The following is a 115343-nucleotide window of genomic DNA, read 5'->3' as shown; positions in this document are numbered from 1 at the left end:
TAGATATTAAAGATTACTTCTTTTTAGAAGCAGTCTTCACCGGCTTTACAGCAGCAGGCTTAGTAGCCTGTTTAGCTGGAGCAGCCTTTTTAGATGACTTATTTGTTGCCATTGTAATTGTATTTAATACTACTAATGTAAAACGAATTTCATTCCCTTTTTCATAAAAATTAAGCTACAATTGTTAAATTTATAGCTACAATTTATACCTCAATACAACTATTTTTAATATATGTTTTATGGGAGATTTAACTAAAATTGAAGAGTATTTCAATACCGAACATCAGTTTAATGAAGCACTCAAAAAATTAAGAGCATTACTACTAACGACAGAGCTTCAAGAAACTTTTAAGTGGAATGCACCAGTATATACGATAGCTGGTAAAAATATTATTGGTCTTGGCCGATTTAAAAATCACTTTGGTATTTGGTTTTTTAACGGCTCACTGCTTAATGATCCTAACTCTGAATTACATAACGCTCAGGAAGGAAAAACTAAATCCTTGAGACAGCTTCGGTTTTATGAGGAAAATGATATTGTAAATTCTACTGTACTTCGTTTTGTAAACGAAGCTATAGAAAATCAAAAAAGGGGCTATGAAATTAAACCAATTAGAACTGCTCCTAAAATCCTGATACCCTTAGAACTACAAGCTGCACTAAAAGAGGATTTGCAATTAAAAAACTGTTTTAATGGTCTAACTCCAGGAAGGCAAAAGGATTTTGCGCTACATATAGGCAGTGCAAAACAAGAAAAAACACGTATTAGTAGATTAAATAAATCTATTCCTTTAATTCTAGAGGGTGTTGGTTTGTATGATAAATACAAGGATTGTTAAATATTAGACCGAATAGATTGTATTAATTGTGGTGATAACGTTAAGAGGCGTTAAAACAAATCAAATCTATTGGGTTAATTACGTAATTTGAGTCTTCAAGAATATTTAAACCTATTATGACATCAATTCGAGTTGCCGCATTATTTGTATTTGCAATTTTCATTATCAGTTGTTCTTCAGTCAAACATACTGATATAAATTATCTAAAGTCTGCTTATAAAGCTTCAACTGAAGAGCCTACACTCAATATTTTTCAGCCTAAAGATTCTACACAACAGCATGACGTATTGATTTTTGTGCATGGCGGTAATTGGAATAGTGGTTCTAAAAGCACCTACTCTGTGTTAGGTCGTAATTTTGCAAAAAACGATTATGTAACTGTAATTCCCGGCTATACCCTGAGTCCTTTTGCCAACTACGATACAATGACTCGTCAAATTACCGAAGCTATTACATGGACAAAAGAAAATATTGCCAATTATAGTGGTAATCCTGATCGAATATTTCTGATGGGGCATTCTGCCGGTGGTCATTTAATCGCTTTGGCGACTATGAATCCCAAATACTTAAATGATAATTCACTAATAAAGGGTCTTATATTTGACGATGCTGCTGCACTTGATCAGCTTAAATATCTACAGGAAAATCCGCCTACAGATGAAGACTACTACGATGTGACCTGGACTAAAGATCCTGAAGAATGGCGTAACGCTTCGCCTTATTATTTTCTCGATGAGAACACTCCTGCTATCCTAACCTATTTAGGAACTAAGACCATCCCTTCATTATATTATTACAATGATCTTTTTCATCAAAAACTTCTAGAATTTCAGCCGCAGGCTAAACTCATTACGCTTAATAAAAAACACGTACCTATGGTGACCCAGTTTTTCTGGCCTTTTAGTACGCGTTTTAAAGAAATTAAAGAGTTTACAGCGGGTATAGAATAATTATACAATCTCGTTATAATCAGCAGGAGTCTAATCTTCTTCTGCAATAATCTTATTCTGTTTGAATGGTCTAATAATTAAACGAGCCGCTTTATCAAAATTGATGTAGCTGTACGTCCAATTGAAAAAAGTAACTACACGATTTCTAAAACCTACTAAAAACCACAGGTGAATAAACATCCAGATAAACCAGGCAAAGAAGCCTCCAAAATGTATTTTACCTATATCTACAACCGCTTTATTACGACCTATAGTTGCCATTGATCCTTTATCAAAATAACTGAAGGGTTTTAATTCCTTATTCTTTAGTATATTTTTAAAGTTAGTAGCTAAATTTTTTCCTTGTTGTATTGCGGGTTGTGCAACTTGTGGATGCCCTTTGGGGAATGCTTCAGTTTCCATAAGCGCGATATCTCCTATTGCATAGATATCTTTAAATCCTGCAATTTTGTTATAACGATCAACTTTATACCTATTAATTTTAGGGAGCAATGCAGTTTCCTCAAAACCAGAAATAGAAGCACCTGTAACTCCCGCAGACCAGATAAATGTTGCCGTATCTAAAATTAAATCGCCCTTTGTGGTTACGCGGTTATTTTCGTAATTAGCTACAAAAGTCTCTAAATGAATAGTAACGCCCATATTCTCGAGAAATTTATGTGCTTTTTTAGAGGAGTATTCACTAAACGGTGGCAATACACGGTTTGCACCTTCAATAAGATGTATTTCAATCTCACTGGTATCCATATCAGGATAATCTGCCTGTAAAACATTAGAGCGTAATTCTGCTAATGCTCCACTCAATTCAACACCAGTAGGCCCTGCTCCTGCAATTACAAAACGTAAAAGTTCTTTTCGTTTTACAGGATCTTCAGTACGATTTGCGCGCTCCAGATTTTCAAACATTAAACTGCGTATGTTTAATGCCTGCGGAAGACTTTTCATCCAGATCGCATTATCCTCAATGGTTTTGTTTCCAAAAAAATTTGTGCGCGTTCCCGTGGCAATTACGAGGTGATCGTAACTCAAATCTCCTATATCTGTACGTATTTTTTTAAGAGTAGTGTCAATATGGTTTACTTCCGCAAGGCGGAAATGCATATTTTTTTGATTGCGTATGAGTTTACGTAAAGGGTATGCAATAGACTCTGGCTCCAGACCCGACGTAGAAACCTGATATAAAAGCGGCTGAAAGGTGTGAAAGTTTCGCTTATCAAGTAAAACTACCTGATACTTAGTTTTTTTAAGATTCTTTATAAGGTTTATTCCTCCAAAACCTCCACCTATAATTACTATACGAGGTTCTCGAGTTTGAGGGATATTCATAGTTACTAGTTTTAGTAAAGTTACTTAACAGATGCTAAACCGATTAATCTTTATTATTAATTTAGCTTTAGTTGTAACATATTACCCGCTACTAATACAAATAGGCAACTAACAATTAGCTTTTGGATCCGAAACTTGAAAAAGAATTTGTAACCCAGCTTGAAGCAAACCAGAATATCGTACATAAAATTTGCAGATTATATACGCACGATCAGGAATCACATAACGATCTGTTTCAAGAGATTACAATACAATTATTTAAGGCGTACCCTAAATTTAGAGGTGACTCAAAATTTAGTACCTGGATGTACCGGGTGGGACTCAATACCTCAATAACGCTCTATCGTAAATCAAAACGCAGTATACGCACACAAGATTATGACAGTGTGATGTTTAAGATTGCGAGTTCAGAATATGATAATACGGTAGAAGAACAATTAAAACTTATGTATTCAGCAATACGCCAGCTTAGCGATATAGATAAAGCGCTGGTTTTTTTATATCTCGAAGATAAACCCTACAGCGAGATTTCAGAAACTTTAGGTATAACCGAAGTAAATGCAAGGGTTAAGATGAATCGTGTAAAAGGCAAGTTGAAAGACTTATTAAATGTGTAGCAGCAGATGGACGAACTTGAATTTTTAAAGAAAGACTGGAAACGGCAGGAAGCCGACCTTCCTAAGGTTAATATAGAATCTATATATAAAATGATTCACAAACGATCTTCTTCTATTATGAAGTGGATTTTATATATCTCAATAATAGAATTTCTATTCTGGACAGTAATAAATGCATTTACGATTAATACTAAAAGCTTAAACTCTCTTAAAGAATTACACCTTTATGAATTTGAAATTATAGCAACGCTTATTCATTATTGTATATTAATTTACTTCATCTATATATTTTACAAAAACTATAAAGAAGTACAAACTACCGAAAATACCAGCAAGCTGATGAAGCGTATTTTAAAAGTACGCAAAACAGTGAATTACTATGTAATTTACAATCTGGTAATGGCATTTATTATTGGTGTGATTGTATTCATCGCATCAGCCATATATAGCCCAAAAATTCAAGAAATCTATGTTGTTGGCGAAGATGGCTCACAAAGTCTGCCACTAAGTTTTATAGTCACTTTTATAGGAATGTTTCTACTTATAATAGGTTTGTTCTGGTTGTTCTATAAATTGCTTTACGGTATTTTATTACGCAAACTACATCGCAATTATAAAGAACTGAACAAATTAGAGTTACGTAATTAAATTGCCTTATCTCAAAATATAAATCCTACCAGACTATGGTGGGATTTTTTGTTTAGTTGAAGGCTAAAATTTATCGGCTCAATATTTAATCTATAATCATAATTTAAGTAAATGATAATCTTTTTTTAAGGGATAATTAACACGTATAACCCCTATTTTTGTGGGAAACAACCTTTTATGCAAAAACTCTTACGCTTTGCTCTCGTTTTGATGCTTTTAGCGGCTATTCAATCAAGCGCACAAGAATATTCTACATCTAGTATAGAAAAGACAATTAGTGAATTTAAAAATGACGCCAGAGGTCCTTACCTACGTATACGCTGGTTCTGTGAAGATGGCACAATGCGCGAACCTAAAGACCCGTGTCCTGATGGTGTAGATGGGGTACAACACGCCAGTTATAAAGAAATCACTAAAAATCTAGCAGAGCGCAATCAGTTATATTTTGCTGAAATTCTCGCAGCCGCAGACCCTAAAAAATTCTGGGATGCATCTAACAATCACAGTCGTTTAAAACAGTATCAACTGGGTAAATATTTACAAAGTGTTGATGATGGGTGGATTTTGCAAAAAGCTCAATACTATCGCGGTGCCATACAATCTGAAGATGAAGAAGCCTGGGGAATAGATTTTTATAAAAATTTATTGAAGCAGGATGATGCTGTTGAAGCCAATTATTATCTTATACGTCAATCTTTAAAAGATATTCCACACTCAGGCGATGATAATATTGCTCAACGTATGCGTAGCGAATCTAAAGTTATTGCAGAGTTATTCCCTAAATTTATGGATGCACGCGTAAAAATACATGGGCAACCAGACGTAAGTGACATAGCCCTAGTACAGCAATTTCAACAGAAATATCAAGATCAATTCTCTCCTAAAATCAATACAGAGTTTGATAATCTACTTGTTACACTTAATGAGTACTATGCTCCTATTAATTTACAGAGTTTAAAAAATCAAATCTCTAGCTTAAAAAGTGAACCCGAAGTAAAGAAGCAATTGTTACAATTTACTACAACAATAACAAATGATACTCCTGCAGATATAGTAATACCTGAGATAAGTGATTTACTATGCAACATACGCACGCAAATCACTCAGATTACAAGACCTCAGGACCGCCTTACCATATTAGATATTTCTCTAAAATTAGAAGAAATGCTTCTTAAGAAAGCGCCATCCTGGGAGCCAAAAGATTTAAGAGGTTTGCTTGATAAAGTGTATCATTTATCTTACGCAACTGCAGGAACAGGTCTTACCGAAGTGTGGGAATGGGAAGAAATTGCAGCCACGTTAGCCCCTATAAAATATACAAATGTTTCTATTGCTGAATTAAATACGATGCTAAACACGAGCCGCAATGTCGTGCAGTGGAGTGCGGCTATGGTTAAGGCAACCTATGATAATGATGTAGAAAAATACACTGCATTTGAGCCACTTGCTGCCGGTTTTATAGACGATCGCGTGCGTTCTTCAGTTGCGCTACCTTTAGGTAAAGCAGTAAGTGAATTAGGCGATTTAGTTTCTCAAGAATCTAATCTGGAAAATAAAGTAATGCGTATTGAAAACCAAAGCGCAATTCACGGTCTAAATCCCGGTTACGCAATGGGTGAACTTGTAGTCGTACCCGGTAATCCCGATGCTGTAGAAGTTTCTAGTAATAAAATTTACATTTTTAAAAGACCGCCATCAGATCTCAAACCAGTTGCAGGTATTGCCACTGTAGATGAAGGCAATCTCGTTTCTCATGTACAACTACTTGCACGTAATCTGGGTATTCCAAACGCAGCACTTATAGATTCTAATCTAGAAGCCTTGCAAGAATTTAATGGTAAAGAAGTTTTTTATGCCGTTTCTACTAAAGGAACTGTGATTTTAAAACTAGCTCAAGATATGTCTAATGAAGAAAAACAACTTTTTTCTCAAGAAGAACGCAAACAAACAAAAATTGCGGTGCCCATAGAAAAAATTAGACTTGATCTCAAGAAAATACTCAATATGCGCGATATTGACGCTTCTGCCAGCGGAAAGTTAGCAGGACCAAAAGCAGCAAACTTAGGAGAACTTAAAAAAATGTTTCCTGAGCATGTGGTTGAAGGTCTGGTCATACCGTTTGGTATTTTTAGAGATCATATGGATTTGCCAATGCCAGGTCAAACCGTAAGCTACTGGCAATTTCTAACCGATATGTTCGCTTCTGCGGAAAAACAACGGGTTGCAGGCACTTCAGAAAGTCAGGTTGAAGCTTTTCAACTAAAACAATTGGCAACGCTACGCACCGCTATTGCAGACATGAAATTGAAACCCTCTTTTATCACCGAATTGCGAAACTCATTTGTAACGAACTTTGGTAAACCTATAGGTCAAACTCCGGTATTTTTACGTAGTGATACTAATATGGAAGATCTTAAAGAGTTTACCGGAGCGGGCTTAAACCTGACGTTGTTTAATGTGGTTGAAGAACAAAAGATTCTAGACGGAATAAAATCAGTTTGGGCTTCACCCTATACCGAACGTAGTTTTAAATGGAGACAGGTGTATTTATCAAATCCTGAGAATGTATTTCCTTCGATATTAGTAATACCTAGTGTAGATGTAGATTATTCTGGTGTAATGATCACTAAAGGAATTAATGAAGGTGTTGATGAAGATTTAACGGTGGCTTTTAGTCGTGGTGCCGGTGGTGCAGTAGATGGCCAGGCAGCAGAAACCCGTTTAGTTACTGACAAAGACAATCGCCTTCTAGCTCCTGCGCGTCAACCCGATTATATACGATTACCAACATCCGGAGCTACAAAAAAGTATATGACTACGTTTGAAAACCCTATACTTAACACAAAAAACATCCAGAGTTTACGTGAGGTTGCTAATGAAATTCGAGCAAAAATTCCGCAGGAAACAAACACTGATTATGTAGGAGCATATGATGTTGAATTAGGCTTTCAAAATGATAAATTATGGTTATTTCAAATACGCCCTTTTGTAGAAAATAAAAACGCCTTAAGTAATGGATATCTTGATTCGATATCGCCTAAAACGAATGAAGAAGCGTTTATAGATCTTGACACAAAATTATAAGTTTAACTTTTTGTCAGTTTAAAAGAATTCTATTTACACTTTACAGGAATCCAATACCTAAAAAATATTTAAAAATTAATTATGAAAAAATTACTCCTTCTAATACCGGTACTTGCTTTGGTACTCGCCTTTACTGTTCCTTCCTTCTACCCTATTGACGGGTATGAGCGCACCGGGATAGATCGCTTGGCATATCTTCAAAAAATTGTACGTGACAGTGTAAAATACACTCGTATTCCAGCCGGTGCTTACCTATCTACAGCTGATATTAAGTTGCGCTTAAGCTCAAAAAAGGATAGCGCTATTACTTATATGACTGAAGATCCCGCATTACAGAAAAAAATATCCAGTTTATTTTATGGTCTTGATGCAAGCTATTCTATTTCTGTACTAGATATGACAGACACGACAAACTTGAAATATGCTGCTCGTAATGAAACGCGCGGTTACCAGCCAGGAAGTGTAGGAAAACTTGCGATACTTTTAGCAATGTTTGATCAATTAGAAAAATTATGTCCTAATGATTGGGGAGCTCGTGAGAGTTTACTTAAACACAAGCGTGTTAAAGGTGGTCCATTTGCAGTGTACGACCATCACACCATTCCACTTTACGATATTGAGCAAGATAAGTTAACCCGAAGAACGGCGCGTGAAGACGATGTTTTTAGTTTGTATGAATGGATAGATCATATGGTTGCCGTGAGTAATAATGGTGCTGCGAGTGTTGTGTATCGAGAAGCTTTATTACTTAAAGTTTTTGGGGAAAAATACTTTGACTTAACTGATGAAGAAGCAACTAAATGGTTTAAAGAAACCGATAGAAAAGAAATATCTGACCTCGCTTTTGAAGTAGTAAATCAACCACTTCGTGATTTAGGAATTGGCGAAGACGAGTGGCGTCTGGGTGGCTTTTTTACAAATGGTGCTGAACGTTATGTAAGCAGACAAGGTGGTAGTACCGGTTCTCCTAAAGGCCTAATGAAATTTCTTATAAATATTGAGCAAGGTAAAGCTGTAGATTCATTATCTAGTTTAGAAATGAAGCGCATTATGTATCAGACAGAACGCCGCATTAGGTATGCACAATCAAAAACACTTGATTCTGCCGCAGTATATTTTAAAAGCGGAAGTTTTTATAAATGTGACCGCTCAAAAGGAGCTTGTGGTGACTATGCCGGTAATGTATTTAATTATATGAATTCTGTAATTATTGTAGAGCATCCTGATAATGGTTCTAAATATATCGTGTGCTTAATGACTAATGTATTGCGTAAAAATTCAGCTTCAGATCATATGTATCTTGCAGGAAGAATTGACAAAGCTATAGAAGAAGAGATCGCCGCTGCAGGCCAGTAGAGTGTTTCTAATTTTTATATTTAAAAAGTCCCTTCAATTTATTTTGAAGGGACTTTTTTCAGTTATTAGATAATTGAACATTATTAATGAAATTGATATTGCCGTAAAGTACTTTTTGTAAATTATCAAACATTGCATATCAGACCGCTTAATACAGGCTTTTAAAAATATTATACTTGTAAAATTCGATAAAACTTCTATATAATTATAAGTACTTATCACGATTACACTTTTGCGGCATTTTATGCAGTCTTGGGGATTGTTTTGACCACCTATTTTTATTAATAATGCGCTATTTTTGTAGTGTTAAGTGATTGATAAATAAATGCTTTAAAATTAACTCAGCTTACATAGGTTAGCAAAAAGAAAAATGTTAGAAAGTAGAGAATATTACAATAAAATTTTTATTGAGCAGGCTCCTATTGCCATCGGGATGTTAGATAAGAATATGTGTTATCTATCTGTATCTAAAAAATGGATCACAGATTATAAAATGGAAGGTCGGGAAATCATAGGCCGTTCTCATTATGACCTTTTTCCTGAAATAGGCGACGACTGGAAAGCCAATCATCATAAGTGCTTAAATGGTGCAGTAGATATTTGTGATGAAGCTCCTTTTGTACGGGCAGATGGCACGGTACAATGGATTTATTGGGATGTAAGACCCTGGTATATTTCTGAAGGAGAAATTGGCGGCTTAATAATGCATACCGGTGACATTACTCACATAAAGAATAATGATGAAGAAAGAAAAAAAATAGAAAAAATACTTGAGAATACAAATGAGATCGCACGTATAGGAATTTGGGAAGTAAATTTACTAACTAATGAAGTGTATTGGAGTAAAGTTGTCTACGAGATTCACGAAGTTTCTAACGACTTTGTTCCTAAAGTAGAGACTAATATCAAATTTTATAAAGAAGGAAAAAACAGAGACCTAATTTTAAAAGCCATGAAAGAGGCTGTTGAAGATGGTATTCCTTTTGATTTAGAAGTAGAAATTGAAACTGCAAAAGGAAAAACAATCTGGGCACGCTCTATTGGCCAACCCGAAATGGTAGATGGTAAATGCGTACGCCTGGCAGGAATGTTTCAGGATATTAATACTATGAAAGTATCTCAATTGGCTTTAAACAAGACTAATGTTGAAATGAATGCCATATTAAATTCAGGTTCTGTTGCTATAATTTCTACAGATAATAATGGTATAATTAATCACTTCAATAAAGGCGCTGAAAAATTATTAGGTTATTCTGCATCAGAAGTAATTGGCATACACTCTCCAATGCTTTTTCATAAGTATGAGGAGATTAATTCATTTCAAAACAATTTAAGCGCGAGAAGTCAAAACGAGGATCCACTTGAGTTACTAGCTAAACTAGAATTTTCAGATACTCGTGAGTGGACTTATCTCAGAAAAGATGGCTCAACTTTTCCTGCTGAGTTAACAGTTACAACCGTTAAAAATGACAGTGGAGAAAATATAGGATTTCTGGGAGTCTCTTTTGATATTACAGAACGAAAACAGGCTCAAAGCGAATTAATTAGAAAAAACCAATTATTAAACTTTGCTGAAGAAATCACTAAAACAGGACATTGGCAATGGGATGTTGTAAATGATAGAGTAAAATGGTCTAATAACCTGTTTAATATATTTGAACTTAATAAAACAACTTCAAATTTAAAATTTGACACTTATTTTGGATTTGTACATCCTGAAGATAAAATTCTTGTCACTACTAATTTTCAAAATGCAATTGATAATAAAGGATTTGATAGTTTTAATCATAGGATTAACACAAATGGTAAAACAAAAACGATTCAACTTATAGGAAAAGTTTTTAAAAATGAAAAAGGAATCGTTACAGAAATGATAGGTACCTGTCAAGATGTAACAGAGCAAAAAATGGCCGAAAATAAATTTAGAGGCCTTTTAGAGTCTGCTCCCGATGCGATGGTAATCGTAAATGAAAAAGGTTGCATTCAGCTTATAAATAAACAGGCCGAAAAACTTTTTGGCTATACTCTTGAAGAAATTTTTGACAAACCTGTAGAAATTTTAATTCCAAAACGTTTTACCGGCAATAATGCACATATAGGATTACGCGATATTTTTTTTGCTAAGCCAAAAGTAAAAGCTTTTGGTATGGGTAATGATAAAGAATTATTTGGGGTTAATAAGGCGGGTAAAGAAATCCCTATACAGATAAGTTTAGGTCCCCTTGAGACTGAAGAAGGTCTTCTGGTATCTGCCGCAATACGGGATATTACTGCTCAAAAATTAGCTGAAAATGAATTATTACGAAACAATCAGCTCTTAAACTTTGCCGAAGAAATCACACTAATGGGTAACTGGCAGTGGGATTTGAAAACCAATAAACTGAAGTGGTCAAAAAATATGTACAAAATCTTTGATGTAGATAGATCTGCAGATTTAGAAATTAAAACATATTTAGATTTTATACACCCCGATGATCGAGCAAATGTAGATCAAAAGATTTCTGAATCTTTAGGTGGTCTCGCTTTTAATAAGGTGATACATCGCATTATTTTAAACGATGGCACGATAAAAATAATTCAACTTTTAGGAGTAATCGCTGCAAATCATCAAGGTAATGTTACAGAAATGGTAGGGACATGTCAGGATATTACGGCTCCTAAAATGGCAGAGAATAAATTTAGAGGCCTGTTAGAGTCTGCTCCTGATGCAATGGTTATTGTTAATGAAAAGGGACGCATACAACTTATAAATAAACAGGCAGAAAAGCTGTTTAAATATACACAGGAAGAGTTATATAATAAACCTGTAGAAATACTTATACCCCAGCGCTTTACCGGCAACAATACACATATAGGTTTACGCGATGGTTTTTTTGCTAAGCCTAAAGTAAAAGCTTTTGGTGTGGGAAGTGGTAAAGATTTATTTGGAGTAAATAAAGAAGGAAAAGAAATTCCTATTCAAATAAGTTTGAGTCCACTACAAACTGAAGAAGGTCTTCTTGTTTCTGCAGCAATTCGGGATATTACGACCCAAAAATTAGCATCTCGTAAAATTTTAGAGGCAAAAGAAAACCTGGAAGTTTTAGCAAATAAACTTACTGCTCAAAACACACAACTCGCAGATTTTGTACACATTACATCTCACAATTTAAGAGCTCCTGTAAGTAACTTAAACTCGCTATTAGAATTCTATAATACATCTGAAAGTGAAGAAGAAAAAGAAATCTTATTTCAGAAGTTTGAAAAAGTCATCAATCATCTTACTTTAACTTTAAACACCTTGATTGAAGCCTTAAGAACTAAAAGTGACTCAGCTCAAAATTTAGAAGAAGTTTCATTTTCTGAAGTTTTACATAAAACTCAGGAAATTCTAAGTGGTGAAATCTTAGAATCTGGTATAGTAATAGTCACAGATTTCTCCCAAATTCAAACAATTTCTTACAATACTGTTTATTTAGAAAGTATTTTCCTTAATTTGGTAAGTAACGCAATTAAATATCGAGCTAAAGACAAAACTCCAGAAGTTTTCATTAAGTCAGAAGTTATAGATAAAAAGATTATATTGAGTTTTAAAGACAATGGTTTAGGAATAGATTTAATGCGGAATGGTCATAAATTATTTGGTTTAAATAAAGTATTTCACAGACATCCAGATGCTAAGGGAGTAGGTTTGTTTATGACAAAAATCCAAGTTGAAGCGATGGGTGGTTCTATAGCTGCAAAAAGTAAAGTGAATCATGGTTCTACCTTTACGATCAATTTTAATTAAATATGAGAGACCCTTTTAATATCTGTATAGTTGATGATGATGACATCTATCAATTCACAATGATAAAAACTCTTGAGTCGTTAAAACTATCAAAGAAAATTATTTCATTTTCAGACGGTGAAGAGGCGCTTGATTTTATGATAAGTAACCTTAATAAGCAAAAGGAACTTCCAGACGTTATATTTCTTGATGTCAATATGCCTATTATGGATGGCTTTCAGTTTATGGAAGAATACATAAAAATTAAGCCTGAAGTCAGTAAAAAAATTATCATTTATATGGTTTCTTCTTCCGTAGACCCTGTAGATATAAAGCGCGCTAAGAGTCTTTGTGAAATTTCAGACTACATCATAAAACCTATACGACCTGGTGAATTAACCAGTATCATTAAAGATTTAGAAGAACACGGTAAATTATAATTGGTTCCCAATACATTCAAAATGTTAACCCTAATTATTTTAGGAACATAAAAACTAACAAAAACCCATTGAATAATTCAATGGGTTTCTTGGTTTAATAATTTATAATAGAGTTCTTAAACTTCGCTTATAACGGGTGTTACATCCCGCTTATAAATGCGCACTTTTACAGATTTACTAATGGGCGTATTACTACGCTCTGCAAAATGATTATAGGGCACCAGCATGTTTGTCTCGGGAAAATACGCAGCAACATTACCCTGAGGGATATTATAAGGTATTATTAAAAATTTATGTGCTTCACGTACAATACCGTCATAAGTACTGGTGAGATCTACAACATCTAATTTTTTTAATCCTTTCAATTCCATGTCTTTCTTATTCATGAAAACTACTCTCCGCTCATTATAAACTCCCCGATATCTATCATCAAGCCCATAAATAGTAGTATTAAACTGGTCGTGTGAGCGTATGGTCATCATCATAAATTCATCTGCCTCAAGCGTATGCTCCGGTAATTTATTAACCGTTATCTGGGCTTTACCGCCGGGCAACATGCTAAAATCAAGATTACGTACATTATTTGGCAAATAATACCCGTGACCTTTAGATTGTTCTGCTGTTTTTTCAAAACCTTTGGCAACAAGATCTATGTAGTTTCTAATAATCTCATAATCATCTCCCATTAGCTTCCAGTCTAAGGGATGCGAATCAAAATAGGCATCTGCCATCTCAGCAATTATCTGTGGTTCTGAACGAACATTATCTGAAGCCGGTTTTAAAATACCTTTTGATTGACTTATTTTACCCATACTGTTTTCTACCGTAAAGTACCTTCGCTGACCATTTATCTCATCTTTTTCAGACCTTCCTAATGTAGGTAATATAAGACCTGTTTTACCAGTAACTAAGTGTGTTCTATTTAATTTTGTACTTATCTGCACGGTAAGATCGCAGTTCTGTAATGCTTCCGCAGTATATTGTGTATCTGAAGCTGCCATTAAAAAGTTTCCGCCCAGACAGAAAAAAGCTTTTGCTTTACCATCGTGCATTGCCTGCATAGACTCAACAGTATCAAGACCTCGCTCTGCTGGTGGTGTAAAGTGCATATATTTTTCAATACGCGCATTCATATCTTTATCTACAAAATGCTGAATCCCTACACTACGATCACCCTGTACATTACTATGACCACGCACAGGGCAGGTTCCCGCACCCGGTTTACCTAATGCACCTTTTAAAAGGAGCAAATTCACAAACTCGCGTATGTTTTCTACTCCGTTTTTATGCTGTGTAAGTCCCATTGCCCAACACACGATAATTTTTTTAGAATGACGCAATAATGCTACAGTTTTATTAATTGCAGATTCATCTACTCCCGTTCTCGATAGTAAATCTTTCTCGTCATAAGACATTAAATCTGCAATAAGCGCGTCGTAACCACTGGTATATTTATCAATAAAAACGTGATCAAAAACAGTTTTATCTACTGAATCTAATATTGCGAGTTTCTTTAAAATCAATTTTATAAGCGGAATATCTTGATTAATATTTACCGGTAAATGCACATCTGCCATATCTACACCGCTACCTATTACACCGCTTAAATGCTGCGGATTTTTAAAATTTACCAAACCAGATTCCTCAAGCGGATTAATGCTTATTATTTTACCGCCATTGTTTTTGCATTTTTCGAGTGCAGACATCATTCTAGGATGGTTTGTACCCGGGTTCTGCCCTGCTATGATAATAACTTCAGCCTCATATAAATCTTCTAAAACCGTTGAGCCTTTTCCAATACCTAAAGTTTCCCCTAAAGCTACACCACTCGATTCATGACACATATTTGAGCAATCTGGCATATTGTTGGTTCCAAATGCACGTGCAAATGTTCCATATAAAAATGCAGCTTCATTACTAGATCTCCCTGATGTATAAAATATGGCTTCATTAGGGTCGTTAAGCTTTTTTAACTCTTCAGCAATAAGCGTATATGCAGCATCCCAACTAATAGGTTCATAATGTAAACTCCCCGGTCTTAAAACCAAAGGCTCTACAAGACGACCAAATTTATTAAGTTCGTAATCTGATAAATGTGACAGCTCTTCAACAGACCATTTTTTAAACATGTCTGCTCCTATTTTATCTGTAGTCGCCTCATCTGCCAGTGCTTTTGCTCCGTTTTCACAATATTCTGCAACAGGAGATCGCTGTTCGGGATCTGGCCAGGCACAACTGGGACAATCAAAACCGTCTTTCTGGTTCATCTTTAATAATGCACCCATAGAGCGTAAAACACCCATTTCTTTAAAGCCATGTTTAAGTGCTTCTTTAACTCCTAACATACCCGCCGCATCGCGTACAGGTTCTCCTAATTTAATATTGGTAAACTCTTCTGCACCCGTTAAAGACACGTTGCGTTTAAAAGACTGAGACATTTTTATTGATTTTTTTAATTAATGTGGCAATAGCAATCTAAAGCTAATTCACTTGAGATCTTTTATATAAACTACTGAAGTGCAAAAAATGTGGCATTACCGTAACACAGCTACTTTGCCTGTTCAATTTAAACAATATTTGAAGCCCGAAGTATTAAGAAAAAACTAAAAACAGAGGAGATATTTCCACAATTCAAGATTAAAATGAAAAGATCTATAATGAGTTTGTATCAGAACCTTTTAAATTTTTTAAGACTGATCAATTCTACTGTACAAACGTCAAAATGCTGTTAAACCTCATTCATTGTACCAGAGAAAACAAGCAACTATCGTTATATTCGCTAGGACATAACGCTTAACTTATGATATCGGTTTTAGAGGCTCAAGAATTTGTTTTAAGAAATGCAGAAAAACTGCCGGTTATATCTCTAAAATTAGAAGATAGTTTGGGGTATTATTTGGCTGAAAATTGTTTGGCTCCCTTATCGCTTCCATCTTTTAGACAATCTGCGATGGACGGTTATGCGTTTATACATACTAATGAAACCCGCTTAAAAGTAACCGGTCAAATACAGGCGGGAGATTTATTTACACCACAGTTAAAACCTGGAGAAGCTGTACGTATTTTTACGGGTGCTCCGGTTCCTGACACTGCAGATACGGTTGTCATTCAAGAGCACACAACCCGAGAAGGTGATACCTTAATTATTGAAAAGCTACCCCTACCTAAAGCTAATGTGCGTCCTATTGGCGAGCAATTAACGGCTGGAGCTCTAGTTTTAAAAAAAGGACATCAAATAAATGAAGCCTCTATCGGTTTTATGGCTGGTTTAGGTTTTACTGAAATTAAAGTATATGCTAAACCAAACGTTTGCATTTTAACCACAGGAAACGAACTGCAAGAGCGCGGTACACCGCTAAAACCGAATCATATTTATGAAAGTAATGGCATTATGTTGCAGAATGCCTTAAAACGTCTGGGTATTTCAAATATTCAGCTTATTAAAGTCGAAGATACTCTTGAACAAACCTCAAAAGCTGTAAAACAAGCATTAGAAGCTGCTGATGTCTTACTCGTTTCTGGCGGAATATCTGTAGGTGATTTTGATTTTGTACAGGAGGCGTTTCAAAATAATGGCATTAATGAACACTTCTATAAAGTGAATCAAAAACCCGGAAAACCTTTGTGGTTTGGCACAAAAAGCGATAAATCAGTTTTTGGTTTGCCAGGCAACCCAGCATCAAGTTTAACCTGTTTTTACGCTTATGTACTTCCGCATTTAAGATCAAGAATGGGTAGTTTAAACCCGTTTTTAAATGAGCGATCTGCAGTATTAACTGAAACTATTAAAAACATTCACAGTAAAACTCTTTTCCTCAAAGCGGGAGTTACTGGCAATAAGATTACTCCCTTTACAGGGCAGGCGAGCTCAATGCTAAATACCTATGCATTAAGTAATGCTTTATTGTTGATTCCAGAAGATACAGAACAGTTAAATGAAGGTGATGCCGTGACCTATTTAGATCTAAATTTTTAATTATGAGAGCAATTAAAAGTCGTATCTGGATTGAACAGGAAGGCAAAGTTTTTTTAGGTTATGGACGCGTTGAATTGCTTAAAAAAGTTGCAGAAACACATTCGATAAGTGCTGCAGCCAAAGAAATAAATATGTCGTATAAAAAAGCCTGGAAGCTTATAAATACTATGAATGCAAACTCAAGTCAGCCACTGGTAATTACTAATACAGGTGGTAAAGATGGTGGAGGAACAACACTAACTGCATACGGAAAACAAATGATTGAGCAGTTTGAAACCTTAAATACAGCTTGTGAGCATTTTTTAAATGATCAATTTAAGGCTTTAAATCAGTAATACTTAAAACTTAGTTTATGAAGTCATTTAACAACATACCAGCGTACATTCTATGTGGTGGAAAAAGCACCCGAATGGAAGCTGAAAAAGGTTTAGTAATACTTCAAGACAAACCATTTATAAAACACATTACCAAATCATTACAAAAATTAAAATTACCGGTTTTATTAGTTACAGAAAATGCTACTTATAAAAATTTAGGATTTGAATTACTACCAGATATCTATAAAGATAAAGGTCCTTTAGGAGGAATTTATGCAGCACTTAAACATACAGATGCTACTCAAATTTTAATTCTGAGTTGTGATATTCCGCTACTTTCTGTGGAAACTTTACAAACACTTTTAAGTAGCAATTTTACCAATTATGAGATTACGTTTGCAACTGCAGAAGATAGATGGCATCCTTTAATCGGAATCTATTCAAAAACACTATTACCAGATTTAGAACAGGCTCTTCAAGAAAATAGATTGAAACTCACTGATTTTATAAAAGATCATAAGTATAAACAAATAGCCATTGCAGATGTGCGGTCACTTGTAAATATCAATACACCCGAAGCTTTGGCAGAACTCGAAAACAGTTTAAAATATTATGGAAATCACGCTTAAATATTTTGGCCAACTTGTTGACGTTATAGGCGCTCATGAGGAAACCCAAACTACCTCATTTAAAGATTCGGCACAGCTTTTAAAACATTTAAAAGAAACCCACGCAATTAGTCATATCCCATTTCAATTAGCGGTTAATCAAAAATTAATTGATTCTGATGAAGCTGTTACTTTAAATGAAGGTGATGTAGTTGCTTTACTTCCTCCTTTTGCAGGTGGTTAATTGATAAATATGAACAGATATCAACGTCAAATAGTTTTACCTCAAATAGGAGAAAGCGGTCAGAAAAAACTGGCGAATGCTCGTGTACTTGTAATCGGAGCCGGTGGTTTAGGCTGTTCGCTACTGCCCTATTTAGCTGCGTCTGGAATTGGTAAAATAGGCATTGTTGATGGTGATAAAATTGAAGAAAGTAATCTGCACCGGCAAATTTTATATACACCAGAGTCTATAGGAGATTTTAAGGTAAATGCGGCTAAAGTATTTCTAAACAAGCAGCAACCCGATGCTCAAATCACTAGTTATCCTGAATATTTAAATGGTTCAAATGCACTAACAGTATTTAAGGATTACGATATACTTGTTGATGCAACAGACCGTATTGCTGTTAGATATTTAATAAGTGATGCTGCTGTATTAACCGGCAAGCCTGTTGTTTATGGTAGTATTCATCGCTTTGAAGGTCAGGTTTCTGTATTTAATTATAAAAACGGTCCTACGTACCGCTGTTTGTTTCCCAAAGCTACTGAGGCACCCAGTTGTGCAGAAGCCGGTGTTTTAGGAAGTAGTGTGGGTTTTGTAGGTATGTTACAAGCGCAGGAGGTGATGAAAATGATATTGGGAATTGGTGATGTGCTTTCAGGAGAACTCCTTATTTACAATACACTTACTGCAAGTCAGCAAAAATTTCAGTTTAAAAAAAATGAAACCATAGCGATAACGAATTCTTTTTACCAAAAAGCACATCTAAAATCTGAAATCAAAACAGAATCTTTCCACCGGGGAATGCTGAAAAGTGGTGTGTTTATAGACGTTCGTGAATTGAATGAACAACCCAGATTAGACATTCAGAATTTAAAAGAAATACCACTTTCTCAATTAGAAAAACAATTAAAAAATCTTGATAAAACAAGTTACTATTATTTGTTTTGTCAAAGTGGCAAACGTGCTCAACTTGCGGCAGAACAATTAAAAAATCTGGGTATTATAAATAGTTTCGCGATTAAAGAAGGTGCTGAGCAATTAAAAAAAAACGAACAGAACGTAGTATCTAAATAAAAAATAATGAAAAAAGTATTTATAGAAGGGGCTATAAGCAGCGAATTTATAGGAACCTCTATCGCAAAACATCAAAGTAAAACAAGCATAGGTGCGCACAATATATTTTTAGGTCAGGTACGTGCAGATGAAGTTGATTCTAAAGTGGTAACAGCTATTGTTTACACCTGTTACGAGGAGTTGGCCAATGAAAAATTGAATGAAATTCGCGAAGAGGCCTTTGAGAAATTCGATTTAATATGTATGCATATTTACCACAGTTTGGGCACAATTAAAGTTGGCGAAGTTTGCTTTTTTGTGTTTGTTTCGGCTAAGCGCAGAAAAGAAGTTTATGCCGCTACAGAATGGATTGTTAATCAGGTAAAGGACCGCACTCCTATTTTTGGAAAAGAGATTTTTGAAGATGAGAGCCATCAATGGAAAGTGAATAGTTAAATCTATCTTGTATTAAAACAAATTATAATTCCCACAATAATAGAAATGGTAGATATAACGCATAAAATAACAACCTTACGTACAGCAACAGCTCAGGCGACAATTACCGTGAGTAAGCCTGAAACTATTGAGGCTTTGCAAAAAAACACCGTCCCTAAAGGAAACGTTTTTGAGATGGCAAAAACAGCAGGTCTTTTTGCTGTAAAAAATACATATACCACAATACCAGATTGTCACCCGTTACCTATTGAATACACAGCTGTAGAATACATCATTGACGGCCTTTCAGTGCATATATTAATTACCGTAAAAACAGTTTACAAAACCGGTGTTGAAGTCGAGGCGATGCACGGTGCTTCAGTAATTGCATTAACGATGTACGATATGCTCAAACCTATAGATAAAGGTATTGAGATTAATAATGTAAAGTTACTGCATAAAAAAGGTGGTAAAAGTAGTTTTAAAGATCAGAACCCGTCAAGATTGAGTGCGCATATCATAGTTTGCTCAGATTCTATTTCAGAAAGTAAAAAAGAAGATCAGGCAGGTAAAGCTATTATTGAAAAACTACAGGCTCACGATGTTCAAATACAAGGGTACGAGATTATACCTGACGATCTGGAAACTATACGCAGTAAGGCTTATGAATTGTCTGATACTGTAAATCTTCTTATTTATACCGGTGGCACCGGTTTAAGTATGCGTGACGTAACTCCTGAGGCTTTAGAACCCATTTTAGAAAGACGTATTCCCGGTATAGAAGAAGCAATACGCAACTATGGCCAGGATCGTATGCCTTATGCAATGCTTTCCCGAAGTATAGCCGGAACGCTGGGTAATTGCCTTATTCTCGCATTACCAGGCTCTACAAACGGCGCTAAAGAGTCTATGGATGCTGTTTTTCCGCATTTATTACACGTATTTAAAATATTAAGAGGCGCTCAACACAATGCTAATGACTAAAGTCACAAACATATTAACAGATTCTCACCTGCGCAGACACAATTATTTGCGTATTTCACTTAGTGAAAAATGCAATTTAAGGTGCACCTACTGTATGCCTCACGACGGCATTCCGCTTAGTCCAAGAGCACATTTGATGACCGCAGATGAGATTGAAGCTATTGCCACTGTATTTGTAAAAAATGGCATAGATAAAATACGTTTAACAGGCGGCGAACCCCTGGTACGTAAAGACTTTAGCTTAATTCTAGAGAAGCTTTCTAAACTTCCCGTTAAGCTTTCGATAACGACAAATGCACTGCTTACCCATCGCTTTATTGATGATTTTAAACGCTTTGGTTTATACGATATTAATGTTAGTCTAGACAGTCTTGATGCCGAAAAATTTAAGTTTATTACACGTAGAGATCAGTTTAAGCTGGCGTATGACAATATCAATCAACTTATCGCTGAGGGTTTTAATGTGAAAATTAATGCGGTATTGATGAAAGGTTTTAATGAAGACGAAATAACAGACTTTATAAAACTTACTAAAGATCAAAATATCAATGTACGTTTTATTGAGTTTATGCCTTTTGACGGAAATGAGTGGAATAAAAATAAACTCGTAAGTCAGGCTGAAATTTTAAACCGGGTTACTGATCATTTTGGAGTTGAAGCATTAAAACCCTTGCTAAATGAAACGAATTTTACAGCACGTAATTTTAGAATTGAAGGATTTAAAGGAAGTTTTGGAATCATCAGTTCGGTTACAAATCCCTTTTGCGATAGTTGCAACCGGGTACGACTTACCGCAGACGGAAAACTCAAAAATTGCCTATTCTCAAATGAGGAAACAAATCTGTTAACTGGATATCGTTCTGGTGCAAATCTTGAAGATTTAATTGATGATGCTTTAAATAAGAAAAAAGCAGTACGTGCAGGTATGACCGATTTTGACCAACTTAACAATCCCGATTTACATACTAATAATCGAAGTATGATTGCTATTGGCGGGTAAACTAAGTAGCAGGTATCTTACTCCCTGTTAACATCAATTATTTCTCCCTGGTCATACATGCGCTTAATCTCCTCACGGGATAGGCTGTATTCATCAAGGGAATAATTCTCGGTTTTTTCAATATCTCGTAATCCGCTTTTCTTTTGAGTTTCATAATCATTCAATCTAAAAATAACAGAATCATTAGTGATTTCTGTCAGCATTAATGTAGAATAAAAATTGGATTGTGTTTTAAACTCGTAGATATCGCCAGCCAGTGGAGTGGTTAAATAATCTAAATTAAGACGCTTATTTTCTTGTCCCGAATATATTAACCAACTAATTAAAATAGCGATAAGTCCCAAACCACTATATTGCCAAATTGGTGTTTTTGCATCAGCTTTGAGCAACCTTCCCTCCTGTTTAAATTCTTCAGGCATTTTTCTGAACTTCAATGCATGATTGCAATACTCACAAAGCGAGTAAATAGGTTTTCGATACGGAAATATAGGAATCCAAAAAACGTGGGCGTGCTGACTTGATATGCTAAAAAGTGTGGTTCCTTTTTCTGAACAGCTAGGACAAACGACCTTATTCGATTTTATAGATTTTAAAAAGACGTTCTTCCAACCGTAAATTACCATTCTTTAGAAATTGTGGCTATTTAGAGCCAATTTGTAATGTCTAAAATAAGTTTTTTATAATAATAAACTGAATAACAATTTGTTTAAAATGCATTTAGGTCAGGGCTTTATTAATTAACTCTAATGAGGTGTCACTAAGTGGTAGTGTCAATGCAGTATCGTGACCTTTATGAGACATCTTAGCCCAGGTTTTCTGTACAACATCTATAACTTTCTCCTCCTCATGTTTAGCCGCAAAATCTTCAAAATAAAATTCTAAAAAAACCAGGCAAATCACATCTTCCAGCGTTTGAGATTCTTTATCTTTTTTAATTAGTTTCTTCTTAATCAAGAATTGAACACGATCAATGAAAGTCTGAGTGTAATGAAATTCTTTTAAAATTTCTCCCGTAAGCGCTGCGTGCATTTTCTTTAAATCTTCGCGCCAGTTTAAATACCCTACCCGATTCATTGGGTAATCTTCACGTGGACTTTTCCATCTGCATATATGCTGCGCGCGTGCAGCGATTTTTAGTTCTTGTGAGGCCTCGTTTTCAAAATGCTCAAGCTGTCTCGTCATTCGCTGTGAGTACAACAATTCTTTCGGAAATTGCTTTCCCTCGATAGTTTTAAAGTTAGGATCTTCAGAATTTAAAGCATCAATAGCCGCGATTACTTTGTCCAATGGGGTTTTTATTTTTTTGTCCAAAATTAAGTTTGAGTATTTCTGATATATAAATATCAGAAATTGGTTATTAGTTAATTTATAGAATTTTATGATTATTCCTCTTAAAATCTAATATAAACTATTAACCTTATTTCTACTTGTAATTTTGGCACTAAAAGATAGTTCGCATTAAGTTATGAGTAATTATACAGGTATTTATAATACTCTTTAACAGCATTTTCCCAAGAAAAACGAGCCGCTTTTGCTTTTTTGCTCATTTTTTTCCATTTTGTCTTGTCATTAAAGAAGGTATCTAATGTTGTGTCAAAAGCATCTACCATATTATTGATTTTATCGTCTACGCTTATTCCATCAAAAGAAAAACCATCTATCCCGGTATTAATAGTATCTATTAGACCACCGGTATGATGTACCAGGCACAGCACACCATTACGCATAGCAAGCATTTGACTAATACCGCACGGCTCAAATAGACTAGGCATAAAATACAGATCTGATTCTAAATAAATTGAATCAATTATATCTTCAGACTGCCCATTTATAAATATAAAATTTGGGTGCTCGTAGCTTATATCCCGCATAAGCGCTTCATACTCTGGCTCACCGGTACCTAGTAATATAAAAATTCCATTATGCGACGCCAGTTTTTCTAATATAGTTTTGAGCGCCTGCGGATTTCGTTTAAAAAAATAGAATTTTTGTTCGGTCATTCTAGCTACGCTAGAAGCAACAAAACTAGGTGGATTTTCAAGCAAACACACAACTTTCTCACCGGTATATGCAAGGATATCTGATTTGTATTTTTTAGATTCTTCCTGAATCCATTTAAAAAGCTGTCTTAGTACGTTAGGATATAGATTACCTTTTTCTGCAACTCTAATATTTTTATAATTTACACCGTTGAGAATACCAAAAAGACGCCCTGCATCATTTGCTTTATTAAGGTCAGTCTCGAGACTTTCGCCGCCAATAAACTCGGGTTTGTGACTGGGTTTGAGTATATCTAATTTGTAAGAGGGGCTCACCGTATGAACCCTATCTGCTAAACGAATACCTAATGCCATAAGGTTTATACAGTCGTCATAACGCTCATCTTTAACCATCTCATAATCATATCCTATTTCTGGGAAAAAATTATTTACTGAAGCAAAATTATTATTTAATGGTCTTATGCCTTGTAAACTCAGGTTGTGAATACTATACACAAACCAACTTTCTTTTAATTTTTGATATTCAGGATTAAATTGTTTGTGAAACAGTAAAAGAGCGGTGTGCCAATCATGGAGATGCACCACATCAATATGGTCAAATAAATTTTGTTTGATCGCCTGAGCAACGGCTGTATTAAAAATAAAATATTTTACGGCATCTGTAAAAAATGGCTCGGTAGGATCGTCATTATAAATATGAGCAATATTACCTTCAATAATCTCAGGATGGTGAATTACATAGTGGGTTATGCCTTCAAAAGTCTTTTTAGGCTGTACCTCATACAAATATGCAACAGATTCTTCTCCTCGAATTTTTATTTTTAAATCACTTATAAAATTTCCGCCGTGATGAAGCCTGTTGTAGGCTGGTACAACTACGTGAACGTGATCACCATTTGCAGCTAATTGTCTAGGCACATCTCTTACCACGTCTGCCATACCTCCTGCTTTACAATGAGCAATCGCATCATTTTCTGCGGAAACAAATAAAAAATTTTTCATCTTTAATTACTATAGTTTGGATTTACAGAATCCAACCTTTAAAATATCGTGAAATCTGAAGCTCTATAATCTTAATCTTTGGAGAACCAAATTACTATTTCATTTATAGTATTGTCTTAAATAATATTTAAAACCAGACAGATTATGAATTTTTCTAATCATTCATTGTGCTACTAGTAGCTCTTAAAAGTATTATTTTTCATATTAACCAAACATTAATTAAGTATCAAATAACCTACGTGGAAATATTTTTGATAATTAGATAATTATTTGATTTACAATTAGTAATTCAATAAATATTACGGGTTTGTTTAAACTCATCTTAACATCTTAAATTCTTAAAAGTTTCCAAATTAATGTGCATTGTAGCAGTTTTAACGAATTTCTAATATTGAAATTTAACAAATGAGCGTATTTTTCAAATTATGCGATTTAACCACTTCTCCACCATTTTTAGTCTAGTCATTTTATTCACTTTTTATCAAGTAAATGCCCAGGATTTAACCACTAGCAAAGCAGGCGATTCTTTGCCCGAAAGTAATTCTTCAGTTCCTGAAGATGGCGATTTTATGCCGAATGCTATTCGTGAATATAATGAGGCTTACTATATTTTAAGCAGGCTTAACACTTCAACAGGTTTACCACCCAATGAGTTTAATTTTCAATCTCCCCAAGCCACATTAGAACATTTTGTCTATAACGCTCGAAATAAAGATTTTAAAAATGCCAGCTATGCTCTCAATTTTAATCTCTTACCCGATGATATTACAGAAGAACAAGCAGCGACTCTTGCAGAAAAATTATTCTTTGTTCTAAATCAACGCATAAAAATAGATTGGAGCGGATTATCAGATCGGCCAGATGGTCAAATTGATATGAGCACAAGTACAAACCAGGCTATTGCCGGTAAACCCATGCGCAGCGTTGTTTTTGGGGAAATAGATCTTGACGGTAGGGATATTGTCTTAAGAATGCAACGTATTAAATATAAAGAGTATGGAGCATTTTGGCTTATTTCTGCAAATACAGTAGAAAATATTGATAGCCTATATGAAGTTTACGGTCCCCGAGAACTCGATAGAATGATGCCAGATTGGGCACGTATACAATTCTTAAATATGCCTATCTGGAAGTTTCTAGGAACTTTTATCTTGATTCTTTTCAGTTATCTTTTAGGTAAACTCAGTTTATACATCTTTAGAATAACATTTAAAAAATCTGATAAAATCTGGGTAAATACCATAGCAAAACGTCTGGCAACCCCTGCAGGATGGGCTATAGGAGTTTTATTTTTCTATATCTCCTTAAATAAACTCATTTCGTTTGGCGGTACATTTGCAAGTACGCTCTATGCAATCTTATTGATTGCTGTAATAGGCACAATAACCTGGTTTATTATGCGATTTATAGACTCCTTTATGGTTTATGTAGCCGAGACTAAAATAGGTGATACAAAACTTGAAGAGAATAATGAATCGCGTATGATGTTGACCTATATTTCTGTAGCGAGACGCGTGATTACTTTTATAGTTATAATCGTAGGTTTCTCGGTAATACTCTCCCAATTTAGATCATTAGAAAAACTGGGGGTTTCTCTAATTGCATCTGCAGGTTTAGCCACTGTGGTTCTTGGGGTTGCTGCGCAAAGCACACTGGGTAATATAATCGCAGGTATTCAAATTGCATTAACCAGGCCGGCTCGTATAGGTGATACGGTAATTATAGATGATGATTGGGGTTATGTAGAAGATATTAGATTTACGTATATGGTAGTACGTACCTGGGATGAGCGACGTTTAATAGTTCCTCTAAAGGAAATTATTTCTAAAACCTTTGAAAACTGGTCTATAACTAACGCACATCAAATACGCCCTATAAATTTACACGTTGATTATAAAACCGATGTAAATCTTATTCGTAATAAATTTAAAGAATTATTAGAGCAAGAAGAAAACTGGGATAAAAATCATCCTCCAGTTGTACAGGTTGTAGATATGAGTGAAAAGACGATGCAGGTGCGCGCACTATGTAGTGCAAAAGATGCAAGCACTACCTGGGATTTACATTGTGATCTACGGGAAAAATTAATTAGCTATATAAGTGAATTAAATAGTGGCCAGCACTTGTCAAAATCGCGTCTACACTTTGAAGATAATTCAAATGACAACACCCCGTCTTAAACACTTAAATTTTAATTTTGAAGTATGAATGAATTGTTGAGCTTAAACTACGGACATATTTTTGAACCAGAATTATTAAAAGAAATTTCAGAAATAGGGATTCTTAAAGAAGTGAAAGAAGGTGATAAACTTATGGAAATTGGCCAGTATATCACAGCTATGCCTCTGCTTATTTCTGGAGCAATTAAAATACTTCGCGAAGATTCTGAAGGTAATGAACTCCTACTCTATTTTTTAGAGAAAGGAGATACGTGTGCACTTACGTTATCATTTAATCGAGGACAGCGTAAAAGTGAAATACGTGCCATCGCTGAGCTAAATACCATTCTCATAATGATTCCTATTCAAAAAATGGAAGAATGGAGTTCAACGTATAAATCTTGGCGAAATTTTATTTTTGACAGCTATCAAAACCGACTTCAGGAAATGCTTGATACCTTAGACAGTATCGCATTTATGCGTATGGATGAGCGTTTGCTTAAATATTTAAGAGATAAGCAAAAACTTTCTAATAGCAACGAACTGCAAAGTACGCATCAGGATATTGCCTATGAGATGCATACCTCGCGCGTGGTGATTTCAAGGTTGCTAAAAAAACTAGAATTAGAAGGTCGTATTAATATACAAAGAAACAAGATAGAACTGCTTAATTTAAATTAAGCTTCTAATGTCTCTCGCATTGCTTTCGCTTTAAGTAGACATTCTTCGTATTCTTTCTCTGGGATCGCTTGAGCTGTAATGGCACTTCCTACGCTAAAAGATACATAGGGTTTTTCTGCATCATACAAAATGCTACGTATAACTACATTAAAATCAAAATCACCATTAGGTTCAAAATACCCAATAGAGCCACTATACAAACCGCGTTTTGAGTTTTCTAGTTTCTCTATAATCTGCATTGCCGAAAGTTTAGGAGCACCGGTCATACTTCCCATAGGATAGGTATTTTTAATACATAAAATAGGATCTGTATCAGATTTGATTTCGGCTGTGATTGTAGAAATCATCTGGTGTACTTGTTTAAAAGAATATACTTTACAGAGTTCTTCAACAATGACGCTTCCTTTACCTGCTATTTTAGAAAGGTCATTACGCACCAGATCTGTAATCATAATGTTTTCTGAACGTTCTTTAGGATCCTGAGCGAGTACCTGAGCAAGTTTTAAATCTTCAACCATATCAACACTTCTACGAGCAGTTCCTTTAATAGGCTGACTAATTAATTTAGTTTCCCGCTTGCACAAATAGCGCTCTGGCGAAGAACACATCGCATATTTAGAATCTATTCTTAAAAATGCAGCAAGTGGAGCTTTAGAAATATCGTTTAAATGCTGAAAACTTTTTAAAGGATCAATTTTAGATTCCGCATAAAATTCCTGACAAAAATTAGCCTCATAAATATCACCACGGTGAATGTGATCAAGCATTTTATTTACCTGCTCGCAATATGCATCTTTATTAAAACGAACTTTTATTTTAGGTGTCGCATAATTTTTAGAAACTACTTTATCTTCGGAAGATTCAAAAATCGACACAAAATCCTTTTCTATATCAGCAGCTACCTCAGGTAGATATAAAAATTCTATATAATTACCTCTAATTCGTACCAGCTTCAAAGGTTGAAAGAAATACAAATCAGGAAAATCTAGACCATCTTGATTTTCAGACTGAAGATTTTCAACTTCATTTTTTAGGTCGTAAGTTAAAAAACCGAGCAACCAGTCTTGCGTTTTAGCTCTAAAATTTGAAAGCTCTAGTAATGAAGCGTCAGGCCTCGTGGTTATCGATGTTTTTACACCTAACCCCAAGAGAATATCAAACTTGCCATAAGGATCTGTATGCCCATTAGAAGTAAGCAAACAGCTCACCGTCTCATGTTTTGACCAGATTAGCAAACATTTTAAAATATTTTTTGAATCTGTGATTAATTTTGATTTTATGATACGCATAGGTTTGTAAAATTACAGTTTAGCGCATAAAAAAACCGTCAAATAAATTGACGGTTTCTATTTAAATTTAGAGATAAACTATTGTTTATCTATCCAGTCTTTAATCTCTTCTTTAGTTTTTCCGGTTTTCTCTTGAAGTTTCCCAAGCATTTGGTCAAATTTTCCTTCTGCGTGAGTAGTATCATCATCTGTAAGATCACCATACTCCTCTTTAAATTTACCTTTAACTTGTTTCCACTTTCCTTCTATCTGATCGCTATTCATAGTTTTAGATATTTGATTATTAGTAATATTTAAAATTACCACGAAGTATAAACTATTTACCCCAACAAAACGCTAATCTTTAGATGGCAAGCGTTAATTTTACTTAAAATTAAAAGCAATGCATAAGATCCTATTTTCCATATTTATATTAATCGCCATTTGTGGGTGTAATAACAAATCAAAGTCTATAGCAAGTGTTGATACGGTGAGCATCCCTGATGCAACATATTATTTTTTAAGACACGCAGATAAGGTACGTGGCCCTAACGCCGGTGATAATCCGCCACTTAATGCTACCGGTAAAGCACGAGCTAAATTCTGGGCTAAGCAATTAAAAGATGTTGATTTTGATGCAGTTTATAGTACAAATTTTAAACGTACCCAGAGTACTGCTTTGCCTACTGCAAAACAGAATAAATTAGAAGTTAAGATTTACGAACCTTCTGAGGATTTCTATTCTAATTTTAAGAGTAATCACGTGGGTAAAAATGTGCTTGTCGTGGGACACAGCAATACCATACCAGCATTTGTAAACGCAGTTTTAGGAGATCAAAAATACAATGAGATAGACGATTCTACTTTTGGGAATCTATATATTGTAAAAGTAAAAAATGGCGTTGCAGAAGCCGAATTGAAAGATTTTAACAGCTGGAGCAAGTAGTTACTGTAATATTTTCTAATTCAATCTTAGATAACAAATTTAGTTTACCACTTTCAAAAAGACTGTCTAAACTCTCTAACGGCGGAAACTGCTCTACCGGCTCATAATTATTATAATCAACAAAGCGTATACCATTTATTTCCCTACTATTGTAAGCCTCTCTAAAACGTGTTCCGCCTTCGTTTACGTGGTAATTATAAGCTAAATAGTCTACAGTAAAATTTTCAGTATTTATCCAGTACATATAATTATCTTCAAAATCTTCACCCCCGCCTGCTTCTGAAAACTGCACTTCAATCTTGTAATACGTTTTTCCTTTAATAGTAGCTTCTCCAATCTTTTTTGATTTTACAGCTTCCGCATTTAAACCGTAAGGCAATACCGAAAAATAATGTACTGAGTTTACACCTCCGGCAAGATTACTTATTAAAGAATCTACTACTTCAACAGATCTCCCATTTACTATTCGGTTAAAATCTGAATTTGTTAATTGATCTAAAGTATCTTTACAAGCTGCATCAGAACAACGCTCAAGACTATAATTACCGTAATTACGGTTTGCACGATAGAATTTATCTCTAAAGTTAAATGCAATTGTTGATGTATCAATAGTTGAGCCACCGGCACGTTCTATTGCCTGAGCTATAATGGTTTTTGAATCAAGATTTTTAGTTTCTTTTTTACATCCTGTTAAACAAACTAAAAGAAACGTAAGCAATAAAATTTTTTTCATTATCTAGCATTTATGAGCTGTAAAATTAAAGTAATTACAGGCAATAGCGGCTCATTTGATAAATTAGTACTTTTGCAATCTTATGAAACAAGAAAACACAATCAATATTAAAAACAAGAAGGCTCGTTTTGAGTATGAGATTCTTGATAAATATATAGCTGGTATCAAACTGGCGGGTACAGAGATTAAATCTATACGAGAAGGAAAAGCATCTATCGCAGAAAGTTTTTGCGAGTTTGAAGGTAATGAGCTTTTTGTAATAAATATGACTATACAAGAATATTCTCACGCTACCTATTTTAACCATCAGCCTAAGAGTAGTCGCAAGCTATTACTTAATCGTCGCGAGCTTAATAAACTTTTAAAAGAGGTTAAAAACAGCGGTCTTACTATTGTTCCGCTTAGATTGTTTATTAATGAAAGAGGACTGGCCAAAATGCAGGTCGCATTGGCTAAGGGTAAAAAATTATATGACAAACGAGAAGTTATTAAAGATCGAGATTCTAAAAAACGTTTAGGGCAAATTAAAAAGGCTTTTAATAATTAATGCAACAGGTATAGAGTAACTTAAGTCTTTTAAATTAAATATTACTAGATGCTAAAAAAGTTACTCTTCGCTATTTTTATTTTGATTTGCATTAAAGTACAAGGTCAGATTACGGGCAACGTTACTAACGCGCAAAATGAGCCCTTGCCCTATGTAAATATCTATTTAAAAAATGCAACAACCGGCACGACTACAAATAGTGACGGCCAGTACAGCCTTAGTTTTGATAAGGCAGGAACACATACAATAACTTTTCAGTTTTTAGGATATACTACTAAGGATGTCGAAGTTACAATTACAGACTTTCCATTCACACTAAATACTGTTTTAGAAGAGGAAACTACTTCACTAGACGAAGTGATTTTAGATTCTAAAGTAAATCCTGCAGATCGTATTATACAAGAAGTTCTCAAGGAAAAGCCACAAACCCTAAGCAAACAAAAAGCATATACAGCAGATTTTTATTCGCGAGGATTATGGCGCGTAGAAAATGCTCCTGAAAAATTTTTTGGTCAGGAACTGGGTGATTTAGGTGGCGGTCTAGATTCTACCCGCACCGGTATTGTATACTTAAGTGAGACCATATCTAAAATCGCGTATCAGGAACCTGATGATTTTAAAGAAGTAATTACAGCAAGTAAAGTTAGCGGAGACAGTAATGGCTTTAGTTTTAATAGTGCTCAGGAGGCAGATTTTTCATTTTATAGCAATACCTTAGAAATTCAAGCACAAATAGTTTCCCCTATTGCAGACAATGCTTTTAGCTACTATACCTACAAATTAGTGGGTACATTTAAAGAAGGAGACAAACTTATTAATAAAATACAGGTAACGCCCAAACGAAAAAACGATCGTGTTTTTGATGGTGTGATTTATATTGTTGAAGATGACTGGCAGCTCTATGGCGCAGATTTAAATACAAGTGGCGCTGCGATACAAGTACCTTTTATAGATTCTTTAGTTTTTAAACACAGTTTTAAATATAATGCTACACAAAAACTCTGGGTTAAAATTTCTCAAAGTATTGACTTTAGCTTCAAGTTATTTGGTTTTGGTGGTAACGGAAGGTTTTCTGCGGTGTACAGCAATTATGATTTTAAGCCTCAGTTTGATCGCAAAAGCTTCTCAAATGAAGTTCTAAGTTTTAAGCCCGAAGCAAATAAAAAAGACAGTGCATTCTGGCAGCAAATACGCCCCATTCCCCTTACGTTAGAAGAACGTGCAGATTACACAAAAAAAGATAGCTTGCAAGAAATACGCGACTCAAAACCATATAAAGATTCTGTAGATAGCGCACGTAATAAATTTAAATTTACAGATGTGCTTATGGGATACAGTTATCAAAACACCTATGATAGGTGGCGACTAAGCTATGATGCAATTTTACCTAGTATTTCTTTTAACACTGTACAAGGTTTTAATGCGACCACAGGTCTTACGTATTCTACGTGGAGTGACAATTACAAATCTGTAACAAACTTGAGCGTAAACGCAAATTATGGCCTTGATGATGAGCGCCTTCGATTTACGGGTAGGTTTGCAAAACGATTTGATCCCATAAAAAAAACCACAGTAATTCTAGAAGGTGGTATAAAAATTCAGCAATTTAATGCAGAGGAGCCTATTACCGCTATAGGCAACACCTTGTCAACTCTTTTTTGGAAGAAAAATTTCGCCAAATTCTATGAGCTAAATTTTGCCAGAGCAGCTTTTTCACAAGAATTATTTAATGGTTTTCAATTAATAGCTCAAGCCGGTTACGAGAAGCGTTTGCCGCTTTTTAATACTACAGATCAAACGTTTTTCAATAAAAAATTTAGTTATACATCAAATAATCCTCTAAGCCCCCAAGATTTTAATACTGCTGCAATACAAACACACAGTTTAGGGAAAGTAAATATTCAGGCAGTAATTAATTTTGATCAAAAATATATGAGTTATCCTGATGGGAAATTTAAAACAGACGATTCTAAATACCCTACTTTATTACTCAATGCAGAACAAACATTTGCTGCTAGCGAAGCTGGCTATAATTTTACAGAATTAAAAGCAGAGATTCGCCAGGAAATCACACTTGGGAATAAAGGTAATTTGGGGTACGCTTTTTCTGGAGGTACTTTTCTAGATGCAAACGATATTAGTTTTGTAGATTATCAGCATTTTAATGGAAATCAAACTAATATTAACTACAGAAATAACCGTTTGAGCGGTTTTAATAATCTTACATATTATGATTATAGTACTAACAAAAGCTTCTTTGAAGCACACGTAGAACATAATTTTAAAGGTTTTATTTTAGGTAAAATACCGGGGATACGAGCATTAAATTTAAATCTGGTTACTGGTGTACACTCACTAATTACCCAAGAAAACAAACCCTATACTGAATTTAATATTGGTGTTGATAACCTTGGTTTTGGAAAGTTAAAGTTTTTACGTGTTGATTATGTGCGCTCTATTAATGGTCCTAATCAAAAAGGAGCTTTTGTTTTTGGTCTCAGTTTTTAGAACAGTTTTCTTCGTAATTTAGATTCTGAAAAACCGTTTAATTTATGCGCTTACTTTTATTATTTTGCATCTCGATAGGTATTCTTAGTTGCACAGCAGACAAAAAATTAGAACTTTCAAAAATTGAAGATTTTCCTTCTCAAATTATAGGCTGTAGCTGCTATTATGCGATGAGCGAAGCAGATTTTTCTACACAAAAGTTTATCTACATTGATAAATATGGTGAAGAACCTGGTATGATAAACGTAAACGGAAATCTAATAGCCGTAGATCCTAATAATAAGGACCCCAAGAATTATCAAATTAAAATTGAAATTGATCAAGAGGTTCAGTTAGATCAGGAATTATTCCATAAAGAGGGAGTACTTACGGTATTAGCGCCAGACGGTGCTAAGTTTACTACTCCTATTTATGGAGAATGTGGCTGTTAAACAGAAATTTTATGATAGAAATACAGCAACCTGAAGTATGGCTGCGAGGTCCCATAGAAAATATACCTCCTTATTTGCAACCTGCAGCACACGCATTAAAACAAACTCAAGAAGACCTTGACTATTGGTTAACAGATTTTGAAGATGTTTATCTCTGGGAAAAGCCTGCCGGTAGAGCAAGTGTAGGATTTCATTTACAACACATTACAGGTGTATTAGACCGAATGATCACCTATTCAAAAGCACAAACGTTATCTAAACAACAATTTGATTACTTAAAACAGGAAGGAATTAAAAATTACGACACAACCACAGCACAACTTATAGCTACTTTTCATATTAAACTAGATGAGGCTTTCTTGTACTTTAGTACGTTGAAGGATGTTGATTTGCTTCAAAAGCGTGGTGTAGGTCGCAAAGAACTCCCATCAACATTACTGGGTCTTCTTTTTCACGCTGCAGAACACAGTCAACGGCATTTAGGACAATTACTGGTAACCACAAGTATTTTAAAAACTTCAAAGTAATTAGCTTTATTTTGAAGTGATTTTTCTCTTTAAAGAAAATAAAACCAATTCATAAGGAATTTCGTATTTTCAGTTAAATAACTCTTTTAAATCGTAATTCTTGATATCTAAAACCGAGTTCCCTACCTCTGTTGAGCAAATTGATGAAATTCATAAAGCACAGCTACTTTTTTATAGAACTAAAGCGACTCTTTCTATAACTACGCGGCGCCAAAAACTTCAATTGCTTAAGGAAGTTCTACTAAAATATGAGGTAGAAATTTGCGATGCACTCTATTCAGACTTTAAAAAGCCTTTATTTGAAAGTCAAATTACCGAATATATTCTTGTATTGCGTGAGATTAAACGCGCACTAGATAAGCTCAATACTTGGGTAAAGCCTAAATACGTTAGATCAACGATAGTCAACTTTCCTTCTCGATCTAAAATAATTTTTGATCCATATGGCACCGTGCTTATAATCGCTCCCTGGAATTATCCTTTTCAACTTATAATGGCTCCATTAATAGCGGCTATAGCTGCTGGAAACACTGTTACTTTAAAACCCAGTGAACTTACTCCAAGTACATCAAAACTTGTAGCTAAACTAATATCTGAAGTTTTTGAGCCCGATTATGTAGCTGTTGTGCAAGGTGGTGTTGAACAATCTCAAAAACTATTAAGTCACAAATGGGACTATATCTTTTTTACAGGAAGTCCTAAAGTGGGTCAAATTGTTTATGAGGCTGCAGCTAAAAACCTTACTCCTGTCACCCTAGAATTGGGCGGTAAAAACCCCTGTATTGTTGATGAGACTACTCCTTTAAAATTGGCTGCAAGACGTATAGTCTGGGGAAAATTTGTTAATGCCGGTCAAACATGTATAGCGCCAGATTATCTACTCGTAAATAAAACGATAAAAGCTGAATTCATAACCTATCTAAAAGATGAAATAATACGTGCCTACGGACAAAACACACAGGAATCACCAGATTTCCCGCGTATTATCAATGAATCTAATTTTGACCGTCTTGAAAAACTGATAGATAAAGACCGTATTGTGTACGGTGGCCATCTTGATAAAACAGATTTGTTTATCTCTCCTACAGTATTAGACTTTCATAAAACAAAAAGTCCTCAAGATTTACAGAACCTGCCTAAGGCGATGCAAGATGAGATTTTTGGGCCTGTACTTCCAATAATTAGCTATTCAAGTACAAATGAACTTGGCGAATGGATTGAAAAATTTGAAAAACCGCTGGCGCTTTATATATTTTCAAAAAATAAGAAATTAATAGATTTTATATTAACAACTTATTCCTTTGGAGGTGGTGCTGTAAATGATGTAATCATTCAGTTTACAAACGACAGATTACCTTTTGGCGGTGTAGGTAAAAGCGGAATGGGAGCCTATCATGGGTATAAATCTTTTGAAACATTTTCGCATAAAAAATCAATTGTTTCGCGTGGTACCTGGTTAGATATTCCGTTTAGGTATGCTCCCTATAAAGATAAATACCAATGGATTAAAAAGTTAAGTAACTGGCTTTAATTATTAGCGATTTTATTTTTTAAAGCATACAAAACAAGACCTATCCTACTGCGTACTTCTAATTTTTTAAATAAAGTATCACGATAATTATCTATGGTTTTAGGACTTAAGCACATATCACTGGCGATTTCTTTATAGGTTTTATCTGAGCAGGCCAGTACCATAAATTCAAGTTCGCGCTCAGAAAAATTTACGTGCTCTTCATCATTTTGCTTGTTAGAATACCCTTTTAAAAGCGCTGTAGTAACATTATCTGTATAATAATGACCCTTTTTAGCCACTTCAGTTAATGCATGATTTAATGTATCTGGGTGTATGTCTTTTAGCAAATAACCTTTACTCCCTGCTTTGAGCATTTTAATGATAGTTTCCTCGTCATCATCCATAGATAAAGCGATAGTTTTAATATCAGGCTTATGTTCATTAAGCCAATTAATTGTTTCAAAACCATTCATCACCGGCATATTAATGTCGAGTAAAATAATATCAGGATCCTCTGTTGCAGTATCTAACTTGTTTATAAGATCGTTACCATTACGCGCCATAAACGACACGCTAAAACCTTCAAAACTATTTATTAACCCCTGAAGCGATTGAGCAAAAAGTATATGGTCATCTACGACTCCTACTATACAGTCTTTCATAATTTGAGGAATATGGTTTATTAGATTGTCAGTTATAAATTTAAGGAAATAAAATGAATATTATTTTTGTAGATATCTGATATTAAGAATTGTACCAACACCTTTCTCAGAAAATAAATCGAAATGTGCATTCAATAGTGCTGCTCTGCTCTTCATATTTACTAATCCCGAGCTTGAGTACCCCTGGTCTATATCAAACCCTACTCCATTATCTGATACTTGTACATGCAATTCACCCGGTAAATAATTAAATATAAACTTTAAGCTATCTGCCTTAGCGTGTTTAATCACATTTGTCATAAACTCCTGTATAATTCTAAAAAGTATAAGATTATCATCTTGCGGTAAATCCCAGCAATCACCACTTACTTCAAGACTTGTTTTTAGAATACCTAGCTTTTCAAGGCGCGTAAGCTCATTCTCGGTACTTTTAATAATACCTAGTTGATTAATTACTTCTTTGTTGAGACTACGTGAAAGTTCTCGTATTTCTTGTAATGATTTAGCTACCAGACTTTGTATTTCTGAAACAATTGCTACCCCTTCTGGCTCCTGCTGTTTGAGCAATACGTTAAGCTCAAGATTAGCTACAGAAAGTAATTGTCCTATGTTATCGTGAAGTTCCCAACTTACATTTTTTAACGTCATCTCTTGTATTTCAAGCTGCGTACGCGCGACTTCTTCTAGATATTGTAATTCGGCTTTATTACGATCGGTTATGAGTTTTATTTTTCGTTTTTGAAATAATGTAAATAGAATAATTACCAAAATGAAAAGTGTAAGTAAAACGGCAGAGCATACAATAATAAGTACTTCAAAGGACTCGCGAAACTGCTCTTGCTCAAAAACTTGCATTAGGTTTACGTTTTATGACTTAATCTACTTATTTAGATAAATTTAATTGTAAATAATAAACTAAAAGTAATTAAATACCTTGTAATAAGACTATTAAAGATATAATTCAACAAACCTATATATATCTGGTCTCTATTAAATTTATTTTTATAGCTGTCTTTTTTTAAGTGGGTGCTCGATAGCATTTCTGTCTGCGCGTATAAACGCAATAGAAAAACAACAATATTGAATACAATTAATTAGAAATAACATAACGCTAAGTATTATAGGATTTTCTTTAGTCAAAAATAATAAAGCAATATAAAATGGTAAGTAAGTAATACAATACACTAAAATACCAAATGATACCCAGAAATAAGGCGACAATGTTATGTGTAATACTACTTCGCGGTTAAGCATTTCTATAAAATAAAATGCCACAGTGATAATTAATAAAAATGTACCTAAGGCAAAAGAATAGGTAGCATGATCTAAGACAAATCCCTCAAGTATAGAAACATCTGCAATCCAAAAGAAAACATAAATGATAAAAAATACTTTTACAAATTGCTTCCTGCGCTTACTTATGAGCAAATTATGATACCAGCCTAAGAAAAATGCAAAATGTAGAAGCACATAAATATTATACAATAAAACATTAGGGACTCCTAAAAGTTCATAAGATACGCCAGCTAGAAACTCATTTAAAACCACATAAACAAGAAAAAATAATATATACTTAAACTGAAAATTTTTAAATTCCCTGTATTTTACAATACCTATAGCTACAGCTATAAGTTCTAGGTATTGAGAATAAGAGCCTAGCTCATTCATACAAATCTAGTTTAATAATTAGATGCCGGTGGAGTTCGTGCATGACCCATATTAAGTGGAGCGATTTGTAAATCACTGCCACCTTGTACCGGAGCCAGATTTATTAAGATTGTCCCTTCTTTTTCTGAACTTGTACCTGTAGGAACGATAAAAAGGGTTGCAGCACCCGCTAATTTGCTAACTCCATAATTAGTAGGATATGCTCCTTGATAAATACGCAAACCTTCAACATTCATACCCTTCTCTTTAGCCTGCGATTTTGCATACGCGATATACGCTTCTATATCTTCTAAAGACCACCAGCTCGATCTGCTTTCTTCCGTTCCTAAAGATTTTTCAAGCACACGCTGTCTGGTATCTGTATATGTCTTATCTAGGAGTTTTGCTTCTTCGATTGATATTACACCACTGGGAGGCTTAACCGTACTCATTGCGCTATCTGAGCAACTTGCATACATTGCTAATAAAAATGTAATTGATAAGGCAAATTTGAATTGCTGCTTTCTCATTATTTATAATTTTACAATCTCCTTCTAAAGTATGTCTTTATAATTTTATAAAAATGGAAAGAATAAAAATAGGGGGAAATTCCCCCTCATAATGAGTTATTTATATCATAAATAACCTATGATTGATTAAAAATCAAAATATGTACAAGTATTATTTTTACTAATATCTAAACATTAAGTTATAAAGAGATTAATTTTAAAATTACACCTGTCATTGGCTTTGTTTGTGAAAGCCTACATAATCCTGGTTCCTGTATTTGTAAAATTCTGGGATAACCTCCTGTAACCTGACAATCGCGCATAAGCGCTATAAGATTACCACCGGGCGTGAGTTGAATTGTTCCCGGTAAAACTGGGCCTGTAGTAATACCTTTTAATGTATTTGGTAACAATTCTTTAAACGGGATTGCCATTCTATTACCGGCAGGAGTTAATGTAAAATCTCCTGTAAACAAACGCTCTTGTATAAGCTGAGGAAGTAAATAAAATTCTGGCCCTTTATAAACCGGTATCTCATTACTATATAATTGTTCATTTTCAAAAACAACACGTGCACCTGCATAACTACCTGAATTTGAAACTGAAATTTCTAAAATATCATCTTTCTGCAAACGAGGAGTATCTGTAATTCCCTCATAAAAACTACGACTTCCTAAAACTGTCTTTGAATTAAAACCTCCACTTACCGCTAGATAAGCTCTAAACCCCTTTTTTAAAGCTTTAAAACTTAATACTGTATTCTTTCTAACGTGATATGCTTTGGCGTTAGACAAAACCGTATTGTTAAGATAAACCTCAAATTCTGCTCCACAAATACAAATTTGGGTTGCATCTTTAAAATGCAACTCAGGACCAGTCATTGTAATTTCTAATACTGCCGCATCTTTAGGATTATTAAGTAATAAATTAGCTTTAGCTGATGAAAAACTATCCATAACGCCACTTACAGGAACGCCATATTGAGAAAAATCCTGCCGACCTAAATCTTGAATACTGGTATAAAATCCCGGTTTAATTACGTGTACTTCATTCATCAATCTCGGGATTTAACTGAAAGTTTCCATTATCTATTTCGTCGTTAATCTGATCGTATTCCTGTTTTGAAATTGGGTGAAATTTAATGCGATCGCCAGCTTCAAAAATGCTCGGTTTTTCTGCATTTACATCAAACAAATTTATGGGTGAATTACCTATAATTTGCCAACCCGCCGGAGAGCTTTTTGGGTAAATTCCGGTTTGATTTTCGGCTATGCCAACAGCTCCTTTTGATACCGCTTTTCGAGGTTCATTTTTTCGTGATGTAGCAAGTCGGTTATCCATTCCGCCCAGGTATAAAAAACCGGGTAAAAATCCCATAAAATAGAGCGTATAAATAGGTGCTGTATGCAGCTGAATCACTTCGCTTACCGTTAGCGATTTTAGAGCTGACAAAGCCTCCAGATCAAGGCCAAATTCGAGATCATAACACACCGGTATTTTATATAAATTTCCTTTATAAATTTTAGACTTAATGCTGCTAAAATCAAAAGTATGAAGCGCTTTTAAATCATCATAGACATATTCTATTGAATAGTTATAATTTATTAATAATGAGTTATATGTGTTATTTATATAAACCGTTGATTTAATAATATTTTCATCTAAAAAATCTTTTACTTCCAGGAGCCAAAACAAGTTTTCAGGAGCTATTTTAAAATCCCATTGCAGCAAAATACTACGCTCTCCAAATCTGTTTATTTTAGGTTTTAAATTCAAATTACGGTTTGTATTTTAATAGCATTCGAATTTAATTTTTCGTTTAAGAGCTTCAGGATTTCTACAGCTTTTGGCGTATCACCGTGCACACAAATAGTATTAATCCTTGCGCTTATAAACTCGCCAGAAAACGCCTTTATTTTATTGTCTTTAATCATCGTAATTACGTGCTCAAACACTGTATTTTTATCTGTTATTACAGCCTCTGGTTTTACTCTTGACATCAGACTCCCATCAGCCTCATAATTGCGATCTGCAAAAGCTTCATAAATCACCTTAATTCTTCCTTCTGCAACGCGACTCATCGTAGAATTAAAAGGTGCATAAATTGGTGTCGAAGGATATAATTCTTCAATTAAATCTGTTATAAATTCGGCATAACTTTTATCTCCTGCACATAAATTATAAAGTGCTCCGTGAGTTTTAATATGATGCAAGTCTACCTCGTGTTGTTTGCAAGCTTTCGCAACTTTATCTATTTGTTTTCGTAGTGAAATGCCTAATTCTTCAAAAGATATTGGCATAATTGTTCTCCCAAAATTAGCCCGATCAGGAAAAGAAGGATGCGCCCCTACTCCAACATTATGCTTTTTTGCAAGTGCAACTACGCGATTTATGGTTTCTACATCTCCCGCATGTGAACCACAGGCAAGATTGCACGAACTTATATAAGGCATCAAAGCTGCCTCATTACCTATGCCCTCGCCCAGATCGCAATTAATATCTATAAAATGAGTTTCTAATTTCATAAAATTCCTAAGACACTTAAAATTGCACGCGTTCCTAAAATGACAGTAATTAAGAGTATAAAAAGACTTACAGCATTTTTAAATTTAGAATTTCGGTAAGATCCTAATAATTCAGTTCGATTTGCCAGCCAGATTAGAATACCGGCAATTACGGGTAATAAGATACCATTTGCGATTTGTGCAAATTGTATGATTTGTATGGGTTTAATACCAAATGCTGCCAGAGTTACTCCAAGAAATAATATAATCATCCACGTTAATCTAAAATAACGCGATTTAAGTCCTTGTTCTAAGTTTAAACATCCTTGTGCTACATATGCCGCTGCAAGTGGCGCAGTAATCGCAGAAGTGATTCCTGCGGCGAACAGCCCTAATCCTATGCAGTAGCGAGCCGCACTTCCATAAAGAGGCTCTAAACTTTGAGCCAGACCGGCTGCGCTATTAACATTTTCTCCATTTAAGGAACTGGCCGCTATAATCACGCACATAGATACCAAGCCTCCCAGAATTACAGCTACTATAGTATCTCTTCGGGCTGCGGGAAGGTCTGTCTTGTTTTTCCATTTTTGATTTACCAGCGAGGCGTGCAGAAATAAATTATAAGGTACTACCGTAGTCCCTACTAAAGCGACAATCATTAAAATGCTTTCATCAGGAAACGATGGAATAAAACTATTTTTCAGTAATTCTAAAACGTCTGGTTCAGTTAAAACTGCAGTAATTACGAACGATAGACTCATTAAAATTACCAATACAAGAAATACCTTTTCAAGCACTTTGTAATTGCCTATATACAATAGAATAAAGGCTATACCTCCTATTAGAAAGCTATACCCGTTTACAGGAATTCCCTCCACAAAAAACACTCCGCTATTTCCTAGTGCCTGTAACCCCAGAACTCCACCGCTTATATTACCACCTTCATAGGCGGCATTGCCTAATACAATCGCTGCTAAAACAAGGCCCAAGATAAATTTACGCAATATCCCGGGTGGTAATTGCGTACGTAACACTTGAGAAAGTCCCATTTGAGAAACCAAACCTATACGTGCCGCGGTTTCCTGTAAAATTATAGTCGCTACAATAGAAAGCGTCATCGCCCACAACAATGTAAACCCAAATTGTATACCGGCTAACGTACACACAGTAACCGTACCGGGACCTATAAAGGCAGCGGCGATTAAAGCTCCGGGACCTATATTTTTAAAAGGATTTCGCATAAATAAATCGTAAGTTTTAAATATAAAAATAATGTTGCGCTACACGAAGCAATACAACACCAAAAACAGAATGAAAAATATACAACACTTAAACGATTAAAGCCTTAATTTAGAGTCATTAAGCTAATACCTATACGCTCATGAGCTCCAGAAAAGAAAATAAAATTTACAATTCGTTTAATTTAAATTACAATTCTGATAATGGTGTGTGGTTACATCAAGGTAAAACCTTACGAAGAATTGTAGGGACGGCAGGTATGCTTCTACCCATATTATTACTGGCTATTTCCTTAACATTTTTTGAACTTCATGGTCCTTTAGAATCTATAAGTCATTATTACTTTACCAGAGCCTCTACCCTTTTTACAGTTATTGTGAGCCTTATTGGTATTTTCTTAATTGTTTATAGTGGTGAAGAGCCTATTGACTTTTGGGTATCTAATATAGCAGGCTTTTTTGCACTCTGTGTTGCATTTTTTCCTACCACAAATTTAGCCACAACCTGTTGTGATGTAGCTATACCTTACGCCGTAACGTATTTTGAAGAACAGACCGAAGGCTGGCGCTCCCTATTTCATTATTTTTCTGCTGCTGTTTTTTTACTTGCATTGGCGTTTATGTCGCTATTTCTATTTGTAAAATCTGATACGCCAAAAGGAAAACGCTGTATTGAAAAAGTACGTCGCAACCGGGTTTATCGTATCTGCGGAATTTTAATGCTTGCAGCAATATTCGTTATTCTATTAGGTACTTTAGGAGTAATAAATCAGGAATTTTATGATAATTACAAACTCACCTTCTGGATGGAAGCCTTGGCTGTAGAATGCTTTGGCTTTAGTTGGCTGGTTAAGGGAGAAGCTCTAATGGGTGACAAATAAAACTTAAAGTTTGAGATTACTAAAAAGTGAATGCATATAAGTGGTACATTTCGTTTAAAATTAAAGACCTTCTTTTATGCATCTAAAAGCATTATATTCTTTTGCTATACTTCTTTTAGCAATCACAGCCTGTGATACAGCCTCTTCTGATGATGAAAATCCTGAAACGCAAAATCCTGCACTCCGTGTGCAAATAACTACTAATACGGCCACACCATTTATAGATTACATACTCGAAGCTGAGATTACAACCTCTAATTCTATTAAAGAAGTTGAAGTCACAGATGATGGTGGAGCTTCGTATTCGGCAAGAGAATCTAGTGAACCAGACGGACAGGGAACTCAGTTAAAATTATATTTCAGTTATGCCACTTTAGGAACACGTAAATTAGAGTTTAAAGTCACAGATATCTACGGTCAGGTAGTGCCTTTTAGTGAAACCATTACGGTAACCCGTGGCAATGCAGTACGTATTCTTTCTGCGGAAGTGATTTCGTTTTATAAAAAAGATCAAACCTGGGACCCGGAGTTTGCAGACACAGATGTAAACAGACTTGCAGATGTGGGGATTGCTCTTCTAAAATCAAAACTTAACGACCGCTTTGGAGGTACTGATTACACGATGTACAGATGGCACACTTCAGAATCTCGTCAAAATCAATCTGATCTGTTTTTTGATTTAACTGAAGAAGATTTGTACATCGATTTAAATAAGGAAATTAGGATAGGTATTGGTGATGACGATGGCGGCAATATATCACAATCTTTAATTCCTGATTTCCCAGACTATCGAATAATAGATCTTAAAACCTACGCTACAACACGACCCAAAGTCATTACACTTAAAGATGAATCTATAGATCTTGAAATTAAATTTACAGTAGAATGGCCTCAGGGCTAATCTCACTTTAACCCATAAGAAAACCCGCTAAGCAAAGAGTTTAGCGGGTTTTTATTTTAATAGTCTTAAAGTTTATTTCTTTATTTCTTTATTTCTTCAAGTTTAACTTCTTTACCATCTTTATCTAATAATACGACTTCATCAAAACCCATACTTTTAAATTGCTGGTATTGTGTTGCTGCATCCCCTACGACCAGATAAGCCATTTTAGACTCATCCAGATATTTATTGGCTAATTCCTTATGCTGCTCTAAAGTCATATTATTAATAGTTGACTCTTCTTTCTCAATATAATTAGCATCAAGACCATAAGCACTGCGCTCTTGCAACATTCCTAAAAGCGAACCTTGAGTTTCAAAGCGACGCGCATTTGATTTAATTAATGCATTTTTAGTAAAAGCAAGATCTTCTTGAGAAATGCCAGATTTGTACTTAGCAATCTCATCTTTAAAAATACCTACAGACTCTCCGGTGGTATTGGTACGTACACTTGAAGAAGCTGTGAACGTTCCTGGTATTTTGGTTCCACTAAAGCCCGAACGTGCCCCATAAGTATACCCCTTCTCTTCACGCAGAACAAGGTTTACATTACCCGAGAAAGAACCTCCTAGCTTATAATTCATAACCTCAGCAGCATAGAAATCTGCATCAGTTCGTGGCATAGCTATGTAACCTATATTAATAACAGATTGCTTTGCATTAGGCACATCTACAAAATAAAGAGAGGCTTTATCTCTATTATTAGCAATGGGAAATTCTGGAATAGTCACCTCTTTTGCTTCCCAATTTTTCTTAAGACCTTCAAGTGCTGCAAGTGCCTCACTTTCTGAAACATCACCTACAACATGAAATTTACTTATCGAAGGTGAGAAATACGCATTATAGTAATTCTTAAGATCTTGAATAGTTAATGCTTCAACAGATTCTACTGTACCTGAGGTAGGTTGTGCCAAGGGGTGATTTTCACCATAAAGCATTTTATTATAAACGCGGTTAGCAATTACTTCAGGATTTGCATCAGAACGTTTTATACCATTTATAGTGCTTGTTTTAATACGCTCAAATTCTTTCTCATCCCAGCGTGGCTGTAACAAAATCTCTTCTACAAGTGCCATTGTTTTCTCATAATTACGGGCTAAAGTATTACCGCGTATAACAATAGATTCATTAGTAGTATACATATAAATACTTGCTCCCAGTCGATCTATTGCTTTCTCTAATTCAAGCGGTGTTTTAGTAGCGGTACCTTCCATTAAAATATCGGTCATAAGATTTGCTACACCGTTTTTACTAAGATCGTCTAATAAATGACCGCCATCAATTACGAGGCTGAAGTTTACTAACGGCAACTCATTTTGAACAATACCATAGACTTCCATCTGATTTGGCAAGTTAGCTGTCCAGGAATCCGGAATATTTAATTTTGGCGTATCACCCATTGCAGGTGGCACAGAACGATCAAATTTTGAAGGTGTTTTTTCAATCACCTTGTCAGACTCTACAATTTCTGTTTTTACATTTTCAGTAATTTCTTCTTCAACTACCTCGGCTTTTTCAGAATTTTCTGCAATAAGTTCTAATTGGCCTTTAGGGACAAAACTGGTTAATATAAAAGGTTTGCCTTTGATATATTTCTCATAAACACGCATCACATCTGCTGCTGTGACATCTTTAATATTTTGAATGTCTTTTTCTATATAGCTAGGGTCACCTGCAAAAACATCATATTGTGCGAGCTGAAATGACTTACCTAAAACACTGCTTATACCGTTGTAAAATTCGGTTTCCTGCCCTGCTTTAATTCGCTCAATATCACTTTCTTTAACCCCTTCTTTTTCAAACAGCGCAAAAGCCTTTGTAATACCACTTTCTACACTATCAAGATCTACACCTGAGTTTGCAGTCACTGAAACTCTAAATTTTCCGGCGATTTGATCTGCTCCATTCCAAGCATACGGCTGTGAAGCCACCTCCATATCTTCAACTAAAACACGATATAATGGTGCATTTTTTCCGTCTGAAAGTATTTCGCCTAAAAAATCAAGTGCATACGCATCATCTGTATATTGCTCTACCGCTGGCCACACCATATTTAATTGAGGAGCTGTTGCAAAATTATCTTCGTGATATAAACGCTTTGTTGCATCTAAAGAAACATTCTGAACTTCTAAAGGAGCCACGTCCTGACGTTTTTTTATCTCACCAAAATACTTCTCTACAAGCTCTTTTGCATTAGCATCGTCAAAATCTCCTGCAATTACCAGCGTAGCATTATTAGGACCGTAATATTTGTCATAAAACTCTTTTACATCTGCTACGGTAGCGTTTTGTAAATCTTCTAATTCACCAATAACCTGCCAGCTGTACGGGTGGCCGTCTGGAAATAAGTTCTTATCAATTACCCAACTCGTGTGACCGTACGGATTGTTATCTACACGCTGGCGTTTTTCATTTTGAACAACTTCTTGCTGGTTTGCAAAAGCAGATTCTGTTACTGTATTAATTAAGAATCCCATACGGTCTGATTCTAACCACAAAACCGTCTCTAATGCATTATTGGGTACTACTTCATAATAAACCGTACCATCTTGCCAGGTACCACCATTAAGCGTCCCACCGGCATCTTGTATGGTTTTAAAGAACTGATCTTGCGGTACATTTTCTGACTCCTGAAAAAGCATATGCTCAAATAAATGGGCAAAACCGGTACGCCCTTTCTTTTCACGATTAGATCCTACACCATACTGAATTGCTACAGATACAATAGGATCACTGGTGTCTTTGTGTAAAACAACGTTTAAGCCATTTTCTAGTTCATACTTCTCATAATCGATAGAAAGCTTAGCCTCTGCGATATCTTCATTCTTTTCTGCTTTATCATCACAGGAAATAAGTGATACAACAAATAGAGACAGCATAAGTGCTACCGGTGTCCATTTAGTTTTGATCATTGATTTTTGTTTTTGATTAATAAAATTTGAAATACATCATTAGCTCATTGAAAAAGACGCATTTACCGATGTTAAGTTACAAAATCGTTAAACTATTTATAGTGAAGTTTCAAAAAGACTGAATTTAATGTAATTAATAAACAAACTGCTAAACCTACCCCAACCAGCCCTCACGATCTAAACTCCTGTATTGAATCGCTTCGCTAATATGATGACTTTCTATATGCTCAGAAGCTTCTAAGTCTGCTATTGTTCTAGATACTTTTAAAATACGATCATAGGCGCGAGCCGAAAGATTAAGTTTTTCCATAGCAGACTTTAAAAGATTTTTTGAGTTCTCATCTAATGCGCAGTAGTTTCGAATTTGTTTGACACTCATTTGTGCATTATAATGTACACTGCTGTTTTCTTCAAAACGTTTTGTTTGCAATTCGCGCGCTGCGCTTACCCGTTTTCTAATATCAACACTACTTTCTGCTCTGCGCTCGTCTGAAAGTTTGTCAAAAGGAACCGGAGTTACTTCTATATGAATATCTATACGGTCTAAAAGCGGACCACTAACTTTACTCAAATAGCGTTGCATTTCTGCAGGTGTACTGGTAACCGGCGCATTAGGATCATTAAAATAACCTCCAGGACTCGGGTTCATACTCGCTACAAGCATAAAACTGCTGGGATAGGTCACTGTAAATTTTGCTCTTGAGATGGTGACTTCCCGATCTTCAAGGGGTTGCCGCATAACCTCAAGAACGGTACGCTTAAATTCGGGTAACTCATCAAGAAATAAAACACCATTATGCGATAAGGAAATCTCACCGGGCTGCGGGTAGGCTCCACCACCTACTAATGCAACATCAGAAATCGTATGATGCGGACTCCGAAACGGCCGTTGTGCCATAAGTCCCACGTGTTCACGCATTCTACCAGAAACGCTATGAATCTTTGTTGTCTCAAGCGCTTCCCTTAAAGTCATAGGTGGTAATATAGAAGGCAAACGTTTTGCCAACATTGTTTTACCTGCTCCCGGCGGACCTATTAAAATTATATTATGTCCACCAGCAGCAGCAATTTCCATACAGCGTTTAATAGATTCCTGGCCTTTTACATCAGCAAAGTCAAAATCTGGATGTTCTAAAGCATTAAAAAACTCACTGCGGGTATCTACAATAGTACGCTCAAGTTCTGCGCCCGCATCAAAATGGTCAATAACCTGAGAAATAGAATCTATACCATATACTTCAAGATCTTTAACGATGGCTGCCTCACGAGCATTTTGGCTGGGTAGTAGAAATTTTTTAAAGCCTTCTTCCTGTGCTTTAATTGCGATAGGCAGTGCACCTCGTATGGGTTGTAGGCTTCCATCTAAAGACAACTCACCCATAATAATGTATTCATCCAGATGTTCAGCATTTATCTGTCCACTGGCAGCGAGTATTCCTATTGCAAGTGTTAGATCATAGGCACTTCCCTCCTTCCGCATATCTGCAGGTGCCATATTGAGTGTAATTTTTTTTCCTGGAATTTTAAGATTGTTGTTTTGAAGCGCTGCGGCAATCCGATAATTACTCTCTTTAATCGCATTATCGGGAAGTCCTACCAGATGATAACCTATTCCTTTATCTATATGAACTTCTACCGTAATTGTTGTGGCTTCTACACCGAAAACTGCTGATCCATAAACCTTTGTGAGCATAACTTTAAGTTGGTTTTCTAAAGAAACAACATAATTTTTAACTATACCAACCTAATTTTCAACAAAATAAAATCTGAATTTTAAAGTTTAAGCTATATCTAGCATTTTAGAATAGGTCTTGAAACTTATGATTACATTAGAAATTTATAGAACTATTCTACTTAAGGTTATCTACTACAATTAAAGTCTTTTACGTATATTAAGAATCGGCCAACTTGCATATGTTTACTAAATCAAAACCTTCTCTAAAATGACTCAACCTGCCACATTCACCACACTTATTTTATTCTCGCTATTATCTAGCCTTTCTGCCAATGGGCAACAACTAACAGATGCTGAATATGAAGAAAAAGGAAAATATATATGGGAGCATTTTGTACCGCAGTCAGGGCAGGCAAAATTTGTACAGGGTGAGCTGTTACGCGCAATAGAAAAACTACGAGATGAGGCACAGCGCAATGGAAACGGTAATTTTAATAATCAATGTCACAGTCTACTTGTTAATTATTTAAGAAGTAAATTAACAGATACAACTCTTTTTTCTGAAGAAAAAATTCAGGGGATCAATGCTGAGTTAGACTTGTTAAATAACGCACAGGCTCCTTACACACACGATGCACCCTATGATTATATTACAAATAGGATTATAGACTGGTTTATGTATTATGGGGAAACATTAGAACACAATCCCAATCCCAAACTGAAATGTTGAAACAACCTCTATATATTTTTATCTGAAACTCGATTTAAAACACCTTGAGCCCATTTTTTTGCCGGCTTTCCAAAGCATTCAATTAAATCATCAACTCCTATGACACTGCCTTTTGCGAGTCTTCCTAAAAGTGCGATATGTTGATTTGAGTTTCCTGCACTACTAATAATTCTGCCGTCTTCCAAAGTGTGCAAACCTAATTTATAACTCACTGCGTCTACTTTATGATCATTAAGTAAATGTTGTATTACAGAACTATTCACTGCAATTAATTGTGGTGGGTCTATTACCGAATTTACCATTACACCTGCAGTAGTTTTTTTATCATCTTTATTTAGTTCCCAACCCTGCGGAATCAACTTTATTTCAGGATTTTTAACAAAATCTAAATTTAGAATCCCGGCCTCGGCAACGGCTATAAGCTGCTGTAAACTTTCTACAGGAGGGCCATAAGAATAGCGCTTACTAGCTTCTATATAGTTAACAATATCAATCATCGCAGCATCAGAAATATCAAGATGCGTATAATCATGATACAAAATACTCAAAGCATAACGCCAAACCTGTCCTAAACAATAATCGAGACTTATTTTCTGTTTACCAAAAGCCATCTCTAACAGCATTTCCATTTGATCTAGAGCAGGAAGATTTTTGTCTAAGACAAGTGAATGTTTTGTTTCCGGTTTTCGTATAAAGGTTTCCACCAGTGGTTCTAAATACGTCTCATCACTAGAATAATGTCGTGCCTTATGCGCCAAACGTTTAAATACTGAAGCTGTAAGCGTTGCTAATGCTTTTATTAAAAATGTAGCATCTTTAATGAGTTCTGGTTTTTTTAAGGCAGAATCTAATTCATCTCTAAAACGTGCAAATTCATCAACAGTGGGCTCAAACCAGCTGTCAATAGCAGAATTTACCGGTTTTGGTGCCGGTGGTAATCCATCTAATGAAAATACAATTAGCTTTTTAGGAGCCGTTGCTGAAGGATGATATTTAAATTTTAAACCATTTTCAGAATTTGTAAAGGTGCCTCCAAAACCCAGAGTTAATGCCCTTACCTGATCTACCATAGACAACCCAAAACCTCTAAGCGCTACAAAAGCATCTGGTGTTATAGTTTCGGTTTCTAGTGCGCCCACGGGGTAAGGGTCTTTATATAACTTCAAATGAGAAAATTCTTTGGTATGCTTTTCCCAGGCTTTGAGTTGGTCTGATAGTTGTGTAGCCTGATGTCCTATAGTTAATACAACCTCATCTACGTAATGTGTTTTTTGAGCTGCATCAGTTATCAAACAACCTGTTTGAGTTGTTTCTACGTGAGTCACTTTATTAGCGATTAGTGTAGCACAATCTCCGCCCAACAACGCGTTTTTAATCGACTCAAAACGTGCGTTTAAATAAGCACCTAACTTCGCACGTGGTGGAAAATAATCTACCGCAGCAGTTTTAATTTCATCAGCACCAGTGGTAATCCATTCCTGATAACTAGGAAAGCTCGCAATATATAAATTGTCTACTCGTATTTCTGGTCTTCCCTGTAAACCGGCGCTAAGATGGCGTTCACTTATATTCGATAAATTTGTAACTACTTGCTGCGGACTCCAAATTTTACCGGCGCCGGGATACGCAGCCTCTTCAAACAAGAGAACATTTAGTTTAGTTTTTAAAGCTTTCTCTTGTTTAGCAATATACAGGGCTTCAAGTGCTGCAAGACCGCGAGGTCCTATTCCTATAATTGCAATAGTTTTATTATTTGACACGCTAAATGTTTAAATCATTAATTCTTTTCAATTGCAAAAGTAATTGCTTAAAAATACAATACTATCAACTGGTTTAGGACTAAGAAAATGGTCATTAATGCTAAGATTTTACTAATAATCAAGTGTTTCTCTTATTTATGGAATTTTCAGTTCTATAGATTATTTTTAAATATTTTGAATAATCAAAAACCTATTCCTTAATTATTTCCGTAAATAAAACAACGTCTTAAGGAACTAATATTAAATTAGCTCTTATAACTACATACAAGCAACAATCAATGGATGATTAATAAAAGAGAAATTTTAGGAGAGTTTTTAGGAACTTTTGTAATGGTGTTATTCGGTATTGGGTCTGTAGCTGTGGCTGTTCTTTTTAACGGGTATCAAAGTATATTACAAATTGCCATCGCCTGGGGAATTTCAGTAATGCTGGCTATTTACTTAACCAGACATTTATCTAATGCGCACTTAAATCCTGCGGTAACACTGGCAATGGTGATTAGTAAGCGTATGCCGTCAAGAAAACTTATTCCTTATGTAATTGCTCAAGTTTTAGGTGCTTTTGCAGCTGGTTGGGTTCTGTTTCTCTTATTTAATCCCTCTATAGAGGCTTTTGAAGCGGCGAATACTATTGTGCGAGGCAGTGCCGAAAGCTGGCAAACTGCAAAGATGTTTGGAGAATTTTATAGTGTACCCGATGGTGCTACAGTGAGTATGCCCTTAGCTATTTTTACAGAAGGCTTCGGAACTTTTTTACTGATGTTATTTATATTCGGTTTTACCGAAGGTTCAAATATAGGAAGACCTCACGACACCCTTGCCCCTGTTTTTATAGGTTTAACCGTTACCATAATCATTTGCCTTATCGCTCATTTAACACAAGCAGGTATTAATCCTGCCCGTGATTTTGGGCCGCGAATGGTAGCTTACTTAACAGGATGGGGAGATGCTGCATTTCCCGATGATTCCTTTGGATTCTTTTGGGTTTACATATTAGCTCCCTGTTTAGGAAGTACTGCAGCAGCATTTTTCTTTTGCAAAGTAGTTGATCCTATTATGAAACATGACCAACCTAATACCCTTTAATTCAGCTTAAAAACAAACGATTCTAAAGGTTTTATATCAACACGCATTGTTGCACGCTCATTAGTAACTTTTAAAATCCCTTTTTGCGTACTGTACAGTTGATCTGTCATCTCATATTCGCCTTCATTTAATCCCCAGATTTCTATTATATTCTTCGGAAGCTGAAGCTCAAACCCAAAGCTATCATGAGCATCAAAATTGGTTACCACAACTAATTTATCAGTATCAGACCAGCGTACAAATGAATGCACTCTATCATTGTACCATTCGGTATATTGTCTGTTGTGGGCGTGAATATCTGCATATTCACCTGTTATAGCAGAATTAGTTATACTGAAATTCAATAGGCGCTTATAAAAATCACGCAATTGGCGCTCATCATCTGTAGATTGGCCACCATCAAATTTTTTATTGTTAACCCAGCGTACTACCGAAGGTACACTGCCATAATCAAAAATTGAAGTTCGCGAAGGGTCACCAAAACCTAGATCTTCTGCTGCCGGTTCTCCCAGTTCCTGACCAAAATAAATCATTGTAGGCGATGTACTAATCAATGCAGAAACAACCATTGCAGGCTTCCCTTTTTCTGCGTTTCCTGCAAACTCAGGACTTGCAATACGCTGCTCATCGTGATTTTCAAGAAAGTGCAGCATATTAATAGCTATATCCTTTTGCTCGTTTATAATAGGTGCAATATGGTCTGTGCTTCCGTGACCTTGCATAATATGCTTTATCGTATCATACAATTCTACTTTATCATACAGGTAATCCATTTTTCCTTTAAAAATGTAATCTCTATATAATGACGGATTGTAAACCTCAGCAAGCAGAAATGCATCGGGATTTTTGGTTTTTATTGCAGAATTCATATAGCTCCAGAATTCTACCGGTACCATTTCGGCCATATCAAACCTAAAGCCATCAATCCCTTTTTCAGTCCAAAAAAGAGCGATTTCTTTAAATTTAACCCAGCTAGAGGGTACATCTTTATTTTTCCAGAATTCCTGATGTTTAGCAACATCCCAGTGCCCTGCGTCTTCAGGAAGCGGTTCAAAATCGATTCCCCCATCTGGCCAGATTCCGTAATTAATTTTTACGGTCTCGTACCAATCATTTTGATCGGGTTGAGCAGCACGACTTCCATTACCAGTCCATTTTGCTGGAGATTCTTTAAATTTTCCATCTGCAAGACTATATTGCTCTCCACCCAAAGGCAAATAGCTGTTTTGCCACTTAGGAACTTTAAAGTCTTCACCGGGTATGTAATAGAAATCATTATCACGTTTATAAGAAATGCTTGTATCATCGTCAGTCCCAAAAGCTGAAGTATGCGTTGGTGTATTTAAACTTTCGTACCTGCGGGCAACGTGATTAGGAACGATATCTATGATAACTTTTAAGCCGGCCTGATGCGTACGCTTTATGAGGGCTTCAAATTCTTCTAGACGTTTTGAAGGATTTACTGCCATATCAGGGTCAACTTGATAGTAGTCCTTTACCGCATACGGTGAACCAGCTCTACCTTTTACTACATCAGGATCATCGTTAGAAATACCGTATGTTGTATAATCTGTAATTACCGCGTGATGTGGTACTCCGGTGTACCAGATATAAGTCGCTCCCAGATCCTTTATTTCATTAAGCGCTTTAGTATCAAAATCATTAAACTTGCCTACCCCGTTTTCTTCAAGTGTTCCCCAGGGTTTGTTTGTGGTATTGGTATTTCCAAAGAGGCGTGTAAATACGTGATAAACAACTTCCTTTTTAGTTTTATTTTCGGTTTTCATGGCTGTGTTAGATTGTACACTAGTTTCAGTTTTACAACTAAAAAATAAGGTCAAGATAAGTATAAGAAGTAGTGAATTTCGAATCATTTTAGAATAATCTACTATTTAAATTCATTTTTACTGAAATTAGAGGGTGAGTCTGGTTCTTCTGAAAGTTCTAAGAATAGAATATATAGGTTAGTACTATTTAGGTAGACTCCCGCTCAATCAATGTGGTTGTAATTACGGTTGTTTTATAATTCTCTGCTTCTTTGTCACATTCCAACCGGTCTATAAGCATTTGTGCAGCCGCTTTCCCCATCTCATCACCGTGCTGATTTACCGCCGTTATTGCCGGGGTTGCGTATTGCAATAATTTTCCGTCAGAAAAACCTATAATCGCTACATCTTCGGGAATACGTTTACCTTGATTCTGTAACAGTTTCATAATAATTACCGCAAATATTTCATTTACACCAAGTACAGCATCAAAAGTGGTAGTGTTTATAAAATTCTGAATATCTGTATCTGCTTTATCTATATCATCAATTGTAAGTATGAGGCGGTCGTCTAATACAATATCGTGATCTGCCAGTGCTTTTTTATATCCTTTAGTACGCAATGAGCCAACACTTATATAATCTTCGGTTGTGATCAAAGCTATACGCTTACGTCCTTGATTTATTAAATGACTTATTGCGGTATACGATCCCCGCATATCATCAACAATAACCTTATCTGAAATTACTTTATCTGTAATTCTGTCTATCATAACCAGAGGCATACCTTGATTTTCAATTTCTATAAGATGATTGTAGTCTTCTTTTAGCTGGGTTTCTTTAGATAATGAAATTATAAAACCATCTACGATACCTCCACGAGCAAACATTTCCATACTCAATACCTCCTTCTCAAAAGACTCATTAGATACACAAACAAGTACATTATAACCGTTTTTATGCGCAACTTCCTCTACTCCCTTTAAGACAGTCGTAAAAAAATCGTGAACGATTTCGGGTATAAATAATGCTATATGCTTAGTTCTGCTGTTTTGAAGGCTTACGGCTATATTGTTAGGTTTGTAATTATAAAGTCTAGCAAAAGCCTGTACTTTGTCGCGGGTATCCTGCCCAATTTCAGAACTATTCTTTAGTGATTTTGAAACGGTAGATATAGAAACATCAAGCTCTTTGGCAATATCCTTAAGGGTGATTTTTCTTTTCATTCTGGTTTATACTTCTGCTCAAATTTGAGATTTATTTAAAATACTAGATAGCTGTTAACTTTTTTTGGCACAAAAAACTTGTCAACACGAAAACGTTAGAGTGACTACTATTAACATATAGTGATACAATATTAACATCCTACTTTAGGTAAGTTTGTCGTGTTAAATAATAAAAGTAAAGCAAACACTATTCAAAAAACTAAAGATCAATTCAAACAATTTTATGAAAATGTTATTTAAAAGAACACTTTTTCTCTTACTATTATTGCCAATTACAACGATTGCGCAATCTGTAGTAAGTGGAACTGTAGTTGACGCAACACTGCAACAACCGGTACCTGGTGTAAATGTCATTGTAGAAGGCACTACAAATGGTACCACAACAGATTTTGATGGTAAATTCACCTTATCTGGTGTAAACCAGGGATCTAAGATTAGCTTCTCGTATCTGGGTTTTAGAACGCAAACGATTCCGTTTACAGGTCAAGGTACTATAGATGTATCGCTTACTGAAGATGCATCAGAACTTGATGCTGTTGTGGTAGTGGGTTATGGTACTACTACTAAAAAAGATCTTACGGGTTCTGTAGCTCTTATAAGTGAAGATGATTTCAATAAGGGTAACAACGTAACTGCAGAGAACTTACTTAACGGTAGAGTTGCCGGTCTTACTGTAAATACAGGAGGTTCACCGGGATCTAATTCTGAAATTAGAATACGTGGAGGAGCATCATTAAATGCTTCTAATGATCCGTTAATTGTAATTGATGGTTTGCCGGTAAGCAATGTTGCAAACGGTACACGATCTATCATTTCCTCGATTAACCCGGCAGATATAGAATCTTTTTCGGTTTTAAAAGATGCTTCTGCAGCGGCTATTTATGGTAACCGTGGTGCAAATGGGGTTATTATCATTACTACAAAAAAAGGTAAACAAGGCTTAAAAGTAAACTTTGACAGCCAGGCAAGTGTATCGCGTTTAACCGATAAGATTGATGTTTTTAATGCATCAGAATTCCGTAGTTTAGTTACTGAGCGCTTCCCAGACCGTGTAGGTTTATTAGGTAATGCAAATACAGACTGGCAAGATGCTATTTATCGCGATGCGTTTTCTTCGCAGCACAACTTATCAGTAAGTGGGAGTCTTGCAGACAATTTACCAGCACGTCTTTCTGTAGGGTATGCAGATCAGGAAGGTTTGCGTAAAACTTCTTCTTTTGAGCGTACAACTACTTCACTTTCTTTAAACCCACGTTTTTTTGACGGAGATTTAAAAATTGATTTTAATGCGAACTTAAACTTTGAGCGCAATCAATTTGCTCCGGGTATTGAAGGCAATGCATTACAGTTTAACCCAACTCAACCTATTTACGATCCCAATTCTCAGTATGGCGGGTTTTACGAATACACAGGTACTAACGGTCGTATTTTAGGAAATGTACCCCGTAACCCGGTTGCACAATTAATGCAAACACAAGATGTGGCTAGTGTGCGTCGTTACTACGGAAACTTTAAAGTTGATTACAGACTACCGTTTTATGAGCCTTTACGTGCTGTAGTAAATTTAGGTTTAGACGAGAGTCAATCAGATCGTTTCTTTGAAATAGACCGTAACAGCGCATTAGGTACTAATGCTGAAGAAGGAGAAACATTAGGACAACGTTCTGATACTGATTTTAAATCTTCTAACCGTTTATTTGATGCATATTTAGTGCATACCAAAGCTTTTGGAGATTTCAACACAGAAATTACAGGAGGATACTCGTACCAAATATTTGAGAACGAAAATTTCACAACAAACAATGTGCGCGACCCTAATGCGGCACCTCCAGAAAACACCATAAGTCCAGATGTTGTGCTACTGGCTTACTTTCTACGTGGTAACTTCAATTACAAGAGTAAGTATTTCTTGAGTGCTTCTATACGTCGTGATGGTACTTCTCGTTTTGGACCAGAAGAGCGTTTTGGATATTTCCCGGCAGTATCTGGTGCTTGGCAGATTTCTGATGAAGATTTCTTAAAAGAATCTGAGACCTTAAGCTTATTAAAATTACGTTTGGGTTATGGTATTACCGGTCAACAGGATATCTCATCTCAATATGACTACTTATCTCGTTATGGCTTAGGAGATAGCAGATCTCAATATCAGTTTGGGAATCAGTTTTTTACAATAGGACAACCTTTCTTTAGAAATGCAGGTATTAAATGGGAAGAAATTACAGAATATAACGCAGGTCTTGACTATGGTTTTTTCAACGGAAAACTTAATGGTTCTCTTGATTTCTTCCGTAAAGAATCAAATGATTTACTTTCATCAGCTCCTGTGCCAGATGGTGTAAACTTCTCAAATCAAGGTTTTCAAAATATCGGAAAATTCACAACTCAGGGTATTGAATTTGTGATAGACTACAATGTCGTTTCTAACGATAATTTTAACTGGAATGTAAACTACAATGCAACTTACATAGACCGTGAGATAAACCGTCTAGCTTTTGGACAGGATATTTTAACTCAAGGTATATCTGGTGGTACCGGTAATACAATACAGGTACAACGTGAAGGCTTTGCTCCTAACTCATTCTTTGTTTACAGACAGTTATACGATACTGCAGGTGCTCCTATAGAAGGTGCGTATGTAGATGTAAACAGTGATGGTATTCTTAACGATGCAGATAAATACATCGCAGGTAACGGCCGCGCAGATGTTACAATGGGTTTTCAATCTACTATGAATTATAAAGATTGGGATTTCAGTTTTAACCTGCGTGCAAGTTTTGGAAATGACATTTACAACAACGTAAATTCGGGTAACGCACAATACGGTAATGTTTTTAGAACAGTATTAAACAACGTACCTACACAGGTTTTAGAAACCAACTTTGTAAACACACCAGATGTTATTTTATCTGATTATTATCTGGAAGATGCAGATTTCTTACGTATGGATAACATTACCTTAGGTTACACTTTTGATGCTGACAAGCTGGGCAAAGGCACGCTAAGACTTTGGACAGGTGTTCAGAATGTATTTGTTATTACTGACTACTCGGGTCTTGACCCTGAAATTACTAATAATGGTGTGGACAATACAATTTTCCCAAGAGGACGCACTTTCTTATTCGGACTGAATTATGGATTTTAATATTAAAAATATGCTACAATTAAGAACATTCGCTTTAATGCTACTCCTGGGCGGAGTATTCATTGCCTGCGAATCTGATCTGGACGTTACTCCAGAAGATGATGATGAGCTTTTAGCAGACGGCTTTTTTGAAAACGAAGGAGCTTATAAGCAAGCACTTGCAGGTGTTTATGCAAACTTAAGTTTAACCAGTATTAATGATCCGGGAGGTTCTAACATCGCCGGTCTTGATGCAGGTACAGGTCAATACATACGTGGGTTATTCAATCTTCAAAACCTTTCTACAGATGAAGTAATCTGGACGTATGAGAATGACCCGGGATTACGCGGAATGCAACGCAACAGCTGGAGCTCAGACAACCCCCTAATTTTGGGAGTATTTGCACGTGCATCTTATGAGATTGCACTGGCTAATGAGTTTTTAAGACAAACTACTCCTGAGGCCTTAAGCGGAAGAGGCGAAAGCACAGAGCTTGTTGCTACCGTACAAACGTACCGCGCAGAAGCACGGGTATTGCGTGCATTAGCAAACTACCATTTGTTAGATATGTTTGGCAAGGCACCTTCAGTAACAGAAAATGATGCTGTAGGATTTGATCAGGTTCCTGAAATAGTAGGAGCAGATTTATTCACTTATATTGAAACTGAACTTACTGCTGCCCTACCCGATCTAATCGCTGCGAGACAGAATGAATATGCTCGTGTAGATCAGGGTGTGGCTAATATGTTACTTGCAAAGCTATATTTAAATGCAGAAGTATATACTGGTACACCGCGTTATGCAGATTGTGTTGCGGTATGTGAAACATTAATAAGCAGTGGCTATAGTTTAACATCTAATTATCTGTTCAACTTTATGGCAGATAACGATACTAACGGAGCGCAAAACGAAATCATATTTCCGGTTGCTAATGATGGTACTAATACGCAAAACTTTGGCGGTACAACTATAATTATTCAAGGTGAAGTAGGTGTTCCTGAAAATAACGGTGAAAGCCTGGGTGTTAATGCTACCGGTTTTGGTGGTTTATTTAGAGTACGACCAGATTTTTCAAGACTTTTTACAGCAAATCCTATTTATCAAAACGATGCACGTAATACATTAATTACAGCAGATCGTACAATGGAAATTGACAATGTAGGCAACACGGCACAAGGTTATTTAATAACTAAATTCTCAAACCGCACCTCTACAGGAGGCTTTGGTACTGACCGTACTTTTACAGATACAGATTATCCACTTTTTAGATATGCAGATGTTTTACTTATGTATGCTGAAGCGACCCTACGTGGTGGTGGTGGCTCTACTGCTCTGGCTCTGGAATATGTTAACGATTTAAGAGAGCGTGCTTTTGGCAATACTTCGGGAAATATCACGCAGGCACAGCTTACATTAGACTTTTTACTAGATGAGCGTTCTAGAGAATTGTATTGGGAAAGTCATAGAAGACAGGACCTTATACGTTTTGGAGTGTATAGTGGTAGTGACTATTTATGGTCTTATAAGGGCGGCCCTCAAGCAGGTACTTCTATCCCTGAGTTTAGAACGTTATTCCCTATACCTAATCAAAGTTTATCATCAAATGCTAACCTGTCTCAAAACGCAGGTTACTAGAATTTAAAAATCGAAAACTATGATATCAAAAATTAAACAGTTTGCATTCTTAATTGCAGTGGTTATAGCAGCCGCTTGCAGTGAAGATGATGAGAAACTAACCGTAGCGGTAGAAGATGCTCCGCTACTTGCTCAACTAGATATTAACCGGGTTGCTTTAGATCAAACAAACCCGGGAAATCCAGCTGTAACTATAAGCTGGAACAAAGCGAGTTATGGTTTACCTACCCTAGTAACGTATGTTGTTGAGTTTGCTACAGAAGATTCGTTTAATAACCCTGTAACGGCATCTACAACCTCAAATACGGAAGCAACTCTGTCTGTAAGTGCATTAAACAATACAGCAAATGCATTAGGGTTTGTACCTTTTGAGTGGCAACAGGCGTATGTACGCATCAAGTCTTCAATAGGCACGCAAACATCAAATGTGAGTTATTCAGAACCTATTGAGATTAGCATTAATCCGTATTTTTCTTACCCATACGACGATTACTATTTGGTAGGAGCTGCAACTGCTGCAGATTGGAACAATGATAACAACAATCCGCTTTTATTTAGAAATGCATTTAATGAAAATGAATATACCTATACCGGTAGATTTCTTGCAGATGATTTTAAAATTTTAATCAACCGTGGCGCCTGGGCTCCACAATACGGTCAGGACGGTGGTTCGTTAGTTTTAAGAGCTACAGATGATGACCCTGATCCTCCGGTAATTACTTCTGCAACTGCCGGCTACCGAAAATTTACAGTAAATTTTGCTACGGGTGCATTTTCATTTGAAGATGTTACTGCGGTTGGGGATGCTTTTACTTCCGTTTCTGTTTCAGCAGAAAATGGTAATATGGTTGCTCTTACCCCACTGGCGTTTGACCCACATATCTGGTATGTGCGCTCTACACAGTTACAAGCGGGTTCTATTTCTTTTTTAGCTAATGGAAGCACAACCTACGGAAGCACTACAGAATTTTCGGGTGTAGCTACTGTCGATGGCGGAAACATTCCGATACCCGTAAAAGATGATTACGAAATCTGGTTTAACGATATCACCGGTGATTACGCGATGATTCCTCTTAACTTTTCTAAATAAAAAGTATGAACACACTATTAAAATATTCAATTTTTAGTCTTTTCGCTTTAGCTACCCTAACAGCTTGCGATAATACTGAAGATCTAATACTAGAAGAACCACAAACATCTTTTGATGTAAATGGTACTAATTTTTCAAATCTGGTTTTAAACGCTTCGTTTCCTGAAAACGCTGCGTTTACCATTAGCTGGAAAGATGAGTTAGATGCAGCATCAACCTATGAAGTTGTTATGACAACTGATGAAGAGTTTACTAATGAAATAGCTCTGGGAACAAGTGATGACACTAATTTTACAATTTCGGTAAGTGCTTTAAACCAACTGCTATTAAATGCCGGTGCAGAACCGTACAAAATGTTTCCTATTTACGTGCGTATTATTAACGGTGCTCAAGCTACTTCTGCACTGAGCTATAATGTTATGCCTTATGCTGTAGATGCTCCCGTAATTGTAAATCCGGCTGCGGATTCTAGTGTTGTTTTAGATGGTGAAAATCCTGATGCAGCTGCACTTGAAATGATGTGGACCGATTTTTCTACGGAGGGTACTGCTGTATCTGTTGTTTACAATTTACAATTAGCTGTAGCAGGAAGTAATTTTGAAACGTTTCAAACTGTAGCACAGGTAACAGACTTAAATGAATACACAATATCAAACTCACAACTTAATGCATTAGCATTAACATTAGGCGCAGAAGAAGAAGTTTCTTATGCTCTCGAGACACGTATTCTAGCAACTATTACCAGTGATACCGGCGTAAATGAACGTCTTTCTACACCGATTGCATTTAACGTTACCACCTATAGTACTGCCGTAACTAATTTATTTTTAGTGGGTAGTGCAACAGCTTCAGACTGGAATAATAACAACAATAATGCTCCTATCATTCGAGATCCTAATAACAAGAATGTGTACTCGTACACTGCTAAATTTTTAGGAGGAGGCGATTTCGCTTTTAAATTGTTAGAAAAACGAGGTCAATGGCAACCACAATGGGGAGTTACAAATAATGTTTTTGTAAGCAACGAAATACTGGGTCAGGAGCCGGGTGTACTAAGCGTAGCCACTACAGGTTATTACAAACTTGATGTAAATACAAAAACTGGTGCTTTCAGCATCACTCCATATGATGCGAGCGCTGCCCCAAGCTACACGACTATAGGATACATTGGGTCTTCACGTACCGGTAATGGTGACGGCTGGAATGAGCCCGATGCAAACCTTACGCAATCTACTTTTGACCCGCATATCTGGTATGCAAATAATGTAACCTTGTTTGATGGCGAATTAAAATTTAGAGCAAATGACACCTGGGGAATTAACTGGGGAGCACCTACTGCGATAAGCGGTTTTGGAGTTCGGGATTCATCATCTAATATCCCGGTTTCAGCAGGAACTTATGATATTTGGTTTAATGATTTAACCGCTGGGTATATTCTTATTCCAAACGAATAAAACAACATCTTATTACCTCTAAGGCCGTGCTCGCACGGCCTTTTTTAATCTTTAAAATCTGAGAATGAAAACAAAACTACTTCTAATTTTCCTCCTCGTTTTGCCTATAAGATTTATAGCGCAAACTATTACCATTACTCCAGATCCTTTTGCTGAAGCGGAAACAATAACAATTACCGCATCTAATGTACCTTGGACAACGGGTGTTTATCTATGGTCCTGGCATTATGATTCTACCGAAACTCAAATAAACAATCCTGAAGCTATAGGTACAGATTTTAGCAATTCTCCTGAGAGTGCCCGCTTTACTGATAATGGCAACGGTACGTATTCTTACACCTTAAAACCTACCGAATTTTACGACAATACCGGTATAAGCCGTATCGGATTACTAATAAAAAATAAAAATGGAACTCAACAAAGTAGTGATCAAATTAAAAATGTAGGAGCATTTAATCTTAACCTAACGGCTCCTAGTGCCACAAGCACCAGTATAACCGGCGGCTCTATATTTGAGATTGCTGCTACTGCCAGTTTAAATGCAGACTTCAAGCTGTATGCAAATGAAAATCTGTTAGATACTCAAAGTAATAAGACATCTTACTCATTCACTACCACTCCTAATCTAAATACCGTCTATCGCTTAGAAGCTTTACAAATCGGGACATCTAATCTGGTTGTACGTAGTTTTAAAACCTTAGTAAAACCTACTCCTGTAGCTGCAGCAGTACCTACGGGTATGAAAGATGGTTTTAACTACGACAAATCAAAGCCTAATGAAGCTACTTTGGTATTCTTTGCGCCTAATAAAGATTTTATTCATGTGATAGGAAATTTTAATGCGAATAACTGGTCACTTGACGATAAGTATCTAATGAATTATGATGCTGCTACAGACCGTCACTGGATTAAATTAGATCTAACCAATACTCCTAAAACAGATTTACTATATCAATATGTAGTAGAATATGCGATAACTGTGGCAGACCCCTACTCTACGCTCATTCTAGATGAGTTTGACGATCAATATATAGAATCAGCTACCTTTTCTAACATACCGGCATATCCTTCGGGAAAGACTTCTAATGCGATTTCTTATGTTCAGTTAGATGAAAGTGATTATAACTGGCAGATTACAGATTTTAAGCCGGCTAATCGTGAAGATCTAGTAATCTACGAAATTCTTATTCGTGATTTTGATGATGCCCATAGTTTTCAAAGTGTAATAGATCGTCTGGGTTATTTGCAAGAATTAGGAATAAACACTATTGAGTTAATGCCCGTTCAGGAATTTGATGGGAATGTAAGTTGGGGTTATAATCCTGCGTTTCATATGGCATTAGATAAATATTACGGCACTCGTAATGCTTTTAAAGCCTTAGTAGATGCAGCACACGCAAAAGGAATCGCCGTAATTATAGATGTAGTTTACAACCACGCCAGCGGTCAAAATCCCTACTACCGCATGTACAATACCAGCAACGGGGGCACCGGTGGTCAGGCAAGTGCAGATAGTCCGTTTTTTAATCAAACGGCTACACATTCTTATAGCGTTTTTAATGATTTTAATCACAATGAAGCATCTACTAAGAATTACGTAAAACACACTGCCGAATATTGGATAGATGAATTTAAAATTGATGGTTTCCGTTGGGATCTAACTAAAGGCTTCACACAAAACTGTACCGCTGCTGATGAGTCTTGTTCAAACGCTTTTCAGCAAGATCGAGTAACAGTTCTTAAGGAATATGCAGATATGCAATGGGCAGCAGATCCTGATTTTATGATCATTTTTGAACATTTAGGCGGTATCGCCGAAGAAAAGCAATGGGCAGATTACCGCTTTAATGAGGGCAAAGGAATTATGCTTTGGAATAAACAAACAAACGCGTATAACCAAACCACGATGGGCTACAGCTCAGAATCAAACTTTAACGGGGCATCCTATAAACAAAAAGGTTTTGATAACCCTGCTGCTGTTACCTATATGGAAAGTCACGATGAAGAACGCTTAATGTATAAGAATCTGGCCTTTGGCAATACCAGCGGATCATATACTACTAAAGATTTGAATACCGCATTAAACCGAATGCAAGCAGCCGGAGCCGTATTTTTTACGATTCCGGGGCCTAAAATGATTTGGCAGTTTGGAGAACTGGGTTATGACACTAGTATTTTTACGTGTGAAGACGGCAGTAATCCCGGAGATGATAGTTGCAAACTAAGCCCAAAACCAGACGGATGGGATTTATTAAATACTGCACAGCGTCTTGAATTACGAGACAGTTGGATGCAAATGATTCAGCTAAAAAAAGAACTTCCCATTTTTGAAACTTCTAATTTTACCGTTGAGACCGGTGCTACAAATCTTGTTAAAAAAATACATCTCACCAGCTCTACAGCCGCTGAAGGTGAAATTAATTTTGTAACTGTTATAGCAAATTTTGGACTTACAACACAAAATATAGTACCAGATTTTCAGGAAACCGGAACCTGGTATAATTTAATGAATAACGAAAGTTATGAAGTAAGTAGTACTACAGCACCTATAAGTCTCGAGCCTGGTGATTTTAGGATTTTTGCCAACAAAAGTGCTAATCTGTCTATAAAATCTTTTGATACTAAAAATCAACTCACCGTATATCCCAATCCTGCTTCTTTAAATTTTAAATTAACCCAAGAGGTAGATTCTATTTCTATTTACACGATTGATGGTTCACTAATTAAAAACCTAAACTTTGAAAATTCTAAAAATCAAGAAGTAGATGTTAGTGATTTAAATGCAGGCATATATCTTGTAAAAGCTAAAAAGGATTCAGCTTCCCAAACGTTGAAATTAATTGTTAAGTAATTAGAATATATGATTCTAAAACAGCTGAAAATTCAAATATTTTATATTCAATTATAATAAAATTTACTAAAAATTATACTTGTATTAATTGTTGTAATTATAAAACCCAAAGTGGGTTACTAATCTGAGACTAAATCAAAAAAAGGTGTTTTTCCCCTTTTAGGAAAGTCTCCTTTTGGATAGTTTTACTATGTATTAATCAATGATTTATACCGTTTTTTATTTAATTAATAGGGGAATTAAATTTAAAATGTATTAATGATTTAGGGGTGAAAGGCACTTTGCGAAAGCAAGGTGTTTTTCTTTTTTAGACAAATCTGTAATTAAAAGAAGGTTTAATTAAGATTTACTTCAATTTTCACCTAAAATATTGTTAATTAAATTGTAAATTTACGATGTCATTAATAATTTAGGGGTGAAAGGCACTTTGCGAAAGCAAGGTGTTTTTCTTTTTTAAAGAGCTTTGTAAAAGCTTTTTAGGCTTTAAAGATTTGACATATATTTCCTATAATACAACTAATACAACCTATCTTTCAAACGCATAATACGCGTTTTTGAATAGCAACTTCCCTAGTCAAGAGAATTTTTATTGGGTTGTTTAAAGTCAAGATTAAAACGATCTCTTCGCACTAAGACACGCTTTCTGAATAGTAGAAATATAATATAGCCAAGCCAGCTAAAAATCCCAACTATAAAAAGCCACATAAATAATTCTTTAATTGATTTAAATTTTTGATACCGCAGTTCAAGAAGTAGTAATACGATAAAAAGAATGCGTAGGTAAATCAAGATTTTTTGGAATTTTATGCGGACTATTAATCCTTAAAATTACTAATTAAAGCCTGATAGGACAGAAAGTTTCCGCCAAATAAATCTAAAATTTTTCTTTCATCAAAAACTTCTCTTTATTAGTAAAAATCAGATTGACTAATTTCTCAACATTTAATTCTATACCGGTAATACCGTTATTAAAAAAGCTAATACCAACTGAATTATTTATTAAGAATAAAATACAAATAACTTAATAGATAAAAGCTGCTCCTCTCAACCTCTAATCTTTAAAACAAGAAAAGCAGACCTTTATGGTCTGCTTTTCTAAATACTATATAAAAAATTACTTATTGCTTCTGAGTTGCGATATAGTTTATCACCTGTTCTTCTAAAACTGAAAGTGGTAAAGCACCCTGCCCTAAAACAACTTCGTGAAATGCTCTAATATTAAATGTATCGCCTAATTCAGTTTCTGCTTTGGCGCGTAGTTCTAGTATTTTATTCATACCTACTTTATAAGCCGTAGCCTGACCCGGCATTACAATATGACGTTCTACCATTTTAATGCAATCACTTTCTGCATTTGGTGTGTTTTCTTTGTAATAAGCAATACCCTCTTCACGTGTCCATTTTTTATCATGAATACCAGTATCAACAACCAGTCTACACGCACGCCAAAGCTCCATTGCTAATCTTCCGAAGTCAGAATATGGATCTTTGTACATTCCCATTTCTTTAGGTACGTACTCGCAATACAAGCCCCAACCCTCAATATAAGGTGTGTAACCACCAAATTTTCTAAACTTAGGTAAACCTTCTAATTCCTGAGCTATCGCAAGTTGCATATGATGACCGGGTATTCCCTCGTGATACGCTAGTGCTTGCATTTGATATTTTGGCATTGCTTTTATATCATACAGGTTTGCATAATAAATACCGGGTCTTGAACCGTCTGGAGCAGGAGAATTATAAAATGCTTTCCCAGCACTTTTTTCTCTAAAAGCTTCCACCTGTTTAACAACAACTTCAGCTTTTGGCTTGGTTATAAATAGTTCGTCAAGATGACCACGCATATCGTCTATAATAGCTTTAGCTTCTTTCATATATGCAGCACGTCCCTCACTAGAATCCTCGTAATAAAATTGTTTATCAACACGCATAAACTCAAAGAAGTCTTGCAGACTGCCTTCAAATTTTACTTGTTTCATAATCTCCTTCATCTCACCGTGAATACGTTCAACCTCATTAAGGCCTAATTTGTGAATCTCTTCTGCCGTCATCGAAGTTGTGGTCGCTCTATTTAAAGCAATAGCATAAAAAGCATCACCTCTGGGAAATTTCCACACCCCATCGTCTGTTGTAGCTCGTATTTTTTGGTTTTCAACAAAACTTATCAATTCATTGTATGCAGGTTGTAAACTATCTACAAGGGCTTTTGTAGCATCTACCAATAATTTTTCTTGTACTGCTGTATCTAATTTCAGTTTATTAAGCTTCGACTCAAAATCTGCTAAAATTGGCATTTGTTCTTGAGAGTCGTCAAAAGGACTTCCTTTCAAAATATTTCTACTGTCATCTAAAACACGATCTAAGACAAATTTTGGAGCTATAATCTGGTTGCTCTCTCTTATTCCTAACTGATTTCTCAACTCTGTAAATAGCGGTTTTACGCCACGTATTCGCGCAATGTATGCTTCGGCATCTGTAACGCTGTCTATACGATGCTTATTAATTAAAAATGCAGGAACACTTGAGTGCAAGCCATACATTTGATTAACCGGGTAATTGTAAAAACGATATTCATAATCTTCAATTTCGTTTTTCATATTCAACTTATAAAGCGTGTAACTTATTGCAGTTACAGAGTCTAAAGCTGCCACATTTACCTCCTGCTCTAAATAGTTTAATCGCTCTTTTGCATTGTTGTAGTTAACGAGCATCTGGTCTGAAGAAATATCATCCCATTTACCATAATTAGTTTTATAGCCTAAATCTGTTTGCCATTGTGGTGACATTGCCACATCTGCTTCAAACTGATTTTCAAACCAGGTATTTAACGCTGCACTAGCTTCAGCGATCTGAGCCTCGCTTAAAGATTTATTAGTTTCGGTTTTACACGAACTTGTAGCTATAAAAATGCTGAAAAGTATCAGACTGATTTTAATCTTCATATGTCTTATTTTATAACTGTGAATTGAATCTCTGAATCCCCATAAACTGTATGTGTCTCTTTTGTAAAATCTTCTGCTTTTGCCATATAGATATTAGGCACATACGTTTGCGGGTTGCGATCTATAAATGGAAACCAGGTACTTTGAATTTGAATCTGAAGTTTGTGCCCTTTTAAAAATGTGTGGTTTATGTCTTGTAGGGTAAGATCTACTCCAGTTTTTGTATTAGCTTCAAAAGGTTTAGGATCACTAAAGCTGTCGCGAAAACGACCACGCATTACCTCACTACGCACCATCATGTGGTAATTGCCCATTTTGAGATAGGCCTGTGTTTCTGGATAATCTTCTGCATCTGGAGGGTAGACATCTATCACCTTAACAACCCAGTCTGCAGCAGTACCTGTAGTCGCTACTTGTAGCTTAGCCAGAATTTCCCCGCTTAAGGTCATATCTTCGGTCAAAACAGCTGTTTCATAAACTAATACGTCTGGTCTTCTCGCAGCAAAACGCTGATCGTCTGTCATATATTTACGAGGGGTAAACACCATTTTAATGTCTTCAGAATACGGTACCGGCTTTTGAGGATCACTAATAAAAGTATTTTCAAATTCTGGTGCTGCAACTTCAGTTAGCTTTTGATTTGCGCCTAAGTAAAAACTCTTTTTCTGCGCTTCTTTTGCCGGCCAGCTTGTGTAAGAATCCCATTCACGGGCACCACTATCATACATTGAAGCTTCGGGAAGATTAAGTTCTCCTTTACCGTTATTTTTTAAGAAATGATTGAAAAACACCGTCTCGTAATTCTTTTGAAAATCACGTGATAAATTATCTCCAAAATAAACATTCCCAATTGCCTGACGTTCTGTTTGACGGGCCCAATCACCGTGACTCCAGGGACCAAAAACCATAATATTGTAGTTGTCGCTATTTTGCTCTATCTCCTTATACGTATTAAACGGACCGTATAAATCTTCGGCGTCAAAAAGACCACCTACGACCATAACCGCTGGTTTAATATTTTTTAAATGCTGAAGAATACCGCGGCTTTTCCAAAACTCGTCATAGTTAGGGTGCTCTTTAAATTGCTCCCAGAACACATTGTCTTTTTTGTAAAATGTGTCTAGATTTGTTAAAGGCCCCTGGTCTAAGAAAAACTGATATTGATCTTCTGATGGTAATTCAGGAAATTTATACCACGCCTCAGTTGTGGGCTCTGTTTTCATATAACCAAATAACGAAATAGCTCTCCAGTAACTTTCTAGAAACGCACCATTATGATGAAAATCATCAAAGAAAAAATCTGAAATACAAGCTTGAGGAGAAACGGCTTTTAACGCAGGATGTTCACTAAGTAACGAATAAGTTGCATAATAACCCGGATACGAGATTCCCCATGTTCCTACATTACCGTTATTATTAGCCACATTTTTTATAAGCCAGTCTATAGTATCATAGGTATCACTGGCCTCATCTACTTGTTTTTTCTTTTTATTGGGAATGTAAGCCCGCATATTATCATAAACGCCTTCACTATTCCAGCGACCACGTACATCCTGATGTACAAAAATATTGCCTTCTTCAACCAGGTACTGGTTAGGCCCTATTCTACCTTTAAAATTTTCTTCGCCGTAAGGAGCGCAGCTATATGGCGTGCGCATCATTAACATAGGATATTTTTGCGTCTTGTCTTTAGGAGAATAAATTGTGGTATGCAATAAAATACCATCACGCATTTTAATTTTGACTTCCTTTTTATCGTAATGCTCTTTTACGTATTCTTCTGTTTGTGCCTGTAAGCCGGAAACCAGCAACAAGAACAAACCAACTAAGGCTATTTTAAAGTTTTTCATTTAGAATTTAGATTAGTGTTAAGGCGTATATTAAAGTCTTTAAATTTAATAAAGTTTATTTATTGAAGGTCGTTATACCTTCTTCAAGCCAGGCTTCAAATTCGTCAACCTCTGGCGTGTACCCTACAGGAGTATTTAATTTGTTACCCTCTGGTGTAAGTAAAACGTAATATGGCTGAGCGTTTATCTGGTATTTTTCAATCTGAAAATCACTCCATTTGTCTCCAACCGTTTGTATACGTTTACCGGTGGTTTCGCTTACATACTGCGATGCTTCGGGTAATTTTTCTCTTAAATCTACATATAAAGAGATGATCACAACATCATTTTGAAGCTTATTTAAAATCTGAGGTTCACCCCAAACGCGCTCCTCCATCTTACGGCAATTCACACAAGCTTTACCCGTAAAATCTAATAATACAGGTTTGTTTTCCGCTTTAGCGAAAGCCATACCTGCATCATAGTCTGTAAATGTTATGAGTTGATACGGTCCTAACTCAGCTTCTTTAGGCATTTCTGATATTGAAGTATTTGTAACTCCTTTCATATAGCCTACTCCATAGGGAGACTCGCTATAATTCATAGGTGGTGGGAAACCACTAATTAATTTAAGAGGCGCACCCCACAAACCAGGAATTAAATAGACTGTAAATGATAATACAACTAGTCCCAATACCATTCTACCAGAAGAAATATGATCTATAGGTGTATCGTGAGCCAATCTTATTTTGCCGAATAAGTAAAAACTCATCGCTAAGAAAATAGCAATCCAGATTGCCAGAAATACTTCGCGTTCTAAAAGATGAGCTTGTAAAACCAAATCTGCATTGGAGAGAAATTTAAACGCTAATGCCAATTCTAAAAAGCCTAAAATAACTTTAACCGAATTTAACCAACCACCAGATTTAGGTAACGAGTTCATTAAACCGGGAAATAAGGCAAATAATGCAAATGGTATTGCAATTGCCAGAGAGAATCCTAACATTCCTAGTATGGGTGCGAGACCACCCTCTGAAGCAGCCTGTACCAGTAACGTACCTACAATAGGACCGGTACAGCTAAAGGAGACTATAGCCAGTGCTAATGCCATAAAAAAGATACCAAACACGCCACCTTTATCTGCTTTGCGATCTACAGCATTAGCCCAGGAATTGGGTAACATAATTTCAAAAGCACCAAAAAATGAAATAGCAAAAACAACTAGTAAAAGGAAGAAAATAATATTAAACCAGACATTTGTTGATAGTGCATTTAACGCATCTGCACCAAAAATTGCAGTTACCAGTGTGCCTAGTAAGACATAAATTATCACGATAAACAAACCGTACAGAATGGCATTGCGACGACCCGTAACAACATTTTTACTCTGTTTAGTAAAAAAACTTACCGTCATAGGAATCATTGGGAAAACGCAGGGCGTTAACAGCGCCAGAAATCCCGATGCAAAAGCAAGGAAGAAAATCGTCCATAAATCTTGTTTTTCTTCAGCCTTAATTTTTTTATTAATAGGAGTTACTTTTTCTACGCTTTTCTCAGATGTATTAAAATCTTTAAAAGCATTAAAGTCTGCAATTACAGAAGCTTTACCTGCTTCTATATCGAAAATGATATACTTCTCTTCATTAATACACACCTCTTTACATACTTGATATTTGAGTATTAACTTGACAATACTTAAACCTTTTTTTGTGGCTTTTATCTTCTGGGTTAACGTTGCTTTATCCTTAAAAAACGTTTCATCTACTTCAAAAACATCGCTATACTCTGTGTGCGTCTCACTTTCTACAGTAGGGCCTTCAAAAGTAAAATCTTCGCTTGCATTTAAAAATTCAAGTTCTAGAGGTAACGATCCGTTAGGATCTGTAAACTGAGAATATATGTGCCACTCTTCATCTATAGCAGCATTTAGAGTTAAGGCGTACGTGTCATTATCTAAATTTTGTACTTCGGCTTGCCATTGCACCGGATCTAAAGTTGTATCTGATTGCCCGAATACCTGAGCATTTCCTGTAACTGTAAATAGAAAAAGTACAAGAAGAAAACCATATTTAATCATACACTGCTGTAATTTTAACAAGCTTAGTCGCCTGCGAATTTATTTTATACCGATTGTCTGTGCGCTCACCTACAATCCAAATTATATCGCTACCCGAACACAATACCCAGGCGGCTTCTTTATCTAGTATTGAGTATTTTAAATCTTTAAAATATTTACTCAATTTCTTTTTACCGCGCATACCATACGGATAAAAGAAATCACCTTCTTCCCATTTGCGCATGTAAAGTGGGTATTTTAAGTTGGCATTATCAAAAACGGCTTCGTTCTTTTTTATACTACCTAAACTAGAAATAGATTCTTTCAGCAATTTTAAACCGGGTAATTTAATTTCAGAGTCTAGTGCTTTAATACTATAGGTATCTTTTAAATCTGCTTTGTGTTCACTTAGCATTAAAACATCACGATCTTTAATTAATCTATAATTTTCTGAAAGTACTTGTTTACCGGGCTGTGCTTCTAACAAATCATAAATATCATCCCAGGCGGTAAACCCAAAATCTTTGAGGAGCTGGTATAAAACTGCTTTAGTATTAGGTACTTTACGCAATTCTTGTAAACTTAAATTATACCCCTTAAACGACTCTGTAACAATTTTAGAGAATAGAAACGCCGTGTAATCTTCTAATAAGTATGCAGCTTCCTGTAAGTGTTTTTGTGTTTTTTTAAACTGAATTAAAAAATCTGGTGCTGCTTGAGATAAAGCCGGTATTGCATGGTGCCTAAAATGATTACGTAAGTAATTATCGGTCTCATTACTACTATCTTCGCGCCATAGTATATTATTTTCTTTTGCGTAAGCCAAAATTTCCTCGCGGCTAAATGGTAATAAAGGTCGTAAAATATGTTCGCCCGCTTCGGTCATTCCTATTAATCCTTCAATGCCACTAGCGCGTTTTATATTTATTAAAAACGTCTCAAGATCATCCTGAGCATGATGCGCCGTAAGGGTATACGTTAAATTAAATTGATTACACAATTCACTAAACCAGGCGTAACGCAACTCACGGGCCGCCATTTGTGTAGATACTTTGTGCGCTGTTGCAAAAGCTTTAGTATTGAACTTCTGAACGTGTATTTTTACCTCAAGCTTTTGAGCCAAATCACTCACGAAGACTGCATCTGTATCGCTTTCACTTCCGCGAAGCGAAAAATTACAATGTGCGATTTCAAAATCTAAGTCTGCTCGTTTTAATAAATGTGCTAATACGACGCTGTCAATCCCGCCGCTTACTGCAAGTAAAACAGGATGCGCTCTTAAAAACGGAAATTGGGCAGTAATGTGCTTTAAAAAGGCGTGAAACATAGTAGCCAAATATACAATTTTAGCGTGCAGCAGCTTTTAATTCTTTTGAGATGTCTGGTTCTTTCTTGATGAAAATTATCTTATCAATTCGTTTCTAAAGGAATAGCAATTACAGGTATGAATTAACATTCTATTTGAAATAAGCAAAACATAAATTGTACTTTTAGTATTAGGCTTTGTAACACGTGTTACTTCAAAATTTATTGAACCCATTTATATTTACGCCTTAAAAGAAAACATTGAAAAGGTACTTCCCCATTCTAAGTTGGTTACCCGCCTATAAAAAGGCCTATTTATCTGGTGATATTTTTGCCGGAATTACAGTTGGTGTTATGCTTATACCACAAGGTATGGCCTATGCAATGATCGCTGGTTTACCACCGGTTTTTGGTCTATACGCAGCACTGGTTCCGCAGGTGATTTATGCCATTACAGGAACAAGCCGGCAACTCGCTATAGGACCTGTGGCGATGGATTCTTTATTGATAGCGTCGGGGTTGGGTGCTTTATCAATTTCAGGAATAGATGAATATATCTCGATGGCGATATTTTTGTCACTATTTATAGGAACTATTCAACTGGCAATGGGTTTCTTAAAAATGGGCTTTCTGGTTAATTTTTTGTCAAAACCGGTTATAAACGGATTTACTTCCGCGGCAGCGCTAATTATAGGGATAAGCCAATTGAAGCATTTACTAGGAATCGAAATAACCAGCAATAAAACTCTTCAAATATTAAAACAAACCGCTTTACAGCTAGATCAAATTAATCCTTACGCGGTAATTGTAGGTCTTTGTGGCATAGGTGTTATGCTCCTAATGAAAAGAATACACAGCCAGATACCGGCAGCAATTGTCGTGGTAATTTTAGGGATTTCTCTTGCTTATTTTTCACCACTTCCAGAATATGGTCTTAAACTGGTAGGAAAAATTCCTGAAGGACTACCCGGTTTTAAAATTCCTGAAATTCCCTGGGCTAATCTGGGAGACTTGTTTACTATTGCCTTGGCTATGTCGCTAATTGCTTTTATGGAAGTAATTTCTATAGGTAAGGCGCTTGACGAAAAAGTAAATGCTAATACCATTGTACCTAATCAAGAATTAATTGCATTAGGAGCTGGTAATATTATGGGGTCGCTATTTCAAAGTTACCCTACTACAGCCGGGTTTAGCAGAACCGCTGTTAACTTTCAGGCCGGTGCAAAAACAGGAGTTGCTGCTTTTATAAGTGCAGCACTTGTTGCACTAACCTTACTCTTTTTAACTCCCTTATTTTATTATTTACCTAATGCGATTCTCGCTTCTATAATAATGCTGGCAATTACCAGTTTAATCGATTTTAGATACCCTCAAGAACTGTATAAATATCAAAAAGATGAGTTTGTTCTACTACTGGCAACCTTCTTAATAACTCTTTTTGTAGGTATACAAGAAGGTATTATACTTGGTGTTTTGTTTTCATTATTACTTATGGTTTATAGAACTTCTAAGCCACACATGGCAGTTTTAGGTCAAATAAAAGGAACAACTTACTTTAAGAATATAACACGTTTTGCTCCTGATATTATAGATCGTAAAGACATTCTGGTATTACGTTTTGATGCTCAGTTATTCTTCGGAAATAAAGATTACTTCTACAAGCAGTTAAAGCGTCATAGAATTGCAAAAGGACCAGATTTAAAGGTTATTATTATAAATGCCGAAGCTATAAATTATGTAGACAGCAGTGCTACCTACATCATAAAACACCTTATTCTAGAACTTAAAGATCAACAGATTCAATTAATGATTGCGGGAGCCACAGGACCTACACGCGATATCCTATTTAAGACTGGAGTCGTAGATTTATTAGGTCGCGAGAACCTCTTTGTACGTGTGGTGGAAGCGGTTGAGTATGTAGATGGAATACACCCAAGAACCGAAATAGAAAATCGTATTTCGCATCAAAATTATTAGCTACTTAAATCTGTAACTTCCTTTTAAAACAATATATCTATGCGGCTTGTTTCCTTTTATTTCACCGTCTGTATAATTCCATTTTAGACCTAATGAATAGCGTTTTAGAGAAATAAAAGCGCCAAGGGAAGCATTGAGATATAAATGATTAACGAGATCGTCTGGAACTAATATTGTTCCATTTGCATCTGCATCTTCTATTGTAGCATTGTAAACTGAATATTTTGCAGCCAGTGATCCTTCAACAAAAAATTCTTTAGCTCCCCTTGCTAAGAGTGTATTTCGCTGCGAATTTGTTTTAGATATAGTTTCAAACTTACCCAATCTAAAGTGAAGTGCAGGTTCTACAAAAGTAAAAATAGTTCCTACCGAAGCATCTGCTTTGCCATAAATACCCATCCATTTAGTATTGAATATTTCTGAAGCGTATGAGGCATTTAAGTTTACGCCTAATTTATTAGGAATTTGATCATCCCATTGATTAACTAAGATATCATACGACACATACTGATGTATAAAATTCTGAATTTCGCCCGCTTGAACGGCCGGTCCTAAAATCCCCAGGTCTAATTTCAGTTTAAAAAATGAATGTTTAAATGCGTAGGTAGTTTCAAAATCTGCATAGCCCCAGCCTGCATAGGGTTGTCGTGTATTTACTAACTGGCGTATAATTGAATAATCTGGTGTATACGCTTGTATGTGCAAGCCTGTACGCTGCATGTACCCCTCTTTATGTGTAAATAAGCGAGATAGAAAAGTCTTGTTTTCCGGAAGCCAGGCAAAATCTAAGTGAATTCCGTAAGTGTAATGCCAGTCTGTACGTGTGCCAAAGACTGTAAAGTCATTATCATGACCTAACGTTAATTCATAGTTGAAGTCATCATCCTGTGCCTGAGTTTTAGCACAAAAAAATAGGAAAATAAGAATACATAGATGACTTAACGACTTCACATTTGAAAGCTACTTCCTTTTTATTAAAACTCAAAATCCAAAATATAAACAAACCTATTTCTTAGTTTTCCTATTTCATTTAAAACTCTAATTTTCTTAAATGTCTAGAAACCTGTGTGAAGTTGGAGGTGTATAAACCATCAACCAATTGTTCTATCTTTGCAGCACTAAATATTAAGATGGCTTTTACCCTACTTTCATCACCTCTACAAGGTTTTACAGATTTCAGATTTCGTAATGCATTCAACCATTACTTTGGCGGAATTGACACGTTTTACTCTCCTTACATACGACTAAATGGAAAGCTGAAAATTAAACAATCCTACCAGAATGACTTGCTGCTTGAGAATAATACAACGCTAGAAGTCATTCCGCAAATAATTACTAATGACCCTGATGAGTTTATTTTTGTAGCCAAATATGTGCGTAGTTTAGGATATAAAGAACTAAACTGGAATTTGGGTTGCCCGTATCCTATGGTTACAAAATCAGGTATGGGATCTGGTTTAATTTGCAATCCACAACGTATTGATGAAGTGCTGCGCCGTGCACATCATGAAACCGATATTCTGGTTTCTATGAAAATGAGAATGGGATATGAGCACGCTGAAGAAATTTTAGATGCCTTTCCTATTCTAGACAATTATCCTCTTAAAAGCATTGCTATACATGCTCGAATAGGAAAACAACTTTATAAAGGTCCCGTAGATCTTGATGCTTTTGAAAAATGTATAAGCAGTACCAGACACAAATTGTATTACAATGGGGATATTACCAGTGTTGCTGCATTTAAAGATATTAAGCAACGCTTTCCGAGTATAGATCATTATATGATAGGTCGCGGGTTAATTGCTGATCCTTTTTTACCTGCGATGATTAAAAATAACACCACAGAATATCCACAAAACAGATGGTCTATTTTTTCAGAATTTCACGATACGATTTACAAAGACTATGATGAGTATTTATCTGGCCCTACACCTATTAAAATGAAGATGCTGGGATTCTGGGAGTTCTTCTCACAATCTACTTCAAACCCACAAAAGGTTTATAAAGCAATAAAAAAAGCTTCAAATCCCATAAAATACAAACAAGCAGTAGCTCAAATAATTAATGCTGAAATAAAACTGGAGAATTCAATTTAAAAAATATTGCTAAGTAAGTAAATAGTCTTATTAAAATTTACTCTGAAGCTGCTAATAATGAAGGTTGTAATTTTTTAAGTGCTAAAGAAGCAAATGAGCGTACCTCATGATTTTTTGCTGTAATCTGCAACTCGGCTAAAAGAGGCAGGAAGCTGGTGTCACCTAAATATTGAATCAAATAAATTACCGGTAAACGCAGGTTACCATCTCCTACTTCTATTAATTGTATTAATGCCTTATTAAAACTTACATCTGAGTCTTCAAGAATCTCATCAAACATATCCTGATCTTCAATAATCGTTAACTCTAATAAAGGCAATAAGGTATGTTTCAGTTTTGGCGAGAGAATATTATCTAAAAATTCGATGGCATTAGCGCGTGTATCTCTATCCTGACTTATAAACCCCTTATAGGCTACATCAAGATCTCTTCGATCATAATACACAGCAAGTAATTTAAATATAGTCTCAATGCGTGTTTGTAATTGTAACTCAAGCACTTCTATAAGACCTTCACGCGCAGTACGCAATTCAATTTGATCATCAAAGGACAGACCTTCATATTGCTCCCGTTTAAAATTACCGATGATCACCTTTTTACTACTTATTATATCACGATACTCAAAACTTAAATTGAGCAGCTCTTTGAAAATTGTTTTAGGAAAAAAATTAAGTTTAGATTCCTTGCGTTTTAGCTTGTATAATGATTTAGCCGAAGCTTTACGAATCAAGTTGTCTTTACTCTTTAACAATCTTAAGAGAATACGTACTGAAGCCTGAGTTTCAAAAGTCTGTATTACAGCCGGAATATGCTTTTTTACGTTGTTTTTTAAAGACTTATTTGCTTCCCTCGCCAGTAGATTTTCGCTTATAGCTTCCCCATAAGAACGCAAAGCTTCTATAGCATCCTGACGGTATTCTTTAATTGTCAAGAACTCAATTAGCGCATCTATAAACATAGGTTCTTGCGAGATACCCGCAGCAATAATTGCGTGACGTACAATATGTGAATCTCTGTTATTAAAATTCACCGAGATAAAAGAATAAAACTGCGGAAGCTTAGCATATCCTATAGACTGTAGTAAAAATGATAATTCTTCGGGACGGTGTATGCTGTTTGGCAATTCTAATTCTGCAAGCCATAACTCAATACGCAACTCTAAATTATAGCGAGATGCAATCTTTTGATTAGTAGCAGATTCTTTAGCAAGACACAATAATGCTGCGTGTGCAATGTAATCGCTACTATGGTTAAGATAAGAGTCAAAAATACGACTATCATTAAGTGAAGTATGCAAAATAAGATAGTTCATCGCTGCGTAAACTACTTCATCATCTTTAAAATAAACGAGTTTTTGAATCACCTCCACAGCCGTTCCTTCAGGATAATGATATAATTGATTTATGGCAGCTATCTTTACATCGTTATCCTCGTGTTCTAATAACTGAAGAATTTTTGGCATTAATACCTTAGCATTACGCCCAGATAATTGATCAAGATACATACGTATTTGCTCTGGCTCACCTGATGTAAGTATGCGCTTGCCTAATTCTAGTGGTGATTTGCGCTTGCGTACCGGCACACCGTCTGAGATTGCAACAGCATCACGCAAGCTCTTTCTAAAGCTTTTAAAATAAGTATCGCGTACTTTAAAAATTCCTACAATCCAGACCAGAATCAAGAAGATGATTATAACTGTTACATAATTAGTAGGCAACGATAATCCTTTAATTATAAAGATTAGTAGAAAACCTGCAATCCCGGTCGCTACACTATCTACCACAACATCTATAAAAGATTTTGTACGGTTCTTTATTTCTAATGAAATGGGAACCATAGCGAGCTCTGTAGCAGCCTTATTAATTGATTGTTTTAAGCTACCATCAAGTCCTTTAATGATAATTAAGACCCATAACTCGGGAAAAGTTAGAAACAGAAGTGATCCTAAAGCTATACCTAAAGGAAGAATTAATAGCGAACTATTTACACCTAATTTTTCTACTACTCTATTTGTTAGAAACAATTGAATTCCTAATGAAAATAAGTTGAATGTAGAGAACCAGAAACCAAAAAACGAAGCCAGTTCATCTGCATCTGTTATAGCTCTACTGGCAAAATCGCTAAACTGAAAATCTACCAGCTTTGCAATAATTACACTAAGACCTATAATAAGTGCGAGATACGTTAAGTGTTTAGACTTCAACAATAATTTAAATGCAGAATCATCTAAAGCATTATTCATATCTGTAGGACGTGAAGTTCTACCCACATATCCCTTCTTGTAAATCTGAGATAGTATGGGAATACAGGCCAGAATAAAAACGGAAGCGATAAGAAGCATGTTTCCGTTTCCTATAAAAGGTGCTAAAATGGTTGTAAGGTAACCTCCAAAAATACCTCCTGCAATAGCACCAGCGCCTATAAAGCCAAATAATCGCTTAGCTTCTCGCGCATTAAAAACCATATTTGCAAGTAACCAGAATTGACTCGTAGTTAAAACTGCAAAAATACCACTGATTACATAGTAAATGTATAAAGTCGCAGCATTTATAAGTTTAAGCTTGTATAAAACACTTAAGACTATAAAAGCGATAGCAAAAAAAGAAAGAGAAAAAATTATAATGCGCTTTAAAGAATATACTCTAACTGCGCGATTATAAAAATAAGAAGTTACTACAGCTATACCCGCAATTAATAAATAAGCAAAAGCTAGATTATCTGCGCCCAGACCTTTAAGAAAAAGGGCATTTACCGTAGGCTTAACAATTAAAAGAATTGTTATAATAAGAAAGACGTATAACTGCATTAAAAAAGAGATGGTGATCTCACCATCTCTTATATTAAACGTCTTTTTGAGAAATTTTCTAATCACCTATACGACCAGCACCTTTTGTAGCGCTTGCCAGTAAAGTTCGAGATTTTTGCAAAGCTTTCTCAACTGGAAATACTAAATTTCTAATTATTTGTTCACCATTAGGATCTTCAACAAGAGCTACTAAAATATATTTACGACCATTTTCTCCCCAAACTAAAATAGAATCTGAATGGTAATTTTGCCAAGATCCAGACTTTCTAAATAAACGTGCTGTAGGAGCAATACGTTCTAATGTGTTTACAAATTTGTGATGTAATGAAGGATTTTCCATTATATCTAACATTTCTTTAGAACGCTCTGGGCTTACTAAAGTTCCAGTAACTAATTTATAGTAAAAACGACAAACCTGCTCTGCAGTTGCCGCATGACTTAATCCTTTTATAGGATCTGGTCTGCGTTCACCAGCAGCAGCATAACGCTTACCTACCCATAAACCGCCTCCATTTTTCTTATCGTATAATTTGTACTTGTCGCTGGTAAGAACGCTAGATATTTTATCATATCCCAGTCTATCTATCATACGTGTACTTGCCTGGTTATTAGATTTGCTAATCATCAACCACATATCTTGTTTGATCTCTGCGGTCTCCTTCATTTCACCTTTTTCAATAGCATCCATTGCAGCTAATAAGATGGCGATTTTAGGTAGACTAGCAGCGTACATCATTTCTTCACCATTAATACCTGCATATTGAATCGCATTAGGATCATCTAAGCTAACAATACCTACAGACATTTTCTTATTAGCTATTAAGCTTTTAAGTTTAGGGTCTTGTGAAATCTGATTGTAAAGTTGGGTAGTTAAAATTTTACTATTGAAGTTTTCGAGGGGTGCATCAATACAGCTTTTTAAAGGTAATTCTTGAGCTGAAATATTTGAAGATATTGCTACTACTAGCAATATAATTAACAATTTTATTTTTTTCATAAACAATTTTTAGCTTGTCGTGTTTGGGGTTTAACGAACTGTTTACATTAATAGTATGCAAAGGTTAACGAAAAATTACCACAAACGTAAGATTTAACATTAATAATCGTTCAGATGCAATTACGATACCAAAATACTGTTAAAATAAATAGTTTTATGAATTTAATAATCCCAACGACGCGTTTGATTAAGCTCCTCTTCTTTTTTAAGTTCTTCCGTAGGAATTACTTTTAGAAAAGAGGGATGCTGCTCGATGGCATATTCAATCATTTCAACAATATCTTCAACAGAATCATTTTCATAATCAATATCAAGCGGCTTTTTAATTTCCATAGTCTGAAGAATTCCTCGCTTTTTAATGCGTATTCCCTTTTTATCAAAAGATCTTCTAAAACCATCAATAACTATAGGTACCACAACAGGTTTATATTGCTTGATTATATGAGCGGTACCTTTGCGTATGGGTTTCCAGGGTTTTGTTGTTCCTTGTGGAAACGTAATAACCCAGCCGTCATGCAGTGCAATCCCTATATTTTCGGTGTCGCTTAAATTTACCGGACGCTCTACCTCCTGCCCTTTTGATCTCCAGGTTCTACTTACCGAAACAGCACCGGCATACGCCATAATACGAGGTAACAAACCACTACGCATAGTTTCACTTGCCGCTACGTAATAAATATTCAGTTTGGGATCCCACAAATAGCCCACATTTTTAATTGAATCTACTCTACCGCTCAAACTGGCGTTGAATACGTGAAACATAGCAACTACATCTGCAAAGTAGGTTTGATGGTTAGAAACAAACAGCACATTAGTTTCTGGAAGCTCAGTTATAATTTCAGAACCATCAATTTGCAGTGCATTAAAGCCCCGATAGCGTCTATGAGACATTACTCCCATAATACGTATCAACCATTTTTTAATGATCAGGTAATGCCCAAAAGGATTGGTTTTAAAGAGACCCATAATTTGTTATAACTCGTACTGCGATTTGTGAAATATAAAATTAATACTTTAAATTATAAACCTTATCTTAAGCTAATTGTTGCAGTGCCCACTTAACTTCACTAAGCATCATAGCCGTTGCACCCCATACCACTCTATCTGTCAATAAGAAAGCCGGCACATCTACCATTTTACCGTAAGACGTATCTACGGTTTGTGTTATAATACTCGTATCTGCAAGAAACTCGGTTAAGGTTACTTCCATAATAGATTCTACTTCAGAATCTTCTTTTATAAATTTTGGCGTATGCCTTACAATCCCAATAAAAGGCTGTACCCAGAAATTACTAGGCGGAATATAAACCTTTGTAAGTTTTTTAAAGACCTCTATGCTTAAGCGATCAACGCCTATTTCTTCTTCAGTTTCCCGTAGCGCTGTTTCCTGTATATTTTTATCAAAATCTTCTGCTTTTCCACCGGGAAAACCTACTTGATTGCTATGTACACCTTTATAGGTTTTGCGTAGAATAAGAACGAGCATAGTCTCACCACTCACCGCATGCGGATAGAATAATGACATCACACCCGCCCATCTGGGTTTACGCGTTTCGATATCAAGTTCGTTTAAAGCATCTATGCGCTCTGTGGGCGCCATAAGGTAATGTGCTTCTTGTCCCGGTAGTTCTAAATTGCTTATTTTTGGCAATCTTTTTATAAATTCTTCAAACTGCATATATGCGTATTCGTTTTTCTATTTTGTTAGTAGCACTACTTCTGGCCGGTACCGGATGTGAAGATAAAAAATCAAAGGCAAAAGACGTTCAAGTACAATCTACTGAAAAGAAAGTAGATAGTACCGAGGCACAAAAAACAAAAGCTCAAAATGAGAAATTAAAAACCAAGGCAGGCTCCATAATTGAATCTCAGGCAGAACTTATTCCATTCTTAACAGAATACGGAAAGAAAAATCAAGAAACCCGTGTGCGTATCTTAACAGAATATGGTGATATTGAAATAGAACTCTTTAAAGATACACCTCTGCATCGTGCAAACTTTATATTACTTGTAAAACAGAATTATTTTGAAAAAACAATGATTCATCGTAATTCACCAAACTTTGTGGTTCAGGGAGGTAATAGTGATGGTTACGAAACTCCAAAAAAAAGACAGCATATAGGCAATTATTTAATCCCCAACGAATCGAGTGCAAACCATCCACACGTGCGTGGTGCCTTTTCTGCGGCTAAATATCTAGAGCAAAATATAAGTGACGCCTCTTCTCCCTTTGAATGGTTTATTGTACAACCCGAGCGTGGCGCACATCACCTTGACGGTGAACACACTGTTTATGGGCGTGTAACAAAAGGAATGAATGTAGTAGATGAAATAAATAAAGTAGCCGTTGACGACAACGAGTGGCCTATTAAAAATATCTATATTAATGTTGAATTGATGAATTAATTATTCAAATATCCCGGTATCAAAACCGTCAAGACTGGTTTGATTTTTCTCGGTCCAGTATTCTTTAATACCAGGTTCACCTTTATGTTCTGCCCACACTTTTAATGTGTCACGCTCTCCTTTATATTCCATAAAAGGGACTCCAAAGCCACAAGAAGATTGTACCAATTCTATAGATAATTTAAAAATTTGACGGGCTCCTGCAGTCTCTTCAAAATTACTCATATACTCAGAAAATACAGCATCGCGCTCGTGATACACTTCAGCCGTACCGTATAACCTTAAAATAAGTGGGGTTTTATCAAAGGAGCAAAACATTACTGTCATTCGCGCATCTTTAAGCACGTGAGCTGCAGTCTCATTACCACTACCTGTCATATTTAACCACAAAACTTGTTGAGAATTAAGAACGTAAAACGTGGCCATTCCTTTAGGAGATACATTTACAAAACCGCTGTCTGCGGCAGTACCCACAAAGAATATTTTTTGCTCTTTTATAAATTCTTGCAATTGCGGGGTTAGATCAGGACGTTTTTTACCCATACTATTGAAATTTATATTTAAATCTGATTTTTAGACGCTAACTCATTATTGTAGATTGAAGGTAACTGAAGTTTAAATACAACAGCAAGTGTACGTATTAGAATTACCAAAAACCCCGATATTACCGAATTGATTACCGTGTTAACATCAAAATAATCTAAAAGCACATACATACTCCCTCCCACAATACAAGCGCTCGCATAAATTTCTTTTCTAAAAATCACCGGGATTTCGGTGCATAAAATATCACGCAATACGCCTCCAAAACAAGCTGTAATCGTACCCAAAGCAATGCAAATCACCGGAGCTAAACCTATTAATAAACCCATTTGAACACCGGTAATCGTATATAAGGCAATACCTATCGTATCAAATAAAAATAAAGATTTACGTACGTAACGCAATTGCCTTCTAAAAATAATTGCTACTACTGTTGCAATAAATATTAGATACACAAAAGAGGTATTTAAAATCCAAGTTACTGGTGATTTACCTATTAATAAGTCTCGTAAAGTACCACCACCTACCGAAGTTACAGTTGCAATAATGAGAATCCCAAACAGGTCCATTCGCTTTTTTGTAGCGGTGATAACTCCTGAAATTGCAAAGGCAATAGTTCCTAAAATATCTATAATATCTGCTGCAACACTTTCCATTTATAATTGCGTGTAGTAGTTATAATCTTTGAGTACTCGATCTACAAATTGCAAAGGCTTCTCATCTGGAGTAATTTGCATAGTAGTTGCCAGTTTATCTGCAAGCTTAACAATTACATTATGCTTTCCGCTAAACCGGGATTGATTATAAACCGTTTTAACCTTCTGAATATCTGCATCACTAAAAACAGTTACCTGGGGGTATTTGGGTATGTAATCCTCAGGAATATCTTCTAGCAATGTTTGTCTCAAACTCACTTTTTTATGTTCATTGATGACTGTTGTACCCGCTGCAATGTCTCCTAATCGTTGGCCTTTTCCATTTAATAAAATAGTAAATACTGCAATGCCTCCGCTGGTTAGTGAGATATCTATGGTACGCATTATCCATCTCACAAAATAACTACCAAAACCAGGTTTTGAACCATCAATTTTGACCACTCTCAAATTTAGAGCTGCCTTACCAAACGTACGACCGTTCCAAAAGGCTTCAAGAAATAGAAAATATAAAAAAGCAGGTATGCTAATAATCATAAAAAAAATAGCAACTGATGCCGTGGAGTTACTGTCTATACCAAATGAGGCCAGTATAAATATGGTGAGTACAAAATAGGCAATTAGAATTAGTAAGTCTATTAAATAAGCAAGTATACGCTCCCCTATTCCCGCAACGTTCTGTTGAATGCTTACATTTTGGGCAGTTTCAATTTGAAAGTTATCCATTTATTCTTTTCTTTACTCCTTAAGTTAGATCTGGCAGTAACCGTTACAGATTAAAACTATGTATTAATTGCTTCAGAGATCACTCTGATTTTTAATTTTTTTAAACTAGTTTTCACAAACATTCTTGTCAAAACTGATACTACTAATACCCGTTTTATGCGTGAAGCAGCTTTTGTGAAGCAAAATAAGGATAAATGGTTAAGATTTGAAAACGTTATGGTAGGTAATCAAAATGATTTATCACCTGACGAACTTTCGGCCTTATATCTAGAAGTGACAGATCATTTGAGTTTTGCAAAAACATTTTATCCTCAGAGTAAAACTACCCAGTATCTCAATCATTTAGCGTCACAATCGCACCAGAAAATCTATAAAACTAAGCGGGAATCAAATAAGAGATTTATCACTTTTTTTACCGAAGAATTCCCATTGCTAATGCACCGTTACCAAAAGCATTTACTGTTGTCATTTGCAACATTTATACTATTTGCAATCATCGGAGCTTATAGCGCAGCTACAGATGGTGCTTATGTGCGCAGCATTTTAGGTGATGGTTATGTAAATATGACTTTAGAAAACATGGCCAACAATGATCCAATGCGGGTTTATAAAGAAATGAATGAAACCGAAATGTTTCTAGGCATCACCATAAACAATATTAAAGTTGCGTTGATGGCCTTTATCTTCGGAATTTTATTTTGCGTAGGCTCACTTTTTATGATGATGAAAAACGGAGTAATGCTGGGTTCTTTTCAGTACTTCTTTTATGAAAAAGGAGTTTTATGGGAATCTGTACGCACCATCTGGATTCACGGTACTATAGAAATTTCAGTAATTATTATTGCAGGTGCTGCCGGATTAGTACTTGGTAGCGGAATCCTGTTTCCCAAAACCTATACCCGTTTAGAATCTTTTAAACGCAGTATGAAAGACGGTTTGAAAATCGTGGTGAGTACCATTCCTTTTTTTATAGTTGCAGGATTTCTAGAAGGTTTTGTAACCCGCCATACCGAAATGCCAGACTGGCTCGCTATCTTAATTATTAGTGTTTCTTTGTTACTAATTCTATTTTACTACGTCCTATATCCTCACATCGTTTATAAAAAAAACGCTTAACACATTATGAAAGAACTAATACACTTTAAAAAGCAACGTGAACTAGGTGATATCTTATCTGATACATTTAAATTTTTACGTTTAGAATACAAACCTCTTTTTAAAGCGTTGATGCGTAATGCAGCAATACCTTTTATTATTTTAATAGCTATATCTGCTTATTTCAATACTCTAATATCAGATTTTAGCGAATTAACTTCAGGTAATTTTGATGTTTCAGTAATGCTCTTATCCATCCTGGGGATGTTTATCGCCTTGCTATTTTATTATGCCATTTTGTATGGGACAATTCTCAATTATATTAAACTATATATTAAAAACGACGGTAACGTAAATCCAGATGTGCTAAACACCAATGTTAGAAATTCACTAGGAAATTTAACGGGTCTTTCATTTTTATCTGCAATGCTACTCATGGCAGGTTTTGTGTTATGTATTTTACCCGGCGTTTATATTAGCGTCCCCTTATCCTTAACTTTTGCCATATTGGTTTTTAATGATAAGTCTGCTGTTGACGCAATTTCAGATAGTTTCAGATTAGTTAAAGGCGAATGGTGGATGACATTTGCCACTATTTTAGTTATGGGATTATTACTCTATGTTGCAAACATTGTATTTTCGGTACCTGTTATTATTTATTCTCTGGTTAAAACTTTTACATCTGCAGATCAGATTTCGCAAGGTGATATGTCGAGTATGATCGACTGGGTTTATATCACATTAAATGCTATATCTACTGCTATTCAATACATTTTAGCAGGTGTTTACGCAATAGCTATTGCTTTTATTTATTTCAATCTAAATGAAAAAATAAATCAAACCGGAACTTTTGAAACTATAGACAGTATAGGATCTGACCTTTAATGCAACACCAATCATTTTACATAATAGTTCTCTTTTTTTATTTCTTTAATTTCAGCTTAAAGGCCGAAGTTTTTGATTCTACTCAGGTTTCTAGAGAAATTAGGTACGATGACGGCCTCATTAGCGCAGAGCAATTTGATACCGAAACGCTAGAAAACCTAAAAAATGATGAAGTTTTTAATTACAAAGAGGCTATACCTCCAGATAACCTATGGACACGTTTTAAAATTTGGTTAGACGATTTATGGGATTCTTTTATAAACTGGATTCTTCAAGGCGATGAGGCAACAGGTCTACTGGGTTTTATTGTACGTGTACTTCCCTATTTACTCTTATTAGGTGTAGTTGTTCTGCTGGTCTGGCTATTTTTAAAGATAGATATGGGTGGTTCTGGTTTTAAAAACAACAGCCTAAATAAAGTGATTCTTACAGACGAGCAACAGATCATAGAAACTCAAAATATACAGGATCTTATAGATGATGCGTTGCTTCAAAAAAATTACCAGTTGGCCGTGCGCTATTATTACTTATTGCTTTTACAAAAATTAGCAAATAAAGATATTATAGATTGGCAGGTGCAAAAGACAAATGCCGATTATATATATGAAATAAAAAATCACGAATTGCGTATAGAGTTTACGAAGCTTACCCGTATATATGATTTTATCTGGTACGGTAATTTTGAAGTAAGTGAGTCTGCCTTTAGCAAAGCTGAAAAAGAATTTAAAAAAACAACCGCAACTTTATGACCACACGTTATAAAATACTCGCGGGTATACTTATCCTATCTATAGCGCTTCTAATCGCCGCCGAAGCTTCAAAACCAGAAGAGATAAACTGGTTTCCCGCCTACGGTAAACTAGACAAAATTCCTTTTGGCACTTATGTTTTTTATGATCAGTTAAATACAGTTATAGACGAAGAAAGAATTCAGGAAGTTAATGTACCTCCATTTGAATTCCTGCTAGACAGCACAGTTTCTGGCACCTATTTTTTTGTAAATAGTTCAGTGTATAATGATGAAGCAGAATCCAATAAATTACTTAATTGGGTTGCAAAGGGAAATACCCTTTTTATTGCTGCAAATGCGGTTAGTGAAACTATTTTAGATACTCTTAATTTAAATACAAGTTATTATAACGAGACGAGTACTCTTGAGAAACGCCCGGTTGTCTATTTAAGTAATCCTAAATTAAATAGCAAAACTGCATATCGTTTAAATAAAGATGTAAACACGGTTTTCTTTGATGAGATAGACACGCTACAAACAACTGTTTTAGGAGTATTTCATTTAGCAAATAGTACTAGAAATAAGCTCTTGCTGAAACCTAAAATTAACTTCATAAAAACACCATATAAAGAGGGAACTATAATTATTAATACTTTCCCCGAAGCATATACAAATGTTTTTATGCTAGATAGTATAAATGCAGAATACACTGCAAATACGCTTGCCTATTTACCGGCAAATGGCACAATCTATTTAGATCAGCATTACAAAAACAGTAAAGCGGTTGCGGTATCTCCCTTATTTATAATTTTAAATAACAAATACCTAAAATGGTCGTGGTACACACTTTTGATAACAGCACTCATTTGGGTTTATTTTGAAGGAAAACGCAAGCAGCGCAGCATCCCAGTGATTAAACCGCTTCCTAACAAAACGCTTGATTATACGAGAACCATTGCCGGAATGTATCTAGATAAAAAAGACAACAGGCAAATTGCAATGCATCAGATTAATCATTTTATGGAGTATATACGAAGTACCTTTATACTCGCCACAGATAAAAAAGATCTTGCTTTTATTGAAAATCTCGCTGCAAAAAGTAATGTTTCCGTAGTAGAAATTAAAAATACCATTGACTATATCATAAGCCTCAAACAGAAAGCAGAGATTACTGAAGACGAATTGATACAGTTAAACACTTATATTGAAAACTTTAAAAAACACCATCAGGATGGACGAATCAACTAATTTATCTGATAACATAAACAACGAGACTGCACCTGTGAGGGGCAATCAAAATGACAGTTCAGAAAATTTAGAATTTACAAACCGAATTCCTCTTGAAGGACTTCGAGACGCGGTTGATCAACTAAAAGCAGAGCTGGCTAAAGTAATTATAGGACAGAACGAATTTATAGAATTGCTAATCGTTGCATTACTTTCTGAAGGTCACGTGCTAATTGAAGGGGTTCCCGGTATTGCAAAAACAGTTACCGCTAAGCTTTTTGCAAAAACGCTAAGCACCGCGTTTAGTCGTATTCAATTTACTCCAGATCTGATGCCCAGTGATGTATTGGGAACTTCAGTATTAAATATGAGTACCAGTAATTTTGAATTTAAACACGGCCCTATTTTTTCAAATATTGTACTTATAGACGAGATCAATAGAGCTCCTGCAAAAACACAGGCTGCGCTTTTTGAAGTGATGGAAGAGCGCCAGATTACTATAGACGGTCAAGAATACAGGTTAGATAAACCTTTTATGGTGCTTGCAACGCAAAACCCTATTGAACAAGAAGGAACTTATGCATTACCTGAAGCACAACTAGACCGTTTTCTATTCAAAATAAAAGTTGAATATCCTGATCTTACTGATGAGATTGCGATTTTAAAAAGCCATAATGAACGTAGCACAAGGCAGGAAGCTATCATCAATTCAATACTCTCTCCAGAAAAGCTTGAAGTATATAGAAATCAAATTCGACAAATACGCATTGAAGAAAAGATTTTGAACTACATCGCTTCAATAACGGTAAAATCACGTACCCACCCGCATTTATATTTAGGTGGTTCTCCCCGTGCTTCACTTGCAATAATGAATGCATCAAAAGCATTTGCCGCAATTAATGGAAGAGATTTTGTAACTCCTGAAGATGTTAAAAAAACAGTTACTCCGGTATTGAGACACCGTGTAATTTTATCGCCAGAACGCGAGATGGAAGGTATGACCCCTGAAACGGTAATAGATATGCTTGTTCAATCTGTAGAAGTACCCCGCTAGTGCGCATTATTAAATTTATACAAAGTCTTTATTTAGGAACACGGGTGTTCTATGTTTTATCAGCACTTGTTCTACTCTTCTTGTTCTCCTATTGGGTACACGCTTTATATGCTATTGCGCTCATAGGCCTGTGGCTGGTTTTGCTTGTGGTTGTATTTGATATTTTGACTTTGTATAAAAAGAAGGAAGGAATTTTTGCTACCCGGCAGCTACCCGAAAAGTTTTCGAACAGCGATCTCAATGAAGTACCGCTTACCATACAGAACAAATACAATTTTAAAATTTCATTTTCTGTGATTGATGAGATTCCTGTTCAGTTTCAAAAAAGAGATTTTTTAAAAAAAGGTAGTATTCCTTCTCGCGATCAGGTTTCTATAAATTATAGTTTACGACCCGTAGATCGCGGTGTTTATAATTTTGGGAAACTTAATATCTATGTGAGTTCTCCCCTTAAAATAGTGAAGCGTAGATATACATTTAATAACGGTCAAACTGTAAAAGTATATCCGTCATTTATTCAAATGAAAAAGTATGCCTTTCTGGCTATAGATAATAAATTGACACAATTCGGCTTAAAAAAAATACGGCGCATCGGCCACACGATGGAATTTGAGCAGATAAAAGAATATGTGACAGGAGACGATGTTCGCACCATAAACTGGAAAGCTACTGCAAAGCGTGGCGCATTAATGATTAATCAGTTTCAGGATGAAAAGTCACAACCAGTATATTCTTTAATTGATGCCAGCCGCGTAATGAAAATGCCTTTTAAAGGGCTTACCTTATTAGATTATGCCATAAACAGCACTTTAGCATTTAGCAATATTGCTCTTAAAAAAAATGATAAAACCGGTTTACTAACGTTTAGTAATACTATTCAAAATCACCTCGCAGCAAGTAATAAGAAAACACATTTAAATACGATACTTGAGGTATTGTATGCAATAAATACGCAGTTTTTAGATAGTGATTTTAGCAGGTTGTATGCTGAAGTTAAACGTAAAATCACCCACAGAAGTTTGTTGTTGCTCTATACAAATTTTGAACACATAAGCAGTTTACAACGTCAACTACCCTATCTAAAAGGTTTGGCTAAAAAACACGTATTAGTGGTTGTATTTTTTGAGAACACAGAATTAGAAGACTTAATCACAAAAAAAGCAGAGAACACTCCAGAAATTTATCACAAGACCATAGCTCAAAAGATGGAATATGATAAAAAACTAATGGTAAAAGAACTTGAAAAAAACGGAATACAAACCGTATTGACACGCCCAGAAGATCTTTCTGTAAATACAATTAATAAGTATTTAGAGATAAAAGCCCGCGGAATTCTTTAAGTTAAAAAGTATTCTCAAACTTTGAATTTGAATTTTTTAGTTTTGATAGGAAAGCCCTTATATTTACAGCTTAAATTTTAATTATGATCCAGGTTACTTTGCCAGATGGCAGTGTAAAAGAATTTGAAAGCGGCGTTACACCTTTTGATGTTGCAAACAGTATAAGTGCAGGTCTTGCACGTAATGTTATTTCAGCCAAATATAATACTACCACGGTAGAAACTACAACACCTTTAACAGAGGATGGTTCTTTAGTTCTTTACACCTGGAATGATGACGAAGGCAAAACAGCATTCTGGCATTCTTCTGCGCATATTTTAGCGCAGGCTTTAGAAGAATTATACCCGGGTGTAAAACTAACCATAGGTCCTGCTATAGATAAAGGTTTTTACTATGATGTAGATCTTGGAGCTCAAACTTTAGGAGAAGGTGATTTTAAGAAAATTGAAGATAAAATGCTTGACATTGCTCGCGGAAAACACGAGTTTTCAATGCGTAGTGTTTCAAAAGCAGATGCTTTAGAATTATATAAAAAACAAGACAACCCCTATAAGGTTGAACTTATAGAAAATCTCGAAGACGGTACAATCACTTTTTGTGATCACGACAGCTTTACAGATTTATGCCGCGGCGGTCACTTACCCAATACCGGTTTTGTTAAAGCGGTAAAATTGATGAGTGTTGCCGGAGCTTACTGGAGAGGTGATGAAAAAAACAACCAGTTGACACGTGTTTATGGTATTTCTTTTCCGAAGCAAAAAGATCTTAAAGAATACTTAGAACTTCTTGAAGAAGCTAAAAAACGCGATCATAGAAAACTAGGTAAAGAGTTACAATTATTCACATTTTCTCAAAAAGTAGGACAAGGTCTGCCATTATGGCTGCCTAAAGGTGCCGCTTTGCGTGAGCGCCTTGAAAATTTTTTAAAAGCTGCACAGAAAAAAGCAGGTTATGAAATGGTGGTAACACCACATATAGGACAAAAAGAACTGTATGTTACATCTGGTCACTATGCTAAATACGGTGCAGATAGTTTTCAGCCAATTACTACTCCTGCTGAAGGTGAAGAGTTTCTTCTAAAACCTATGAACTGCCCGCATCACTGTGAGATTTATAATGCTATACAGTGGAGCTATAGAGATTTACCAAAGCGTTTTGCAGAATTTGGTACTGTTTATCGTTACGAGCAGAGTGGTGAATTGCATGGTCTTACCCGTGTTAGAGGTTTTACTCAAGATGATGCACATATTTTTTGTACTCCAGATCAACTTGATGAAGAGTTTATGAAAGTTATAGATCTAGTACTTTATGTATTTGGATCATTGGGCTTTGAAAACTTTACAGCTCAGGTTTCTTTAAGAGATCCTGAAAATAAAGAAAAATACATAGGTTCTGACGAGAATTGGGCAAAAGCAGAAACTGCAATTATAAATGCAGCAAAAGCTAAAAACCTTAATTATGTCATAGAAACCGGTGAGGCAGCGTTTTACGGTCCTAAACTAGACTTTATGGTTAAAGATGCACTAGGACGCAGCTGGCAGCTTGGCACAATACAGGTAGATTATAATCTGCCAGAACGTTTTGAACTTACCTATAAAGGCAGTGACAACGAAGAGCACCGCCCGGTAATGATACACCGTGCCCCTTTTGGAAGTATGGAGCGTTTTATAGCCATTTTACTAGAACATACCGGTGGTAATTTCCCTCTGTGGCTAATGCCTCAACAGGCTATCGTTTTAACACTCAGCGAGAATTACGAGAAATACGCCGAAAATGTTTTAGAATTGTTAGAAAATCACGAAATTCGCGCCACGGTAGATGACCGCGGAGAAACTATGGGTCGTAAGATTCGTGAAGCGGAAATGCAAAAACTACCATTCATGTTGATTATTGGTGAGAAAGAATCTAATGATGGTACGGTTTCTGTACGTAAACATGGTGGTGAGGATTTAGGAACTATGACAGTTGCAGAATTTGCAGAAGTTGTTAATACCGAAATCAACAAATCACTAAAGAAATTTGAAGTTTAATTAAAAAGATATAGCCATAGCAATACGTAGAAAAAGATCAAGAGGACCCATGAGGGTTCAGAAGACAGACCAACACCTTATCAATCAAAAGATACGTGCTCGAGAAGTACGACTTGTAGGAGATAATGTAGAAATGGGGGTTTATCCCACCAGTAAGGCACAAGAAATCGCAGATGAGCAGGAATTAGATTTGGTTGAAATATCGCCAAATGCAGAGCCTCCTGTTTGTAAAGTGATGGATTATAAAAAGTTCGTTTACGAGCAGAAGAAACGTGAGAAGGTCATGAAGGCCAAAGCGTCAAAAGTAGTCGTAAAGGAAATCAGATTTGGGCCTAATACAGATGATCACGACTACGAGTTTAAAAAGAAACACGCAATTAAGTTCCTTGAAGAAGGTTCTAAATTAAAAGCGTACGTTTTCTTTAAAGGTCGCTCAATAATCTATAAAGATCAGGGTCAAATATTGCTCTTGCGTCTCGCTCAGGAACTTGAAGATTACGGCAAAGTAGAACAGATGCCAAAATTAGAAGGTAAAAGAATGATTATGTTCTTAGCTCCTAAGAAAGCAAGCAAATAAGCAGTCATTACGACACATTGAAATAAAATCCCGACCTGAGAAGGCCGGGATTGTTTTGATTTAAAAGATCAAGACAAAACGAATAAGCGGATTAATTAAATAAACTAGGAATTATGCCTAAAATGAAAACAAAAGGCAGTGCTAAAAAGCGTTTTAAGCTTACCGGTACTGGTAAAATCAAAAGAAAGCATGCGTTTAAGAGTCACATCTTGACTAAAAAGTCTAAGAAACGTAAGCTTGCATTAACTCACGATACTATCGTTCACAAAGCTGACGAGAATAACGTGAAAATTATGTTACGTCTTAAATAAGAACGTAACCGGTTCAATTATTTTTATAAACCCTGGAGTTAGGCAAAACACTAAATAAAATGTTTTAAAAGTGGTATTTAATACCCGCCTGCTACAAAAACAATTAAATTATGCCAAGATCAGTAAATTCAGTTGCTTCTAGAGCCCGAAGAAAAAAGGTATTGAAGCAAGCCAAAGGTTACTTTGGAAGACGTAAAAACGTCTACACAGTTGCAAAAAATGCGGTTGACAAAGCAATGCTATATGCATATCGCGACCGTCGCCAAAAGAAAAGAAATTTCCGTGCTTTATGGATTACTCGTATTAATGCGGGTGTACGTTTACACGGTATGTCTTATTCTCAGTTTATGGGTAAAGTGAAGACTGCAAACATCGAGCTTAACCGTAAGGTTTTAGCAGATTTAGCAATGAATCACCCAGAAGCTTTTGAAGCAATCGTAAATAAAGTAAAATAAGGCTAACGCCTAATTAACAATATTCCGCTTATAACGAAAAAGCCCAATCAGAAATGATTGGGCTTTTTTATATTTAAGATTTTGGAAATATTAAATCTAATTGAACTCAATAAGCTTTGTAATACTAGCTAAATGTTCAAGATTTCCATCAATAACACTTTAAGCTTAGATACCCATAACAATAAATATACAGCTTGTTAGAGCTTTTATTATTGTATTTAAACGAGAGAAAAGCCCCCTGACTTCCGTAATTATCTGTAGGTACGTATCTATAATAGATTTATTGTCAGAATTTAAATGCTCACTACCTGTCTTAAAATCACCAAAACAAACAACGTTGCTTATCGTTGTATTTAATTTTTTAATACTCCTGAAGTATTATTTTTCATGTCACCAGAAACTTCTACCACAATCTCTTCTAAATCCTTTCCGTATTTAATTATATATGAAGCTTTATTATAGTATCCTGAAGAAATAGGATCTTGTACATAATTAAACTTATTTTCTACGTATTGAGTGATATATCCCGCATCTGCTGCACTATAAAGACTCTCTGCTGCTGCCAAACGTAATAACGTATCAAATGTAATGTCGTACCCTCTTACCGCATAACTACTAGGTGCATAGCCATATTTTGAAGTGTATGCTTTTATGAAATTCTCATGTTTAAAATCATATTCTCTATCAACTGAAGGAAAGTGAAAATTTAATTTCATCAATGTAATGTTAGACACATCATCACTCTCGTATGCTGAACCTTTATCTGTTGTTAACAGCGTAATTGCACTGTTAGATAACTGCGTACTTAAAGTTGTTGTGATGTTACTTATTAGTGCAATATCATTTGATTCAAGAATTACCCAATTTTCTATTGTACGTGATATTTTTGAGACTAAATCACTAGACCTTATATAGTAACCATTCCCACTACTTCTGGGAGTTACAATTTTTGCATCAGGATATAAAGAAAGTATTCGCTCTTTAGTACTTAAGTTTTTAGAGTCTGCAACCACAATTATATTTTTTCCTTTCCCGTCTTGCTTTATAAAACTAAGCATTTGTTCTTTTAATATCTTGTCATCAGGACGCGATTGAAACAAGTTTGCACTCATTGTCAGAGAAGGTACTATGGGTGATACAACGGGAATTGCTCTTGCTCTTAATAATGAAGACGTTTTTTCAACATTTGAGGTAAGCAATGGCCCAATGACCGCGTTCATCTTATCAAAATCTTTACGATTCACTATTTCTTCAATCTTGCGATCATTACTAGCCTTACCTGCAGAACGTGAATATTCGGTATCATAAACATAGAGATTAGAAGATATACCTAGGGCCTTAGCAGAATCTACAGCCATCAATGACCCACTATAAAAATCTAATGCTATGTTCATAACACGGTCAGATTTTAAAGCGCTTTTATTCAACTCTTCAGAGTCTACCTGTGCACTTCCCAAATTAAAGGGAAGCATAACAGCGATATTCTTTACAGACAAATTCTTTAAGTTATTGGCTAAGTTTATAGCTCCACCGGTCGCATTTACTTGTATCTCATTTGTGAGTTTAGATTTTGGTAAAGTCAATACCATCCCACTTTTGAGACCATCTTTCAAAGAAGGATTGAGAGTAGTAAGTTGCTCCTCAGTCATACCCCATCTTTGTGTTAACCTAAATAAAGTTTCTTTTGGTTTTACTTCATAGAAGCCATATTTACTGTCTTCAATAACCGCATCATTTGTATAGGCTTTATCTGGCACATTGACAATGTCTCCTATTTGTAAGCCATCTACAATATTTGGATTCAAGTTTTCTAACTCTGCTACAGAAATACCATACATTGACGCCAAACCGTATTTAGTTTCCTTAGGTTTTACAATGTGTTTTCTATTTGTAGAAGTTGGTTTTGAAATCTCAGTAACTGCAGAAGAATTAGAACCAGGTTTTAAAATTTTAATTGTCTCTCCGTTTCTTAATTCTGCACTGTATAAATGCTGGTTGTACCGTTTAATTGTAGATTCTGCAACTTCGTATTTTTTAGAAAGATTGTAGAGGGTTTCCCCTTTTTGTACAGTATGAAAAATAAATTTCTCATTTTCACTGTTATTTGATACTGTAGTATCAGTGTTTCCGCCAGGTAATATTAAAACCAAGCCTGGGTACAGCTGCTTTTTTGCTTCTGGGTTAAGACGATAAATCTCATAAACGGTAACATTGTATTTATTTGCAATACTAGATACAGTTTCTCCCTGAGCTACACGGTGACTTGAGTAAGTTTGCTGGCCTATACTTGAACAGCTAAATACAACGAAAATGAAAATAAATAATATGGTTACATTTCTCATTATTGGGCTTTATTATAAAAGGGATTCTAAGTTAAAACTCAAAACCCCATTATTAATTTAAATTTAAAGTATAAGTATCTGAAAATATGAACACTGAAAACAGCTTAAATCACAAATCAATTTTAATATTCAACGGTAAAAAACCTTATACTTCATAAGTGCAGAATATTGAACAAAATAGATTTTATTATTCCCACTCAATAGTTGCAGGTGGTTTAGAGCTGATGTCATAGACTACTCTATTAACGCCCTTAACCTTATTTATTATATCATTAGAGACCTTTTGTAAAAAATTATAGGGAAGGTTAACCCAGTCTGCTGTCATACCGTCTGTACTTTCTACAGCGCGTAATGCAACACACTTCTCATAAGTACGCTCATCACCCATTACCCCAACAGAGTCTACCGGCAATAAAATAGCGCCGGCCTGCCACACCTTATCATATAAATCCCACTCTCGTAGACTAATAATAAAAACAGCGTCAACTTCTTGTAAAATTCTAACCTTCTCAGGAGTAATGTCTCCTAGAATACGTATTGCTAAACCTGGTCCCGGAAAAGGATGTCTTCCTAATAAGGCAGGACTCATATCCATACTGGCACCCACTCTGCGCACTTCATCTTTAAAAAGCATTCGCAACGGTTCTACAACTTGAAGCTTCATAAAATCTGGCAAACCGCCTACATTATGATGTGATTTTATAGTTGCCGATGGTCCGCCCGTTGCAGAAACCGACTCAATCACATCTGGATATATGGTACCTTGAGCAAGCCACTTTGCATTCTCTACCTGATGTGATTCGTCATCAAAAACGTCAATAAAAACACGTCCTATAGTTTTTCTCTTCTCTTCAGGATCACTTTTACCAGCTAATGCGTCAAGAAAACGGTCTGAAGCGTCAACCCCTTTTACGTTAAGCCCCATCCCCTCGTATTGTTTCAATACATCTTGAAACTCATTTTTACGTAGCAGACCATTATTTACAAAAATACAGTGTAAGTTTGCTCCTATCGCCTTATGTAAAAGCATGGCAGCTACAGAACTATCTACACCGCCAGAAAGACCTAGTATCACTTTATCTGACCCTATTTTCTTTTGAAGTTGTTCTACAGTGCTCTCAACAAAACTATCTGGTGTCCAGCTTTGCTCAACCTGAGCGATGTTTACCAGAAAATTTTCAAGAATTTGTTTTCCGTCTGTAGAATGATAAACCTCCGGGTGAAATTGAATAGCGTAGGTATCCTCATCTTTCAACTTATATGCCGCGTTCTCTACATCATGCGTACTTGCTAATAGGACAGCTCCTTCGGGCAAACGTTTTATAGTATCGCTATGGCTCATCCATACCTGGCTGCCTAAATTAACACCTTCAAAAAAAGCTTCATCTTCTTTAATCATAGAAAGATTAGCTCGACCGTACTCACGTGTATTTGACTGCCCCACTTCTCCACCATGAAAATGTGCAAGGTATTGGGCACCGTAACAAACCCCAAGAAGTGGTTTTTTACCGCGTATATTAGTCAAATCAGGGTGGGGCGCATCTGCTGCCCGTACTGAAGAAGGTGAGCCAGATAGTATCACAGCCTTATAACTGCTTAAGTCTTCTGGTAATTTGTTGAAAGGTTTGATTTCGCAGAAAATATTGAGTTCACGTATGCGTCTAGCAATAAGTTGTGTATACTGCGAACCGAAATCTAAAATGAGTACGTTATTTTGCATAGGCAAAAATAGTATTTCTATCTATTTTGACTACTTCAATTTATATTCAAATTTTAGATAAAATGAACTTGTTTTAAAACTTCAATAGTAATGCCGTCATCAGATACAAATAAGCTTGTCGTTGTATTATTATTTTTAGGAAGAATCTTAACACTGAGGCTTATAAGCAGATGAAAATTAAGTAATTATCGTTAAAACAATTTTTTTTTAATATAATTAAGTCTGAAAATTCAATACAATTTTTTGCAATATTATTAGGATAATTCCTATTTAAAAGAATAAAATTATATAATATTGGTTTTTAGACGTTAAAAATCAATATATCGCTAAAAATATAACTAAAAACAATACAAAGAATATAAATCATATCTTTACAGTATCTATTAAATTAAAGTTCCCTAAACCTTAAGAAAATGTCTATATCTAAGCAACTAAAATTATTACGAGAACGTTCTGCATTATCACAAAAGAAAGTGGCTACTGAGCTTGGTATCACCCAAGGTGCCTATTCTTTAATTGAAAATGGACAAAACTCAATTACGACAGAACACCTTCTAACTTTAAGTAAACTATACAGCGTTCCTACAGACCGTATTTTAAAAGGCTCTCACAATTCTATTATGATGAGTTCGTCTAACGGTTTTGTTCCACTTATTAACGTAGAAGCTCGCGCTGGTTTTATTGAAAATAGAGATAATGAGCAGTGGATGTCTACCCTAGACATGTTTAAATTACCAGGTTACGAGCCTGCTGAAGGACAGAAACTATTTGAAGTTGAAGGAGACAGTATGATGCCTACTTTAATGCACGGTGACATTCTAATAACGCAGCACGCAGATGATTTAACTGAAATTCTTGATGGTTCTGTTGCGGTAATTGTTACACCAAAATCTGTACTCACAAAACGTATTAAAAAAGATTTAGCGAACGACGCAGTTATTTTAATTAGTGACAATAGTAAATATGAGAGTATAAGCTATGAGCTCAATAATATTCTTGAAATTCTGGTTGTACGCGGCAAAATAACAAGTTCACTTAATGTGATTGATATGGATGCTAATAAAAGAGTGCAACATTTAGAAAGTCAGGTAGATAAACTACAAAGCGATATGAGTAAGCTTATAGAGAAAATAAGCAAAATCGTATAAAAATATTGATACGAAATATTCTATAAAACAAAAAACCGGTCATAGACCGGTTTTTTTATTCTATTGAAAGACATTAGTTAATATACAACTCTACCTTCAGGTAAAGAGCCTGTATTTAATCCCATAGTATTAATATTTGGTCTAACACCATTATTTGCTGTACCACTTAAAGGTTGCAAGAAAAAAGGAGTATTTAAATCATTATCATCAGCTGGTTCAATTGATATAAAAACTCTTTTAGATATTAAATTTGGTTCAACATTGATATTATAAGCTAACGCTAAAAGACCTGTATCTAAAAAATCTTCTCCAGGAAAATTTGGGTCTGCTAATGGTCCTCCAAAACGTGAGGTCTCATCTGTAGTATTTGTTCTTGTAAATTTACCAGTAGACAAATTTTTCATTTCTCCAGAAGCATTAGGCACAGTAACCCAACCTTCATATTTCCACCCTGCTGGCAATGTAGGTAGATCTAAACCTGCAGTTCCATTAGTCGCATTAAAAAAGTAAACTCCACTCTGCTCATTATTGGCATTGCTATCTGTTGGGGTTTGTAATGTGAATACACCCGATGAACCTACGAAATCACCTATGCCTTCCTTAGAATTTAAAGAAGCTGAATTACCTCCAAAGTTTCCGCTAAGAATAATCGAATTACTTATTTCAGGGCTATCTCCAGTACTTTTTTCTACACTAATTTTAAATTTTGTGGCAGAAGTTATTTGAGATGTGGGAGCAGAAAAACTTTTAGGTACATTAACATCTGTGAATCTTCCTAAAGAAATATCTTGACCATCTACTGTAATCCAAGCTTGATATTCTGCATTTGTCCCTAATCTTTCAAGGCCTGTAAGCGATGTTATAGTGATGTCAGATCGTTGTACTGAATCATCATCACCTGAACAAGAAGCTAATAATGCTGCTGCTGTTAATAGTCCTAGAAATTTAATTTTTTTCATATCTATGTTTTTGTTTTAAGTTGTTTTTATGGTAACGCAAATAGCGTACAAAAATTTCAATAAAAAAACCAAACCGCCATAAAGCGGTTTGGTTTTAATAAATATTTAATAAAATGATTAAGCGTTTTGCTTTTTAATAAGATTAAGAGCAGAACCCTCACGATACCAAGCTATTTGAGCATCATTATATGTATGATTTGCTATAACTGTATCTTTGCTTCCATCTGCGTGAGTAACTTCAATAGTTAACGGCTTGTCTGGAGCAAATGATTCAATATCAACAAAGCTAAATGTATCATCTTCTTGAATTAAATCATAATCACTTTCATTAGCAAAAGTTAAACCTAACATACCTTGTTTTTTAAGGTTTGTCTCGTGAATACGAGCAAAAGACTTAACTATAACTGCAGCAACACCTAAAAATCGAGGCTCCATAGCTGCGTGCTCACGAGAAGAACCTTCACCGTAGTTGTGATCACCCACAACAATAGTTTTTATTCCTTCAGCTTTGTATTCTCTTTGCGTATCAGGAACTCCACCATATTCATTAGTGAGTTGATTTTTTACAAAGTTTGTTTTCTTATTATATGCGTTAACAGCTCCTATTAAACAGTTATTAGATATATTATCTAAGTGACCTCTGTAACGCAACCAAGGTCCCGCCATTGAAATGTGATCTGTAGTACATTTACCAAAGGCTTTAATAAGTAACTTAACCTCTTTTAATTCAGAATCCTGAATAGGTGTAAAAGGTTCTAGCAATTGCAAACGCTCGCTATCTTCTGCTACTTTCACACTTACAGAGCTGCCGTCTTCAGTAGGCGCAAGATAACCGTTTTCATCTACAGCAAATCCTTTTGGCGGAAGCTCTAAACCTACCGGTATATCTAATTTCACCTGTTGACCATCTTCATTCAACAATGTATCATTCATAGGATCAAAATCCAATCTACCTGAAATTGCAATAGCAGCAACCATTTCTGGCGAACCTACAAATGCGTGGGTATTAGGATTTCCATCAGCACGTTTTGAGAAGTTACGGTTAAATGAATGCACAATTGTGTTTTTCTCATCACCCTTGCGATCGCTACGATCCCATTGTCCAATACAAGGACCACAAGCATTTGTAAATATCGTTGCTCCTAAGTTTTCAAAAACCTGAAGCAAACCATCACGCTCTGCAGTAAAACGAATTTGCTCAGAACCCGGGTTAATACCAAAATCACTCTTAGGCTTTAATTTTTTATCTATCGCCTGTTGTGCAATTGAAGCAGCTCTTGATAAATCTTCATAAGAAGAGTTTGTACAAGAACCTATAAGTCCCCAATCTACTTTTAAAGGCCAGTCATTTTTCTTTGCTTTTTCTCCTAACTCACCTACCGGTGTAGCTAAATCTGGAGTAAAAGGACCATTAAGGTGTGGTCTTAATTCTGAAAGGTTAATTTCTATTACTTCATCAAAGTACTGCTCAGGGTTTGCATACACTTCATCATCACCTGTTAAGTACTCTCTGATTTCATTTGCTGCATCAGCGACATCGGCGCGGTCCGTAGCGCGTAAAAAACGCTCCATAGAATCATCATATCCAAAAGTTGAAGTAGTTGCTCCTATCTCTGCACCCATATTACAAATAGTACCCTTACCTGTTGCAGAAAGATTTTTAGCTCCAGGGCCAAAATATTCTACAATAGCACCGGTTCCTCCTTTAACAGTAAGAATACCTGCAACTTTTAGAATAACGTCTTTAGAAGCAGTCCACCCGTTTAATTCACCGGTTAATTTAACTCCTATAAGTTTAGGGAATTTAAGTTCCCAGGCCATACCCGCCATTACATCAACGGCATCTGCACCACCTACACCTATAGCAACCATACCCAGACCACCGGCATTTACCGTATGACTATCTGTACCTATCATCATACCTCCGGGGAAAGCATAATTTTCTAGAACTACCTGGTGAATAATACCTGCACCCGGTTTCCAGAAACCAATACCGTATTTATTTGAAACAGATTCTAAGAAGTCAAAAACTTCATTACTTGTTTCATTAGCATGTTTTAAATCTTTTTTTGCACCTTGTTTAGCTTGTATTAAGTGATCACAATGTACTGTGGTAGGAACTGCAACATTTTTCTTTCCGGCTTGCATAAATTGCAATAATGCCATTTGTGCTGTAGCATCCTGGCAAGCGATACGATCTGGAGCAAAATCTACGTAGTCTTTGCCACGCACAAATGCTTTCTCAGTTTTACCGTCCCAAAGGTGAGAGTATAATATTTTTTCTGCCAATGTTAAAGGCTTACCGGTAAGTTCACGAGCAGCATCTACGCGCTCTTTTACATTACTGTAAACCGATTTGATCATATCAATATCAAATGCCATATCTAAATTTTAGTTAAATGAATATGTATAAAAATAACGCTCGAAAGCGGAAGGAAAAATACGAAAAAGCCTGCAAAATAAGAAGTATTTCAGGAGATTAAGCTGTATTGAATAAATATCAGAAATATTTAAATTTTGATAGATATATAACGATATCGTTGATTGATTTTAAGAATTAGATAGTTACAGAGATGAAGTCTTCAAAACCCACCATATTTTAACTATTTAGAGTCAATCTATATTATATTACAGTAACGTATTTATGATAGCATTTAAAGTTAATCCTTCTGCTTCTGCCTTATAATTTTTAATTAGCCTATGTCCTAATATTCCTTGAGCAACAGCCTGAACATTCTCTATGTCTGGAGAATATTTTCCTTGCATCGCAGCATGTGTTTTTGCAGCCAGAATTAAATTTTGAGAAGCTCGTGGTCCTGCTCCCCAATCTATATAATCTTTTACAATTTGCGGAGCGGCATCAGAATTAGGTCGTGTTTTAGCTACGAGTTTTACAGCGTATTCAATAACATTATCTGCTACAGGAATACGACGTATTAATTGTTGATAACTCACTATGTCCTCTGCAGTAAATAACGGATTTATAGAAACTTTATGGTTTGCAGTGGTCGCTTTCACTATAGAAACCTCTTCCTCGTAAGTAGGATACGATAAGTTAATTGCAAACATAAAGCGGTCTAATTGCGCTTCAGGCAGCGGGTATGTGCCCTCTTGTTCTATAGGGTTTTGAGTTGCCAATACAAAGTATGGAGCATCTAAAGCATACTGTTTACCTGCAACAGTTACCGCTTTTTCTTGCATAGCTTCAAGTAACGCCGCCTGTGTTTTAGGTGGTGTCCTATTAATCTCATCTGCAAGAATAATATTTGAGAAAACAGGACCTTTTAAAAATTTAAATGTTCGGTTTTCGTCTAGTATTTCAGAGCCTACAATATCACTAGGCATTAAATCTGGTGTAAATTGAATACGTTTAAAATCTAATCCTAAAGCTTGAGCGACGGTATTTACCATTAACGTCTTTGCCAGTCCTGGTACACCAATTAAAAGTGCGTGACCTCCGGAAAAAATGGAAATTATAATTTGCTCTACAACTTCATCCTGACCAATAATAATTCTACTTATTTCCTTTTTTAGATCTTTAAAACGAACAACAAGTGTATCTATAGCCTTTACATCAGACATAAATCTATTTTTTTAACCAGTTACTACTATACTCGCAGTTTCTGTGGTCTCCATTTAATTTTACATAGGTTTCAGCGATCTTCTCATTTTGCCACTTTTCAATAGCTTTTATGCGTTTTGCCTGCAAAGCGAAATCTTTAATCTTCACATAATCTAAAGCAAAATCTGCTTTGTGCTCTTCTATACGGTCAGAAACTGTGTAGATCTCATAGCGCGTTTTACCCGTACGCGTAGGGTTATTAAAAGCAATAGAAATCTCACCTTCCTTTAAATTTTGAACCTTAGGATATAAATCTGGAGGCAGGTTTTTTAGTTCAAACATACGATCTTGAGTAACCGGGTTAATCATTATACCACCGTCACTAGCAGTTTCCTTTTCGTTAGAAAATTCTTTTGCAGCATCAGCAAACGTAAGTTCACCTGCTTCTATACGTTTCTTGATTTTTTCAATTTTATCTTTTGCAGCAGATTCTGAGGCAGAAGTAACTTTAGGAATACGTAATATATGTCTTAAGTCAATTTTCTGACCTCGTATTTTCTCAACCTTTATAATATGATAACCAAATTCGGTTTCAAAAGGTTTACTTACTTCGCCTTCTTCTAAGCTAAAAGCAACATCTCTAAATTCTTTTACAAATTGTGATTTACGATCAACATCTTTTATTAAACCACCATCACCACGGCTAGACTCATCTTCAGACCATAAAACGGCTTTAGTTGCAAAACTACTTCCGTTCTCAACAATATCTTTGCGATACCCATTAAGTTCATCTATAACTTTTTGTTTTTCTTCCTGTGGTACCTCAGGCTCAATCATAATTTTAGAAACCTCTAACTCTATACCAAACTGTGGTAAACCGTCACGCTCAAGACCTTTATAGTAATCGCGTATTTCTTCTGGAGTAACTTCTACATCTTCAACGATTTTTTGTTGCATTGCTTTAGCTAATTCCTGATTTTTATTTAGGTCAAAAAGTTCTTTTTGAAGATCACTCATTTTATCTTTTCGGTAGAACTTTAAAAGACGCTCTTCTGAACCTCCAAATTGATTTAAGAAATAATCTATCTGCTGCTGGGTAAATGATCTTACTTGATCTTCAGAGATAGAAACACTATCTACAACCGCGTGATGAGCATACAACTTATCTTCCATCAACTTGTCTAGCACTTTACAGTCTGAAAGACCTTCTGCTTCAACCTTTTGCTGCTTAAGAGACTCTATTGCTTGCTTAATGTCACTATCTAAAATCACAAACTCTCCTACCACCGCAGCTACACCATCTACTTTAAAAGTAGTACCGCTAGTCAAAGATTTAGTTTCTACCTGAGCAGTGTCAGCTTCTTCTACTTCTTCTATAATTTCCTGTGCACTTAACGCACCACTAGATAGCGTGCAAATAAGAAGCAGTATATAAAGGCTAATTGTAGAGTTCAAATTCTTTATTTTTAATTGCATCTTTAGTAATATCTTTTTCTAATTGTTTAATAAATTCTAACTTTCTCCTATTTAGAAGTATTTGTTTAACCGTAGGCAGAACGTATTCTAAAGGCGCATCTGCATTGCGATTAAGCTTATCTTTTACAGCGATCAAATATAATCCTAATGAATCACGCAGCTGTAAGAATTCAGTTTTATTTAGTAAGCGGTCACTATTTTCAACCGAAACCGGAGGAATAATAGCAATAACTTTATCTCTTCTAATCCACGTAGAATCGTTCAAGTATTGTGCCTTAAATTGCACAGAGATCGAGTCTAAATACTTCTTATCATCCTTGTTAAATCGAGTAAATCTCTTTTTAATTTCTTCAATATTATAATCTGTGTCTGCCATTTTAATATAACGCAGCTTCAACAGCTCCTCATTAAGCTTAAAGTTAGATTTGTTTTCTTTATAAAAACTCTTTGCTTCGGCGTCTGTAATCGTACTGTCTAGATTACGTTCTACTAATGCATCTTTATATGCTTGTGCATACAACTCAGACCGGTATTGATTGACTAAATTATTTAAGCGCTCCTGCTCTTCTGCTAAAATATTACGTTGCGCACCACTCATTAATAATTTTTGAGTTGCCCAGCGGGTAATAAAACTTGATACGACCAGAGAACTATCCTCCTGAGTCATTTCTGCTGTTACCAGATTTGCAATATCTTCAGTATACAAATAACTATCCCCTACACGAGCCACAGGATTTCCTACAGGTGATTTAGACTCTAGTAAATCACAAGCAACAAGTACAAATGCACAGGCGATAACAAAGACGACCCTTTTTATTAAGTGTGACATAATTTTTAAATCGAAAAATTATAGATTAAAATATAATAATGTAGTAGCTAAAAATAAACCTTCTAAATTCAATGTTAACCAGCCTTAAAGGCCTGCAAAATTAAACATTAAATATTAGACGGTAGAGAACTCTATTTGATCAAATAGCGTCTTTATTAAAGAATCATTACTTTTCAAAGTTTAAATTTGCAACAAAAGAAAGAAAATGAAGTATACTCATAAAATCATTATTGATTTACCGCTTGAAGAAACGGTCAAGAAAATGGATAATCTTGATAATCTAAAGAAATGGCAGAAGGGCTTAACCCAAGCGCGAGTTATTACGGGTAAATTTGGAGACGTAGGAACTCAAACTGAATTGAAGTATGACTTCGGAAATAGAAAAATGACGCTTATTGAAACTATACTTGAAACTAATATGCCGCATAGCATGGTTGCAGAATATAGAACAAAGGGTGTTTTAAATATTCAGAATAACACATTTACTTCTACTGAAGATGGTAAGACTATCTGGAAATCTGATAGCGAGTTCAAATTTGATGGCTTTGGTATGAAGATGTTAGGATTATTAGTACCGGGAACGTTTAAGAAACAATCGTTAAAATACATGCGTGACTTTAAAAAATTTGCAGAATCTAAACATGTGTAGTTAACCTTTTTGGCACGAGAATTGAAATATCAAAATAAATGGATAGAAAAATTAAACTTATCTGGGATTTTAGAGGCCCAGACTCTCAAAAAATTGCAGAGCATCACGTAATACATCTCAATGATTTTAGTGCTTCAAGTAATTTAAAAGAACACACTACAGGTGTTGAAGTTCTAAGCCAATCGTACAGTATTGCATATATAATCGTTTATAAATCTGAAATGCTACCTGTTAGAAACTCTTTAAAACCACACCGCGGTGAATTTGTTGATTAACTAATAAAAAACTTTTTTAGCTCAACCGCTTTTTTATCTTTGTCCGTAAATTTTTAAAAAAACCAATTATTAATATAACTATTTCCTCATAAGAGGCTTTAAATTTAAAAGAATGAAAAAAATATTTATCCCCTTAGCAGCGTTTCTTATTAGTGTAAGTGCTTTTGCTCAATCAAAAGTAGGTACTATAGATAGTGATCTTGTAATCGCAAGTTTAAATGAAATTACACAGGTTCAGAAGGATTTAGAAACCTATGGTGCAGATCTTGACAAACAGTTTAAAGACCTGGTTTCTAAATATCAAACATCAGTTACTGCATACCAGAATGCTGAAGCTACAGCTACTGAAGAAGATAAAAAAACTAAGCAGGAGGAGATTGTAAGTATGGAGCAAGATATCCAACGTTTCCGTCAAAACTCTCAAGGCCTTATACAAATAAAGCAAAACGAATTAATGCAACCTTTGTATCAGAAAGTAGGACAAGCATTAGATGCTGTTGCTAAAGAGCAACAATACTCACAAGTATTAACGCTAAATTCAGGAGTTGCTTATTTTGATCCGGCATTAGATCTTACTGAGGCTGTTGCAAAAAAATTAGGTGTTACTTTAAAAACGGAGTAATTATCTCTAAAATAGAAGTATAAAAAAAGGGAGCAAATTGCTCCCTTTTTTTATACTCAATACTATATTAAACCTAATTATCTACTGTAGTTAGGAGATTCTTTTGTTATCGTAACATCGTGAGGATGACTTTCATTAATTCCGCTTGCGGTAATCTTAACAAAACGACCATTTTCTTTAAGTGTTGCAATATCTTTTGCTCCACAGTATCCCATACCAGCTCTTAAGCCACCTATAAACTGATGTACACTCTCGTAAAGCTCACCTTTATAGGGTACACGACCTACAATACCTTCTGGTACTAGTTTTTTAATATCATCTTCTACGTCTTGAAAATAGCGATCTTTAGAACCTGTTTTCATCGCCTCAACAGAACCCATGCCGCGATACGTTTTAAACTTACGACCTTCATAGATAATAGTTTCACCAGGAGATTCTTTTGTTCCTGCAAGTAAAGAACCTAACATAACACAATCTGCACCTGCTGCAATTGCTTTAGGTATATCCCCTGTATAACGTATTCCACCATCTGCAATTACAGGAACACCTGTTCCTTTCAATGCAGCCCCTACTTCTAAAACAGCACTAAACTGAGGAAAACCTACACCCGCAACAATACGTGTTGTACAAATAGAACCAGGTCCTATACCTACTTTAACCGCGTCTGCTCCTGCTTCTACAAGGTATCGGGCAGCATCTGCGGTTGCAATATTACCTACAACAACATCTAGATTAGGATATTTTGCTTTTACAAGCTGTAAAACGCGTACAACTCCTTGTGTATGACCGTGCGCGGTATCAATAACAATTGCATCAACACCTGCATTTACAAGCGCTTCAACACGATCAACAGCATCGCCTGTAACACCTACAGCGGCAGCAACGCGAAGTCTTCCGAAGGTATCTTTATTAGCAATAGGCTTTTGAGTAAGTTTTGTTATATCTCTAAAGGTAATTAGCCCTATAAGTTTATTGTCATCTGTCACAACAGGAAGTTTCTCAATCTTCTTTTCCTGAAGAATAACTTCAGCCTCTCCTAAAGAAGTACCTTCGGCTGTTGTTATAAGATTTTCGCTCGTCATAACCTCGATAATAGCGCGCTCATTATCTTTTTCAAAACGTAAATCTCTGTTTGTAACGATTCCCTTTAGATGGCCTGAGTCATCAATTATAGGTATGCCTCCTATACTATGTTCTGCCATTAAACGCTTTGCATCTTTTACTTTAGCATCAAGACCTAAAGTCACAGGGTCTATAATCATTCCACTTTCTGCACGTTTTACACGGCGCACTTTTACCGCTTGTTCTTCAATAGTCATATTCTTATGAAGTACACCTATACCACCTTCACGTGCAATAGCGATTGCCATACGAGACTCGGTAACCGTATCCATCGCAGCAGAAACGATAGGTACATTAAGCGTAATATTTCTAGAAAATTTAGATTGAATATTTACTTCGCGCGGAAGTACTTCAGAATATGCGGGAACTAAGAGTACGTCATCATAAGTTAGACCTTCTCCTACTATTTTAGTTTCGTGTGCCGTCATTGCAATTAAGATTTAATTGCGTGCAAAGGTACTGCTTAAAACTTAATTACTGGGTATAAAGTCTTTTTAGTATTTAAATTGAGCATTATACGATTTATTAATTTTAAATAAGTCTAAATAAGCTTGTGAAATAATAAGGTCTCTTTTATTTTTGCGAAAAAAAATTACAAAAAATTGAAAATGAGGAAAACAATACCCCTTTTAATAATAATGCTTGTTTTTACAAGTATTTATGCGCAACAAGAGCAGAAAACTGATACCATAACACGAGAAGAATTAAAAGAAATTTTGTTATCAAATAATATTCTGGGTAGCAAGTTTGAAGTTAAGAATAGAACCGGTTCTGCCTATTACATATCTCCTCAAGACCTTGAACAATTTGAATATACAGATGTAAATAAAGTTTTACGAGCTGTACCGGGTATTTCTATTTATGAAGAAGACGGTTTTGGCCTAAGACCTAATATAAGCCTGAGAGGAACTTCACCAGAACGAAGTGCACGTATTACTTTAATGGAGGATGGTGTTTTAATTGCTCCTGCTCCTTACAGCGCCTCAGCTGCATATTATTTTCCTACAATAGGTAGAATGCAGGCCGTGGAAGTTTTAAAAGGAAGTAGCCAAATACAATATGGTCCTTACACTACTGGTGGTGCTATAAATATGATTTCAAAAGAAATCCCGACTACCTTTTCTGGTGGAGCTCGTTTTACAATAGGTAATTATAATACAAGAACCGTTGAAGCAAATGTGGGTGACAGCTATGAAAATTTTGGTTGGAATACCGAATACTATAATTACAATTCTGATGGGTTTAAATCTCTTGACGGAGGCGGAAATACAGGGTTTGATAAAAGCGATTATGTAGGGAAATTTAGATGGAATACATCTCCTGAAAACAAGACTTTTCAAGCGATTACTGCAAAAATTCAATATTCTGAAGAAACTTCTAATGAGACTTATTTAGGTCTTACAGATAGCGATTTTAAAATCAATCCATATCGACGTTATGCGGCATCTCAAGAAGATCAAATGAATGCAGAACATAGCCAGTTTCAACTAAATCATCTTTTAAAACTACAATCTGGTTTTAAGTTAAATACCACTATTTACCGTAATAATTTTAAAAGAAACTGGTATAAACTAGATGATGTAAACCTAAATAATACAGTTTCTATAAGCAACGTACTTGCAGATCCCATAACCTATGACGCGGAGTATCGCTCACTTTTAGGGACGACAGATACACCTAATGATGCTTTTGGCGTAAAAGCTAATAACCGTAAATACTATGCGCAGGGTATTCAAACTATAGGTAGTTTTTTATGGGGAACTAAAAATTTACAAACCTTAGAACTTGGAGTACGTTTTCATCAGGACGAAGAAGATCGTTTTCAGTGGGAAGACAGATATGCAATTCAGAATGGTGAAATGATACGTACCACGGTTGCAGAAAAGGGTACAGATGCAAACCGTATTGCCAGTGCAGATGCGCTTGCTACTCACGTACTCTATAAAATAATACTAGGTAACTTGACACTTACACCGGGATTGCGCTATGAAAATATTACTTTAAAGCGAAAGGATTATGGTACAAATGACACCACAAGAAGCGGAAATGACATATCTACTAGAGAAAATAATGTTGACGTTTGGATACCGGGAATTGGCGCAAACTATAAATTAGCACAGAACCTTAGTTTTTTTGGAGGTATACATAAAGGTTTTGCTCCTCCAGGCAGTTCTGAAGGTCAAAAGCCAGAAGAGAGTATAAATTTTGAATTGGGTTCTCGCTTTTTTTTAGGAGGTTTTAATGGGGAACTCGTAGGGTTCTATAACGATTACAGTAATTTACTAGGAAGTGATCTTGCTGCATCTGGTGGTACCGGAACTTTAGATCAATTTAATGCAGGAGCCGTTACCGTTAATGGATTAGAACTTTTATTAAATTATGATGTTTTACAACATACAGAAAGCTCATTAAAACTACCTATAACTTTTGCATATACATTAACAAATAGTGAATTTAACTCCAGTTTTGAAAGCAGTGATGCTATTTATGGCGATGTTACCGAAGGCGATGAAATACCATATATCGCAAGAAATCAGTTTAATATTACAGCATCTTTAGATCATAAAAGTTTTAATATAAGTCTAAGTGGAAGGTATACCGATGCGTTTAGAACACAAGCCGGGAGTGGTGAGATTCCCTCACCTTTTAAAGTGCCAAGTAATTTTATAGTTGACTTTGCTACACGCTATTATATTAGCCGGCATGTGACACTCTCCGGAAATATCAATAATTTGTTTGACACTAAATATGCGGTATCAAGGGTTCCGTCAGGACTAAGACCGGGAATGCCTTTTAGTATTAATACCGGTATAGCTTATAAGTTCTAGAGATAATTATTAAGTAGAAAAAAAGGCATTGTTGACAATGCCTTTTTTTTTTAATGATACTTGAGAAATATTTTAGAAGCTTCATTATAGGCAGATTCAAAACTCATAGGGCGCACGCCAGAATCTTCCTTTACACTAGTGAAATAAGAAAGCATTTTTTCTGTAGGCATATTACCTGTTAAATCATCTTTGGCCATTGGGCAACCACCAAAACCTTGAATGGCTCCGTCAAATCTGCGACAGCCAGCTTTATAAGCGGCATCGACTTTTTCAAACCATTTTGTAGGAGTTGTATGTAAATGAGCGCCAAATTCAATCTCAGGGTATTTAGGTATAAGATTACTAAATAAATAATCTATCGTTTCGGCATCAGAAGTCCCTACAGTATCAGATAGCGACAAAATAGAAACACCCATATTAGAGAGTTTCTCTGTCCACTCTCCTACTATATCTACATTCCAGGGGTCTCCGTATGGGTTTCCAAAACCCATAGAAATGTAAGTGACCACTTTTTTATTATGCTTATCTGCGATGTTTAAAATCTCTTGTAAAAGATCTACAGATTCTGCTATGGTCTTATGCGTATTACGCATTTGAAAGTTCTCAGAAATACTAAAAGGGTAACCCAAATAGTCTATTTGGCTATGCTCAACAGCACTTTCTGCACCTCGAAGATTGGCAATAATTGCAAGTAGTTTTGTAGAAGTTCTGCTTAAATCTAATTTACTCAGAACCTCTGCTGTATCTATCATTTGCGGTATTGCTTTAGGAGATACAAAACTCCCAAAATCAAGCGTATCAAACCCACATCGCAATAATGATTGTAAGTACTGTACCTTAGAGGCAGTAGGTATAAATTCTTTTATACCCTGCATAGCATCTCTGGGACATTCTACTATTTTAAGCACCTGGCTCATTAGATATTTTTAAAATAACAGGATAAATATACGATTTATACAAATCAGATATTACATCCCTAACGAGTGGTACTTTCTGAAGGAATAACTAAAGTAAAGGTTGAGCCCTCACCCAGAATACTTTGAGCTTCTATATGACCTCCTATTTTTCCTGCAATTTCCTGACTTAAAATTAAACCAATACCATTTCCGGGTTCGTTTGCGGTTCCTTTTAAGGTGTATCGCTCTTGATTAATTAATACCTTTTTAATTTTATCCTCAGGCATTCCTTGACCAGTATCGGTGATATGAATATGACAAAAACCTTGTGAAATTGAACTACTGAAAGTTATCTGCCCGCTAACCGGAGTAAATTTTACAGCATTATTTATAAGGTTTCGCAGTAATACTCTCAAAACCTGAGGGTCTGTATTTATAATTGCATCTTTAGCAATATTGTTTATTACAGTTATTTTTTTTCTAGTTATAAAAATACCTTCAATTTCAAGAGTTTCGGTAATAAACCTATTAATCACTAATTCTTTAAAACTGAATTTAAACCCATTCATCTGAGACCTCGCCCAGACTAAAACATTTTCAATTAAATAATATAAATCTGAGGTTTGCTTTTTAAGTTCTTTATAAAGTTCTTGTATTTCAGATTCTGAAAAATTCTTATGGTCTTCATTTAGCAATGTTATACTATTTAGTATTGCTGCTACCGGGCTTTTAACATCGTGCGCCACGATAGAAAATAAATTATCTTTCTGCCGGTTTATAGCTTCAAGGTCTTGATTACTGGCATTCAGAACTTCTTGTTTATCCTTTAGTATCTGGTTATTTTCAGATTTAAATTTATATAAGCGATAAAATATAAATATGAGTATTAAAAAAAGAACTGCAATAATAATTATTGCGTAGATGGCATACTTTTGACGTTCTATCTGTAAGGCCTGTATTTCAGATTCATTGCGTAAGAGTTGATTTTCATAAGCACGCTCCTCTTGTGCATATTTTGCTTTAATGTTCTGAAAAATGTTTGTTTGCTCCCTATTGTGAACCTCTTTGTTAAGCTTTATATATTTTTTAGAATATTCAAGAGCTTTCCCATCTTGATTTAATACCTCATAAATCGCCTGTTTGGTTTCAAAGAAAATAAGTGTTAAATAATGATCATTAAGTGATATAATTTGTTCTTCAAGACCGGCGATTTCATTTTCAGATTTAGTAGGTTGATTTAAATCTAAATATACTTTAGCCCTGTAG

General features: G+C 35.5%; 95 protein-coding genes (2 of these 95 running past the window's edge). 52 read left to right on the top strand and 43 right to left on the bottom strand.

Annotated features, from left to right (window positions below; all coding sequences use genetic code 11):
* The 3 genes from ACIGAM_RS05615 to ACIGAM_RS05605 form a co-directional block, all read left to right on the top strand.
* Positions 1-167, top strand: the 3' portion of a protein-coding gene (locus ACIGAM_RS05615) for a hypothetical protein (RefSeq protein ID WP_396510478.1). It extends 7 nt beyond the left edge of the window; the window shows 167 of its 174 coding nt (coding positions 8-174); its start codon lies off the left edge, out of view; its stop codon occupies positions 165-167.
* A 72-nt stretch (positions 168-239) separates the two neighbouring features.
* Positions 240-839: a YdeI family protein gene (locus ACIGAM_RS05610; RefSeq protein ID WP_396510477.1), complete on the top strand. Its 600-nt coding sequence runs from the start codon at positions 240-242 to the stop codon at positions 837-839.
* A 116-nt stretch (positions 840-955) separates the two neighbouring features.
* Positions 956-1789 carry an alpha/beta hydrolase gene (locus ACIGAM_RS05605; protein WP_396510476.1) on the top strand — a complete coding sequence of 278 codons (834 nt, stop codon included), beginning with the start codon at positions 956-958 and terminating at the stop codon, positions 1787-1789.
* A gap of 30 nt (positions 1790-1819) precedes the next feature.
* Here the strand turns inward: ACIGAM_RS05605 and ACIGAM_RS05600 are convergent, their stop codons facing one another.
* On the bottom strand, positions 1820-3115 hold the full coding sequence (locus ACIGAM_RS05600) for an NAD(P)/FAD-dependent oxidoreductase (RefSeq protein WP_396510475.1): 1296 nt from the start codon (positions 3113-3115) through the stop codon (positions 1820-1822).
* A gap of 122 nt (positions 3116-3237) precedes the next feature.
* On the opposite strand from ACIGAM_RS05600, the gene ACIGAM_RS05595 reads away from it, so the two are divergent.
* From ACIGAM_RS05595 to ACIGAM_RS05570, 6 genes are all read left to right on the top strand, one after another.
* Positions 3238-3732 carry an RNA polymerase sigma factor gene (locus ACIGAM_RS05595; protein WP_396510474.1) on the top strand — a complete coding sequence of 165 codons (495 nt, stop codon included), beginning with the start codon at positions 3238-3240 and terminating at the stop codon, positions 3730-3732.
* Between the two features lie 6 nt (positions 3733-3738).
* A complete protein-coding gene (locus ACIGAM_RS05590) occupies positions 3739-4380 on the top strand; it encodes a hypothetical protein (protein ID WP_396510473.1) in 642 nt (213 codons plus the stop codon).
* 177 nt (positions 4381-4557) lie between these two features.
* Positions 4558-7464, top strand: a complete 2907-nt coding sequence (locus ACIGAM_RS05585; protein WP_396510472.1) for a PEP/pyruvate-binding domain-containing protein — start codon at positions 4558-4560, stop codon at positions 7462-7464.
* 81 nt (positions 7465-7545) lie between these two features.
* Entirely contained in the window at positions 7546-8820 is a 1275-nt protein-coding gene (locus ACIGAM_RS05580; protein WP_396510471.1) for a serine hydrolase, read from the top strand.
* A 370-nt stretch (positions 8821-9190) separates the two neighbouring features.
* On the top strand, positions 9191-12589 hold the full coding sequence (locus ACIGAM_RS05575) for a PAS domain S-box protein (RefSeq protein WP_396510470.1): 3399 nt from the start codon (positions 9191-9193) through the stop codon (positions 12587-12589).
* Positions 12590-12591: 2 nt separating this feature from the next.
* Positions 12592-13008 (top strand): response regulator, encoded by a 417-nt coding sequence (locus ACIGAM_RS05570; RefSeq protein WP_396510469.1) that lies wholly within the window; start codon positions 12592-12594, stop codon positions 13006-13008.
* Positions 13009-13124: 116 nt separating this feature from the next.
* Here the strand turns inward: ACIGAM_RS05570 and ACIGAM_RS05565 are convergent, their stop codons facing one another.
* Positions 13125-15446, bottom strand: a complete 2322-nt coding sequence (locus ACIGAM_RS05565; protein ID WP_396510468.1) for an FdhF/YdeP family oxidoreductase — start codon at positions 15444-15446, stop codon at positions 13125-13127.
* A 362-nt stretch (positions 15447-15808) separates the two neighbouring features.
* Between ACIGAM_RS05565 and glp the strand changes: the two genes are divergently transcribed.
* Genes glp through moaA form a run of 8 tightly spaced genes read left to right on the top strand, consistent with a single transcriptional unit; the run spans position 15809 to position 21607 of the window.
* Positions 15809-16984 carry a gephyrin-like molybdotransferase Glp gene (gene glp, locus ACIGAM_RS05560; RefSeq protein WP_396510467.1) on the top strand — a complete coding sequence of 392 codons (1176 nt, stop codon included), beginning with the start codon at positions 15809-15811 and terminating at the stop codon, positions 16982-16984.
* A 2-nt stretch (positions 16985-16986) separates the two neighbouring features.
* On the top strand, positions 16987-17319 hold the full coding sequence (locus ACIGAM_RS05555; RefSeq protein ID WP_396510466.1) for a winged helix-turn-helix domain-containing protein: 333 nt from the start codon (positions 16987-16989) through the stop codon (positions 17317-17319).
* Between the two features lie 17 nt (positions 17320-17336).
* Positions 17337-17930, top strand: coding sequence for a molybdenum cofactor guanylyltransferase (locus ACIGAM_RS05550; RefSeq protein WP_396510465.1), 594 nt, complete (start codon positions 17337-17339; stop codon positions 17928-17930).
* Positions 17914-18153 carry a MoaD/ThiS family protein gene (locus tag ACIGAM_RS05545; protein WP_396510464.1) on the top strand — a complete coding sequence of 80 codons (240 nt, stop codon included), beginning with the start codon at positions 17914-17916 and terminating at the stop codon, positions 18151-18153. Before ACIGAM_RS05550 ends, ACIGAM_RS05545 begins: the two co-directional genes overlap by 17 nt.
* Positions 18154-18162: 9 nt before the next feature.
* Positions 18163-19209: a ThiF family adenylyltransferase gene (locus ACIGAM_RS05540; RefSeq protein ID WP_396510463.1), complete on the top strand. Its 1047-nt coding sequence runs from the start codon at positions 18163-18165 to the stop codon at positions 19207-19209.
* Between the two features lie 6 nt (positions 19210-19215).
* Positions 19216-19644 (top strand): molybdenum cofactor biosynthesis protein MoaE, encoded by a 429-nt coding sequence (locus ACIGAM_RS05535; RefSeq protein ID WP_396510462.1) that lies wholly within the window; start codon positions 19216-19218, stop codon positions 19642-19644.
* Positions 19645-19689: 45 nt separating this feature from the next.
* Positions 19690-20607: a bifunctional molybdenum cofactor biosynthesis protein MoaC/MoaB gene (gene moaCB / locus ACIGAM_RS05530; RefSeq protein WP_396510461.1), complete on the top strand. Its 918-nt coding sequence runs from the start codon at positions 19690-19692 to the stop codon at positions 20605-20607.
* Positions 20600-21607, top strand: a complete 1008-nt coding sequence (moaA, locus tag ACIGAM_RS05525; protein WP_396510460.1) for a GTP 3',8-cyclase MoaA — start codon at positions 20600-20602, stop codon at positions 21605-21607. Before moaCB ends, moaA begins: the two co-directional genes overlap by 8 nt.
* Positions 21608-21624: 17 nt before the next feature.
* Here moaA and ACIGAM_RS05520 read toward each other — a convergent pair whose 3' ends face one another.
* The 3 genes from ACIGAM_RS05520 to ACIGAM_RS05510 form a co-directional block, all read right to left on the bottom strand.
* Positions 21625-22230, bottom strand: a complete 606-nt coding sequence (locus tag ACIGAM_RS05520; RefSeq protein WP_396510459.1) for a hypothetical protein — start codon at positions 22228-22230, stop codon at positions 21625-21627.
* Positions 22231-22324: 94 nt separating this feature from the next.
* Entirely contained in the window at positions 22325-22894 is a 570-nt protein-coding gene (locus tag ACIGAM_RS05515; protein WP_396510458.1) for a DUF4202 domain-containing protein, read from the bottom strand.
* 176 nt (positions 22895-23070) lie between these two features.
* A complete protein-coding gene (locus ACIGAM_RS05510; protein ID WP_396510457.1) occupies positions 23071-24609 on the bottom strand; it encodes a glycogen synthase in 1539 nt (512 codons plus the stop codon).
* 425 nt (positions 24610-25034) lie between these two features.
* Here ACIGAM_RS05510 and ACIGAM_RS05505 point away from each other — a divergent pair, with 425 nt between their 5' ends.
* Together ACIGAM_RS05505 and ACIGAM_RS05500 are read left to right on the top strand one after the other, a co-directional pair.
* Positions 25035-26789 (top strand): mechanosensitive ion channel family protein, encoded by a 1755-nt coding sequence (locus ACIGAM_RS05505; protein ID WP_396510456.1) that lies wholly within the window; start codon positions 25035-25037, stop codon positions 26787-26789.
* A gap of 24 nt (positions 26790-26813) precedes the next feature.
* Positions 26814-27449: a Crp/Fnr family transcriptional regulator gene (locus tag ACIGAM_RS05500; RefSeq protein ID WP_396510455.1), complete on the top strand. Its 636-nt coding sequence runs from the start codon at positions 26814-26816 to the stop codon at positions 27447-27449.
* On the opposite strand, the gene ACIGAM_RS05495 is transcribed toward ACIGAM_RS05500, so the two are convergent.
* Positions 27446-28738: an anthranilate synthase component I family protein gene (locus tag ACIGAM_RS05495; protein WP_396510454.1), complete on the bottom strand. Its 1293-nt coding sequence runs from the start codon at positions 28736-28738 to the stop codon at positions 27446-27448. The genes ACIGAM_RS05500 and ACIGAM_RS05495 overlap by 4 nt on opposite strands.
* A 78-nt stretch (positions 28739-28816) precedes the next feature.
* On the bottom strand, positions 28817-29002 hold the full coding sequence (locus ACIGAM_RS05490; RefSeq protein WP_396510453.1) for a CsbD family protein: 186 nt from the start codon (positions 29000-29002) through the stop codon (positions 28817-28819).
* Between the two features lie 118 nt (positions 29003-29120).
* Between ACIGAM_RS05490 and ACIGAM_RS05485 the strand changes: the two genes are divergently transcribed.
* A complete protein-coding gene (locus ACIGAM_RS05485) occupies positions 29121-29663 on the top strand; it encodes a phosphoglycerate mutase family protein (RefSeq protein ID WP_396510452.1) in 543 nt (180 codons plus the stop codon).
* On the opposite strand, the gene ACIGAM_RS05480 is transcribed toward ACIGAM_RS05485, so the two are convergent.
* Positions 29644-30396, bottom strand: coding sequence for a DUF6503 family protein (locus ACIGAM_RS05480; protein WP_396510451.1), 753 nt, complete (start codon positions 30394-30396; stop codon positions 29644-29646). The genes ACIGAM_RS05485 and ACIGAM_RS05480 overlap by 20 nt on opposite strands.
* Positions 30397-30478: 82 nt before the next feature.
* Between ACIGAM_RS05480 and smpB the strand changes: the two genes are divergently transcribed.
* From smpB to ACIGAM_RS05455, 5 genes are all read left to right on the top strand, one after another.
* Complete coding sequence (gene smpB, locus ACIGAM_RS05475) at positions 30479-30943, top strand: SsrA-binding protein SmpB (RefSeq protein ID WP_396510450.1); 465 nt, start codon at positions 30479-30481, stop codon at positions 30941-30943.
* Between the two features lie 48 nt (positions 30944-30991).
* Positions 30992-33451 (top strand): DUF5686 and carboxypeptidase regulatory-like domain-containing protein, encoded by a 2460-nt coding sequence (locus tag ACIGAM_RS05470; protein WP_396510449.1) that lies wholly within the window; start codon positions 30992-30994, stop codon positions 33449-33451.
* 44 nt (positions 33452-33495) lie between these two features.
* Entirely contained in the window at positions 33496-33882 is a 387-nt protein-coding gene (locus ACIGAM_RS05465) for a hypothetical protein (protein WP_396510448.1), read from the top strand.
* An 11-nt stretch (positions 33883-33893) separates the two neighbouring features.
* Complete coding sequence (locus tag ACIGAM_RS05460; protein ID WP_396510447.1) at positions 33894-34409, top strand: DinB family protein; 516 nt, start codon at positions 33894-33896, stop codon at positions 34407-34409.
* 100 nt (positions 34410-34509) lie between these two features.
* The gene (locus ACIGAM_RS05455) at positions 34510-35940 is read left to right on the top strand and encodes an aldehyde dehydrogenase (protein ID WP_396510446.1); all 1431 of its coding nucleotides are present in this window, start codon (positions 34510-34512) and stop codon (positions 35938-35940) included.
* Here ACIGAM_RS05455 and ACIGAM_RS05450 read toward each other — a convergent pair.
* The 8 genes from ACIGAM_RS05450 to ACIGAM_RS05415 form a co-directional block, all read right to left on the bottom strand.
* Positions 35937-36584: a response regulator gene (locus tag ACIGAM_RS05450; RefSeq protein WP_396510445.1), complete on the bottom strand. Its 648-nt coding sequence runs from the start codon at positions 36582-36584 to the stop codon at positions 35937-35939. The genes ACIGAM_RS05455 and ACIGAM_RS05450 overlap by 4 nt on opposite strands.
* 60 nt (positions 36585-36644) lie before the next feature.
* Positions 36645-37439, bottom strand: a complete 795-nt coding sequence (locus tag ACIGAM_RS05445; protein WP_396510444.1) for a sensor histidine kinase — start codon at positions 37437-37439, stop codon at positions 36645-36647.
* Positions 37440-37586: 147 nt separating this feature from the next.
* The gene (locus tag ACIGAM_RS05440; RefSeq protein WP_396510443.1) at positions 37587-38252 is read right to left on the bottom strand and encodes a hypothetical protein; all 666 of its coding nucleotides are present in this window, start codon (positions 38250-38252) and stop codon (positions 37587-37589) included.
* 11 nt (positions 38253-38263) lie between these two features.
* Positions 38264-38761, bottom strand: coding sequence for a hypothetical protein (locus tag ACIGAM_RS05435; RefSeq protein WP_396510442.1), 498 nt, complete (start codon positions 38759-38761; stop codon positions 38264-38266).
* 179 nt (positions 38762-38940) lie between these two features.
* A complete protein-coding gene (locus ACIGAM_RS05430; protein ID WP_396510441.1) occupies positions 38941-39795 on the bottom strand; it encodes a biotin-dependent carboxyltransferase family protein in 855 nt (284 codons plus the stop codon).
* Positions 39788-40516, bottom strand: a complete 729-nt coding sequence (gene pxpB, locus ACIGAM_RS05425; protein WP_396510440.1) for a 5-oxoprolinase subunit PxpB — start codon at positions 40514-40516, stop codon at positions 39788-39790. The genes ACIGAM_RS05430 and pxpB overlap by 8 nt, the downstream gene beginning before the upstream one ends.
* Complete coding sequence (pxpA, locus tag ACIGAM_RS05420) at positions 40513-41265, bottom strand: 5-oxoprolinase subunit PxpA (RefSeq protein ID WP_396510439.1); 753 nt, start codon at positions 41263-41265, stop codon at positions 40513-40515. The genes pxpB and pxpA overlap by 4 nt, the downstream gene beginning before the upstream one ends.
* Complete coding sequence (locus ACIGAM_RS05415; protein ID WP_396510438.1) at positions 41262-42485, bottom strand: Nramp family divalent metal transporter; 1224 nt, start codon at positions 42483-42485, stop codon at positions 41262-41264. The genes pxpA and ACIGAM_RS05415 overlap by 4 nt, the downstream gene beginning before the upstream one ends.
* Positions 42486-42625: 140 nt before the next feature.
* Between ACIGAM_RS05415 and ACIGAM_RS05410 the strand changes: the two genes are divergently transcribed.
* On the top strand, positions 42626-43363 hold the full coding sequence (locus ACIGAM_RS05410; protein ID WP_396510437.1) for a hypothetical protein: 738 nt from the start codon (positions 42626-42628) through the stop codon (positions 43361-43363).
* A gap of 76 nt (positions 43364-43439) precedes the next feature.
* Positions 43440-44264, top strand: coding sequence for a hypothetical protein (locus ACIGAM_RS05405; protein WP_396510436.1), 825 nt, complete (start codon positions 43440-43442; stop codon positions 44262-44264).
* 80 nt (positions 44265-44344) lie between these two features.
* Here the strand turns inward: ACIGAM_RS05405 and ACIGAM_RS05400 are convergent, their stop codons facing one another.
* The gene (locus ACIGAM_RS05400) at positions 44345-47215 is read right to left on the bottom strand and encodes a M16 family metallopeptidase (RefSeq protein WP_396510435.1); all 2871 of its coding nucleotides are present in this window, start codon (positions 47213-47215) and stop codon (positions 44345-44347) included.
* A gap of 154 nt (positions 47216-47369) precedes the next feature.
* The gene (locus ACIGAM_RS05395) at positions 47370-48908 is read right to left on the bottom strand and encodes a YifB family Mg chelatase-like AAA ATPase (protein WP_396510434.1); all 1539 of its coding nucleotides are present in this window, start codon (positions 48906-48908) and stop codon (positions 47370-47372) included.
* A gap of 250 nt (positions 48909-49158) precedes the next feature.
* Here ACIGAM_RS05395 and ACIGAM_RS05390 point away from each other — a divergent pair, with 250 nt between their 5' ends.
* Complete coding sequence (locus tag ACIGAM_RS05390; RefSeq protein ID WP_396510433.1) at positions 49159-49620, top strand: hypothetical protein; 462 nt, start codon at positions 49159-49161, stop codon at positions 49618-49620.
* An 8-nt stretch (positions 49621-49628) separates the two neighbouring features.
* On the opposite strand, the gene ACIGAM_RS05385 is transcribed toward ACIGAM_RS05390, so the two are convergent.
* Positions 49629-51380 (bottom strand): FAD/NAD(P)-binding protein, encoded by a 1752-nt coding sequence (locus ACIGAM_RS05385; protein ID WP_396510432.1) that lies wholly within the window; start codon positions 51378-51380, stop codon positions 49629-49631.
* Positions 51381-51662: 282 nt separating this feature from the next.
* Here ACIGAM_RS05385 and ACIGAM_RS05380 point away from each other — a divergent pair, with 282 nt between their 5' ends.
* Entirely contained in the window at positions 51663-52466 is an 804-nt protein-coding gene (locus ACIGAM_RS05380; protein ID WP_396510431.1) for an MIP/aquaporin family protein, read from the top strand.
* On the opposite strand, the gene ACIGAM_RS05375 is transcribed toward ACIGAM_RS05380, so the two are convergent.
* Together ACIGAM_RS05375 and ACIGAM_RS05370 are read right to left on the bottom strand one after the other, a co-directional pair.
* Complete coding sequence (locus ACIGAM_RS05375) at positions 52463-54340, bottom strand: alpha-amylase family protein (RefSeq protein WP_396510430.1); 1878 nt, start codon at positions 54338-54340, stop codon at positions 52463-52465. The two genes, ACIGAM_RS05380 and ACIGAM_RS05375, sit on opposite strands and share 4 nt — an antisense overlap.
* Before the next feature lie 100 nt (positions 54341-54440).
* Complete coding sequence (locus ACIGAM_RS05370; protein WP_396510429.1) at positions 54441-55457, bottom strand: LacI family DNA-binding transcriptional regulator; 1017 nt, start codon at positions 55455-55457, stop codon at positions 54441-54443.
* Between the two features lie 223 nt (positions 55458-55680).
* Between ACIGAM_RS05370 and ACIGAM_RS05365 the strand changes: the two genes are divergently transcribed.
* The 5 genes from ACIGAM_RS05365 (at position 55681) to ACIGAM_RS05345 (ending at position 65609) form a co-directional block, all read left to right on the top strand.
* Positions 55681-58599 carry a SusC/RagA family TonB-linked outer membrane protein gene (locus tag ACIGAM_RS05365; RefSeq protein ID WP_396510428.1) on the top strand — a complete coding sequence of 973 codons (2919 nt, stop codon included), beginning with the start codon at positions 55681-55683 and terminating at the stop codon, positions 58597-58599.
* A gap of 10 nt (positions 58600-58609) precedes the next feature.
* Positions 58610-60214: a RagB/SusD family nutrient uptake outer membrane protein gene (locus tag ACIGAM_RS05360; RefSeq protein WP_396510427.1), complete on the top strand. Its 1605-nt coding sequence runs from the start codon at positions 58610-58612 to the stop codon at positions 60212-60214.
* A gap of 19 nt (positions 60215-60233) precedes the next feature.
* Complete coding sequence (locus ACIGAM_RS05355) at positions 60234-61304, top strand: SusE domain-containing protein (RefSeq protein ID WP_396510426.1); 1071 nt, start codon at positions 60234-60236, stop codon at positions 61302-61304.
* A gap of 5 nt (positions 61305-61309) precedes the next feature.
* Complete coding sequence (locus ACIGAM_RS05350) at positions 61310-62758, top strand: SusE domain-containing protein (RefSeq protein ID WP_396510425.1); 1449 nt, start codon at positions 61310-61312, stop codon at positions 62756-62758.
* 64 nt (positions 62759-62822) lie between these two features.
* Entirely contained in the window at positions 62823-65609 is a 2787-nt protein-coding gene (locus ACIGAM_RS05345; protein WP_396510424.1) for an alpha-amylase family glycosyl hydrolase, read from the top strand.
* Positions 65610-66727: 1118 nt separating this feature from the next.
* Here ACIGAM_RS05345 and ACIGAM_RS05340 read toward each other — a convergent pair.
* The 4 genes from ACIGAM_RS05340 to tilS are packed head-to-tail and all read right to left on the bottom strand — an operon-like array spanning position 66728 to position 73763.
* The gene (locus ACIGAM_RS05340; RefSeq protein WP_396510423.1) at positions 66728-68551 is read right to left on the bottom strand and encodes a DUF885 domain-containing protein; all 1824 of its coding nucleotides are present in this window, start codon (positions 68549-68551) and stop codon (positions 66728-66730) included.
* 5 nt (positions 68552-68556) lie between these two features.
* Positions 68557-70401, bottom strand: a complete 1845-nt coding sequence (locus ACIGAM_RS05335) for a CocE/NonD family hydrolase (RefSeq protein ID WP_396510422.1) — start codon at positions 70399-70401, stop codon at positions 68557-68559.
* A gap of 55 nt (positions 70402-70456) precedes the next feature.
* Positions 70457-72457, bottom strand: a complete 2001-nt coding sequence (locus ACIGAM_RS05330) for a cytochrome c biogenesis protein CcdA (protein ID WP_396510421.1) — start codon at positions 72455-72457, stop codon at positions 70457-70459.
* Positions 72450-73763, bottom strand: a complete 1314-nt coding sequence (gene tilS / locus ACIGAM_RS05325) for a tRNA lysidine(34) synthetase TilS (protein ID WP_396510553.1) — start codon at positions 73761-73763, stop codon at positions 72450-72452. The genes ACIGAM_RS05330 and tilS overlap by 8 nt, the downstream gene beginning before the upstream one ends.
* Before the next feature lie 239 nt (positions 73764-74002).
* On the opposite strand from tilS, the gene ACIGAM_RS05320 reads away from it, so the two are divergent.
* A complete protein-coding gene (locus ACIGAM_RS05320) occupies positions 74003-75718 on the top strand; it encodes a SulP family inorganic anion transporter (RefSeq protein ID WP_396510420.1) in 1716 nt (571 codons plus the stop codon).
* Here the strand turns inward: ACIGAM_RS05320 and ACIGAM_RS05315 are convergent, their stop codons facing one another.
* Positions 75719-76669: a lipid A-modifier LpxR family protein gene (locus tag ACIGAM_RS05315; protein ID WP_396510419.1), complete on the bottom strand. Its 951-nt coding sequence runs from the start codon at positions 76667-76669 to the stop codon at positions 75719-75721. It lies immediately after the preceding gene.
* 179 nt (positions 76670-76848) lie between these two features.
* Here ACIGAM_RS05315 and ACIGAM_RS05310 point away from each other — a divergent pair, with 179 nt between their 5' ends.
* Positions 76849-77814, top strand: coding sequence for a tRNA dihydrouridine synthase (locus ACIGAM_RS05310; protein WP_396510418.1), 966 nt, complete (start codon positions 76849-76851; stop codon positions 77812-77814).
* A 37-nt stretch (positions 77815-77851) separates the two neighbouring features.
* On the opposite strand, the gene ACIGAM_RS05305 is transcribed toward ACIGAM_RS05310, so the two are convergent.
* The 4 genes from ACIGAM_RS05305 to ACIGAM_RS05290 form a co-directional block, all read right to left on the bottom strand.
* Positions 77852-80686, bottom strand: coding sequence for an Npt1/Npt2 family nucleotide transporter (locus tag ACIGAM_RS05305; RefSeq protein WP_396510417.1), 2835 nt, complete (start codon positions 80684-80686; stop codon positions 77852-77854).
* On the bottom strand, positions 80679-81617 hold the full coding sequence (locus ACIGAM_RS05300; protein WP_396510416.1) for a serine hydrolase: 939 nt from the start codon (positions 81615-81617) through the stop codon (positions 80679-80681). The genes ACIGAM_RS05305 and ACIGAM_RS05300 overlap by 8 nt, the downstream gene beginning before the upstream one ends.
* 162 nt (positions 81618-81779) lie before the next feature.
* Positions 81780-82583 carry a lysophospholipid acyltransferase family protein gene (locus tag ACIGAM_RS05295; protein WP_396510415.1) on the bottom strand — a complete coding sequence of 268 codons (804 nt, stop codon included), beginning with the start codon at positions 82581-82583 and terminating at the stop codon, positions 81780-81782.
* Positions 82584-82650: 67 nt separating this feature from the next.
* Complete coding sequence (locus tag ACIGAM_RS05290) at positions 82651-83295, bottom strand: NUDIX hydrolase (RefSeq protein ID WP_396510414.1); 645 nt, start codon at positions 83293-83295, stop codon at positions 82651-82653.
* A gap of 2 nt (positions 83296-83297) precedes the next feature.
* Between ACIGAM_RS05290 and ACIGAM_RS05285 the strand changes: the two genes are divergently transcribed.
* Positions 83298-84023 (top strand): peptidylprolyl isomerase, encoded by a 726-nt coding sequence (locus ACIGAM_RS05285; RefSeq protein ID WP_396510413.1) that lies wholly within the window; start codon positions 83298-83300, stop codon positions 84021-84023.
* Here ACIGAM_RS05285 and ACIGAM_RS05280 read toward each other — a convergent pair whose 3' ends face one another.
* Genes ACIGAM_RS05280 through ACIGAM_RS05270 form a run of 3 tightly spaced genes read right to left on the bottom strand, consistent with a single transcriptional unit; the run spans position 84024 to position 85945 of the window.
* Positions 84024-84566 carry a pyridoxamine 5'-phosphate oxidase family protein gene (locus ACIGAM_RS05280; protein WP_396510412.1) on the bottom strand — a complete coding sequence of 181 codons (543 nt, stop codon included), beginning with the start codon at positions 84564-84566 and terminating at the stop codon, positions 84024-84026.
* Positions 84567-84583: 17 nt separating this feature from the next.
* The gene (locus ACIGAM_RS05275; protein ID WP_396510411.1) at positions 84584-85222 is read right to left on the bottom strand and encodes a trimeric intracellular cation channel family protein; all 639 of its coding nucleotides are present in this window, start codon (positions 85220-85222) and stop codon (positions 84584-84586) included.
* The gene (locus ACIGAM_RS05270; protein ID WP_396510410.1) at positions 85223-85945 is read right to left on the bottom strand and encodes an RDD family protein; all 723 of its coding nucleotides are present in this window, start codon (positions 85943-85945) and stop codon (positions 85223-85225) included.
* Positions 85946-86101: 156 nt separating this feature from the next.
* Here ACIGAM_RS05270 and ACIGAM_RS05265 point away from each other — a divergent pair, with 156 nt between their 5' ends.
* From ACIGAM_RS05265 to rplT, 10 genes are all read left to right on the top strand, one after another.
* Positions 86102-87061: a stage II sporulation protein M gene (locus ACIGAM_RS05265; RefSeq protein WP_396510409.1), complete on the top strand. Its 960-nt coding sequence runs from the start codon at positions 86102-86104 to the stop codon at positions 87059-87061.
* A 6-nt stretch (positions 87062-87067) separates the two neighbouring features.
* Positions 87068-87925 (top strand): hypothetical protein, encoded by an 858-nt coding sequence (locus ACIGAM_RS05260; protein WP_396510408.1) that lies wholly within the window; start codon positions 87068-87070, stop codon positions 87923-87925.
* Positions 87925-88674 (top strand): DUF4129 domain-containing protein, encoded by a 750-nt coding sequence (locus tag ACIGAM_RS05255; RefSeq protein WP_396510407.1) that lies wholly within the window; start codon positions 87925-87927, stop codon positions 88672-88674. Before ACIGAM_RS05260 ends, ACIGAM_RS05255 begins: the two co-directional genes overlap by 1 nt.
* The gene (locus ACIGAM_RS05250) at positions 88671-89903 is read left to right on the top strand and encodes a DUF4350 domain-containing protein (protein ID WP_396510406.1); all 1233 of its coding nucleotides are present in this window, start codon (positions 88671-88673) and stop codon (positions 89901-89903) included. Before ACIGAM_RS05255 ends, ACIGAM_RS05250 begins: the two co-directional genes overlap by 4 nt.
* Positions 89887-90936, top strand: a complete 1050-nt coding sequence (locus ACIGAM_RS05245) for an AAA family ATPase (RefSeq protein WP_396510405.1) — start codon at positions 89887-89889, stop codon at positions 90934-90936. The genes ACIGAM_RS05250 and ACIGAM_RS05245 overlap by 17 nt, the downstream gene beginning before the upstream one ends.
* A gap of 5 nt (positions 90937-90941) precedes the next feature.
* On the top strand, positions 90942-92276 hold the full coding sequence (locus tag ACIGAM_RS05240) for a DUF58 domain-containing protein (RefSeq protein WP_396510552.1): 1335 nt from the start codon (positions 90942-90944) through the stop codon (positions 92274-92276).
* 83 nt (positions 92277-92359) lie between these two features.
* Positions 92360-94306, top strand: a complete 1947-nt coding sequence (gene thrS / locus ACIGAM_RS05235; RefSeq protein ID WP_396510404.1) for a threonine--tRNA ligase — start codon at positions 92360-92362, stop codon at positions 94304-94306.
* A 49-nt stretch (positions 94307-94355) separates the two neighbouring features.
* Entirely contained in the window at positions 94356-94883 is a 528-nt protein-coding gene (infC, locus tag ACIGAM_RS05230) for a translation initiation factor IF-3 (protein WP_051621242.1), read from the top strand.
* 113 nt (positions 94884-94996) lie between these two features.
* Positions 94997-95194, top strand: coding sequence for a 50S ribosomal protein L35 (gene rpmI / locus ACIGAM_RS05225; protein ID WP_028375526.1), 198 nt, complete (start codon positions 94997-94999; stop codon positions 95192-95194).
* Between the two features lie 110 nt (positions 95195-95304).
* Entirely contained in the window at positions 95305-95649 is a 345-nt protein-coding gene (gene rplT, locus ACIGAM_RS05220; protein WP_396510403.1) for a 50S ribosomal protein L20, read from the top strand.
* Positions 95650-96002: 353 nt separating this feature from the next.
* Here the strand turns inward: rplT and ACIGAM_RS05215 are convergent, their stop codons facing one another.
* Entirely contained in the window at positions 96003-97991 is a 1989-nt protein-coding gene (locus ACIGAM_RS05215) for a LysM peptidoglycan-binding domain-containing protein (RefSeq protein WP_396510402.1), read from the bottom strand.
* A 187-nt stretch (positions 97992-98178) separates the two neighbouring features.
* Positions 98179-99711, bottom strand: a complete 1533-nt coding sequence (guaA, locus tag ACIGAM_RS05210) for a glutamine-hydrolyzing GMP synthase (RefSeq protein ID WP_396510401.1) — start codon at positions 99709-99711, stop codon at positions 98179-98181.
* Between the two features lie 413 nt (positions 99712-100124).
* On the opposite strand from guaA, the gene ACIGAM_RS05205 reads away from it, so the two are divergent.
* The gene (locus tag ACIGAM_RS05205) at positions 100125-100859 is read left to right on the top strand and encodes an XRE family transcriptional regulator (RefSeq protein WP_396510400.1); all 735 of its coding nucleotides are present in this window, start codon (positions 100125-100127) and stop codon (positions 100857-100859) included.
* Between the two features lie 77 nt (positions 100860-100936).
* On the opposite strand, the gene ACIGAM_RS05200 is transcribed toward ACIGAM_RS05205, so the two are convergent.
* The 5 genes from ACIGAM_RS05200 to ACIGAM_RS05180 all read right to left on the bottom strand — a co-directional run bounded on the left by ACIGAM_RS05200 (position 100937) and on the right by ACIGAM_RS05180 (position 107685).
* Positions 100937-101818 (bottom strand): anti-sigma factor, encoded by an 882-nt coding sequence (locus ACIGAM_RS05200; protein WP_396510399.1) that lies wholly within the window; start codon positions 101816-101818, stop codon positions 100937-100939.
* A gap of 117 nt (positions 101819-101935) precedes the next feature.
* Positions 101936-104200 carry an aconitate hydratase gene (locus tag ACIGAM_RS05195; RefSeq protein ID WP_396510398.1) on the bottom strand — a complete coding sequence of 755 codons (2265 nt, stop codon included), beginning with the start codon at positions 104198-104200 and terminating at the stop codon, positions 101936-101938.
* Positions 104201-104446: 246 nt separating this feature from the next.
* Positions 104447-105400: an AAA family ATPase gene (locus ACIGAM_RS05190; protein ID WP_396510397.1), complete on the bottom strand. Its 954-nt coding sequence runs from the start codon at positions 105398-105400 to the stop codon at positions 104447-104449.
* A 4-nt stretch (positions 105401-105404) separates the two neighbouring features.
* On the bottom strand, positions 105405-106835 hold the full coding sequence (locus tag ACIGAM_RS05185) for a peptidylprolyl isomerase (RefSeq protein WP_396510396.1): 1431 nt from the start codon (positions 106833-106835) through the stop codon (positions 105405-105407).
* On the bottom strand, positions 106819-107685 hold the full coding sequence (locus ACIGAM_RS05180) for a peptidyl-prolyl cis-trans isomerase (protein ID WP_396510395.1): 867 nt from the start codon (positions 107683-107685) through the stop codon (positions 106819-106821). The genes ACIGAM_RS05185 and ACIGAM_RS05180 overlap by 17 nt, the downstream gene beginning before the upstream one ends.
* 205 nt (positions 107686-107890) lie before the next feature.
* Here ACIGAM_RS05180 and ACIGAM_RS05175 point away from each other — a divergent pair, with 205 nt between their 5' ends.
* The 3 genes from ACIGAM_RS05175 to ACIGAM_RS05165 all read left to right on the top strand — a co-directional run bounded on the left by ACIGAM_RS05175 (position 107891) and on the right by ACIGAM_RS05165 (position 109231).
* A complete protein-coding gene (locus tag ACIGAM_RS05175; protein ID WP_396510394.1) occupies positions 107891-108334 on the top strand; it encodes an SRPBCC family protein in 444 nt (147 codons plus the stop codon).
* Positions 108335-108372: 38 nt separating this feature from the next.
* Complete coding sequence (locus ACIGAM_RS05170; RefSeq protein ID WP_396510393.1) at positions 108373-108609, top strand: hypothetical protein; 237 nt, start codon at positions 108373-108375, stop codon at positions 108607-108609.
* Between the two features lie 112 nt (positions 108610-108721).
* The gene (locus ACIGAM_RS05165; RefSeq protein ID WP_396510392.1) at positions 108722-109231 is read left to right on the top strand and encodes an OmpH family outer membrane protein; all 510 of its coding nucleotides are present in this window, start codon (positions 108722-108724) and stop codon (positions 109229-109231) included.
* A 77-nt stretch (positions 109232-109308) separates the two neighbouring features.
* Here the strand turns inward: ACIGAM_RS05165 and guaB are convergent, their stop codons facing one another.
* The gene (guaB, locus tag ACIGAM_RS05160) at positions 109309-110781 is read right to left on the bottom strand and encodes an IMP dehydrogenase (protein WP_396510391.1); all 1473 of its coding nucleotides are present in this window, start codon (positions 110779-110781) and stop codon (positions 109309-109311) included.
* Positions 110782-110961: 180 nt separating this feature from the next.
* Between guaB and ACIGAM_RS05155 the strand changes: the two genes are divergently transcribed.
* Positions 110962-113181 carry a TonB-dependent receptor family protein gene (locus ACIGAM_RS05155; protein WP_396510390.1) on the top strand — a complete coding sequence of 740 codons (2220 nt, stop codon included), beginning with the start codon at positions 110962-110964 and terminating at the stop codon, positions 113179-113181.
* Between the two features lie 50 nt (positions 113182-113231).
* Here the strand turns inward: ACIGAM_RS05155 and ACIGAM_RS05150 are convergent, their stop codons facing one another.
* On the bottom strand, positions 113232-114098 hold the full coding sequence (locus ACIGAM_RS05150; protein WP_396510389.1) for a hydroxymethylglutaryl-CoA lyase: 867 nt from the start codon (positions 114096-114098) through the stop codon (positions 113232-113234).
* 59 nt (positions 114099-114157) lie between these two features.
* Positions 114158-115343, bottom strand: partial view of an ATP-binding protein gene (locus ACIGAM_RS05145; RefSeq protein WP_396510388.1) — the 3' portion only. The gene runs 761 nt beyond the window's last position; 1186 of the gene's 1947 nt are visible here — the last part of the coding sequence; its start codon lies off the right edge, out of view; its stop codon occupies positions 114158-114160.

The sequence above is a fragment of the Leeuwenhoekiella sp. NPDC079379 genome, assembly GCF_044542075.1.
GTDB lineage: Bacteria > Bacteroidota > Bacteroidia > Flavobacteriales > Flavobacteriaceae > Leeuwenhoekiella.
This window is presented reverse-complemented; position numbering and strand designations above follow the sequence as displayed.

Bases quoted from the DNA above. Each gene is read 5' to 3' on its own strand.
- ACIGAM_RS05265 (WP_396510409.1), top strand. From the start codon at position 86,102: ATGCGTGAAGCAGCTTTTGTGAAGCAAAATAAGGATAAATGGTTAAGA.
- ACIGAM_RS05600 (WP_396510475.1), bottom strand. From the start codon at position 3,115: ATGAATATCCCTCAAACTCGAGAACCTCGTATAGTAATTATAGGTGGA.
- ACIGAM_RS05410 (WP_396510437.1), top strand. From the start codon at position 42,626: ATGAGCTCCAGAAAAGAAAATAAAATTTACAATTCGTTTAATTTAAAT.
- ACIGAM_RS05405 (WP_396510436.1), top strand. From the start codon at position 43,440: ATGCATCTAAAAGCATTATATTCTTTTGCTATACTTCTTTTAGCAATC.
- ACIGAM_RS05430 (WP_396510441.1), bottom strand. From the start codon at position 39,795: ATGAATGAAGTACACGTAATTAAACCGGGATTTTATACCAGTATTCAA.
- ACIGAM_RS05350 (WP_396510425.1), top strand. From the start codon at position 61,310: ATGAACACACTATTAAAATATTCAATTTTTAGTCTTTTCGCTTTAGCT.
- ACIGAM_RS05580 (WP_396510471.1), top strand. From the start codon at position 7,546: ATGAAAAAATTACTCCTTCTAATACCGGTACTTGCTTTGGTACTCGCC.
- ACIGAM_RS05310 (WP_396510418.1), top strand. From the start codon at position 76,849: ATGGCTTTTACCCTACTTTCATCACCTCTACAAGGTTTTACAGATTTC.
- ACIGAM_RS05520 (WP_396510459.1), bottom strand. From the start codon at position 22,230: ATGGTAATTTACGGTTGGAAGAACGTCTTTTTAAAATCTATAAAATCG.
- ACIGAM_RS05540 (WP_396510463.1), top strand. From the start codon at position 18,163: ATGAACAGATATCAACGTCAAATAGTTTTACCTCAAATAGGAGAAAGC.
- tilS (WP_396510553.1), bottom strand. From the start codon at position 73,763: ATGTTTCACGCCTTTTTAAAGCACATTACTGCCCAATTTCCGTTTTTA.
- ACIGAM_RS05170 (WP_396510393.1), top strand. From the start codon at position 108,373: ATGGATAGAAAAATTAAACTTATCTGGGATTTTAGAGGCCCAGACTCT.
- rplT (WP_396510403.1), top strand. From the start codon at position 95,305: ATGCCAAGATCAGTAAATTCAGTTGCTTCTAGAGCCCGAAGAAAAAAG.
- ACIGAM_RS05485 (WP_396510452.1), top strand. From the start codon at position 29,121: ATGCATAAGATCCTATTTTCCATATTTATATTAATCGCCATTTGTGGG.
- pxpA (WP_396510439.1), bottom strand. From the start codon at position 41,265: ATGAAATTAGAAACTCATTTTATAGATATTAATTGCGATCTGGGCGAG.
- ACIGAM_RS05555 (WP_396510466.1), top strand. From the start codon at position 16,987: ATGAGAGCAATTAAAAGTCGTATCTGGATTGAACAGGAAGGCAAAGTT.
- ACIGAM_RS05450 (WP_396510445.1), bottom strand. From the start codon at position 36,584: ATGAAAGACTGTATAGTAGGAGTCGTAGATGACCATATACTTTTTGCT.
- ACIGAM_RS05480 (WP_396510451.1), bottom strand. From the start codon at position 30,396: ATGAAAAAAATTTTATTGCTTACGTTTCTTTTAGTTTGTTTAACAGGA.
- ACIGAM_RS05295 (WP_396510415.1), bottom strand. From the start codon at position 82,583: ATGGGTCTCTTTAAAACCAATCCTTTTGGGCATTACCTGATCATTAAA.
- ACIGAM_RS05335 (WP_396510422.1), bottom strand. From the start codon at position 70,401: ATGAAAAACTTTAAAATAGCCTTAGTTGGTTTGTTCTTGTTGCTGGTT.
- ACIGAM_RS05440 (WP_396510443.1), bottom strand. From the start codon at position 38,252: ATGAATGAGCTAGGCTCTTATTCTCAATACCTAGAACTTATAGCTGTA.
- ACIGAM_RS05275 (WP_396510411.1), bottom strand. From the start codon at position 85,222: ATGGAAAGTGTTGCAGCAGATATTATAGATATTTTAGGAACTATTGCC.
- ACIGAM_RS05460 (WP_396510447.1), top strand. From the start codon at position 33,894: ATGATAGAAATACAGCAACCTGAAGTATGGCTGCGAGGTCCCATAGAA.
- ACIGAM_RS05175 (WP_396510394.1), top strand. From the start codon at position 107,891: ATGAAGTATACTCATAAAATCATTATTGATTTACCGCTTGAAGAAACG.
- ACIGAM_RS05215 (WP_396510402.1), bottom strand. From the start codon at position 97,991: ATGAGAAATGTAACCATATTATTTATTTTCATTTTCGTTGTATTTAGC.
- ACIGAM_RS05550 (WP_396510465.1), top strand. From the start codon at position 17,337: ATGAAGTCATTTAACAACATACCAGCGTACATTCTATGTGGTGGAAAA.
- ACIGAM_RS05400 (WP_396510435.1), bottom strand. From the start codon at position 47,215: ATGATCAAAACTAAATGGACACCGGTAGCACTTATGCTGTCTCTATTT.
- ACIGAM_RS05205 (WP_396510400.1), top strand. From the start codon at position 100,125: ATGTCTATATCTAAGCAACTAAAATTATTACGAGAACGTTCTGCATTA.
- ACIGAM_RS05255 (WP_396510407.1), top strand. From the start codon at position 87,925: ATGCAACACCAATCATTTTACATAATAGTTCTCTTTTTTTATTTCTTT.
- ACIGAM_RS05195 (WP_396510398.1), bottom strand. From the start codon at position 104,200: ATGGCATTTGATATTGATATGATCAAATCGGTTTACAGTAATGTAAAA.
- ACIGAM_RS05610 (WP_396510477.1), top strand. From the start codon at position 240: ATGGGAGATTTAACTAAAATTGAAGAGTATTTCAATACCGAACATCAG.
- ACIGAM_RS05375 (WP_396510430.1), bottom strand. From the start codon at position 54,340: ATGATTCGAAATTCACTACTTCTTATACTTATCTTGACCTTATTTTTT.
- ACIGAM_RS05545 (WP_396510464.1), top strand. From the start codon at position 17,914: ATGGAAATCACGCTTAAATATTTTGGCCAACTTGTTGACGTTATAGGC.
- ACIGAM_RS05535 (WP_396510462.1), top strand. From the start codon at position 19,216: ATGAAAAAAGTATTTATAGAAGGGGCTATAAGCAGCGAATTTATAGGA.
- moaCB (WP_396510461.1), top strand. From the start codon at position 19,690: ATGGTAGATATAACGCATAAAATAACAACCTTACGTACAGCAACAGCT.
- ACIGAM_RS05180 (WP_396510395.1), bottom strand. From the start codon at position 107,685: ATGTCACACTTAATAAAAAGGGTCGTCTTTGTTATCGCCTGTGCATTT.
- ACIGAM_RS05155 (WP_396510390.1), top strand. From the start codon at position 110,962: ATGAGGAAAACAATACCCCTTTTAATAATAATGCTTGTTTTTACAAGT.
- ACIGAM_RS05490 (WP_396510453.1), bottom strand. From the start codon at position 29,002: ATGAATAGCGATCAGATAGAAGGAAAGTGGAAACAAGTTAAAGGTAAA.
- ACIGAM_RS05470 (WP_396510449.1), top strand. From the start codon at position 30,992: ATGCTAAAAAAGTTACTCTTCGCTATTTTTATTTTGATTTGCATTAAA.
- ACIGAM_RS05285 (WP_396510413.1), top strand. From the start codon at position 83,298: ATGCGTATTCGTTTTTCTATTTTGTTAGTAGCACTACTTCTGGCCGGT.
- glp (WP_396510467.1), top strand. From the start codon at position 15,809: ATGATATCGGTTTTAGAGGCTCAAGAATTTGTTTTAAGAAATGCAGAA.
- ACIGAM_RS05245 (WP_396510405.1), top strand. From the start codon at position 89,887: ATGGACGAATCAACTAATTTATCTGATAACATAAACAACGAGACTGCA.
- ACIGAM_RS05495 (WP_396510454.1), bottom strand. From the start codon at position 28,738: ATGCGTATCATAAAATCAAAATTAATCACAGATTCAAAAAATATTTTA.
- ACIGAM_RS05365 (WP_396510428.1), top strand. From the start codon at position 55,681: ATGAAAATGTTATTTAAAAGAACACTTTTTCTCTTACTATTATTGCCA.
- ACIGAM_RS05200 (WP_396510399.1), bottom strand. From the start codon at position 101,818: ATGAAAAAAATTAAATTTCTAGGACTATTAACAGCAGCAGCATTATTA.
- moaA (WP_396510460.1), top strand. From the start codon at position 20,600: ATGACTAAAGTCACAAACATATTAACAGATTCTCACCTGCGCAGACAC.
- ACIGAM_RS05605 (WP_396510476.1), top strand. From the start codon at position 956: ATGACATCAATTCGAGTTGCCGCATTATTTGTATTTGCAATTTTCATT.
- ACIGAM_RS05280 (WP_396510412.1), bottom strand. From the start codon at position 84,566: ATGGGTAAAAAACGTCCTGATCTAACCCCGCAATTGCAAGAATTTATA.
- ACIGAM_RS05565 (WP_396510468.1), bottom strand. From the start codon at position 15,446: ATGTCTCAGTCTTTTAAACGCAACGTGTCTTTAACGGGTGCAGAAGAG.
- thrS (WP_396510404.1), top strand. From the start codon at position 92,360: ATGATCCAGGTTACTTTGCCAGATGGCAGTGTAAAAGAATTTGAAAGC.
- guaB (WP_396510391.1), bottom strand. From the start codon at position 110,781: ATGACGGCACACGAAACTAAAATAGTAGGAGAAGGTCTAACTTATGAT.
- ACIGAM_RS05340 (WP_396510423.1), bottom strand. From the start codon at position 68,551: ATGAAGATTAAAATCAGTCTGATACTTTTCAGCATTTTTATAGCTACA.
- guaA (WP_396510401.1), bottom strand. From the start codon at position 99,711: ATGCAAAATAACGTACTCATTTTAGATTTCGGTTCGCAGTATACACAA.
- ACIGAM_RS05355 (WP_396510426.1), top strand. From the start codon at position 60,234: ATGATATCAAAAATTAAACAGTTTGCATTCTTAATTGCAGTGGTTATA.
- ACIGAM_RS05390 (WP_396510433.1), top strand. From the start codon at position 49,159: ATGACTCAACCTGCCACATTCACCACACTTATTTTATTCTCGCTATTA.
- ACIGAM_RS05380 (WP_396510431.1), top strand. From the start codon at position 51,663: ATGATTAATAAAAGAGAAATTTTAGGAGAGTTTTTAGGAACTTTTGTA.
- ACIGAM_RS05395 (WP_396510434.1), bottom strand. From the start codon at position 48,908: ATGCTCACAAAGGTTTATGGATCAGCAGTTTTCGGTGTAGAAGCCACA.
- infC (WP_051621242.1), top strand. From the start codon at position 94,356: ATGAGGGTTCAGAAGACAGACCAACACCTTATCAATCAAAAGATACGT.
- ACIGAM_RS05445 (WP_396510444.1), bottom strand. From the start codon at position 37,439: ATGCAAGTTTTTGAGCAAGAGCAGTTTCGCGAGTCCTTTGAAGTACTT.
- ACIGAM_RS05300 (WP_396510416.1), bottom strand. From the start codon at position 81,617: ATGAAAAAAATAAAATTGTTAATTATATTGCTAGTAGTAGCAATATCT.
- ACIGAM_RS05370 (WP_396510429.1), bottom strand. From the start codon at position 55,457: ATGAAAAGAAAAATCACCCTTAAGGATATTGCCAAAGAGCTTGATGTT.
- ACIGAM_RS05510 (WP_396510457.1), bottom strand. From the start codon at position 24,609: ATGAAAAATTTTTTATTTGTTTCCGCAGAAAATGATGCGATTGCTCAT.
- ACIGAM_RS05570 (WP_396510469.1), top strand. From the start codon at position 12,592: ATGAGAGACCCTTTTAATATCTGTATAGTTGATGATGATGACATCTAT.
- ACIGAM_RS05260 (WP_396510408.1), top strand. From the start codon at position 87,068: ATGAAAGAACTAATACACTTTAAAAAGCAACGTGAACTAGGTGATATC.
- ACIGAM_RS05575 (WP_396510470.1), top strand. From the start codon at position 9,191: ATGTTAGAAAGTAGAGAATATTACAATAAAATTTTTATTGAGCAGGCT.
- ACIGAM_RS05270 (WP_396510410.1), bottom strand. From the start codon at position 85,945: ATGGATAACTTTCAAATTGAAACTGCCCAAAATGTAAGCATTCAACAG.
- ACIGAM_RS05360 (WP_396510427.1), top strand. From the start codon at position 58,610: ATGCTACAATTAAGAACATTCGCTTTAATGCTACTCCTGGGCGGAGTA.
- ACIGAM_RS05465 (WP_396510448.1), top strand. From the start codon at position 33,496: ATGCGCTTACTTTTATTATTTTGCATCTCGATAGGTATTCTTAGTTGC.
- ACIGAM_RS05190 (WP_396510397.1), bottom strand. From the start codon at position 105,400: ATGTCTGATGTAAAGGCTATAGATACACTTGTTGTTCGTTTTAAAGAT.
- ACIGAM_RS05585 (WP_396510472.1), top strand. From the start codon at position 4,558: ATGCAAAAACTCTTACGCTTTGCTCTCGTTTTGATGCTTTTAGCGGCT.
- smpB (WP_396510450.1), top strand. From the start codon at position 30,479: ATGAAACAAGAAAACACAATCAATATTAAAAACAAGAAGGCTCGTTTT.
- ACIGAM_RS05290 (WP_396510414.1), bottom strand. From the start codon at position 83,295: ATGCAGTTTGAAGAATTTATAAAAAGATTGCCAAAAATAAGCAATTTA.
- ACIGAM_RS05150 (WP_396510389.1), bottom strand. From the start codon at position 114,098: ATGAGCCAGGTGCTTAAAATAGTAGAATGTCCCAGAGATGCTATGCAG.
- ACIGAM_RS05165 (WP_396510392.1), top strand. From the start codon at position 108,722: ATGAAAAAAATATTTATCCCCTTAGCAGCGTTTCTTATTAGTGTAAGT.
- ACIGAM_RS05505 (WP_396510456.1), top strand. From the start codon at position 25,035: ATGCGATTTAACCACTTCTCCACCATTTTTAGTCTAGTCATTTTATTC.
- rpmI (WP_028375526.1), top strand. From the start codon at position 94,997: ATGCCTAAAATGAAAACAAAAGGCAGTGCTAAAAAGCGTTTTAAGCTT.
- ACIGAM_RS05345 (WP_396510424.1), top strand. From the start codon at position 62,823: ATGAAAACAAAACTACTTCTAATTTTCCTCCTCGTTTTGCCTATAAGA.
- ACIGAM_RS05500 (WP_396510455.1), top strand. From the start codon at position 26,814: ATGAATGAATTGTTGAGCTTAAACTACGGACATATTTTTGAACCAGAA.
- ACIGAM_RS05330 (WP_396510421.1), bottom strand. From the start codon at position 72,457: ATGATTAAATATGGTTTTCTTCTTGTACTTTTTCTATTTACAGTTACA.
- ACIGAM_RS05415 (WP_396510438.1), bottom strand. From the start codon at position 42,485: ATGCGAAATCCTTTTAAAAATATAGGTCCCGGAGCTTTAATCGCCGCT.
- ACIGAM_RS05435 (WP_396510442.1), bottom strand. From the start codon at position 38,761: ATGAGAAAGCAGCAATTCAAATTTGCCTTATCAATTACATTTTTATTA.
- ACIGAM_RS05250 (WP_396510406.1), top strand. From the start codon at position 88,671: ATGACCACACGTTATAAAATACTCGCGGGTATACTTATCCTATCTATA.
- ACIGAM_RS05590 (WP_396510473.1), top strand. From the start codon at position 3,739: ATGGACGAACTTGAATTTTTAAAGAAAGACTGGAAACGGCAGGAAGCC.